This window comes from Wolbachia endosymbiont (group B) of Pammene fasciana (genome assembly GCF_947251495.1).
GTDB lineage: Bacteria > Pseudomonadota > Alphaproteobacteria > Rickettsiales > Anaplasmataceae > Wolbachia.
Window position 1 is genome coordinate 115,343 of the sequence record NZ_OX366360.1, and the last position, 115,343, is coordinate 230,685.

Consider the following 115,343-nt stretch of genomic DNA (forward strand, 5'->3'; position numbering starts at 1 on the left):
TTATCAAAGATAGGAAATTTTATAGTGTCTTTCTTAAATTCCTGCTCTATTTGTTTCTCGGTATAATTTTCATTATTAGTCATTTTTTTCAATAACTTTTCACGCAAGTAAAAGGTTCTCACAACAAAACATGTTGCAACCATCAGTGCAGCACATATAAGCGCACAATGCATGAGGTTCATCCCACCTATCATAGATGGTAATGCAAGACAAACAAATGGCACTATGATAGCCATTTCGAAAAATGGAATAGTATTCCTTTTTATTGCAAAAACAGCGCCTTCTTTTAATTTTGTATTATTGTGTAAGCTATACTCTAAATAACTCAAAAATGCCAAATTAAAAGTTAAAAATCCTTTTGTCCCACAAAAAATTGATGACTTGAATTGATTAACCCATTCTTTAGCAGTAAGTGTAGTTTCAATTGATTGTTTAACATTAGGATCGACTGGTTTGTTGTTTTTTTTATTACAACACCCCATAAAACACCTCCTTGATGGTTTATTCTTAACTATAAGTGAAAAATTGCTTTTATCAAATCAAAGTTTATAATAAAATAAATCTATAAATATACGATCTTAACATAAGGAAATAATATGGCAATTGAGAGAACACTTTCAATATTAAAACCTGATGCAGTAAAAAATAATATTACAGGCAGTATAAATTCTTACATTGAAAAATCTGGACTAAAAATTATAGCACAAAGAATGATGATGCTGACAAAAAAACAAGCAGAGCTGTTTTATGAAATTCATAAGGATAGGCCTTTTTTTGGAGAGTTGGTGGAATTTATGACTTCTGGGTCTGTGATAGTTCAAGTTTTAATCGGTGAAAATGCAGTCAGTAAATACAGACAAATCATGGGTGCTACAGATCCAAAACAGGCAGATAAAGGTACAATTAGGGGTGATTTTGCTAATGATATTAGTGAAAATAGAGTGCATGGTTCTGATAGTCTAGAGAATGCTCGTAGGGAAATAGCTTTCTTTTTTGCTGAATGTGAATTGGTATAGCTTTACTTTTCTATACAGAATTAGACCTTCTAGGCTTTATGTTGAACTACGGAATATTAACTAAACTTTTAGTTATGAAGAAAAAGCTTTATGTCAATTTCATGAATAGCATAGATAATATTTAAAATGGATCATGTTGTTAATGCTTATAATAGATCTGAAGCTTCTATAGTTAGAGGAGAAGGATTATATCTCTTTGACAAGGATGGTAAAAAATATTTAGACTTTGCTGCGGGAATTTCTACAACCTCCCTAGGCCATTGTCATCCATACATTACAGACAAACTGAAAGAGCAATTAAGCTCATTGTGGCACTGCTCTAATATTTTCACTATCCCTGAGCAGGAAAGGCTTGCTCAGCGTTTAACAGAACTTACCTTTGCCGATAAAGTTTTTTTCTGCTCAAGTGGACTTGAAGCAACAGAAGCTGCAATTAAATTTATTCGCCGCTATTTCTACTTAAATGGACAAGAAAAGCGCAGTCACATCATTACAATTGAAGGAGGTTTTCATGGCCGCAGTATTGCTGCAATTTCAGCTGGGGGAAATGAAAAATCACGCGAAGGTTTTGCTCCACTCCTTTCTGGTTTTGATAAAGTTCCAAGAAATAACATTGAAGCATTAGAAAAGAAAATCAATAGCGAAACAGCTGCCATATTTTTAGAGCCCATACAAAGTGAAGGCGGAGTACATCCATTGGACGTAGAGTATCTTAAAAAAGTAAGAGAGATAACAAAAGCTCAAGGAATAATTTTATGCTTTGATGAAGTGCAATGCGGATATGGACGAATTGGCTCTCTATTTTACTATCAAAATATAGGAGTTGAACCTGATATGCTCACTTGTGCGAAGGCTATGGGTAATGGATTTCCTCTGGCTGCATGTTTAGTAAAAGATTATATAGCAGAAGCAATCACTCCAGGAACTCATGGGTCAACTTATGGAGGTAATCCACTTGCTATGACTGTTGGTAATGCAGTACTCGATATAATGCTAAAGGAAGGCTTTTTTGACCATGTTAAGAAGGTCAGTAAATATTTAAAAGAAAAGTTGTTGCCTTTGACTGAAGAATTTCCGAAGATCATTTCAGAAGTTCGTGGGGAGGGTTTATTGATAGGGATAGAGCTTAGAGTACCTTTGGCTGATAAAATTGTTAAACAATCTCTTGACAAAGGCTTAATAATGACTAATATTTTAAATAATAAGGTAATAAGAATAACTCCTCCACTTGTTGTTGAGAGTATGCATGTGAATGCAGTGTGTGATATATTTCATGATTTATTTTTTTATATTAAAGATATATAGACTTGCAAATGCTTCTTACAACATATAAAATCAACTCTGTTTCTATATCGCAATAACATCATACTTTAATGGATTGGTTATTGATTTCAGTATTGTCAGCAATTTTCTTCTTGTTGATCTTATCGTTTTTGTTTTCAGGAGCAGAAATAGGGTTAACCTCAATTAGCCGCTCCCGAGTTAATAAACTAAAGCTAGATGGCAATAAAAGAGCTAAGATAATAGACCGCTTGTTGAATACAAAAGAATTAACAATAGGAACAATATTACTGTGCAATACAATTATTAACATTACTTGTTCCGCTTTATTTACAGCAATATTTATACATTTCTTTGAAAGTGAAGGCATCTTTCTTTCAACATTCATGATGACGTTTTGTATTTTGCTATTTTGTGAAGTTTTACCAAAAACTTACGCCATGCAAAATCCTGAAAAATTTACATTGCTTTCTTCTTATTTTATGCTGTTTTTTGTCAAGATTCTTTCTCCATTGACATTAGGCATTCAGTTTATTGTCAATCTCATTCTGAAGTTATGTGGGCTTCATAAGAATAGGGAGGTAATATCTGCAGCAGATGCAATGCGTAACATGATTACTCTTCATCGCAGTGAAGGAACTATGTTACAACAGGATTTAGATATGCTAAGTAGTATACTTGATTTGGCTGAGACAGAAATATCACAGATTATGACTCACAGGAGAAGCTTATTTTCTCTTGATATAGATCGAAACAAAGAGGATTTAATAAGAGAGATTTTAACCAGTAGCCATAGCAGAGTACCTTTATGGCAAAAAGAACCAGATAATATTGTTGGAGTGGTTCACGTGAAAAATCTAATAAATGCCTTGCGTGAAAAGGATAATAAAATAGAGATTGCCAAAGTTATGTCAAAGCCTTGGTTTATACCAGAAAGTACGCCACTCAGTGTACAACTTCACAACTTCCGTAAAAACAGGAAACACCTTGCATTTGTTATTGATGAGTATGGAGCACTACAGGGAATCGTAACTCTTGAGGATATACTGGAAGAAATAGTTGGAGAAATTTCAGATGAACATGATTTGATCACAGAGAATTTTATAAAAAAGATATCCGATAATATGTATCACATAGAAGGAAAATCTACTATTAGGGATATTAATAGACAGTTACATTGGGATCTTCCTGATGAAGAAGCTACAACTCTAGCAGGTATGATTGTAAACGAGATAGAGCGCATTCCTGAAGAAAATGAAGAGTTTTCCATGTACGGTTTTTACTTTAAGATTTTAAAAAAAGATAAAAATATTATTACTATGATTGAAGTACAAGTAAAAACTGATAATACTGTAGTAGCAATTAATTAGTTGGGTTCTATGGAAGATACATTAAAAATAACGGCTGAAGATTTGAAGAACTATATAGAGAGAATAGAAAAACTTGAACAAGAAAAGAGGGATGTGCAAGATCACATTCGTGATGTATATGCAAAAGCTGCAGATGAAGGTTGGGATATAAAAGTGATGAAACAGATTATTAGGTTAAGAAAGATGGATGATGATGACAGGGAGGAACAGGAAATATTACTTGATACCTATAAACGTGCATTGGGAATGAATTACGAAGGTGAATAGTAGGATTGTAATTGGAATAAGTGGAGCATCTGGTTCTATTTACGGTGTACGGATTCTAGAGGCACTAAAAAATACCAATCATGAAACTCATTTAGTGATCAGCAGTGCTGGAAAAATAACTATAGCTCATGAGATTAAAGAAAAACTTGAAGATATTATGTCGCTTGCAGATTTTTACTATTCTGAAGAAAAAATAGGAGAAAAAATAGCAAGCGGCTCATTTAAAACCTCAGGTATGGTTATTGCTCCATGTTCTATGAAAACAATGTCTGAAATAGCATCGGGGGTGACTTCCAATCTATTAACAAGGGCTGCAGATGTAACTCTAAAAGAAAGAAGAAAATTAGTTCTTATGGTGCGAGAATCTCCACTACATCTTGGACATCTACGAAATATCTTAAAACTAACGGAGATGGGAGCAATTATTGCTCCGCCGATGCCTGCTTTTTATATTAAACCAAAATCTTTGGATGATATTGTAAATCATTCTGTTGGTAAAGTATTGAATTTATTTGATATCGCATTACCTGACTTCGAGGAGTGGCAAGGAAATGTCAATTATTATTAACGGTAAAAAAACAGCAAATGATCTCTGTGAGGAGCTATCAAAAAAAATTGATATTTTAAAGAAAGAGTATAATGTTTTTCCTTGTCTTAAAGTAATTCTCGTGGGTAGCAATCCAGCAAGTCAGGTCTACGTTCGTAATAAACAAAGAAAAGCAGAATCAATAGGCATAAGTTCTGAAACTATTGTTTTGCCTGATAGTATCTCAGAAGATGAATTGATTGAAAAAGTTAATACATTAAATGAAGATTCATCTGTGCATGGAATTTTAGTTCAGTTACCTTTACCAAAGCACATCAGTGCAAGCAGAATAATTAATACAGTAAGTGTTGAAAAAGATGTAGATGGCTTTCATGATGAGAATGTTGGCAGGTTAGTTAAAGGTGAAAAAAATTGTCTGATACCTTGTACTCCCAAAGGTTCTTTGCATTTAATTAAGTCAGTTGAAAATAATCTGTCCGGTAAAAATGCGGTAATCATTGGCAGATCAAATATTGTGGGTAAGCCAATGTTTCACCTATTGTTGCAAGAAAATTGCACTGTTACCATCTTGCATTCACAAAGTAGGGATTTAGCTGATTATTGCTCTAAGGCGGATATAGTAGTTGCAGCAGTTGGAAAGCCAAATTTTGTTCAACCAGATTGGATAAAAAAAGGTGCAATAGTGATTGATGTTGGCATAAATAGCATTAACATAGGAAATCAAAGTAAGCTTGTGGGTGATGTTGACTTTGAGGGAGTAAAAGAAAAAGTCAAAGCTATTACTCCAGTGCCTGGTGGAGTTGGCCCGATGACAATAGCATTTCTTATGATAAACACTGTAGTTGCTGTTTGCTTACACCGGGAAGTTGATCCTTCTGATTTCATTAGTTGAGGGCATGAGAAGAATAGATATCCGTCTCTAGATAATAACATCTAATTTTGTCCAAACAGCAAATCAGTTTGCAGGATCACCTTATCCACTACAGAAAATATGCAATTTAGAGCATTAAAAATTATAACGTATGCCTACTTCTAGCATCGCGTCCGGTATTTGTAATGGTGGTTTAAAACTACTTAGTTGCCCACCCATGGTCATACCAGCTGTACCAATTATCTGCGGAGTAATTTCATAATCAACACCTAACTTTACTTTATAGGAAATAGAACTCAGTATTTTATCTACTAAAGATGAATCAGCAGCTTTATCAGCTCCATCATCTTTGTTAGGTTCATCAGCAAATTGTGGAACTTTTTTTGGTGCTTGATCTCCATCTCCAGCTTCATCTCCATCTCCATCTCCATCTCCATCTCCATCTCCATCTCCATCTCCATTGTCATCAGCTGTATCACTAATACCAAAGCCGAAAGGTACTACTTGGAGATACCCACCTAAACCTACACTGGCATATAGCCTAACGGGATCAATATTAAGGTCAGGATAGAAGCGGTAATTTACCAATAAACTAGCTCCTATGCTCTTTAATGACTTAACATTACTGAGAACCTCAAGTTCAAATTCAGAGTTTTCGTCATGATGGTAACCAAGAACAACGCCAGGTTTCATTTTAAAGCCACCACCCCAACCAGCACCAAAGTTTAAACCTGCATAATATTTATCTTTCAACTCACCTATAGGATCTCCTGCACCTGCTAGAGATGAAGTGAGCAAAACAGCTAAAACACACAATCCTTTTATTTTCATATAACTACCCATACAAAAAAATATATAATGCACAAGTATATATCCTTTATATTAAAAAAGATATAACCTCATATCAAAAAAAGTATACCTACGAAATTAGGGACATGCTACTCAAAATTTTTATATAACTATGTTTACTACCTTATTTGGTACAGCATATATAGTGCGAATTTTGCTTTGATCGATTCTATTGGATACAGAACCTGTTGCTATTTTCTTCAATTCTTCTTGAGGTAAATCAGTTTCTACTTTGATAGTCGCACGCAACTTTCCATTAATCTGTACTGCCACAGTTACCATATTATCAATTAGTAGTGATTCATCAGCTTTTGGCCAAGGTTGCATATATAGCATGCCTTCGCCTCCTATTTTTTGCCATAAATTTTCAGCCAGGTGTGGCATGAATGGCTCAATTACTCTGATTAGTATGCATATACCTTCATCAATAAGAGATTTTCCAGTTTTTACGTCTATTTCAGCTATTAAATTTGTCATTTCACGAAACTTTGCTACCACACAGTTTAATCTGCAGTTTTTCAAGTCATCTGTAAGCCCTTGCAATAGTTTATGGATTTTTTTTCTGTACTCTAGGAGTTTACCTACAATGTTTTCATTATCATAGTGTATGTTTACGGGCCTAAGTTGCACTACCATACGCCACAATTTATTTATGTAGCGAAAACAACCTTCCACGCCATCATCAGACCATTCCATATCTTTTTCTGGGGGGGTATCGGATAATACAAACAAACGAGCAGTATCAGCACCGTATTTTTCTATGATAAAGTTTGGGTCAACTGTATTCTTCTTTGACTTACTCATCTTTTCGACTTTTCCAACTTGGATCTTAGCACCCTTCGCAATCAACTCTTTTGCTTCTTCGGGAAAGAGCCATTTGCCATTCTCATCTTTATAAGTTATATGGCAGACCATTCCTTGAGTGATTAAAGTAGAGAAAGGCTCTTTAACGTCAAAATAGCCACATTTAGTTAAAGCACGGCAGAAAAACCTTGAGTAAAGCAAATGTAAAATTGCATGTTCTATTCCACCTATGTAATAATCAACAGGCATAAAACGATTACAAGTATCTTTATTAATCGATTTATTTTCACTGCAAAATGCAGCAAAATACCAAGAAGATTCAAAAAAAGTGTCAAATGTATCAGTTTCACGTTCTGCTTGCTTTCCGCACTTTGGACAATCAACAAATTTCCAGGTTGGGTGCTTGTCCAGGGGATTACCACCACTTGTAAATTCTACATCCGTTGGTAGAACAACAGGGAGGTCTTTTTCTGGAACTGGAACAATTCCACAATCTTTACAATATATAACAGGTATAGGACATCCCCAATAACGTTGCCTTGAAATTCCCCAATCGTGTAGACGATAGTTTATTGTTTTCTTACCTATTCCTTTTTCCTCAAGTTTTTTTAGGATTACTTTTTTTGCCTCGCTAACCGTTAGTCTGTTTAAGAATTCAGAATTGAATACCACTCCATCACCGACGTACGGTTCTTTTAAGACCTTTGTGGTCTGTGTGCTCTCTTCACAAACTACAGGAATAATCGGTAAACCATACTTCTGTGCAAATTCAAAATCACGCTGATCATGTGCAGGGCAACCAAAAATCGCACCTTCTCCATACTCCGTCAACACAAAATTCGCTATATAAATTGGTAATTCCTTGTCAAGAAATGGGTGCCTGACGTTCAGTCCAGTGTAAATTCCAATTTTTTCATCATTCTCCCCCTTTGCCTTCACACTGTCGATAAAGCCTTGTATGTCTTCGTCCTTAAGGTCTTGTACAATAGGGTGCTCTGCTGCTACTGCAAGAAAAGAAGCTCCAAATAAAGTATAAGGAGAAGTTGTAAAAACCTTTAATTTCTTATTCAGGCCAACTATTTCAAAATCTATAGTTACACCTTCAGATTTTCCTATCCATCGTTCTTGCATAGTTTTGACTTTTTCTGGCCAATTTTTTAAACTTTGCAGACAATGAAGCAAATCTTCAGCAAAATCAGTAATCTTTAAAAACCATTGGAATAACTTACGTTTTTCAATAACTGTACCTGATCGCCATCCTTTTCCATCAACCACTTGCTCATTTGCAAGCACTGTTTGGTCCACTGGATCCCAATTAACCCACGACTCTTTTCGATAGGCAAGACCATGCTTTAAAAAATCCAGAAAAAATTTCTGTTCGTGTTTGTAATAATCAGGCTCACATGTGGAGAGCTCACGATCCCAATTGTATGAAAGACCTATAGATTTTAGCTGCGTGCGCATATTATCTATATTATCTTGTGTCCATGCTGCAGGGTTAATGTTATTGTCCCTTGCTGCATTTTCAGCTGGTAATCCAAACGCATCCCAGCCAATTGGGTGCAAAACCTCAAATCCACGAGCTCTCTTGTAACGTGCTATAACATCTCCTATTGCATAGTTACGCAGGTGCCCCATATGAATCTTACCAGATGGATATGGAAACATTTCCAACACGTAACATTTCTTCTTTTTACTATCTTTGCTTACAGAAAAATCCCACTTATTTTGGTAGAATTTTTCAACGTTTTTAAAATCATATTTCATAAATTCAATCACAGTTTATATGTACTAAAGGATCGACTGCTTGACCATTATGTCTTATTGTGAAACACATCTGCGGATCTTTATCTTGTGTGCTTGATTTACCTGCAGATCCAATTACTTGACCTTGTTTTACTTTATCACCAATTTCAACTTGTATGTTTTTTAAATAGGAGTACATAGTCATGTAATTATCTTTATGTTCCACTATAATTAAATTTCCGTACCACCTCAGGCCTTTGCCTACGTATATTACTTTGCCAGGTGCAGAAGCAATAACCTTTGTTCCACTTTGAGCAGTAATTTTTATGCCATCTTGACATATTTTATCAGAAGAGGTAACTGCACCTTTAACCGGTATTACAAATTTACACATGCTTTGTGCATTATTGTTATATACCTTATCTACAAAGGCTTTTCTACTTTCTTTTCGCAGCGAAGAATCAACATTTTCTTTAATCAAATGATACTCCCTTGTGTACTCTAGGTCTCTTTTCCCATAAAATTCTTCGCCTTTAAGTAGTACAGGTGCAGGTTTTTGCAGGCCACAGCTTATCAGTATTGCTGATAATATAAAGAACAAGGCTATACGACACATACACTTATCTCTAGATATATCAACTTTCACAAAACTTTATAGTGTTTTTCGTCTATTTATTACTTTCTTCATTTATTTTATCAGTCAAATAGTCTCTTAAATCGGTAAGTTCTTTCAACAAATTTCTTGAATAATGATCAATTCTTACATCGTTACCAAATTCCTTTTGTACTCCTTTTATTGTATATCCTTTGTCATATAGCATATATTTTATTTTCTTTATTGCCTCTATACACTTATGATCATATAGTCTTCTTCCCTTCCGTTTTATGGGTTTAATTTGATGGAATTGACTTTCCCAGAATCTTAAAACATGCTGCTCCAAATGTAGTTCTTCAGCTACTTCTCCAATTGTGTAAAATAATTTTTCCTTATTCATCGGTTGTTTATTAATTTCTTCATCATTTTTGAAGGTCTAAAAGAAATTGATTTTCTCGCTTTAATTACTACCCTTTCCGATGTCTTTGGTATATTTCCTGGTCTTTCTTTCTTGTTTTTAACCAAAAATGTTCCAAATGAAGATATTTTTACTATTCCATCCTTTGCTAAGCTCGTTTTTATCTCATCCAATATGTCATCTATTATTGCAATAGAGTCTTCTTTCGATAATCCAATTTCCTGGTTTATACATTCAGCTATTGTTGCCTTAGTTACTGTTGTGTCTTTTGTTGTCATAATTTATTACAGTATGTTAATATAATATAACAATCGACTCAAGATTCAGCTACTTTATTTTTATAGTATGTTTCTTTTGTAGCATAATTAAAAATACTAGCAAATGTTAACATTGCAAATATTGTGAAAAGCGCCATTTGATGATCTGAAAAAAGTGCTAAAATTGACACTAAAATTCCACTCATAACAAACATAAATCCATTGATAATGGATGATGATGTGCTAATATACTTCTGCTCAACAATCTCACTACCAACAGTAAAATTAAGCATATGTCCTCCTGCAAAAAAACCAAACATTAACATACAAAAGTATATAATATGAACTGTTAAATTACCGCATAGTAAAATAATAGCTGAAATACTTTGCAATGTGGCAAAAGCAGAGATTACGTGCCTTCTATTTTTAAATAGATTTGAGATTAGATCTGCAATTGGAGCACCAACTGCAAGACCAAGCCACAATATTGCAGTTGCCACACCTAACTCCATTGTATTGAGTTCTAAGTTGCTTAGTAACCTTGGTGCCCACAGCATATTAAGCGCTAAAAATGTTCCAAAAGTAATAGCACCCACTATTGAGGTTATCCAGATATCTCTTAATTTTAGCACTGTTAGTACAGAACATATTACTGTTTTTATAGAGCTCTTTATTGTGTATTCCCCCAAATTTTTTTTTGAAAGTCCTTTCGGATAAAAAAACATAAGTACGAATATCGATACGCCAAATAATATTACGCATACAATAAGATTTTTCCAATCTGCACCTTCGGCAAGCAAGCTAGAGAAGCACATTTGAATCATCAAAGCAGAAAGACTTGAAATTGTCTGCACTAGTGAGAACATCAGTCCAAATTGAGTAAGGGGAAAATATGTGCTACTTACATGAGCAGCGCCAACAAAACCAAACGATGCTCCAATTGCGATCAAAAATTGAGATAAAATTAAATGGGCAAAATTGTCACTCTTGATAAGGACAAAAAAACCAAAGAGCATGATTGACAATGAGAAAAAATAAATTTTTTTGCTGGAAAAAACATTAAACATTGCCCCACTAAAAAATTGTGAGATAGCAAAAGTCCAAGTATATGCTGAATTAGCTAGTGCAACTTGCGCAATCGTGAGCCCAAGTTCTTTTTCAAGATTCACGCTTATAAAGGTGTAGATTATCTGCATATTGCTGAATACAACAATCAAGTTACTGATTAGCCAAATGAACCAAGCTTTATTTTCCATAAGATTTTTTATAAATAGTCCATTGATAATAAACCTCTTTTAGGCTCTGATTATTGTTAAAACAGTTGCAATTATAGTATGATATAAAAGCTATGAAACAACAAATTTGTTGTGAGATTTAATTTGTTAGAGTCTGTACATAATCTCAAGAAAGAAATAAGTTCAACAATCATTACCTATAAGATAAAAGGTGAAAATTTGAAATTATCATGAACTGGCTCATTTTTCTGCCACTTAGATGATGTTTTTTCAAATTGTTGATAAATCAAAGTCAGTTTAGCTATTAATTATTCATCTTTTTTCTAATTATGCAGTGGATCTATTATTAAACCTTTCAATAATACTTTTTATTTTTGCTGCCTCTTCAAACTCTAAATTTTCAGCATGCTTCAACATTTGCTTTTTCAAACTATTTAGATCATCCTTGCTAAAATTCTCAATCACCACTTTTTCCTGTAAAGTATTTGATATAGGCTTTATTATAGTTTTTGGTACAATATTATGCAGTGTATTATGCTCTGTCTGTTTCTTTCTTCTCCTTTCAGTTTCTTTCAGTGCACGATCCATAGAATTAGTAATTTTGTCTGCATATAAAATTACTCTGCCTTCAACATTTCGTGCAGCACGACCTATCGTTTGAATGAGCGAAGTCTCTGATCGTAAAAACCCTTCTTTGTCAGCATCTAAAATTGCAACCAATCCACACTCGGGAATATCAAGACCTTCCCGCAACAAGTTAACGCCAACAAGAACATCTATTTCTTTAGATCTTAATTTGCATATAATTTCAATTCTTTCCAGTGCACCAATATCTGAATGTAGGTAAGTTACTTTCATACTGAGCTCACTCATATGCTCAGCTAGCTTTTCAGCCATTTTTTTTGTCAATGTGGTAATTAGAATACAAAATCCTTTTTTTATTGTTACTTGCGCCTCGTGAATCACATCATCAACCTGACTCTCTGTTGGTTTTATGGTGCAGATGGGATCTGTCAGTCCTGTTGGGCGGATAACTTGCTCTATAAATGCGTGATTAGTCTTTTCTAATTCATATTTTCCTGGAGTAGCCGAAACGTAAATAGTCTGTGGCCGTATTGCCTCCCACTCTTCCAATTTTAATGGACGGTTATCAAAAGCAGAAGGTAGCCTAAAACCATAATCTATCAATTTCTTTTTACGTGCTTCATTACCGCTATACATTGCACCTATCTGGGGAACGGTTACATGGCTTTCATCAACAAATAAAATTACATCTTTAGGTAAATACTCAAACAATGTAGGCGGTGGATCTCCGGCTTTCATTCCGTAAAGATAACGCGAATAATTTTCAATACCTTTACACACTCCCGTTGCCATCATCATTTCAATATCAAAATTAGTACGCTGCTCAAGGCGTTTTGCTTCAACAATTTTGTTCTGTGAATAGTAATAATCCAGGCGTTCATGTAGTTCTTTTTTAATCAATTGAACTGCTTGCAAAAGAGTCTCACGTGATGTAGTGTAATAGCTATTTGGAAAAATGGTGACTGTATCTATGCATCTGATAATATTGCTGTTCATGGCATCAATCTCAGAAATTTCCTCTATTTCATCACCAAACAATGATAAACGCCAAGCTTTATTTTCATAATAGGCAGGAAATATATCAATAATATCGCCGCGCACTCTGAAATATCCTCGCTCAAATCTGACATCAGAACGTTTATATTGGAGATTAACTAAATTATTCAGAAAGTCATTAACATGAATCTTATCTCCAGCACTTAAAGTCAAGGTCATGCTGAGATAGCTCTCAGGCGAACCAAGACCATATATACAAGAAACACTCGCAACTACAATCGTGTCCCTACGCTCCAAAAGAGAGCATATAGCAGAATAGCGTAGCATATCAATTCTTTCATTTATTAAAGAGTCTTTTTCAATATAAGTGTCTGTTTGTGGCGAATAAGCCTCAGGCTGATAATAATCATAATAAGAAATGAAGTATCCAACAGCATTGTGAGGGAAAAATCCTCTCATCTCCTCGTAAAGCTGCGCCGCTAAAGTTTTATTATGTGCCATAATTAATGCAGGCCTGTTTGTTCTTGCAATAACATTTGCCATAGTGAAGGTTTTTCCAGAACCAGTAACTCCAAGCAAAACCTGATCTCTTTTATTACTATTTAACCCTGCAACTAAGTTGTCTATTGCCTGTGGTTGATCTCCAGCTGGCTGAAAATGTGTAACTATTTGAAATTCCATACCTTTATATTTTCATAATGTATTTATTACTATACAATACATTTGCTAGTGTAAATAAGGTATGAAAGAATGAACATAAAAAACTCTATTTTTTCTTTTTATAGAGCCTGCTCCAAATCCTGTTGTTGGTTAATACAAAAAACACCGTCAAAATTATAAAATATGTCACTATTTTTAGCCCAAGTTTATGTCGGCGCTCCAGTTCTGGCTCTGCTGCCCATTGTAAGAAATTTACCACATCATATGCCATATTTTCAACTGTGGCTTGCCTTGTACCATCATATTCTACCATTCCTTCAGAGAGTGGTGGGGCCATAGCTAACCTGCCTGTTGAAAAATATGGATTAAAATATAAACCGTTCTCATCATGTTCACCGTTTTGATAACCAATTAGTAGTGAATAGACATAATTTGCACCATCATGTCTTGCTTTGACAATTAATGATAAGTCCGGTGGAATTGCTCCATTGTTGCTTGCTGCAGCTGCTTCTTTTGTATCAAAAGGTGCAATAAAATAATCCGAAGACACTCCCGGCCTATCAAACATTTCACCCAAATCATTCGGACCATCTTTAACTTGGTAAGAGGCTGCAATTTGTTTTACATCCTCTTCAGAAAAACCAACATCTTGCAAATTACGAAACGCTATTCTATTCATTGAATGGCAAGCAGCACAGACTTCCTTGTATACTTTATAGCCACGCTGAATTGACTCTCTATCGAAAGATCCAGTAATTCCATCAAAACTCCAGTCGATTTTCTTATTTGGTAAAGGTTTAAACTCCTCTGCAGACAAAGAATTAGTGAGAAGTAATATACAAAATACAGCAACTTTAATCAACAGCATCACTTCATCTCCGGAACGGAATCGCTTATTGTTTTTGGTAATTTTTTTGGTTTCTCATACTTACTAAGTAAAGGTAAAACTATCACAAAATATGAAAAATAATAAAGAGTTGAGAGCCTACTTAAAGTAATGTAAGGCTCCTTAATTTCTTGTCCCCCAAGCCAGGCAAGAAATGCAAAATTTATTGCAAAAACCCAAAAAAATTTCTTAAATAATGGGCGATAAGCACCACTTTTAACCTTTGATTTATCAAGCCAAGGCAAAAGAAACCACACTAAAATAGATCCAAACATGGTAAGTACACCAATAAGTTTATTTGGAATTGAACGCAGCATCGCATAAAAAGGTAAGAAATACCACTCTGGCACTATATGTACTGGAGTTACCATAGGATCAGCCTCTATATAATTATCAGGATGCCCAAGATAATTAGGGGCATAAAAAACAAATGCAAATAAAATTATAAAAAATAAACCAAAAGTTATGCAGTCCTTTGCTATATAGTAAGGGTAAAAAGGAATGGTATCCTTATCTGACCTGACTTCTATTCCACTTGGATTATTAGAGCCAAACCTATGCAGAGCAACAACATGCAACATAGCTAAAGCGATAATAATGAAAGGCATAAGATAATGCAGCGCAAAAAAACGATTGAGCGTTGGATTATCAACAGAGAAACTTCCCCATAGCCATATAACTATTTTATCACCAATTAAAGGTATAGCCGAGAATAAAGTAGTTATAACTGTTGCACCCCAAAAACTCATTTGTCCCCATGGAAGAACATATCCCATAAAGGCAGTTGCCATCATTGCAAAAAATATAAATATGCCAATAAACCATACCATTTCTCGCGGTCTCTTATAAGATCCGTAATATAATCCACGCATGATATGAACATAGACCACCATAAAGAAGAGTGACGCCCCAACAGCATGAGTATAGCGTATTAGCCATCCGTAACTTACGTCACGCATTATACGCTCCACGCTATTAAACGCGTAATCAACATGCGGAGTATAGTGCATAGCAAGAAATATACCTGTTATTATTTGTAAAATCAGCGCTATACCAGCCAAAGAACCAAAATTCCAAGCATAATTTAAATTTTTTGGTACTTGATAAGAAGCAATATGTTTTAGAAAAGAAAATATAGGCAGTCTATATTCTATCCAACCTAATATACCTTTTTCTTCTATTATTTCTTTTTTGCTATCATCTTCCATAACGTAAAGTTTTTTTCATCTTAACTCATTACTTATTGTAACAACTTACTTACAACGCACAATAAAAAGTTTAATTTAAATAATAGATTTCACGAAAACAAGCACTCAAGTCTGAGTGCTTGTTTTAACTGATTTAGAGGGACTTTTGATGACATACACCTTTAGATATTGTTGAATTGCTTAATGAACTTCGAGGACATTGATAAAGTTTTTCACAATTACTAAGTGCCATCTTGACATTTCTTTCTATAGCACTAACCTTTCTTTCTTTAATTTGCTCCAATGTCAAAAGCGAATTATCCAGTGGCATTGAATATCTTTCCCCTGTGAATTTACTGATTGCTATAGCAGTTAGCAGAATTGCTCCATTACAATCAACTTGTGAAGAACCAATTGAGCTTCCAGTTGAATGTGCAATAGATTGCTGTGCAGGAGGTAAAGCAGGGGTACTCTGAAATAAGCTACTGAGTGCAGCAGTTGTTGAAGTTCCCATCCAACTAAATACACTATTAATAAAAGAAGAAGGTCTTACTGCACTACTTGGTGCAAGAGTAGTATCACCTGGGTTTACATTGGCACTCTCTGCTTCTGCAACAATCTCTTTTATCGTTTTACCGGGATAAAATAACTTAACATAATCTGATGGTGTCTCGTTCCTTATATCCTTAACATTATCAATATCAGCACCACTATCGTATAACAGCTTCATTATTTTTGGACGTTTTAAACTAATAGCCAAATATATAGGTGTGTGCCCCCGTCTGTTTTGAACATTGACGTCAGCATGATATTCAATAAGAAGCTCTACTATTTTTTGGTAATCTTTCTGAATGGCAATATGTAGACACGAATCTTGTGAAGAATCATTAAAATCAAATTTGCCATCTGGACTAGCACCATGTTTAAGTAGGACCTCTACTTTTTCCGAACTATTTTTATCTATAGCCCAGCCTATAAGAGTACGTTTTTCACCAGCATATGAAAAATAACCACTAATGCTAGCCTTTTTATCGATTAGAAGCTCTATCATTTTTTTGGTGCCCTTTGTGACAGCATAGTATATAGGAGGCACACGAAAAAAGTCCTCAATATTAACATCTGCACCATTCTCAATTAAAAACCTCATCATTTCTAAATCTTGTTTACTAACAGCAATCGATAAAGGTGAGTTACCATTTCTATCTTTAGAGTTAATAACATTAGTAGTATGTGTCTTTCCTTCTCTAATATACTCCTCAGCTTTTTGAAAATCACGTTCCTTTACTGCAGAACGTAACCCATCTCTCCATTTTTCAACTTCTGTTTTTGTAACCATAACCCTCCTAAAGGATAAAATTTTTGCCCTTATACCACATAATTTGGGCATATGCTAGTGAAATTTATATGTAAAATTAAAAAAAATTTACAACGTAAGAGATTGTTATTTGATCACGTGCTACATTTAGTTTTTGCACAAAACACCATAAGCCTCCTTAGTTTGCTTAAATTGCTTAGCAGCTTATTCTCAACATATAAGAGCTTTAACTTAAAGAGGATTATACGAAAATAAGCACTCAAGCTTGAGTGCTTATTTTAACTGATTAAAAGGGACTTTTGATGTATACCTTTAGATATCGTTAAATTGCTTAATGAACTTCAGGACATTGATAAAGTTTTTTACACTTACTAAGTGCTGTCTCGAAGTTTTTTTCTATAGTGTTAAGATTTCTTTCTCTAATTTCTTCTATTGTGAGAAGTGAATTGTCCAGTGTCCTTGAATATTTTTTTCCTGTGAACTTACTTATTGCTGCAGAAGTTAGCAGAATTATTCCATTACAATCAACTTGTGAAGAACTAATTGGGCTACGATCTAAGTGGTCAACAGATTGCTGTGCAGGAGGTAAAGCAGGAGCACTGCTGAATAAGTTGCTGAGTGTGGCAGTGGTTACCCAACTAAATATACTATTGATAGAAGAAGAAGGTTTTACTGCACCGCTTGTGATGCTGCTAGCTTCTTTAAAATCTGCTCTGGTAGGAGTGGAGGAAGAGTTCACTGTGCTACTTGCCAAGTTTTTGGTATTACTAACTTCCAATTCTATCTTAATTGCTTTGGTAGGGGATAATTGAAGACTCGCTGCACTACTTACAAAATCTGTGCTGTCGTTAGCGTCTTTAATACCTGCTTTTATAGAAGTTAATTTTGCTTCACAGTCAGCTTCAGTAGAACTGCTCAATACAGATTCTATTTTTTGAATTTCACTACTACTACATTCATCTTTTCTAGCATTTCCAACAACATCTAATGCTGTTTTGCCATACTGACTTTGAATACTAGCATCAGCACCCTTGCAGAGTAGGAGTTTTACCATATTTAAATGACAGTGGTCAGATGCTAAGTACAGAGGTGTAAAGCCTTTATAATTTGTAGCATTGATGTTAGCATCACGATCAAGTAAAAACTTTGCTATTTCTAGTTTATCATGTCTAGCAGCAATGTGCAAGGGAGTACTCAAATATCGATTACTAATAGTAGTATTAACATCAGCACCGCTGTTACATAAAAACTCTAATATCTTTAAATTACCCAAGAGAGTAGCATGATGTATAGGTTTCATATAGTATCTTTCATAATTCAAAACTTCATTTTTTATTTGTTCATACTCTATCTCTTTAATACATTCTTTAACTTTCTGAAAATCACCTCTGCTTATAGCAGAAACTAATTTTCTTCCTAAAATCTCAATTATTTTTTGTTTTTCCATCAAATACCTCCTAAAAGAGAATCTCCCGGGTTTATATCATGCAACTTAATATGTGCAAGCAAAATTTACAGAGAAAAATTTCAATAGTTAAAAATTAGGTCTTCAGCAACCTACCACGTTAACTTTTGTACAAAATATGCTGAGCTTCATTATTCAAATTTTTTTGCTCTTAATAAGAAGCAATCTGCTTTAGAAAAGGAAATAAGGGATAAGTTTTGTAAATAAGCACTCGAATTAGAGTGCTTAGTTTAACTGATTTAGAGGTGCTTTTGATGATGCACGCCTTTAGATATTGTGAAGTTGCTCAGTGAGCTTTCAGGATACTGATGAAGCTTGTCACACTTGCTAAGTGCCATCTTGACATCTCTTTCTAGAGAATTAAGTTTTCTTTCTTTAACCTGTCTTATCGTTAAAAGTGAATCATCCAGTGGCATTGAATATCTTTTCCCTGTGAACTTACTTATTGCTACAGCAGTTAGCAGAATTATTCCATTACAATCAACTTGTGAAGAACCAATTGAGCTTCCAGTTGAATGTGCAATAGATTGCTGTGCAGGAGGTAAAGCAGGGGTACTTTGAAATAGGCTACTGAGTACAGCAGTAATTGAAGTTCTTACATAACTAAACATACTATTAATAAAAGAAGAAGGTTTTACTGCGCTGCTTAACGCATTTGTACTATTATCATGATAGCTAAAGTAATTCCTAGCTTCTATTACCTTAGGATTTGCTCTAGAAGCTAATGTCTGACAATTAACTTCTTTATCAGCACATTTTAATGTAGATATTATTTTTTGCCTTGTATTACTAGTACATATAGATTTTGGATCATCTCCAACAACATCTAGTGGTATTCTACCACCCGCATCTCTTATATAAATATTAGCATCATGCTTGATAAGAAGTTCCACCATTGCCACTTGGCAATGGAAAGACGCTAAGTGCAAAGGCACCTTACCCGTTATATCTTGCAAATTGATCTTAGCATAACGACTAAGTAGAAGCTGTCCTGCATCTTCTCTGCCATATTCAGCAGCAACGTGCAATGCAACTCTCAAGCTTTCACTACTAGCAGCATTAACATTGGCGCCGTTATTAACCAAAAACCTCAATATCTTTAAGCTATTTTCTTTCACAGCAAAACTTATAGGTTTCATACCGTATTTTTCACCAATAAAAATCTGCTTTCTTAGGTTCATGTACACTGCACTTCTGATACATATGTTAGCTTTTAGAAGACTATGCTCTTTTATGGCAATAAATAACTCATTTACAAAGTTCTCAGTTTTTATCCGTTTTTGCATCCCTTGCATCAAATATCTCCTAAAAGACAACGTTCCCGATTTTGTATCACACAATTTGATATATACAAGCAAAATTTACAGAGAAAAATTTCAATAGTTAAAAATTAGGTCTTCAGCAATCTATCACGTAACTTTTTTGCAAAATATTTTAAGCCCCTAATTCATAATTTTTATTACTTGATAATAAGCAATCTGCTTTAGAAGAGGAAATAAGGGATAAGTTTTGTAAATAAGCACTCGAATTAGAGAGCTTATTTTAACTGATTTGAAGGGACTTTTGATGCATACTTTTAGATATCGTTAAATTGCTTAATGAACTTTCAGGACATTGATAAAGTTTTTCACAACTACTAATTGCCGTCTCGAGTTTTTTTTCTATAATATCAAGTTTTGTCAGAGGTGGATTGTCCAGTAGTCTTGAATACTTTTTCCCTGTGAACTTTTTGACCACTACATCAACTAGTAGAGCTGTTGCATTAAAATCAACTTGTGAAGAACCAATTGGGCTACCAGCTAAGTGATCAACAAATTGCTGTGCAGGAAGTAAAGTAGGAGCACTGCTGAATAAGCCATTAAGTGTGGCAGTGGTTACCCAACTAAATATACTATTAATAAAAGAAAAAGGTTTTACTGCACTGCTTGGTGCAGGATTTGGAGTATCACCAGCTTCCAATCCTATCTTAGTATTTGCCCTGGTGGAGGTTGAGAAAGGGTTTGCTATACTACTTGCTGCATCTGGAGTATCACCAGCTTCTAACTCTAATTTAGTATTTATTCTAGCAGAAAGTAATAGTTCTGTACAATTATTTTTATGAAATCTTAACACAGCTAAGAATATTTTTTCTATGTCACAGCCATCACTGCAAAGACTTTCATAACCAGGGATAACCTCAAATGCCGTTTTGCCATTTGCATTTTTAATATTAATAGTGTTATTATTGAGCAGAAGATTCGCGATATCTAATCGACAATAAAAAAAGGCTAAGTGTAAAGCTGTAAAACCTTGCATTACTTGGGAAGTGGTACTACTAGTACAATGATATATCATTTCTTTTATTTCTGCTTTTCTATTCATGGCAGTAACGTACGAGTAAGGAACAAGACATCCATCACTAACAGCATTAATATTAGCATTATTTTTAAGCAAAAACCGCACTATCTCTAAGCTACCTCTATAAACAGCAAGATGTATAGGTGCCATACCATCTTTTTTACCATTAATAATCTCTTTTTCTTTATTTATATATCTTGCCTTTTTAACATATCTTTTAACTTTATTAATATTAAGCTCATCTATAGCCGCAAATAAATTCTTTCTCAATCTCTCAAGTTTTTTCATCAAATACCTCCTAAAGAATAATGTTTCCGGTTTTATATCATGCAACTTAATATGTACAAGCAAAATTTACAGAGAAAACAATAGTTAAAATTAGGTCTTCATCAACCTATCACGTGCTGCGTTTAACTTTTGTGCAAAATATTCCGAGCCTCCCTTGTCTGGATGGACCAGTTTCATTAAATTTTGGTATGCCTTATTGATTTCATTTTGGCTTGCCTCGGAATTCAGCCCCAGTATTTTTAATGCTTCATCTTTGGACATATTATCACCAGTGTAATTTTTGGTGTAACTTTTACTGCTGTTAAATTCGTTCAAAAACTTACTTAATATAGAGTGCATCATAAAACTTATGTTATTTCTCTTTGCCAAAAAGAGAAAAAATACAACAACGCTAGGTAAAACAAACGTGATTATTGTGAATATCAAAAAAAGGAAGAAGATGAATGACATGTATATTTTTTTATCATTTTATGATTAAATAGTAACAATTATAATTGTCATGGTAAATAACATGTTTATCCAGATTGAAGAAACACCAAACCCAAACACGCTGAAATTTCTTCCTGGTTTTGAAATTCTGAGCGAAGGAGAAACAGCTGATTTTTCAAATGCAGATGAAATAAAGAACTCCAAACTAGCAGTAAATCTTTTTCAAATAGAACATGTTGTAAGAGTATTTTTTGGTCATGATTTTATTTCGGTAACAAAATCAGATAGAATGAATTGGGATATAGTAAAGGTGGAAATTTTAACTACAATTATGGATCACTTTACTTCTGGTGGAAAAGCATTTGATAAAGAAGGAGTAAGTGATAATAAAATGCTAGAGGAAGAATTCTTTAATGAAAATGATATAGAAATTGTAAATAGAATAAAAGAATTGATGGAAAGTTATATTAAACCTGCAGTTGCTCAAGATGGTGGTGATATCAAGTTCCGTGGCTATAAAGACGGAATAGTTTACGTTGAACTGCAAGGAGCTTGCTCTGGGTGCCCAAGTGCTGCAATTACCTTAAAACAAGGAGTGCAGAATATGCTAAGCTATCACATACCAGAAGTTTCAGGTATAGAGACTATGCTATGACTAATCAAACAGTTAGAGGAACAAAAGATCTCCTGTTTGATGAATGGTACAAGTTTAAACACATAGAGCAAACAGCAAGCAGAATCTCAAGTTTATACGGCTTTTTACCTGTTCAAACTCCGATATTTGAATACACAGAAGTCTTTACAAAGACTTTAGGTGATAGCTCAGATATTATCACTAAAGAGATGTATACTTTTATTGATAAAGGGGGAAAGAGCATAACTCTGCGTCCTGAGTTCACTGCAGCTATTGTTAGGTTACTCATTGAAAAAAAACTACAAGCGCCGATAAAATTATTTTCAATAGGGCCTGCATTTCGCTATGAAAGACCGCAAAAGGGAAGACAAAGGCAATTTCATCAGATAAATTTTGAGGTTTTTGGCATAGAAGATCCAAAAGCTGATATTGAATTGATATCACTCGCTCAGCACTTACTAACTGAATTTGGCATCAATAAAAATGTAAAGCTGGAAATCAACTCTCTGGGTGATAGTGAAACAATAACTCAGTATAGAGAAGCTTTGATATCGTATTTAAAAAAGTTTCAAAATGACCTATCAGAAGATAGTCAAAATAGATTGATTAAAAACCCACTCAGAATATTAGACTCTAAGGATAAGACAGATAAAGAAATAATCTCTGACGCACCAAAAATCAGTGATTATTATACAAAAGAATCTTCATATTTCTTTGACCAGGTGTTAAATGGACTGCAAGCTCTTGGCATACCTTACACTGTAAATAGCAAATTAGTTCGAGGTCTAGACTATTATTGTCACACAGTATTTGAATTTGTCACAGAAGATTTAGGTGCACAAGGAGCAGTTTTTGCCGGTGGAAGATACGATAATCTAGTATCTTCAGTAGGTGGAAAACACACTCCAGCAATAGGATTTGCAGGGGGGATTGAGCGTATAATGGAATTAATCAACTATGCTGAAAAAAAAGAGAGGCCTATTTATATAATTCCAATCGGTGGAGAAGCTGAAGAACATGCTCTAACACTTGCAAGTGAATTACGCAGAAATGGTTTATATGTGATTTACGAATATAGTGGAACTCTAAAAACCCGAATGAAAAAAGCAAATCAAGCAAATGCAAAAGTTGTATTAATCTTTGGTGATGAAGAGCTAAGCAGTAAAACTTTAAAAATTAAAAATATGGACACGGGTGAAGAAAAAATGATTGCTCGCGATAAAACCGTAGAAAATATCTAATCAGAAGCAATAGGAGTGTTAGCTATAGAAGAAAATTCCTCTGCACAAGAATTTTTCATAGCATTTAATATATCATAATCTGTAAAATCTAATTTTATCGGTGTAATAGTAATAAAACCTCCTTTTATTTTATCTACACTACCACTGCCTGAGTGTTCCCGAGACCAATTTAAGCTCAAAGAACCATTTAAGTTTTCAGTAAAAGTTAAATCACCATCAATGTTATATTCACCTTGTTCAGCAAATTCGACCCCTTTCACTTTTTCTGTAGCAGGAAAATTTATACTCATCACTATATCTTTAGGCCAACCAACTTTCATTAGCTTGGCAATAACCTTTGGTGCAAAAATCTTTGTATTGTTCCAGTCTATTTTATCATGATAAACTTGGCTCAGCGCAATAGAAGGTATAGATCTTGCAGCACCTTCCATTGCAGCACCGATTGTGCCTGAATAACAAATATCATCGCCGACATTTGATCCAATATTTACTCCAGATAATATTAAGTCTGGTTTTTTATTCATAATTTTATTTAACGCGATAATGACACAATCTGCGGGAGTACCAGACACACTAAACTCCCTTTCACTATGTTGACTTATTTTAATAAATTGCTTTACTGGATAGTCAAGAGACCTTGCAGCTCCACTCCTATCAGTATCTGGTGCCACTATCCATACTTCCGATGCAAAATTGTGTGCAATTTCTTTAAGTAATCTTATTCCTTCACTCTCAAAACCATCATCATTTGTTATCAATATTATCATATATAATACTCACCTATCAAAGTATACTGATGAGGTTTCTTTTCATAACCATAGCAAAGAACCTGCTACGAATCAATAAGGAAAAATTAGAGGGTGACCAGGTTGCCATCGTTTAGTTTGCTGTGAGTTAATCGTAAATACCAATTTTTAGCTTCATACCTAACTCACAATCAAAGTTTAGTAAACTCTAGAGGCGTGCTAAGCAGCAGAAAACCTTGCTATATTTCCCAAAAATGCTTTCACTCTTTCAAGGCAAGTGGATGGTTCTGCAGGTATTGCTACTTCATCTATCTTACCATATATTGCTGCATCTACGACTTCACCTGTTATTAATTCCCTTAGCTTTTGTTTTATCTGTCCTCTACGAATATGTTCTCCATAGTCATTATAAAACTTCACATATAACTCTTTAAATACAAATTCTTTTATAGCACTTCTCATATGAGAAATTCCATCCTTTACTTCATCATTTGCATTGCTCAAATCCACTTCAGAACCTAGCGAATATAAGTCATCAAAATTTTCTTTTAAAATTTTTATTTTAAAGTAGTGCTTATCTACAGATCTCTCAAGAAATCTTTTAGTAGCATTACCGGCCAATTCTCCTATTATCTGAGGCTCTAGTTGAGCTGCAAAATTATTTTCTGCTTCAAGGCCACTTAATGCATAAATGATACGATTAAGCATTCCAGGACCACATTGGCGATTACTTTCCTCAAAACGAACCAGCAATATGGATTTCAACAGCTCTACATCTGCATTTTGCTTTGTTGCTGCAATTAAAACTAGATTTATGGCCTGTGTTAATGTCAGTCCGGTTTTGGAATCTACCCACCTTACCCATTCTCCTTCTCTATAATTATCTACCTTCAAATAAGGCGCTATCAGTTCTTTCTGCTGATTTGTCAAACCGCCTATATAGTTTTTAAACTCTTCATCCAGCTCATTTGACGGAGTCCCATATTCTTCCTTTAATTTTTTGGCACACTCAATAACACTTTGCTCAAAACTTCTAGTATGAACATTCTGATTACCAGTACCTACATCACTTACATTAAACAAAAAGCTCATTTGCTTTACACTTAAACCCAGAGGCGAGAAGAGCTTTATTAATGGATACTTTATTAACTCAAGAAGTGCTACTGGGATCAATAATATAGTATTAATAAGCACTAAACATATTCTAAGACCCAACGCTCTACTATTTGATAATGTTCTGCTAAGCTCTGATATCTTCGATGAACAATACAAAAATGGTAATTGGATACAATATATTGAGTATATAGAAAAAAATAAAATCTTATCTTTCAACCCTATTGTCGGGTCATTATATACTTCAGAAAAAATGTTATCATCACTATTTTCATTTTTGAAAGATTGATAGCTACTTGTAATCTTTTCTGTAAAAATAGAACAGAGCTTATGCAGTCCGTAGCACAAAACACAAGTGGCAAGTAAAACTGCAAGTGTTCCAAAAACAGCTAACACCTCACTTGAAGTTTTGGCAAGAAGGAATGCATAAAGCGCATCAATAAAGATCTCAAGTAAGTAGTCAAATAAAAAAATTGCTCCAATAGCAGCACCAACTAATAGAACATACCCACAAACAACCAAAAATGTTTTTAACCTCGGATTCATAAACCACTTCTTAATAACCTATTAATATACTTCTCATTATATGCTTAAATTAAAAAAATGCAAATTTTTATACAAAAAAGATCAATTGAAATTTTCGAGCTTCAGCTATATTGTTAATATATTCAGATAAAAATTAAACATTGTCGTGTCAAATAAAATAGGCTTTTTGGCTATTTTCGCCTTGGTGATCAGTAGCCAAATCGGCTCTGGAATTTTTATGCTCCCAATTAGCCTTGCGCCATACGGCGCTTATAGCCTCATAAGCTGGATTATATCAGGATTTGGTGCTATATCTCTTGCTTTAGTTTTTGCTTCACTCTGCGCAAAATTTCCAGAAACGGGCGGTCCTCATATTTATGTGAAACATGCTTTTGGTTCTACAGCAGCTTTTTTTGTTGGTTGGACATATTGGGTAAGTTCGTGGGTTAGCTCAACTGCTGTAACGATTGCAAGTATCGGTTATTTAGCCCCGCTTTTTCATAATGATATACAAGATATACGTTTGCTTTTAGAAATAACATTAATTTTAGCTATTATGCTAATAAACTTAAGGGGAGTAACTACTGCTGGGCATGTTGAGCTTCTGCTGACCATTGTTAAAATTATTGCACTTCTCGCAATACCTATCGCAGGGTTGTTTTTCTTTGATAAAAATAATTTTATTGTAAGTGAGGAAGTATCAAACTTTACAATATCACAAACTCTTGCTCGTTCTACACTCCTTACTCTATGGTGTTTTATTGGACTTGAATCAGCAACGGCACCTGCAGGATATGTCAATAATCCCTCTAAAACAATACCAAGGGCTATAGTGCTTGGAACAGTCTGTGTTGCTGTGATATATTTCATCAATAGTCTTTCAATTATGGGATTGATAAGTTGTAATGACCTAGCTAGTTCAAAAGCACCATATGTTGATGCGATAAAAATTATGTTTCCAGGTAATTGGCATTTAATTATTTCTGTTGTTGCCTTTATCGTTTCTGTAAGTAATTTAAATGCTTGGTTTTTAGCTGATGGACAGGTCACCTTAGGCCTTGCAAAAGACAAGTTAATGCCGCAATTTTTTGGCAAAAAAAATAAGCATGATGCTCCATTATGGGGAATAATACTCAGTACTTTGGGGGTGTTAGTTTTACTTATCCTAACGTCAAACAAAAGTTTTGCTGAGCAAGTAACTTCAATAATTGATATCTCTGTGGTGTCATTTTTGTTTATCTACTTAGCATGTAGCCTTGCTTTTCTCAAAGTTAATATACAAGACAAAAGCTACTGCAAATTTTTAATTGGAGGTGTGGCTGTATCTTTTTGCTGTTGGGTAATATACGAGACTTCTATAAAAACATTGTTAATATCAAGTCTATTCCCTTTAAGCGGAACACTTATTTATCTACTTTGGTATCATAAACTAAAAACTTAACTTAAATTTTTTATTTGCTAAAATTCTTAAGCTATACTACTGGCTTACATTAATAGAATTAAGAGGTATTGTGTCAAATAAAATAGGTTTTTGGGCTGTTTTTGCTTTAGTCATTAGTAGTCAGATCGGCTCTGGGGTTTTTATGCTTCCAATTAGCCTTGCTCCATATGGCGCTTATAGCCTTATAAGTTGGATGATATCAGGAGCTGGTGCTGTGTCTCTTGCGCTAGTTTTTGCTACGCTATGTGCAAAGTTTCCAGAAACAGGAGGTCCTCACGTTTATGTGAAACATACTTTTGGTCCTGCTGCAGCGTTCTTTGTTGGTTGGACATATTGGGTAATCTCATGGGTTAGTACAACAGCTTTAATAGTTGTGGGTGTTGGCTATCTTACACCATTTTTCCATGAAGATATCAAAAGTATGCGTTTATTTTTAGAGCTGTTGTTATTTACAATCATTACATTAATAAATTTAAGGGGAATAGCTACTGCAGGGCACGTTGAGTTTCTGCTCACGGTTGTGAAGGTTGCTGTATTGCTTGCAATACCTGTAGCAGCGTTGTTTTTTTTCGATAGAAATAATTTTATCATAAGTGAAGAAATATTAAGTCTTACAACATCGCAAATTCTTGCCCGCTCTACACTCCTTACTTTATGGTGTTTTATTGGACTTGAATTGGCAACAGCACCTGCAGGGTCAGTTGATAATCCAGCTAAAACTATACCAAAAGCTGTGGTGCTTGGCACAGTTTGTGTTGCTGTTATATATTTTATCAACAATTTTGCAATTATGGGATTGATCAATGGCAACAATTTAGCAAGTTCAAGAGCACCATATGTTGATGCGATAAAAATTATGTTTTCTGGTAATTGGCATTTAATTGTTTCTATAGTTGCATTCATTTTTTGTGTTGGCAGTCTAAACGCTTGGGTTTTATCTAGTGGACAAGTTGCTTTTGGTCTTGCAGAAGATAGACTAATGCCAAAATTCTTTGCTAAAAGGAACAAGCATGGCTCTCCTTTTTGGGGAATAACAGTTAGTTCAATTGGAACTGCAATTTTACTAATTCTCACTTCAAACAACAATTTTGCCCAGCAGATTACGTCGATTATTGACTTTTCTGTAATTTCATTTTTGTTCGTTTATCTTGCGTGCTGTTTTGCCTTTCTAAAGGTTATTATACAGGAGAGGAGTTGTTATAAGCTTTTAATTGGTAGCATAGCAACAACCTTTTGTTGTTGGGTGATATTAGAAACCCCTGTAGGTACTCTGCTGATTTCGAGCCTGTTCACTGCAAGTGGCATACCCATTTATTTATTTTGGTACTGCAAAACTTCTGTGCAACAAATTCAGTAGTGAGAGATACACTTTAAATGGTTAATATTTATGGGCCAAGATTTTTTTTCTCTTTATCTACTTGTTCAATATTACCATTCTCAAGTTTGCTACCTACTTCTTCTGTGCGTTTATTATCTATGTAGATCTCATTTTTTGCTTTATTAGAAAGACCTATTTGCGATTGCAGTTTTTTATACTCTTCTTTTTCAGGCGTGAAAATTTTCACTAAAAATCTTCCTATTATTGGTATTGAACTTAAAAAATCCTTTAGTCTGAAAGGTTCTTGCTTTTTATTTGATAGATACTGATCTGTCTTAGGAATTTTTACACCATACTTTTTATCATCAAAATTTATCGCTGGCTTGCTTTTTTTCGAAAGAACATCTTGAATCTCTAATCTATTGACTTTTTCAGGCTTTTGAAATGCAGATACTACAGATTTGACCTTAGTGTCATCATGTTTTTTACTCATTTCATTCTACCATGCAATATTACTAGTATCTTATAATTATAACTAAATTATGGTTAATTGCAAGGTAAAAATATTAAAGTAATTGTAAATTTTATCAGTAAAAATATAATATAGCTTTAGAATCAAAGGTTTATTTATATGGGATGTAAGATTGCAGTTATTGGAGCAACAGGAAGAGTAGGGTATGAGGTGTTGAGCATACTTGCTGAGTTTCAAAAAGAGGGAAAGATTTTGATAGATTCTGTTGTTGCTTTTGCATCAAAAAAATCAGAGGGAAAAAAGGTAAGTTTCGGCGATGAAGAATTAACTGTCTTAGACCTTGAGAACTACGATTTTGTTGGAATTAATATAGCAATTTTCTGTGCTGGGTCTCATGTTTCCGAGAGATACGTACCGATTGCAACTGAAGCTGGATGTATTGTCGTAGATAATACCTCTCATTTTAGGATGAAAGAAGGCGTGCCACTAGTTATTCCAGAGATCAACAAAGATAAAATTACGGAGTATAAAAACCATAACATAATATCTAATCCAAATTGTACTACAATACAAATGTTGCTGGCATTACATTTATTACACCAAAAAGCAAAAATAAAGAGAATCGTTGCTTCAACTTATCAATCAACTTCTGGTGTAGGTAAAGCAGCAATGGATGAGCTTTACAATCAGACAAAAAAAATCTTTATGAATGAAGCTAAAAAACCTGAAATATTTCCTAAGCAAATAGCATTTAATTGCATTCCTCATATAGGAGAGTTCATGGAAGATGGTTCTACAAAAGAGGAGTGGAAAATGCAAGAGGAGGCAAAAAAAATTTTAGAAGAGGATATAAAAGTAACTGCAACTTGTGTCCGAGTACCTGTTCTTGTTGGTCATGCTATAGCAGTAAATGTAGAATTTGATCAGCATATAACTGAAGAAGAAGCTCGTGAAATGCTCAGTGAAGACGATGGAGTTTTAGTGCAAGATAAGCGCAAAGATGGTGAATATATGACTCAGGTTGATGTTGTGCAAGAGGATGCCGTATACATATCGCGTATTAGAAAAGACGATACCGTTAAACACGGATTAAATATGTGGATAGTAGCTGATAATCTACGCAAAGGTGCAGCACTAAATATAGTGCAGATCTTGGAGATCTTGATCAAAGAGCATTTATAGCTCAATAACTTAAATCTATATTGACATGTCCCATTTTACGCTTGTCCCTAACCTCTTTTTTCCCATATATAGTTAAACTAGCTTTTTCGTTGCTCAAATATTTGTGAGAATTATATATATCATTACCTATTATATTTTTTGTCATGCAAGGAAAGCGTAATACTACTTCCTGCATAGATAGACCGCATATTATCCTAACTAGCTGCTCGAATTGACTAACGTTGCATGCATCCAAGCTCCAGTGGCAAGAATTGTGGGGTCTTGGGGCCAGTTCATTAACTAGTAATTCATGATTTTGAGTGATGAAAAATTCAATAGCTAGAATTCCTACTACATCAAGTGCAGTTGCTATTTTCTCTGCAGTTTTTTGTACCTCTTGGGCTAATTTATTATCTATTTTAGCTGGTGCTATTGAAGTATTAAGTATTCCGTCAACGTGGTGATTCTCTGCTATAGGAAAAAAAGCTACTTTACCGTTTTTATCTCTTGCAACGACTATTGAAACCTCTTTCAGTAAATCAACACTTGCTTCAAGAATGTACTCTTTATTCCAATCGAAGGAAGCAAATTGCTTCAGTTCAGAATCATTTTCAATCACATATTGTCCTTTTCCATCATAACCCATTTCTGTTGTTTTTAGCCTCACTGGATAGCTAAAAGTTTCACTACTTTCTAGTAGCTGATTATAATTTTGTATACTTTTGTAATCAGCAGTTTTTATGCTTAAATCTCTAATAAAATCTTTCTCTCTCAGCCTATTTTGCGAAATGTGTAACGCCTTTTTACCTGGATAAAAATCTGTATGCTGCGACACAATATCAATTGCACTACATGGAATATTTTCAGACTCAATAGTGACTAAATCCACACTCTGTGCAAAAGATTCAAGTGCCCTCTTATCACAGAAGTCTGCTATTGTTAAATCATCAGCAACAGAACAAGCTGGATCGTTTTTAGTACTGGCAAAAATATGCGTTTTGTGCCTAAGTTTTATTGCAGCGATAGCAGTCATTTTACCTAATTGCCCACTTCCTATTATTCCTATCACTTTTTTATCCAGTGGATCTGTTTTGTTCATCATGTAGATTAATATTTCCTAGTTAGAGTACGATAATATGCTTGGAAAATCTATGAAAAAAGTGTATAATTGAAGTGTGTTAAACTTTTATCATGAACACTTTACGATGACCATGAAATACACACTTATTACTAATTCTGTTGAAGTTACAGTTTTGCCAATTTACATTGAAGAGCAATCCATTCCTTATGAAAATTGTTACGTATGGATGTATAATGTTAAGATAAAAAACAAAAGTTCATCAACCATTCAATTATTAAGTCGCTATTGGCAAATAATAGATCATAAGGGCAAAATAAATGAAATTGCCGGAGTTGGTGTTATTGGAGAACAACCTGTAATAAAATCTGGAGAGGTATTCAAATATACAAGTGGAACATACTTAAATACACCATCAGGAATAATGCAGGGTAAATATGAATTTCTGAACGAAGAGAGCATAAAAACCTTTGATGTTATGATACCACCCTTTTCCTTAGACAGTCCATACGTTAACACTAGACCTCATTGATTATCAAGATAGTGTATTTGTTCAAGTGCATCTGAAACCAATGCTTCTTGTCTTGTCATTTGAGCTTCCATAATGTCATCCGAGTAGCTGATACTGAGATCCAACTAAGTTGATAAACATGAAAGCACTGACCATTTGCTTCTATAGTTGTCTTTTTTCGTCTATCTTATTTTGTTACTCTGCTGAACAGATGCAAAATAGTTTATTTTTGATTCTTATCATCAAGTGTGAATAAGATTATTGTAGAGGTTAAACCTATAATAACTATCATTAACGAAAATGGGGCAGCTTCTCTGTAACGCTCATCGCTGACAAGTTCATATACTCTAGTTGATATAGTTTCAAAATTAAATGGTCTGATAATTAGTGTTGCCGTGAGTTCTTTTACCGTATCCATAAACACGAGCAGAAATCCCGATAGTATGCTTTTCTTGATAAGGGGAATATGAATATTCAGGCACGTGGAAATAGGCCCATGACCCATAGTATATGCAGTCCATTCAATTTCATTTGGTGTTTTTTTGAGTCCCGACTCTATCGCCTTGAAAGATATAGCAAAAAAACGAAATAAATATGAGTAAACTAATGCGCCAATAGTTCCTACCAAGCTAATTTCTACAATATATTGAGTAATGAAAGAAGATATTCTGCTTAAAAACATTATTATGCTAATTGCAATAATTGCATTTGGAATTGCATATCCAAGAGAAATGAGACGTGCTATATTGCTTATTACCTTATTTTTACGTGCTGTATATCCAATAATTATTGCAATGCTGATCGAGATTAGCGCGGTAATAAATGATAAACTAATACTGTTTGTTATTATATTATAAAATCTTGCTTCGTATATGAAAAAGCCTTTCTCTATGCTCCAATATATAAGTGGAATCATTGGTAAAATAAAGCCTATTAATATCGGCAATAAACACATAAGATAAGAAAAGATCAACGATATAGAACCGTTTATACTACGTTTATTGTGATAATCTGCATTAGTATTGATTGAAGAGTAAGATATTTCTCTTTTTTGTAGTTTTTTCTCGATAACTATTAGTGTTGCAACGAAAATCAGTTCTGCAACTGCCAAAACAGTAGTTGAATATTTGTCATGCAATAAAAACCAAGTACGGTATATTCCTGTCGTGAAAGTATCGATAGCAAGAAACTGTGGTGTGCCGAAATCCGTAATTACTTCCATTAGTACCAAGGATAACCCAGCTATAATTGATGGACGTATGGAGGGTATGATGACAGAAAACAGACTCTGTAATGAGGAGAACCCAAGTGTTGATGCAATAGTGACTGAGTTACTAACGCTCTTTAGACTTGAGCGGACCAACATATAAACGTATGGATATAGACTAAATCCCATTACTAATATTCCACCAGCTAGAGATTTTATTTCAGGAAACCAATAGTCACCTTTGCTCAATTGAAAAGTATCTCTTAACAAGCTCTGAATTGGACCTGAAAACTCTAACGTGTTTACATAAACAAACGATACTATATATCCAGGAATTGATATCGGAAAGAATAAGGCAATCTCAAAAATTCTACTTCCGGGAAACGAAAAAAATGTAGTAAGCCAAGCTGGAATTACTCCAAATATAAAGGATATTAACCCTACTCCTACCATCAAAATCAACGTATTGAGTATATATTCAGGAAAAAGTCTACTAATTACCCATCCAGAGTTTGCTGATTCTGTAAATAGAATCGATATTAACGATATTATAGGGCAGACAAATAATACACTTACTAAAAACAAGAATATATTTTTAAATACTCTCAGAAACATTAACTTGAATCTATATTTGATATTAAAATGTTATATGCAAAAACTAAAGATATCCAGTAATTAACAGCCGCCCTATTGAATATCTTCATAATTTTATATATTATGTTTCAAATCGATAAACTAATTAATTATGAGTTTTGTCATTGCAACTTTCTATCATTTTGTAAAACTCTCTAATTATTATGACATGAAAGACGAAATAAAAGTTGCATGCGACAACGTTGAATTAAAAGGCACTATACTCCTTGCAGAAGAGGGTATTAATGCAACTGTATCTGGAGAAAGAAACGCAATTGATAAAATACTTGATTTTCTACGTTCTGATGACAGGCTAAAAGGTCTTACTTGGAAAAAGAGCTCGGCAGAATATCAACCATTTAGTAAGATGAAAGTGAGATTAAAAAGAGAAATTGTGAATCTTGGTGTAAGTAATCTCGGTACTTCCGTTAGAGGCCAGTACGTTGATCCAGAACATTGGGATGATTTTATCTCTCAACCCGATGTTTTAGTAATAGACACACGAAACGAGTACGAAGTAAAACTAGGCAAGTTTAAAAATGCAATTAACCCACATACTCAACGTTTTCGCGATTTTCCTCAGTGGGCAGAGTCATTTTCTGAGAGTAAAGACCTGAAAGTAGCTATGTACTGTACTGGTGGAATCAGATGTGAGAAATCTACAGCATATATGAAAAGCCTTGGATTTAAAGATGTTTACCATCTTAAAGGCGGTATTCTTTCCTATCTTGAAAAAACTGGTAATAAAAGTGGTAATTGGGAAGGCGAGTGTTTTGTTTTTGATGATAGAATTGCTGTTGATCACTCACTCGCCCCAAGTGATAAAATAAAATGCATATTCTGCTCAAGTAAAGTTTCAACTGATGAGCTGAAATCAGTTCCACGTGGCCAGGTAGTTTGCTCTGATTGTAAATCTTTAAGTATTGAAAGAAATTCAGAATACAACACGAACCTTTAACAATTTATTTCTCTTTGCATATTTGTAACCTTAATTTTATCAAGGCATTTACCTACAACATAACCCGCTCCAGCTCCAAGTAATGTACCAACTATAGCAAATGCAATTAACACTACACCAGAAACACCGATAAGAGCTAAAGTTTCTTGCCCTAAACAACATGCTGCAACTAGACCAGCAACTAAACCAATTCCTACACTTATACACCTAAGTTTCATATTATTACTAATATTTCTACCTTTTCTATATTGTATAGATTGTATACTATGATCAGTATCATCATCTTCAAAAGCAAATTCTTTGATATCGTCTCTTGTTTTTAAACAATCGATAAGCTCACCTATTGTGTTGTTAGGAAAATTATGTAAATTTATAACGCCATTTTTTATAGATTGTTCAGGTATCATTTTATTTTTCCATACTATTAGAATATGTTTTTACTACACTGATTATCTTAATAATTGGTAAATTCCCATACAATAATAAGTAGATAATCTTACTACTATAGGTGGGACTAAAGCGCGATAAGATTAAATTCCTGAAAAATGTTGGTAAGAAGAGCTTTTCCAAAAACAATAAAGTTAAGAGTTGAAGAGATAGTAAAAGAGCGACTTACAGTTAATCCAATTGATTTTGGTGAATCGTTTTGTTACAAACTCAAAGGATACAGAAGACTGAGAACTGGCGATTATCGTATCATGTAAATGCTGCAAAGTATGAAGTGTTTCAATAAAACACAGAAAAGACATTTACGAATCTGAGGCTCCATACTAATATCCTTCCAGTATTAACTTACTGTAACCTTTCCGGTTCCTATTCTTTGTAACGGTGATCTCTAATTCGTTATTAGAGCCTATTTTATAGTAGCTGTCTCTGTAGAGTAGTAAAATTATAGGGGTATAGTCAAAAAATGAGTTATTTTTGAGCTGAGCAAAGCCACCTAAGGTGAAGAGGAAAGAGGGCTGTATAATGAAATATACAATGCTTATAGGAAGGTTCTAACTTTTATAGATGTATTCTCTATGCTCTATTGCAGTAATTATTACTGTACGTTCTAATTTACTTATCCTATAAACCAAACGATAATCACCAGATCGTATTCTACGATGTCCTTTGAACTCACCGAGCAAGGGATCTCCTGCCTTTTCAGGAGAAAGTGTAAGACGCTCTTTTACAATTTCTTTTATCCTTGACCATATTGTCTTTGGAAGATTTGGAATGTCTTTGTGAACTACATTTTCCTCATAGCAGATTAAATACTTATCACCAGTTGATGTCTTCATGCCTGATGAATTTTGCATTTCGAGTGTCACGTTGAATAGCGAGTTTGGCTATTGCCATATCTTCTTCATTTTCAATTGCTTCTTGTATAAATTGCTCTGCTAGCTCTTGAGCTGATTGATTCTTTACTTTAGCTAAACGAGCAAGGCTTTTTAAAACTTTTTCACTAATATTAATGCTTGAATCAGCCATAAATTTTACCGAAATCTACTAATAATTATACAATATTTTCCTAAAATTTTCAATAAAGAATTGTATTGACGGATTATGATAGATTGAGTATATACTAGTATTAGCTTTTAGGGAGAAATGACACAGACGTATTGCAAGACATCATTAGGAATAAGGAAGGTATGCTGGCTACTGGATGTATTTCTATGATAACAACTACTCTTCATCATCAAAAATCAAGAAGGCTCTGCAACTTGATAACTCTATTCTTTTATTGACGTAGATGACTCTGAAAAATTGCGGAGCTGAAGTGCTATGGTTATTGCGGTTTAAGAACAAAACGGAAAATCCTATGTTACACTAGAAATAATGTGCGGAAAAGGGGGGATTCGAACCCCCGACATATTTTCATATGTGCACGCTTTCCAAGCGTGTGCTTTAGACCGCTCAGCCACCTTTCCATAGTTATTCATAATATTAAAAATTATGCTGCTAAACAACTGGTATATATGGTTCGCCACGGAAATTCACAGTATTGTTAAACTTGTTTTTGCACGTTAAAAACGCTTTATCACAACCTGCAAGTATCGAATATTTATCTCCGGTAGAAATTTGATATGGAGGAGAAGCAAATAATGTAACTACTTTATTTTTGTATTCTTTAACTACAACTTCAAATGTTGCTGAACTAAAGAATTTTACCACTCCGTGCTTATAATATCCATCACTTTCGATTAAATTAGTGTCTTCAAATCTTCTTTCATCTATCACTTTAGTAATTGTGCTCATTCTACTAAACTTTTTAGCATCAGCTTTACATCTATCATCGCAAAATTGTGCCCTGCATACAGGAGAATATAGCTCTGTTATGCTTCTCTCAAGCTTTGTCGCAAGACCTCTAATTTCAGCGATAAACCTCCCACTATTTAATGTTACTTTACCAAAAGTTCCTGCATGCAAATTCATAATTCCCTGACTCAAATCTTTATAATTCACAAGAAATATTTCAATATTTGCAAAGTCATACCTTCCTGATAAAACATCTTTTTCTTTAATATCAGCACTATTTAATATTCCTTCAATTTCTAAATTATCAGTTCTCAAATCGCTATTTAATATTATACTGCTGGCTATAAAACCGCTTGAAGATTTATAGAATACATTATTGAGATTTAAATCTTCATCATAGTCAGTAAATCCCATTACTTCTCCACTTACAAGTGTTAATTTCCAGCAAGTAGCGATGGTAAGTAATTCTCCAGTTAAATGGTTTTTTAGTTTGGTTTGCATACTGCTTAATTGATTGAATTTGAAAACGTTCGATAGGTAAGGGATTATATCCATTATCTGAGTAGCCATAGGGTGTCATGCCAGCGCCCAGACTATTGGCATCCAGTTAAATTTACGAGTATAAAAGTAATGTTAAAATACAACGTTTCTGATGATGATGGAAAAATGGATCCCAGTGTCAAGCACTGGGATGACACCATTTACTATGCAAATTGCCACAATTTTCGTACAGCTGTGACTGGGATGACATTACTTATTGTGTGAATAAAATAAATACTCGTAGAGTTTATTACGCACTGGCTTATGTTTATTTGATCGATGAGTAAATGCTAACAGATAAGATACACACCACATTCAAGTTGTGGTGTGTATTACTAGAACAAATTAGAAAGAAAACTTCACACCAGTGAGGAGAAGAATTCCTTTGTTGGAAGGTACATCAGCATTATTTTTATCTTTCAGCGCACCTTTTTCATCAGTCATAAAATAATGTAAGGCTGCATAAGGAACAAATTTGCTCTTATTGCAAGAAGATAGATCATACTGAACACCAAGTGCAACATCATGAAGCATATCTTTATCACTCATTCTGCTACCAAAGTATGTCACGCTTGTGTAGATGTTATCATATTGATAACCAGCACCTGCAGTCCAATACATGGTATTGTTATCATTAAATTGCTTTAAGCCATTTTTTCTAGCAATATCAGTAGTCTCTTTATATTCTTTTGAAGCAAGGTCGAGTTCCTTGATACTCTTAGGTTGACCAGATTTGCCTAAATATGCAAAAGAAGCAGCGAATTTTACACTTTGATCTTCATCAATCTTATAATCAGCGCTTGCACCCAAATTAATGCCTGCCAGATTATTGTATTCTATGAACTCATTATAAAGGTGCTTATCTTTACTCGGTTGCTTTGAAAACCCATATTCACCAACTACGGAAGTTTTAACTTTTATATTATGTTTACTAAAGTCATATTCATATGATGCACCAGCGCTTACTATATGCTCGTAATCTGGTCCAACATGTCTTAACGTTTCCTTATGCTTTACCTCATCTTGCTTTTGAGCATTTTTAGAAAGAACTGAATCTATTTCTTTTACAACGGATAAACCACTATCATAGCGAGGTGAGTAGCTAAGACCAAATCTTGCACCCATATAATTTGGTGAGTAGTAAGCAGCTCTAAACGGCAATGTGGTCATAACGTCTTTGTTGTATTTTCCTGCCATACGGAAGGAGAGTTTTTCGCTCTCGCTCGAGAAGCTTTCAGTGTAAAGACGTGGTGTTACGTAAAATGGGAAGTTTGCAGCACTTCCTTCTAAGTTTACTTTTCTGAACCAGTCACTATCTGCAGCTCCATCAACAGTTGCAATTCTTGTTGCATCAAGTCTCATCAGAGACTCAGGACCAAACTGATAACCAAGTTTCAGATCACCATATTTTGAATTCAAAAACACATGTGCACTTCTACCTCTTGCAGCATTCACGCCTTGTGAAGCTCCTTTACCTTCAGTAACTGGAACATGGAATTGTACATCGGCACCATAACGAAGACCAATATCCTCATTTTTATTTTCAGCTCTTAAGTGCAATATTGCATCTGAAATCATGCCCATGTTTTCACTGTAATCACCAATATTCCCTATCCCTTTAGGAAATATTGGATTTGCTCCTTTTATACTATCTGGAGTATTGTTAAAATAATCTGTAGATTTACCTGGCATAACATTATAATGGTTATAGCCACTTAGCCCATGGTTACCATAACCTTGAGAATCAACAACGCCACCGAAAGTTATTCTTAAACCATCCCCTTGATTGGTATTGATAATATCAACCCCACCAACTGAAACAACAGGACTTGCCTTACCTTTTTCCTCTGTATTGCTGTTAACAACTTTTACATCCTTTTTTATATCTTTAGCTTCAATTTTAGCATTCTTAGTTTTAGAACCCTTAATTTTTGACTTTTCTACATTAGAATTTTTAGTGCTTAGAGCTTTCGCCTTTGAATCCTCTATAAGCTTTGCTTTTTTCTCTTTTGCTAGCCTAATTTCATCTTTTTTCTTTTGTTTTGCTACTAATTTTAACTCTTCTTTTTTCTTCTTTTGTTCAGCTGCTAATTTTAACTCCTCTTTTTTCTTCTGCTCAGCTGCTAATCTTAGTTCTTCTTTTTTCTTAAGCTCCTCGGCTTTTTTTCTTGGATCAGCATTACATATCCTGTCCATTTTTTCTTTTAGTTTCTTATTTGACGTCTTCATCACTTCCATCTTTCCAGAAGTTTTGATTGACTCGTTACTCTCTTGCTTTTTTACTTCCTTCATACTCTCGTCAGAAAAGTCAGCAGCAAAGCCACTGAAAGAACATAAAGTCAATAGAGAAGCTAGAGCAGTTCTAGTATAAATAGATTTTTTCATGAAGTGCCCCCAAAAAATTTTAAAATCATAACATAAATAGTATAAAGGTGTTGAAAATCCAACTTAAAGCAACCTTATAGCGAAAATAAAGGTAAAATGCAATACTTTAAAAGCAACTTTCTTAATACGCTCAACGTGTATATTAACCAAAATTTAGTACAGAGGTTTGCTTGTTAGTGTATTATAACTCTATACTTATTCTATGGAAGTAAAATTTACTCAAAGTAAAAGCATAAAAAGATTAAATTATTAATATAAATTGTTGACAATAATATTAATTTGTATTATAGTTGGTAGATTATTGTTTTATTTTTGATAGATTGGGGTACTTATGGATTTTAGTTTTTTACGCAATTGGTTTAGCACTACAGGTGCTGCTACAGGCTCAGAGCCAGGTAATACTGAACAGCCAGACTCTATTTCAGTAGATGATGGCAAATACGAGATGAAAGAATATGACGATGAATTTGAGATCATTGAAGATTATGAATTTATAAATCGTGCTGATCCAAATGAGCCATGTTCTTTACCTTCTGACTATAAAATAGATGAAAGTATTGTAAAAATTGCAGGATTTGATAGAGAGAAATTATTAGAAATGGGTAATTTCTGCAAGATAAGCTATGGCGATGATGATGGTAAATTAAGTAAAAAAAGATGTAACAACCTAGCTCAAAGAGTATACAAAACTGAATTTGAAATTGTAGAAGATTTTGAAATTGTTCCATCTACTGAAAAAATGTATAAAACTAGAGCTGAACTCATCAGCGAAGGTTATGAAATTATTCCATTTGGTAATAGCTTTGAAAAAGATGCTGGTCACGTTTTTATAAAAGGTAAAGAAATAACAATAGCCTACCATGGTACTCGTCTGAGCCAGAGTTTTAATGATGGAATTACTGATATAAATGTACTTTTTGCTACTTCGGAATTTTTACCTGAAGGTGGAAGAATTCATTGTGGTTTCTATAATTCATTTATGGATTCATGGCCTAATCTGTATGGCATTTTGAAATCTCATGCTGAAAAACAGGGATCAGAAATCAAGGATTTTAAAATTAATCTCACAGGTCACAGTATGGGAGGAGCTATTGCTAAGATAGCTGCTTTATGCCTCAATAAAACAGAAGGAGCTGAAGATGTTCATGTTGCAACTTTTGGTGATCCACGAGTTTTTGATCTTACTGCTAGTGAATTTTATAATGATGTTCTTCAAGAAAAAACCATTAGAGTAACTCAACATAGACAAGACCCAGTACCAGCGGTATCACCTGGTATTTGTGGTTATGCTCATGTAGGTGCACAATTGAGAATATCAGTACCTGAAGGATATTTTGTTCATCAAATAGATGGTTATCATGAAGCCATTAAAATAATGGATGAAAAAGATTTCCGATCGAACAATAACGTTTCTCTCTTTTATTACCCTTCGAGAATATTAAGTCGAATTAACTGTGCAGTTTTAGGTAATGCTCAATATTATGCTGCTAAAATAAAACAGAAGGAGCTGAAGATGTTCATGTTGCAACTTTTGGTGATCCACGAGTTTTTGATCTTACTGCTAGTGAATTTTATAATGATGTTCTTCAAGAAAAAACCATTAGAGTAACTCAACATAGACAAGACCCAGTACCAGCGGTATCACCTGGTATTTGTGGTTATGCTCATGTAGGTGCACAATTGAGAATATCAGTACCTGAAGGATATTTTGTTCATCAAATAGATGGTTATCATGAAGCCATTAAAATAATGGATGAAAAAGATTTCCGATCGAACAATAACGTTTCTCTCTTTTATTACCCTTCGAGAATATTAAGTCGAATTAACTGTGCAGTTTTAGGTAATGCTCAATATTATGCTGCTAATTTAGGTAATTATATTCTTGGTGGACAAAATTTTTTCGAGAAAGTAAAAAAGGAATACCAAGATAAAAACTTAGAAAATTTTTCTAAGCTTGAACAAGCAGAAGTTAAGCAAAGGGCACATCAAAATGTCTTTTCTACTACAAGGAGTTTATAACTACTATACAGAGCAATCATTAGATTGCTCTGTAGCATCTATTCATTTAAATTCAATATAAAAATTTTCACCAGAAGTTATTTTCCATTCTTCTTTAAATTTCTTTAGGTGTTCTTTTTTTTCGCATTCTAAAAGCAGTTCTTCTATGCTCTTATTATAGCTTTCTGTAGTAATTCTTCCTTGATGATGCATAAACCTCAAATAAATCAAATAAGTGTTAATCACATCTGTTTCACAATAATCGCGAATCTCTTGTATTTTGCCACTATCATATAAGTCCATAACTTGTGAACCATCAACTCCAATCTTACCGGGAAGATTAAATGCTGCGCAAACTTCGTTCATCTTCATTCTTGCAGAAGCTCCAAAATCAGAGAGAGATTCAAGCAAATCACAATGCCAATCACTACTGTACCTCTGATTGTAACTATTCCACTTATCGCCAGCTTTGTGAAAATATTCTGCTTGAATGCCATGAACCATAGCACGGTACTTCAGTACCGGTATATCAAAAGTGCGTCCATTGAACGAAACTAGTCTTGGCTTTTTCTCTGATATGTAGTTAAAAAATCCCTTTACTAGCTCTTTTTCATTCGAGTTTACTGTGCCTCCAGATCTTATTTCTTGTAGTGTGAACATTTCATAACCGCTCTGGCGTGTTATATTACAAAGTAAAAAACTAATGACTACAACAAGGTGGAAGGGCTGACGCAGAAAAGAGTTTTGCCCGTTTGTTATTTCAAGATGATATTTTGTTAATGCGTTCCTCTTTTCTTCTACACTGCTATCATCACTAATATTTAGTAAATTCTTGCAGGAATTTACATCTGGTATAGTTTCAATATCAAATACCAACAAAGAATTAAGCATTACTTATATATTCCTCAGGGCGATCAGTCCAAGGTCGCACTTTTACGAACAAAAAGAGATGAACTTTACACTCAAATAACTTTTCCAATTCTGTACGTGCCTCGATATTAATTTTTTTTATGCTACTGCCGTCTTTTCCTAGCACTATTTTCTTATGATTATCTTTCAATACAAATATGATCTGTTTTATGACTAAACTCTTATCTTTTTTTTCCTCAAATTGTTCAGTTATAACAGCTGTAGAGTATGGCAATTCTTCACGTAGGTTCAAGAATAACTTTTCTCTCGTAATTTCCGCTGATAAAAAATCAGCTGAGGAATCAGTTATTTGATCTTTTTCATAAAACCAAGGGCCTATCGGTGCAATTTCAGACAAGTAACTAGTCAGATCAGAAAGTCCATCATTCTTCAGTGCCGAGATCGTAAAAATTTTTTCAAACTTATAAAGCAAATTTAGGTGCTCATGTGCCATCTTGAGCTCTGATTTCTTTACTAAATCAGTTTTATTGATAACCAAAATGCATCTGCCTTTTGTGCGCTCCAGTCGTGCAAATATCGTTTTTATTCTTTCTATATTTTTTAGGTAATTGTTTACATCAACAAGCAACAAAGTAATGTCACTATCCTTAACTGCTCCCCATGCAGATTTGACTAAAGCTTTTTCAAGATTTGTTTCTGCTGAAAACACTCCTGGAGAGTCAGTAAAAACAATTTGCGCATTGTTGCATATAGCAACACCCCTTACCTGCGTCCTTGTTGTCTGCACTTTAGGGGTGACAATTGCAATTTTCTTGCCTACGATGCTGTTAATTAGCGTTGACTTTCCAGCATTTGGCAAACCAGCTATCGTTACAAATAAGCATTTTTGTTCTTTCACAAAGGAAATTATAAAGAAAACTAAATGCTAACGTCAATTGATTATTATATAGCTTTCTCTTCCCCTTTTGAAGAAAAACGCTCAACTATAGGTGATATAATATAATCATTCACTTTTTCAGCTATTGGTTCAATAACACAAACTGTTACAAATACCCCTGCGATTACTGCTATGGGTGCTATCACCGCACCTGCTAAAGCTGCCGATCCCATTCCAAGCATTGCACCAGGGAAAACAGCAGTTGCAGCTGCAGCAAGACCAACTCCAATTGCAGTACCTACAGAACAAGAACAAGCAGTCCGAAAAAAGACTTCTTTGGAGAGTCTTCCATTAGAGATTATCCGACATGCAAGTAAGGCTGCCGGAACCGCAGCAATAATTCCACCCATCACCAAAGGTGACAGAGCTGTAAAACTGAGCGCTAAGCCTGTAAGTGCTCCTATTGGTATATCTGTACCTAAGATAAATAACATTGGTTTAGTCTTGTTGTCCATATAATCCTCCTAAATAATAATTTTCTAAAAAGCTTTTAGCTACTTTTAGTATAGCTGAACTAGTTTAATAGGGGAAGGAAATTTTTTATGTTAAAATTAAAGAGCGGGAGAAGGGGTTCGAACCCTCGACCTCAACCTTGGCAAGGTTGCGCTCTACCAACTGAGCTACTCCCGCAGTTAAATTCTGCTTAGATTCTACTTCTAATTATAGGTACATATTACAATTTGTAAACCCTACATGCATGAAAATCATGAGAGCCAATTTTCTATGATCTTTTCGTATACTTAAAACTCATTTTTGATTATTGTATGTGTCATAAAACATATTAAATTTATGAGAATATTTATATATAAGGACGACCTGCCAGCCAGTGCAATACCGAATGATATAAAATCTATAGCTGTTGATACAGAGGCAATGGGGCTACTGCATAGCAGAGATAGATTATGCCTTGTTCAGCTCTCTTTCAATGATGGCAACGCTCACTTAGTTCAATTCAAAAACGATTATACAGCTCCAAATTTGAGAAAAATATTAGAGGATAAAAATATAACCAAAATATTTCACTTTGCGCGGTTTGATGTGAGTATAATACATTACTACCTGCAAATTTGGGCACTGCCTTGCTATTGCACGAAAATAGCCTCACGTTTAGTTCGCACCTACACAGATAATCATAGCTTAAAAGAGTTGTGCTTAGAACTACTTGATATAAAATTAAATAAGCAACAACAATCTTCTGATTGGGGAAATGAAAATTTAACAGACAAGCAAAAAAGTTATGCTGCATCTGATGTTTTATATCTCCATAAAATAAAGGAAAAGCTAGATTTAATGCTAGAACGTGAAAATAGAAAAGAATTAGCCGAAAAGTGCTTTGAATTTCTTTCTACTCGTATTGAGCTAGATTCAATGGGTTGGGGGAGTGTAGATATCTTTAATCATCATATGTAATCACTTCACTTGAATCCAGAAAAATTTAGTTGATCAGCTGTTAATTGATACGCTATATTTATAAAAATTTAGGTATTTTATGAGTGATGATATTAAAGCGGTAAATGATCAAAATTTCGAATCTGAAGTTGCTAACCACAAAGGATTTGTGCTGGTAGATTTTTGGGCAGAATGGTGTGGACCATGCAAAAGTCTGATGCCACGTATCGAGCAGTTAGCCAAGGATAGAAAAGACAAGATCAAAATCTGTAAGTTTGACATAGATGGAGAAACTGAGGTGCCAAGTAAGTATGGAGTTCAATCTATACCTACTTTAATCATATTTCAAGATGGTAAGGAAATTGCACGCAAAATTGGCGCAATAAATGATTTACACAGTTGGGTTGATAGTGAAATAAGCGAGTAGACAAATTTCCTTTTGTGTGTATTATAAGTGTTAGTAAAAGGGATTGTAGCTCAGTCGGTTAGAGCAGTTCGCTCATAACGAATTGGTCGTAGGTTCGAGTCCTACCAATCCCACCACTATTGATACAATTGCAAGGCCTACTCTCTTAGATAAGCTTTTTGCCTTATTAAAGTACTTGGTTGTTAGTGTTTGAAAACTCCATGATATTAGATTCCTTGCATAACTGGAATTCAAAAATTCCAGCGCGGTTTTCTTATTGGATCCCAGCTGGGATGACGACTGGTTATGAAAGAAATCTATTGTCAAAAAAAATTACTTCCGCGTATTTTCAATCTAATTATAATTAAAGTTAGAGATATTTTAAGAGCTCAAATTTGTCTGCAGACTTTCAATTAACTTTTCAATAAAAAACGTAGCGTATCTTTTTCAGCGTATACACACATCTGTCATATGTGCGCTGTGTTTTTTTCTAATCTTTTTATACAGGAGGATTTTATGTCCAGAATTCCAGATACTTGACCTTTACTTTAGCTAATAACAGGCGCCTGTGATTTTTATAAAGAAAGTGTAGGAAAAACTATTTCCAGGCATAAATTTGCTATGCATACCTAAAAAGTAATGATATTAGCATAATGTTCATATTTGTATGCTAATATTAACATTATTTAAATTGAAGAATATTATGGAACAACAAGCATCAAACAAAGAGAAAGGGATTGAATTTAGATATAATCAATGTAAGGAGAAATGCCATTCCTACAAAACAAAACGTACAGACCAAGAATGCCTAGATAAATGCTATGAGAAGTACGTTTCTAAACTTTATCCACAAATTAGTGAGAAATTATTGGCTAGTGAAAACAATCTCTATGATGAAAGCACAAAATTATCACTTATGGCAGATACTCTAGATGCAATGTTTTTTTAATCACAAAAGAAACACTTATTTCAATATTTGCGGGGATGTTAGCTTTTGAGGTATACTCTGACTTATTGAATAATTCTTTAAATTGGTAAAATACTGTTTCTTTTCCTCTATTTCTTTTTCACTATTCTTTTCACATATCACTTCTGTTTTTATTTCTGGTTGTTTCTCTTGAGCCCTTCTTTTCGATCTGTGAAACATAGCCAACTTCTATTGCTTAATAATATGATTAAACATCTATGTCCTCTTTGAGGAACCTTTCCTTGATTAGCTATAGCTGATTACGTTTTCCCTCTAACGTATATCTTAACAAATACAAATTTTCTCATAGAAAATCTGTTTTAGGCACCATTCTTAATCTCTTTATTTACTTGTTTTAACAAATTAGTTGAAATCTTTAATATTTTATGCTATTATTAATATATTGATCACTAACTTTAATTATTAGGAGAAAACACAATGAGAAATTTATTTAACAAAACAGACATATTATTTTGCACAGCCGGCATTACTGCTATTGTAATTCTAGCAACATCTAGTGTACCTTCCCTCACAGCTGGTGCCCTTATTACTTTGGTTCTACTGGCATTACGCTACGTTTCAGTCTATACTTTTACTGCTTTAGCCCTATTATTATTGCCTTATTTGATAGTTTGTTTCCCCTTTGCAGTACCTGCAGCTATTGGTTTATTTATTGCAGTTGCAGCTCTAAAAGCATGCTATCTGCTATTCAAACGCTATGACATATTTTCTGCTCCGGCCATAGCTCTTAAAGAAGTATATATGTATATAGAGGAGGTATATACAGCATTGAAAGTGGCATTTACATCTGTAAAAAGTGCATTCAGTGATGGTCGTGCGCTCGATCTTTTTAAACGTGACATTCTATTACCACTAGAGAATGTACTGAGTGATAATCGTGTGCTTAATCTTGTTAAACATAACGTTTTATCACCATTAGAAGATATATACACAGCATTGAAAGTGGCATTTACATCTGTAAAAAGTGCATTCAGTGATGGTCGTGCGCTTGATCTTTTTAAGCGTGACATTTTATCACCATTAGAAAATGTGCCTACAGCACTTACAAATACTGAGTGGAGTCTAGTAGAAAGTCTGAGGCAGCAAGTAAAAGTATTTGCAAAAATCCTTATGTAATCTAGGGTCAAACATGGCAAAGCATCAGATTGTACTTTGGTATATTACTTTATCGAGTAAGAAATATATTATATGTCTTTTGTTTTGCTACATTTCTTAAAATATAAATAGTAGTTGACTAATGTAAATTTTAGCATTATACTTAATATTTTAAGTAATATCTTTGTAATGTTAACTAATGCTAACTATAAACAAAAAAACCTCAATGTTATTATATTAATGAACATCACACTGTCAATTATCTGTATGGACCTCATATCAGGAAAAAGTTTAACTATGAAAAATATTGAAATAATGTTCCATGGAAGTGTTTCTATATTGTTATCAATATTAAAATTGCTTACCATTCTCGATAAACAAATTAGCAATAATCTGGAACAAACTTCTAATATTTTTAGAATATGCAGTTTTGTTGAAGATTATATTCCAAAAGATATTAAAAAAAATTTTTCATTAGAATATTACTTATCAGAAAATGTATCAATAGATGATAAACTTACTAAGTCGCTTGATAACATATTATCTCAGTACTACAAACTTCTTGCAAATGAAAGCACAAAACAAATCTTTGCATGCCATTCAGAAAGTGGAACTAGCATTTATAGTAGTGATTTTGTAGAAGATTCAAAACCTTCCTACTATACTTATGATGCTAAATTTACAAATCATTTTTCAGTTACAGATACATCACATTGTCAGAACTTCTATACTAGATAGAACTTGATTTTATAGATAAGACTGAACTGATAAATGGCTATGCACTAGATCTTGTTAAACTTAACATTTTATCACCATTAGAGAATATATATAGAATAAAAAATTAACTTACAATGTATCTATCTTTATATTTATTGGAATTAAGGTAGTAATGAGAAATGTCTCTTGACATTTGATAAACCTAAACGTAGCCTAAAATAATTTAGTGTTTATTTATGACATTTGTTCAATCACTTAATAATCAATTAGATAGTTTACACTTATTAAAACACCCATTTTACGAGTTATGGAATGAAGGTAGCTTAAGCCTGCAGGCTCTGCAAACCTACGCTAAGGAATATTATCACCATGTTGCTGCTTTTCCTCGTTATATCAGCGGTATACATTCCTTGTGTCCGAATTTGAAAATGCGGCAAGTTTTACTTGGTAATTTAATAGAGGAAGAACAAGGCGACGAGAATCACCCAGAATTATGGCAGCGTTTTGCTGAAGGACTGGGAGTAGCACGATCTCAACTTCTTGAGGATGCACAGGTTAAGGAGACACGAGAATTAGTTGACGGTTACTTTGATATTGTAAGATCAGGTTTTGTAGAAGGTCTTGGAGCTCTGTACGCTTATGAACGTCAAACTCCAGAGGTTTCTAAATCTAAAATTGAAGGTCTAAAAAAACACTATTCAATAAATGATGAGCGTCCTCTCAAATTTTTTACTGTTCATATGGAAGCTGATGAGTGGCATTCTGAAGAATGTGCAAACCTTATTGCAGATTTAAGCGAAGAAGAGCAAGAGAAAGTCATACAAGGCGCTAAGAAAGGAGCAAAACTCTTATGGGGTTTTCTTGACGGCATGATACGTTTGTCATTAAACTCAGTGAATGCCTGCATGTAATCTTCTTATATCTGATCTGCGGCTTTGGGTTCATTTAGGATGTAGCGCAGAAGAGAAGTTCTCTCCCCAATTGGTGAGTATTGATATTGATCTCACTTTTAAATCTCCTCCTTCAGGGCTTACAACTGATCAACTTAAAGATACTATCTGCTATTTGGAAGTAGTGCAAAATATTCAATCTCTTGTTCAGGGCAAGCAATTTAATTTAATCGAGCATTTAACTCATGAGATATACAGAGCCATTAATAACCTTTTGCTGCGAAAGAAGCATATTATTTCTTCTGTCAGGGTGACTACTCACAAAATCGCACCACCAGTTCCTGGTGTACATGGGGGCGTTTTTTTTACTTACTGTAATGAATTGCAAGAATGATCTATATTTCTATTGGATCAAATATAGGGAATCGCCTTTCCCATTTACAAAGAGCTACTGAGTTACTAAAGAAGCTCTATTTAAAAGACTTAAAGTCTTCGATCATTCTAGAAACTAAGGCTATTTTACCAAATGGTGCTCCACCTGATTGGAACAAGCCATTTCTCAACATGGTGTCTATGGAAGTTGTTTTTCTTCTCCTGAGGAGCTATTAAAAGGCTTAAAACAAATCGAATGTGACATTGGTCGTCCACAAGTCTATGAAAAATGGGCACCTCGTGTTATTGATTTAGATATTTTGTTATGGGATGATCTAACGTTTGATACACCTGACCTTAAAATTCCTCACCCAGAATTGGTAAACAGACCATTTTTGCTCCACTTGATGGCAATGGTTAACAAAACATTTGCTTTCAATGTTCAAGAATGTTTTTCAAAGAGTTTTACGATTTCACCAAAGCTTATGGGTATTGTTAACATTACCCCTGATTCATTTTCAGATGGTGGTCTTTATTATGATGCGAATCGAGCAACCAAGCAGGCATTGCAGTTGGTATCAGATGGTGCAAGCATAGTTGATCTTGGAGCTCAATCAACAAGGCCTGGAGCTTCAATAAAGACGCCAGAGGAAGAGTATGAACGTCTAAAGCCAGTACTTGATAATCTTAGCGACTATATGAAAACTGGTGATATTAAGGTCAGCATTGATAGTTTTTGGCCGAATGTTATTTTAAACGTTTTGAAGCACTACAATATTGCCTGGGTAAATGATCAGAAGGGAGATCTGAGTAGTAATACCTTAAAAGAAGTTGCTAGCAGTGGGTGTAGTGTCGTTATTATGCATTCACTTTCGATACCACCACATAAGGACAATATTATTCCACATGATATTGACCCAATTGATATCATAAATAATTGGGCAGAGGAGAGCATTAATAGGTTACTTGACCTTGGTTTTGATGAAAATTCAATAATTATTGATCCTGGTATTGGTTTTGGCAAATCTATGTATCAGAATATTCAGATTTTACGCAGTATAGAAACTTTACAAAATTTTGGCTGCAAGGTTTTAGTTGGCCATTCCAGAAAATCATTTATTTCTTCTTTTTCCATAGAACCTGCCTCTAATAGAGATTTAGAAACGGTTGCTATCTCAGCTATACTACAAAATAAGGTTGATTTCCTTAGAGTGCATAATGTGCGTGATCATATGCGATTTTTTGTAGCCCAAGCTGTCTTAAAGGGATGAAGATTATTGGAATTATGGCTGTTGACCCTAATGGGGTAATTGGAATAAATAATGATTTGCCCTGGCGTTATCCAAGTGAATTCAAACATTTTTGTCAAGTAACCGACAAGCAAGTTATTGTGATGGGAAGAAAGACATTTGAAACCGTGCCTCAGAGCATACTAAAGAATCGTACACCTATTGTTTTCTCCCGTAACAAGTGTTTTAATAGAGGCCCAAAATGTACTGTTGTCTCTTCCATGCAAGAATTTCTGTCAATTCAAAGTAGTTCTCAAGTCTTTGTGATTGGTGGGGCACAAATAGCACACCTTTTTTTAGAGCATAACCTAATCTCAGAATTTATTATAACTGAAATTCACAAGCCCTATAAGGGTGATACATACCTCAATTTAGCATTTTTTGATGGATGGAATAAAACTATTCTCGTCAGAACAGAAGACTATACTATATTCAATTGTATCCGTTCGGCAGAGTAGTAAAATAAGGTAGGCGAGAAAAGACAACTATCAGTGCATGACACTGGCTCCTTTATGATGGTCAGTGCCCAGAAACTGGCATCCAGTTAAATTTATGGATCTCAGTGTTAGCTACTTAAATAACAGGGGAGAGCTACTAAATGACATCTTCAATTTCTGTACAGCTACATCGCAAGAAAGGAAGCACTGGCTTTCACATTAGCAAATTCCCTGAATAGATGAATACAATTTAATGCATAATGAAGTGTGACCTTAGCCAAAAAAAAGCAGCAAAAAAGTTAACGCGTTCTAGACGTAACTTTACTAAGTACCATTTCTCTTAATTCTTCAGTCAGTGTGCCACTATCCAAAACACTGTTATGAGGATCATCTCCATATATAAACAGATCATCACGAATCTTAATCGGATTACCATTTAATAATTGATCACCTCTTATCGCATTTACCAATTGTGCAGGCAGTGGTATTAATGTGTCTCTTGCGTGATTAATAATTACTATTGGCGTTTTTTCATTTTGTGACTTTTGCAAATTATCTGCTATATCAAAGTCTAAAGCGAAGGCTTTTAGTATTCTTTTTAGTAGGAATAAAGGCAGTATACTCAAAATTTTCGTTTGAGGCATTGGAAAATGCTCTATTGCTGTATGAAAAGAACTAAAAGTGCTAGTGAAGACGATTCCTCCAAGTTTAACATCTCTATTCGCAAAATGCCTTGATACTTCCGATGCAACTGCTCCTCCAAAAGAATGACCGAAAAGTATAATATTTTCGGGTTTTACACCTTGATATATTAGTTGATCAATTTGCTCTATTGAAGACTTGAATAACTTTTGATCCTTATTTAGAAACGGAATCATGAGTAGGAATATAGATAAAAAAACACAAGCTGAAGCTGATAAGACTGCCAATCCAGCTGTTCTAGCTGTTATTGGATTAGTGAGCAGTATGACAGTAGGTGGCAATATTGATGCTAGTAAGCATACGAAGCTGGTTAAGGCATAAGTTACTATAATTTTGAAATGCAGCCGGGTATTTGTGTGCATGAGTGTGAAAATTAGGTATATCATGGTGGTGCATGAGCTCAGATTGCATATCTTTACAGAATGTAGTTGCATTTTTATAATTATCCCCTAACCCATGAAAGAATATAAGATGTATTTCTTTTTCTTTAGTGTTAGGCATTATTTTCACTATTAAATATTTTCAATTATATACTATTCTTATAATTTTGTTGAGCTTTTTCTATGTTAACTAGTGAACCGGCAATCTTAAAATGCTTGCAAGATCTACTTACATCAAGGTGCATGAGTTTTTTTTGTATCCGTTCATCAGAGTAGTAAAATAAGAAAAAGAGAAAAGAAGACTAAATGAATTTCATCCGAGTAGCTGATACTGACATCTATATAAAGACAATCTAATGCACTCATTTAAAGTGAAGTTTTCTGGATCCCAGTGTCTAGGCACTGGGATGACAAGAAAAGAGTTGACTTGAATGACACCGAATAGGTACTGGGACAGAGGCTACTTGAATAATATTTCACCATGTCATTCCAGCACTTGATGCTGGAATGGCTTTGTTGCATAGCTCAGATAAAAAGAACTGGAAGTTACTGACGAAATTCACTATAAAACAGGCATTTAACCTACGAAAGAAAAATATGTCACAAAAAATGAGAGTCAGTAACTGCCATGGATATAACAGATTTCTGCAAGAAAGAGGAAATATTTTTCATTTTATTAATGAGGCAATAGAAAATTGGTACGAAAATAGCCCCAAAATGCGAGGTGGAAATTATATTTATAGTAATAAAGTTGTGATTTTAGTGCATATAGTCGCTAGTCTCTTTAGAATTGGCTTAAGACAAACGGTAGGGTTTATAAAAGGATATTTGCAGCAAGTAGTTAGCAGTCATTAGCTATTCGCAGGCTTCAAGAAGGTTTCAATATTAAGATCAATGATTGCAGAGTTGATAAAAACAATATGGAAGATATTGAAATTGCCATAGACAGTACAAGTATCAGATAATACACCTGGTCACAGTAAGGAAAATAGCGAAGTATCGCAGTTATAAACAGGTAAGAAAGCTACACGTAATATTGAGTATAAATAGTAAAAAAGCTATAGCTGCACAATATAGCAATGGTGCCTACTCCGACCATTATGGTGCTTGCGACTTGCTCAGCTTTCAGCATGCTATAAAAGCATTATATGCAGACAGAGCCTATCAAGCTTTATAAATTGTGCAAAAAATATGATATAAAGACAAAATTTTACCGAAAAATCGTGCAGCGGAGCATACAAAATTGGATTATATGGCTGAAAGGAATGCTGCCATTAGATTATGTGGTAAAGACGGTGTGAAAGAGTGGAAGAAGGAAGCAGTTTATGGAAAAAGGTCATATATTGAAGGATTTTTTTCAAGATTAAAGCAAATATTTGGGTTTAGTTTTAGAAATAGATCTGAAGTAAATCGAGAAAAAGAGTTGCTAATAAAATGTTACTTACTCAATAAATTTACTGATATTGGCATGGCTAAGTTTTAGGTAGTTTCATGAATTTTTTATGCTTTACCCACTATCCGATAAGCGATGCAACAAAGCCTGCTGGAATCCAGAAGTTTTTTGAGCACAAAAGTCATGCTAAGTTTTTGTTGTTAAGAAAGGCTGGATAGCTACTTGAATGACACCATTTGTTACTGTGTTTTTGTCTATCTTATTTTGCTACCCTACTGAACGAATACACAAAATCTAACTTTTTTCTATACAACCAGCTAGGTCAAGAAAGGTGAATCTATCTCTTGTTGCAAATGTAAGATTGACTACCTTGCAATATTGCTCTTTGTTCCAATTAAGATGCTCCGGTAAGTACGGAATTGATAGATCTTCAAATACTTTCTGCAGGTGTTTTGCAGATAGTAAATTTTGCTTAATTAAACTAGAAATATTACTCCATTCTTTGTAAATAATCTCTTGAATTTTTTGCTGCATAATTTGCTTCTGCTTTAGAATTTTTATAAATTCGGTATTACCAAAGCACTGAGTTATATGTTTTACATCTAAAGTGATCGGTTTGGTAATCGGGTTTTGTATTGACAATATCTCCTCTTGCAAGTTAGCCATAGTAATCGTCGTAACAGCAATTTTTTCGCCATGTAACGAGGAGGAATAATCTTTTGTTACCGTCTCCATTGCATGAGCTATCATATGTTCTCCTTGGCTTGCAGAGTAGCTGCCTTTTGACATCACCATTCCAAGTCCTGAAATCAATAAGGCTTCCATAAGTAATAAAACTACTCTTTTATCTTTTTTAGCAAGTGCCAAGTGTTCTCTGAGCAAAATTTCCTCCAGATTGCGAACAAGTTTAAAGGGGAGTTCATTATATTCTGTGCCAAGTAATAGATGAGATAATAGCCAATCGGCTTGTACTGTTGAACGGCAGATGAAATCTGCAAATCCACTTAATGTGAGGCGTGGTGGTGCGTTGGCAATTATATCGTTATCAATGTATATTGCCTTTGGAAGATGTGCTCCGAACGATTTTTTATATCCATCAACTAATATTGAAGCGTTTGCAGAGCTATACCCATTCATGGAAGCGGCTGTTGGGAACGATATATAATCTTTTTTCTCGAGGTAGCTTGCATATTTGCAGATATCATTAACAGTGCCACTACCAAATGCAACCATTAAGTCACTATCTTTTGCTTTATTTCTAACTAGGTTTACAGTTTGGAGGGAAGCAGCGCTGTTCAGTCTATTTGGTGTCATCCAAGTAGCGTGACACTGCGATCCATCATAGTCACGCGCTGGAATGACAGTTGTGGCTGGAATAATTAAATGAGAAACTTTATTAAGTATGTTTTTGTTTAAAAGTTTTGCTGTATTTTCATCTGCAATCAGAAAAATGTCATTTCCGTATTGTCTACATATTTCATAGATATTATCAGCAAGTACTGTTACTTCCCTAATAAGAACTTGTTCTGTGTGCTGTAATATTTGTTTTAAATATCGCATAGAATGTTTACAATACGGTAATGTTAGTATTTCAAGATTGATATGAAGATTGACCCTGTAGAACTAACTAAGAAATTAATTTCTTTTAAAAGTATAACACCAAAAGACGATGGGGCAATAGAGCATATAGCAGCCATTCTTAAGAAAAGTGGTTTTGAATGTGAGATTTTAGAGTTTGGTGATAAAGTTAAAAATCTTTATGCGAAATATATAAATGGAGTACCAAACTTGTGTTTTGCTGGACATGTTGATGTTGTACCACCAGGTGAGTTAAAAGATTGGATATCTGATCCATTTAAGCCAGAAGTTAGAAATGGAATGCTATACGGAAGAGGAGCAGCTGATATGAAAGGCGGAGTAGCTGCATTTATTGCTGCTATCGTAGATTCAGTTGCAGGTAAGTTTCGATTCAGTGGTTCAATCAGTGCATTGATTACCGGTGCTGAAGAAAGCACGGAAGAACATGGAACAAAGGCCGTTTTGGAATGGATGAAAAGTAAGCAAAAAAAGATAGATTTTTGTATAGTTGGAGAACCAACGAGTAGTGAGAAATTAGGTGATACCATAAAAATAGGTAGAAGAGGTTCTGCAACATTTAAATTGATTTGCCATGGTAAACAAGGGCACGTTGCCTACCCAGATCTAGCAGATAATCCAATATATAAAATGGTATCGATACTAAGTAAGATAAAAGATACCACTTTTGATACTGGTAATAAATACTTTCAGCCTTCACATTGCGAAATTACTACTATCGACGTTGGAAATAATACTAATAATCTAATACCTAGTTCAATAGCAGCAGGTTTTAATGTTCGATATAACAATACACAAACACCGGACGTTTTATATAAGATGATTGATGCAATATGCACCAATGTGACTAACGATTATAAACTGTCTATGCAGAGCAGCAGGGACGTTTTTCTCTCTACTCCTGATAGAAATACTGATATTATGCTTGATGCGATAAATAAAATTACCGGTATTGATGCTGTGCTGAGTACAAATGGTGGCACATCTGATGCTGCGTTTATTAAGGATATTTGTCCAGTAATTGAATTTGGTATGATCAACAAAACCGCACATCAGGTAAATGAATGCGTATCAATAGACGATATACATAAATTAACAGCTATATATAAGGAGTTTATAAAAAATTATTTTTACCCCACTAATAAAATATTAAACCAAATCAATGTAATTGGTAATACGCCTGATGGTCCATTATTAGCTTGAGGTGCAGTTGCATAGAGAAGAAACTTACTAGACACATTTTACCAACCCCTTATTATAATATTAAGGGTATTTTTGACTCAAAACTTGTCTTTGATCTGTGCGAGCTTAATAACAAAAATTCAGTAGAAAGCTTATTGGCGAAAATTATCTGTTCAGCAGAGTGACAAAATAAGATAGACAAAAAGGGTGTAAGAACAAATAGTGTCATGCAACACTGGCTTTTGTACACAAAACGTTGTAAAGCGCTTTTGTCAACCTGGATCCCAGCTGGCTTTGTTGCACCACTCAAGGAAAGAACAGGCAGTTACTGATGGAATTTGTTATAAAATAGATATTTAGCCGACAAAGGAAAAATATGCCAATAAGAATGAAAGTCAGTAACTGCAATGAATATAACAAATTTCTTCAAGAAAGGGGAAATGTTTTTCATTATATCAACGATGCCATTGAAAATTGGTACGAAAATAGTCCAAAAGTAGCAGGTGGCAACAATGTCTACAGCGACAAAGTAGTGATTCTAATTCACATAATAACCTATCTATTCAGGATTGGTCTTAGGCAAACAGTGGGATTTATAGAGAAATATCTTGAGCAAATAGGGAAAATTTTGCAAATTATCAGCTATTCGCAGGCTTCAAGAAGGTTTAAAAAGCTTAATATCAAAATCAACGACTGCAGAGTTGATAAGAACGATATGGAAGATATTGAAATTGCTATAGATAGTACAGGTATCAGCATCTACAATAATATTCCAGGCCATAGTAAGGCAAATGGTACAGATAGAAAGTATCGCCGCTATGAGCAAACAAGAAAGCTACATGTAATGCTAGAGATAGGTAGTAAAAAAGTTATAGCTGCAAAATACAGTAGTGGAGTTTATTCCGACCACTATGGAGCCTGTGATCTTATTGAAAGAGTGGATACCAAGTATAACATAAGCACGATATATGCAGATAGGGCATATAATCGAAAGAAGTTATACAAACTGTGCGATGAGCTTGACATAAAGACAAGGATTCCTCCGCAAAATAATGCAGTAGAGCATCCAAAGTTGGATTATATGAATGAGAGAAATTCTACAATCAAGCTCATAAAGTCATATGATGAAGATGGTATGAAGAGGTGGAAAAAAGAGATAAATTATTGGAAGAGATCTTATATAGAAAGTTTTTTCTCGCGACTGAAGCAAATATTTGGATTTAGTTTTAGGAATAAATCTGAGATTAATCGTGAGAAGGAACTGCTACTCAAGTGTTATTTGCTTAACAAATTTACTGAAATAGGCATGGCTAAGTTTGATATAGCTTCATGAATTTATTATACATTACCCACTATCCGAAGAGCTGTGCAACAAAGCCATCCCAGCTCGGATAACAAGAAAAGAAGCACTGGTTTCACATAGATCTGAACAGATATAATTTCTTAAACATTTATAGCTCACATAAAACCCGGTCTGACTGTCATAAAGGCTACTCATTGCAGCAGACAACTTTCGCACTACTTCAAATTCTAATTTTCAACTTAAAGAGGTACGTAATGTCAAATAACTTCAATTTCAAAGAATTTTTTCACCATCACGAAGCAAATAGCACTTTAGATGATATACAAAGGTACTGCATACTGTGGCAATCAGTGATATCACAGGCAATGATTGATGCAGCAAGTAACTGTAAAAAAACAGAAAGCTTGGTAGAGAAACGTAAAGCAATTTCCTGGCTATCAGACTTCAGTCAAGATTTTGTTGAAACATGTATACTGGCTGATTGCGATCCATTATACGTAAAAAACAAAATACAGCCAATTCTAAAAAAGATAAAGCCCTTTTAATGAGGTTTACCCCTCTCACCAAGAAAAATATCATTTAATCTTTTTTCTATAGCTTCATCTATATCTTGGATTAATAGCTGCTTTATCATATTCACTTTCCGTTCTGCCTCTTGAAGATTATTGTTACCGTAACTGTTCTTATTACTATAACCATAACTACTGCCATTTGGTTTATTACTCATTTTTCTTCTTGTGCTGAGTATCTGAACTATCTTCTCCTTGAAAAAAGACTTCCAGCCTGTGCCAGAAAATAATTTGTAGAGAAAATGCGGAGTAAGAAACGCTACTAATATTCTAATAGAAACTCCATAACCCAAATCATCTCTATTTTCATAATACCATTTTAAATATTGATACAAATGGTAAAATGCATTTTTGAAAGAGCTAAACTCTACAGCATACCAAAAGCCACTGGTGAGAAACATGAGCATAATGCTCGATGTATAAAGATACAGAGTGAAAAGAAATAGCTTGACAACTATATCTTTCAAGCTGCCCAGTATATAATTAAATAACCTTAATTTATAAAAAAGTGATATCATTTCACGCACACTTTAATAAAGCTGGGGTGGAAGGATTCGAACCTTCGCGTGGCGGTATCAAAAACCGCTGCCTTACCACTTGGCTACACCCCAATATTGTTTATATCAATAACATTATTAACCCAATTAGTAAAAGATTTATTCGCTTTTCCTATGGGTATTATCACAACGGCTGGTTGATCATAAGAATGCATTGCCTCGATTTTTTCTACAATCTTATCAGTCTGATCATTCCTGCTCTTCATAATTGCCACTATTTCACAATTACTATTAATTTTACCTTCCCATAAATACAGAGAATTTACTTCGGGAAATATATTTACACATGCAATTAACTTCTCGTTTAACAATTCTTCAGAAATAGTCTTAGCCTCTTTCAGGTTTGAAAAAGTTATATAGACTAAAACTAAGTTGCTCATTAATCGCTACATAAATGCATTTTTACTATACTCTACTTAGATTTATTCATCAAGAGAAAATAGGAGAGACCTCTTCAGTGCTTGACACATAGAAATTGAAGATGTCATTTAGTAGCTCTCCCCTTGTCATCCCAGTAGTTCTCCTCTTGTCATGCAAGTAGCTATCCAGCCTTTCTTAACAACAAAAACTTAGCATGACTTTTGTGCTCAAAAAACTTCTGGATTCCAGCAGGCTTTGTTGCACAGCTCTTCGGATAGTGGGTAATGTATAATAAATTCATGAAGCTATATCAAACTTAGCCATGCCTATTTCAGTAAATTTGTTAAGCAAATAACACTTGAGTAGCAGTTCCTTCTCACGATTAATCTCAGATTTATTCCTAAAACTAAATCCAAATATTTGCTTCAGTCGCGAGAAAAAACTTTCTATATAAGATCTCTTCCAATAATTTATCTCTTTTTTCCACCTCTTCATACCATCTTCATCATATGACTTTATGAGCTTGATTGTAGAATTTCTCTCATTCATATAATCCAACTTTGGATGCTCTACTGCATTATTTTGCGGAGGAATCCTTGTCTTTATGTCAAGCTCATCGCACAGTTTGTATAACTTCTTTCGATTATATGCCCTATCTGCATATATCGTGCTTATGTTATACTTGGTATCCACTCTTTCAATAAGATCACAGGCTCCATAGTGGTCGGAATAAACTCCACTACTGTATTTTGCAGCTATAACTTTTTTACTACCTATCTCTAGCATTACATGTAGCTTTCTTGTTTGCTCATAGCGGCGATACTTTCTATCTGTACCATTTGCCTTACTATGGCCTGGAATATTATTGTAGATGCTGATACCTGTACTATCTATAGCAATTTCAATATCTTCCATATCGTTCTTATCAACTCTGCAGTCGTTGATTTTGATATTAAGCTTTTTAAACCTTCTTGAAGCCTGCGAATAGCTGATAATTTGCAAAATTTTCCCTATTTGCTCAAGATATTTCTCTATAAATCCCACTGTTTGCCTAAGACCAATCCTGAATAGATAGGTTATTATGTGAATTAGAATCACTACTTTGTCGCTGTAGACATTGTTGCCACCTGCTACTTTTGGACTATTTTCGTACCAATTTTCAATGGCATCGTTGATATAATGAAAAACATTTCCCCTTTCTTGAAGAAATTTGTTATATTCATTGCAGTTACTGACTTTCATTCTTATTGGCATATTTTTCCTTTGTCGGCTAAATATCTATTTTATAACAAATTCCATCAGTAACTGCCTGTTCTTTCCTTGAGTGGTGCAACAAAGCCATTCCAGTGTCAAGCTACTCGGATGACACCAAAGAGGCTACTCGAATGACAAGAAAGATACTGTCTTGCTAGTCAACAAAAAAATTACTCAAGCTGTATCATAAAATCAAAAAATACTTCTGATTGTGTAACAGTACACAGATTACAGTTAGTGAATATGTTGAATGGATTGGAAGCATTTTTTGATTTTAAACTACAGTCAACATCCTAGTTCTGTAATTCTTGATATGATTTGGATCAAAAGCACTTTTGGATGTCAGGATACCGAAAATGATATGGAGTAGCTTACGCATTGCAGCTCCCACAATTGCCATATTATGCTTACCCTTCTTCTTTAGTCTTTGGCAAAAACTCACAATGATAGGATTGTGATTCTTGGCTACTATGGCAGGAAAGAAAAGGGCCTTACGTAATGTTTGTGAACCTGATTTACTTAATCTTGGTTTAGAATGTACAGATGAACCTGATGTTATATTTTTCGGTATAACTCCTGTATATGCTGCCAATTGTCTGGCATCTCTAAAAGCTTTTATGTCAGGGATTTCAGCTAAAATAGCTACTGCTGATTCCTCTCCTATGCCTGGAATAGTCAGTAGAAGTTGAAAATTTTCCAACAACTCTTTGTGTTGCTTTAATAGTTCACGTACGGAGTTTTTTATTGTTTCTATTTTTTGAGCTATATTCATTGCAAGGTCTTCCCAAGCATTTGCAACTTCTTTAGGCAGTCTCTCTTTTTTTTCTAGGTGGTTATTTACTAATGCTAATTCATCTTTTAACGCAACTGAGCAACGATAAAGATGTTTTAATTTTTTCATTTCAGAAGAAGGTGGTGTCCAACGAGTTGGTTCCTGTCTTTGGCAATAATCAGCAATAATTTCTGCATCAGTCTGATCATTCTTTTGTCTTACGAGTTTACTCCTTGTATAAGATTTAATACAATAAGGATTTACAACACTAACAAAATGTCCAGCATTGTGCAGAAATTCAGCCAAAGCTTCGCTATAACAACCAGTAGCCTCCATGCATGACTTTACTTCTTCCACATTATGCTTTTGTAGAAAACTCAGCAGACCTTGAAACCCAAGATCATCGTTCTTAAAGCTTCTTTTCCTAGTTTCACGCTTTTCTTTTTTACTTATGAATGAAAGAAAAACATCAAAGCGATCTTTTGATACATCAATTCCAAGAAAGTTGTTGATCATATATAACCCCATACGTTACCATTTAAAACGAAAAGTAAGGCTAACCTTGTGGATACAGAATTAGAGCCATTTAGGTCTTTCTACGATACCGTCCAGCCTATACTTTTGAGGAGGGAACTCTTATCTTTCTTACAGATTTTATATCTAAGAGGGGAAACAGAGTTCTTCCCTCCTCCACCTAATGCTTAAGCTTAAAACATTAGATGCTTTTTACAAGATACAAGAGGGCTACTCGGATGACAACGAAGGTGCTGGAATGAAAGGAGTGTAAGATAAAGCTACTTGTATAACTGTTGCACATCCATAAACTCCTTCTCGTTTTGAATGCTAATGGTAGCGTGAGTGTTGAAAGGTAAAGGGTCATTTATATGTCCATGGCCTACTCCTTTCATTGTAAATACTGGAAAGTTGACACTTTTTGCAAACCTTTCTTTTACAATTTCGACAAGATTATCATTATAACAGTTAACAAAGTCACCGAATATTACTGCATCTACTCCATCAAAAATATGAGCTTGTTTTAGGTGATCTAGACTTCGCTCAATTGAATATGGATAAACTTTTATGTCTTCTAAAAATAGAATTTTGTTTTTTGCGTTTATTTGCCAAGCAGTTCCTATGCTATTTTCAACCAAAGTCATATTACCACCGATGATTTTAGACTCTAATTTGCCATTTTTTAGTCTAATGCCATTGTCGATCATTTTTAGGTTATCAAATCTGATAGAGTTGCGTTGCTTAAGAATTAACTCTTTTAATTTTTCAACAGAGGTTTCAGCAACAGAGTTATTTACTATCATTTCCAACATGGTACCGTGAAGAGTTTGCCAGTCATATTTAACTTGCAGATAAATATGTAAAGCAGTGATATCACTATAGCCTATAAGAATTTTTTTGTTTTGAGCAATTCTTTCTTTTTTATCATTGGGTAACTTTTCTAGATAGGGAATTAGCCGAGAAGCCCCTTCTCCTCCTCTGATACACCAAATTATTTTGCTATCATCAGTGAGCGCATTAACCAAATCATTCGCTCTAAACTCATCAGAGTTAGAATAAAATGGGTTGTCATTACTGTATATTTTCTCCGAAATGTGAGGATTAAAACCCAAAGTTTTTACGGATTCTTTTATAGTGGGCAGATCCGATTCTTTTCCCTTCGAAGAAGGAGCAATAATATCAACTTGATTTGCAGGATTAGTGAGTAAAAGGCATAGAAAATAAAGAATAAAGGAATACATTAAAATATCTTATGAAACTCTTGCTTTAATATATCATCTAATTCGCAAAGAGAAACTTTTACTCCTAGTTTTTCCATTGATGTAACGCCGTAATCTTTTAGTCCACAAGGAATAATACCCTCATAGTGGGAAAGGTTTGGAGAGACATTAAGCGCTATGCCGTGATAAGTTACCCATTTTCTCAAGCGAATGCCAAAAGCTGCTATTTTTTCTTCTACTCCGTTGTTGTTCACCCAAATGCCTATTCTATCTTCCTTAAATTCCCCAAGTATATTAAAGTGTTTTAAAACATTTATGATCCAATTACTTAGGTCTCTGATATATAGTTTTATGTCACATTTGTTTCTTTTTTTAAGATTTAGCATTAAATATATAATGCGCTGCCCTGGTCCGTGATATGTATATTTACCACCCCTACCTGTTTTATATATAGGAAATAATTTTTCAATAATGTCATCATCTGTTGCACCGATTCCTGCTGTGTAAAGTGGAGGGTGCTGGAGCAGCCATACTAGCTCATCAGACAAATTATTGTAAATTTGTTGAATTTTTGCTTCCATGAATTTCACAGAATGGTTATAATCAGTAAATTGGTTAGAGATTAGCCATTCTGTCATGTTCTATTTCTTTAGGTCTATCAAAGCCATTCCAGTGTCAAGAACTGGGATGACATCATTCTTGTAACACTAATTGATATAATTCAACTACAATTTCAAATTTTTAACAAAATTTTCAGGAGGCACATATGAATTTTAACATTTTTCAAAGAAAGAAAAGCAGTGAATACTCTGCTTTGCAACTAATGATGGAACCAAGTTGGAGTAGGCGTGATTATGTAAGTTTTGCTGAGGAAGGTTACATAAAAAATGTTATTGCCTTTCGAGCAATTAATATGATCGCAAGTGCTGCATCTTCGGTACCTTTTACTCTCTGCCAGCTTACTGACCAGGGAAAATCACAACTAAAAGCGCATCCATTACTGAAGTTACTTTATTCTCCTAATCCAATGACATCAAAATCGGAATTTATTGAAGGGATTGTGACTTATCGATTAGTTAATGGCAATTCTTATGTATTGATGATTGAGGCGCAGAACAAACCAACAGAGCTTTATCTTCTGCGCCCTGATAGGGTTGAAATTATTCCAGGGAGAAGTAACGTTCCTTATGCCTATCGTTATACCGTAAATAACAACAGTTATGACTTTAAAGTTGATAAATTGACTGGGCGTTCAACAGTACTGCATCTTAAAACCTTTAACCCTTTGAATGATTGGTATGGACTTTCACCAATTGAGGCAGCTGCATATAGTATAGATCAGCATAATCAGGCTGGTGCTTGGAATCAGGCAATGCTGCAAAATGGAGCAAGACCAAGTGGTGCAATAGTTGTGAAATCAGAAAAGGATGGAAGCGTTGGAAACTTAAGTCAAGAGCAGTACCAACGCTTAAAAGCGCAGATAAATGATCATTACTCAGGTCCTGTCAACGCTGGAAGACCGATATTACTTGAAGGAGGTTTAGAGTGGAAGGAAATGAGCTTATCACCGAGGGATATGGATTTTATTGAGTCAAAACATAGCTCAGCTCGTGATATTGCGCTAGCTTTTGGCGTTCCGCCGCAGTTGCTTGGCATACCGGGTGATAACACTTACAGTAATTTAGTTGAAGCACGTCTTTCCCTTTGGGAACAGACGATTTTACCAACGCTAGAAAATATTATCTGTCACCTGAATTCTTGGCTAGTGCCCAAGTTTGGCAAAGATTTATGTTTGTCATATGATAAAGACGCGATAGAAATTCTAATGGAGAAAAGACAAAAGATGTGGAAATACGTGCAAAACGCAAGCTTCATGACGCTCAATGAAAAAAGAGAAGCTTTTGGCTTGCAACCGTTACCCGGTGGTGATAAGTTGAATTGATGTTTATATAGTATAGATATTTATACTAAGCTGTAAGAAATTAGAGGTATTTTATGTATCAAGAACAAGAAAATTCAGTAAGTAATTCTCGATTGACTCTTCCTCATATGGAATTATCGTTGAGAGCCAAACAAGATACTAATCCAACAGATAATGAAGGTCTTGTCCCTTTACATTATGCTGCTTGCGGAAATCGCTTAGAGCAAGTGAAATTATTGCTTAAAAACGGAGCAAATGTTAATGCATTGGATAATTATGGTTTTACTCCTTTACATTATGCTGCTTCCATAAATTGTAAAGAGGAGGTGGAATTATTGCTTAAAAACGGAGCAGATATTGATGTAAGAAATCATTTCGGTGCTACTCCTTTATATTTAGCTGTTCAGGGAGGCCATGAGAATGTGGTAAAATTATTGCTTAAAAACGGAGCAAATATTAATATAGCAGATAATTCTAGCAAGACTGTTTTACATTTATCTGTTCTCAAAGGCCACACAGAGATAACAAAGTTATTGCTTGGAGATATGGAGACTCCAAGTACAAGCTGCATCGATATAAGCATTGAAGAGTTACAAGTAACTAGTAAGTCTTATTATTAGAGGGTAGATGAAGTTTACTATCTCCTAAATCGTATCTGTTCAGATTCATGTGAAATCAGTCCTTTTTTTCTTGTCATGAAAGTAGCTGACACTGGGATGGCTGTGCGCCGTAGAAACACGGAAAGTGTTGAAGCTGTGCAGTAGATGAGGGAGGGCCCCTCGGAGCCGGTTTGCAAGAGCAGGCTTCAAACAGCCATAAGCTGCTTTGGTAAAGAGCTAAGGTAGTGAGCGTTATGGAAAAGGCACAATTATGTGTCATGTATGAAATAGAGAGACGAACGCAAGTGAACCACTGATGAAGTGTCGAAAGCGTAGAGACGACGTCAAAACCAGGGGGTAGTCGTTAACCTGGGATGAATCTACTGGGAGCTTGTTTACTGGGTAGGTGGCGTCCGGCATAAAAGTGGCGTGAATCTATTTTAGGCTATTGCATGGAACTACGGGAACCTGTCGTTTCGATGAAAAGGGAGAAGTCCAAAGAGCTGATCTCTGAGGATGAGAGTACCGATGCGAAAAACAGGGGCGGATTAGCTCGTAGTAGCGAAGAAGTTTCTGTAATGGAAATGGAGTGAAGGGGCTAAGTTATTTAGTTTTAATTATTTATCAACCGAAAGGGAGGAGTTAATGAATAAAACAAAGTCTTTTGATATACCGAAGCAACTTATTTGGAGAGCTTATAAACAAGTATCGAAAAATAAAGGTGCAGCAGGTGTAGATGAGGTCTCGATAACAAAGTTTGAAGAAAATCTAAAGGATAATCTATACAAATTATGGAATCGGATGTCATCCGGAAGTTATTTTCCAGAGCCGGTAAAAGCTGTTGCGATACCAAAAGATACAGGAGGGCAAAGAATTTTATGTGTGCCTTCAGTATTCGACAGAATAGCGCAAACAGCAGCTACAATGTATCTTGAGCCGTTAGTAGAACCGAAATTTCACGAAGATTCATATGGTTATAGACCAAATAAGTCTGCGCTGGATGCGGTATACACAGCACAGAAGAGATGTTGGAAAAATGATTGGACGGTAGATCTTGATATATCTGGATTTTTCGACAATCTGGACCACGATTTAGCACTGCAGGCTATCAAGAAACACACAGACTGCAAATGGGTCATACTGTATGTTGAGAGGTGGATGAAAGCCCCCATTCAGCAAGCAGATGGCAGTAGGGTAACAAGGGATAAAGGAGTTCCGCAAGGAGGTTCAATAAGCCCAATCATTTCAAGCATATTTATGCACCATGCGTTTGATATGTGGATGAAACAAAATTATCCAACAGTACCATTTGAAAGATATGTAGATGATGCGATAGTGCACTGCAGAACTAAAAGACAGGCAGGATTTATGAAAGTAATGATTGAAGAAAGATTGGCTAAGTGTAAATTGAAGTTACATCCTGAAAAGACACAGATTGTGTACAGTAAGGATGATGATAGAAAAGAACAATTTCCTAAACAAAGCTTTGATTTTCTAGGTTATACTTTTAGACCTAGAGTAGCAAAGAATAAGATGAGGAATTATTTCATCTCATTTCTACCTGCAATTAGTAACAAAGCCAAGAAGAAGATCAAGAAAACCATAAAGTCATGGAGAATACATCGGATTACATGGACCACACTAGAGGAAATATCGAAGAAGATAGATCCAATAGTCAGAGGCTGGTTTCAGTACTATGGCAGGTTTTATAAATCAGAGATGTATCCATCTCTTAGAAATATAGAGAGATACCTCATAAGATGGGTCAGGACAAAATATAAGAAACTTCGTGATCACGGAAGACTAGCAAAGCAATTTCTAGGAAAAGTGAGAAAGAGGTCTCCAAGTATTTTCTATCATTGGACACTTGGGTTAGGATCAAAAGGCTAAATAATGGGAGCTGTATAAGCCGAGAGGTTTCCGTGCAGTTCTGCGAGAGACTGGTGGGGAAGCTCCGCCGGTCTACTCTCCTTGTTGCACAGCTCTTCGGATAGTGGGTAATGTATAATAAATTCATGAAGCTATATCAAACTTAGCCATGCCTATTTCAGTAAATTTGTTAAGCAAATAACACTTGAGTAGCAGTTCCTTCTCACGATTAATCTCAGATTTATTCCTAAAACTAAATCCAAATATTTGCTTCAGTCGCGAGAAAAAACTTTCTATATAAGATCTCTTCCAATAATTTATCTCTTTTTTCCACCTCTTCATACCATCTTCATCATATGACTTTATGAGCTTGATTGTAGAATTTCTCTCATTCATATAATCCAACTTTGGATGCTCTACTGCATTATTTTGCGGAGGAATCCTTGTCTTTATGTCAAGCTCATCGCACAGTTTGTATAACTTCTTTCGATTATATGCCCTATCTGCATATATCGTGCTTATGTTATACTTGGTATCCACTCTTTCAATAAGATCACAGGCTCCATAGTGGTCGGAATAAACTCCACTACTGTATTTTGCAGCTATAACTTTTTTACTACCTATCTCTAGCATTACATGTAGCTTTCTTGTTTGCTCATAGCGGCGATACTTTCTATCTGTACCATTTGCCTTACTATGGCCTGGAATATTATTGTAGATGCTGATACCTGTACTATCTATAGCAATTTCAATATCTTCCATATCGTTCTTATCAACTCTGCAGTCGTTGATTTTGATATTAAGCTTTTTAAACCTTCTTGAAGCCTGCGAATAGCTGATAATTTGCAAAATTTTCCCTATTTGCTCAAGATATTTCTCTATAAATCCCACTGTTTGCCTAAGACCAATCCTGAATAGATAGGTTATTATGTGAATTAGAATCACTACTTTGTCGCTGTAGACATTGTTGCCACCTGCTACTTTTGGACTATTTTCGTACCAATTTTCAATGGCATCGTTGATATAATGAAAAACATTTCCCCTTTCTTGAAGAAATTTGTTATATTCATTGCAGTTACTGACTTTCATTCTTATTGGCATATTTTTCCTTTGTCGGCTAAATATCTATTTTATAACAAATTCCATCAGTAACTGCCTGTTCTTTCCTTGAGTGGTGCAACAAAGCCCACTGGGATCCAGTTTGACGAAAGCGCTCTACAAACCCCAACTATGGATTAGCCAGCAAAGAAAGGCATAGAAATAGAGGGCTTTTTCGACTGCATGGAATAGGAAATCAGAACAGAAAAAACATGAATTAGGAAATTTGTTGGCGATCTGTGTCTTGTGTGCTCAATCTCAAATTTGTTTTTCAAGGAGTCGAAAACAGTCTCAACAATCGATCTTTTCCTTAGTAAAATCTTCTCTTTAAGTGAAATGAGTACGTTTTTCATACCTTTTTTTACTTTAGTGACGAGTTTTAGGCCTCTATCAAAGAGTTTCTCAAAGAGCTCTTTCTTTATATAGCCCTTATCTCCAAACAAAAGTCCGGTCAGTCTTTTAGTGAGAGTTGGCACAGGTTTTCTGTCATCAACGTTACCTTTGGTTAGAGTAAGTGATTCCAATTTCATTAATTACCAAGTGCAATTTAAAGCCAAAAAACCAACCATATGTGCTCTTACTAATTTCTGCCAAACCATCAAAAACTTTGTTCTTGGAGATTCTTTTTTTGTGGCAAACAGCGATTGTAGAAGTGTCTATGTAGGCAATACCTGTCATTTTTGCTTGTTTGCAGAACCATTGCAAAAGTAATGCTAAATACCATAAAACCCGTGATTTAAGAGCGATAAATCGGTCATATGTTGGCAATTTAGAAAACTCAGATTTATAAAGTGGCAGATAAAGTAGGTAAAAAGCTTTGAAACTTTTGCAAGGGGATTGATGATATAATAGAATTATGGTGAGAATTTCCGAAGTCCGGTATTCTAGTTGGTTTTCTTCCTTTTGATAGGAGCATATTAGCAAAATTATCATCGACTGTGCGACAAAAATCCTCGACGCAACAGTAAAGTTCTGTAATATCTTTCTTCATGGGTAACCTCTTAATTATTGATAAAATACTTGAGCTTACCCTGTTTTCCTCTTCTTAGCTGCACTTTTATCTCTTTATTTAATCCATAGTTGGGGTTACAACGTTTTTTGTGAAAAAGCCAGTGTCAGGCACTGACCATTTGTTGCTACGTTTTTGTCTATCTTATTTTGCCACCCTGCTGAACGGATACCCTAAATCATGTAGCTAAATGAGTTAACTATTTTTCTTGCTAACTAAGGTGTTGTAAATTTGGTCTACATCAAAACTCATCTTAGGGCACCAAATAGGGCCATCTAAGTGTGCCTCGATATAAAGAGGACTATTATGATTTGGTAGTATGAAAAAGAGTCTGAATATAGAAGTTAAGGAGAACTTAGATAAGATTAAATTAGAAGAGATAGAACCTGATGCTTGATCGATACTAAACTGTGAACTAGTTGAACATACACCACTGTTAATACTTACTTTTCCATTAATATTTTCAAAAAGCGTACTGCCATTATATATATCAACGTAAGCAAGCTTGGAAATTTCAGGTTTATTCTTACTGCTTAACAACTTAGTGATGAATGAATTAAAATCCACATTTGTAAACTCTATTTTCTGTGCTTGAAAGTTTACATTTCCTGATAAGTTACTAGCCCAATCATCAAAGCTTGTCCCTTGAGTTTTGATTTCACCACTTAAGCTTATCTTGCCATTTATGTTATTAACTCCTATAACTTCCTTGGTGTCCAAATTTGCAATAGAAAATTTTATGTGAATTGAGCCTGCTTTTAGATAACCCTGAAAAAACATTTGTCCATGTTCTAGTATGTAACTTATCTTTTTGATAGTGATAGTGCTGTTTCTTATCACTGTATCCAAGTTAAAATCTTTTAAGACGTTTTGCCCAATTTTAAATTCTGTAGTTTTGATTTGCACGTTTGCATCAAAATCTCCTTTCTCATCTAAAAAATTAAGCTGCTTTGTTGACCATTGAATTTGATTTATTTCATTTCTTGAGTTTCTTTTTACCTCTAATAGTTTTGGTAATTTAAAGATATTTCCATTAAATTTATTACCTGTAAGGTTTACGTCTAATAAAGGCTTAGTGTATTTTTGATCCACTAATATTTTTACACTACCGGTAATGTCGAAATTTTCTCCGAATAACTTTATTTTATCTGCAACTAGCTTGTTCTCTTGTATTTTTAATGAAAAATCCAAATCTTCAATTTTTGTACCATTGAATATAGAATCTTTAACACTAGTTCTTATATTTACATCATATTTAATATTTTTCAGCCATTGCACTTTGCTGAATAATGAATAATCATATTTATCTATATTAATGTTATGTATGCTAAATTTACTATCGATCATATTGTGTTTTTTTGTGTGATTTACCTTAATTGATCCTTGCCAAGATTCTTTGTTATTTAGCAATCTGATATCTGAAAGAGATAATATTCTAGGTGCTAAATATAGTTTAGAACTTGCTGTAAATTGACTTTTCTCTCTTTCTTGCATCTTGATAGAAGGTAAAATATGTGAAATGAACGACTCACCCTTTATCAATATATCACCATTAAATTCAGACAAGTTGCCATTGTTTGAAACTTTTCCTGATAAGCGAGATATATTATTGGTTCCAGGAAACTGAAGAAGAGTATCAACGTTTATTTCGCCATTAGCAAATTTTAGCGTAGCATGAAATTTGTCCAATATCCTGTTTTGATATTGAATATTTGAAGCTTCCATATTAAAATCCAAGCTCAGGTTCTTTGGCACAACCTCTCTAAAAGATTCTAAAAGACCCTTCATATCTGTTGTTTTGTGTGAGCCGTTTTTTAGGTCGACTTTACTAAAACTAATATTGATATTAGTATGATCACTTTTTCTATCATTTTGTATTATACCAGTGCCTTGCATGCTTTTGGACTCAATTTTTAAATCAGTTGCCGTAAACTCGCTTTCATTGAGATTGATATTGGATGATATCTCAATATTTTCGCTGGGAATCACATAAGAAAGGAAGCTAAGATTAATGATTTTTGCCAAGCCGCTCATAGAATCAGAATTATTATTAATCGTCAATACTAAATTGCCCTTGAGCTCTTCTTGATTTCTATTACCTTTAAATAGCAAATTTGCAAAATTTGAATCAACACTAATGTGTACATTATTTTTTGTGACATTAACCTTTCCAGAAAAATCGTAATTGTTGTCACCAATCTGTACTTCACCAAAAAACTGCTTATTTTTTTTTATAGCAACTTCCTTGATATTAATAGTATCGGCGTTAAAACTTATTTGGCTGTCCTTTATTAATATATCAACTGTATTATCATTGGCTTTCGTATTCATAATATTAAGTAAATTTTCTTTGTTGCTTTTCATGCCCAAAAATGAGATTGACTCTGGTTGCAATGAAAATGAAAACAACGATAATAGCGATGGCCTTATTTCAATTTTTTTTGCACTAATTAAATCTGATAATTTTTGCTCCTTGTTTTTGTTGTATTGTACATATACATTGTGAATAGTAAGTTTTGGAGTAATGAGCGAAACTTCAATTTTTCCTCCAACATGTACTTTAGCATCATACGTCTTCTCTAACTCTTTTACGATATATTCTCTGTAGCCACTCCAATCCTTAAAAGTTGCAGCAACGTGCATGAGAATTAATAGCAACGAGATTGATAATATGGCGTATAAAGAAAGTTTCATAATAGACCTCTCATTCCAGCATCCCTTCTCTTCTTGTCATCCCAGTCTGGGATCCAGGAAATTTGATTAGACATTAAGTTAATTAGCAAAAAAGTAGCTATTCTTATGTTAAAGCACAGCATTTTTACATGAGAAGCTGGTCTGATGAGCACTGGGTTCCCAGTGGAAATTGCTCTCAAACCACAACACTTATACAGTTGTGTGTGTGACACTGTGATCCAGTGTGACTTAAATAAGGTTTTCCAGATTATATAATCAACAAAATTTCTGGATCCCAGTGCTTGACACTGGGATGACAGGAATAGGTTATGGGATGAAAGAAGTGGATATTGGAATAGTAGCTGAAATGACATATAGCAATACAAAGGGTGTAATTTACACATATTTCAAATTATTCAAATTTCCTCTAAAAATCAGGTAAAGAGTGCTAGAATAAATAATAACACTCAAAGCTATTAAAGTTACTAAATAAACAATACGAGCTAGCCCTCTATCGAAAAACAACCCTGCTGATAAGTAATTAGAGAGATAAAGAACTATTGACATAACCAATGTTGCAGTGAGAATTTTTACAATATTTAGTAATAATGCTTGGCTAATCTTATACATCTTATTTATTGTTAAATAATTAATCAATAAAATAGAATTTATCCAAGTGGAAATGGAAGTAGCAATAGCAATTCCTATATGTTGGTATTTGTTCATTAATATGAGATTTAGTATTACATTAATTCCAAGGCACGTTAATGAGAACATAGTTGGTATTTTTAGCTTTCCCCTAGCAAAGAATGTGGGTAGCAATACTTTATTTATAATAAATGCGGGTAAAGAAAGAGAAAATGCTACTAATGTAGGAACAGTTTGCTGCACTGCATAATAATCAAATCTGCCGTAAGAAAAAAGCGTAAGTAAAATTATGTCAGGAATAATGATAAAAGCAGCAGTTATTGGCATAATTAATATTAACCCTATATTAAGGGCCTTGTTCTGTATTTTGACTATATTCTCAGTATCATTTATTCGTTTTGAAATCAGAGGAAGAAGTACTGTACCAATTGCAGTGCCAATTACTCCTTGCGGTAGTTGATTTAGTCTATCGGCATAATATATATAAGAAACTGCATTTGGTATAAAACTCGCCATGATTGTGTCAATCCATACACTTATTTGTATTACACAATTGTTGATAATTGCAGGTATCACACGTTTAAAAAATAATTTTACTTCGTTACTTAATTCTAAACTAAAAGAAAAGAAAGCCTTTAATTTGTATGCACTAAATATTATTAAAAGTAGCTGCAAAATCCCTCCAATCAGGACGGCTATAGAAAGGTTATGAGCCGGTGTTTCAATGTAAGGTAAAAACAAACTGATGATTAAACAGAGGTTCAAAATGATTGGTGAAATAGCTGTTGAAGCAAAATGCTGTTTTACTTGCAACATTCCACCAATAAGTGATGCGATTGACACGAAGATTATGTAGGGCATCATAATTTTCGACAAAGTTACAGTAAAGGTAAATTTATTTTGGTCAAATCCAGGAGTGAAGATTTTGATCATGTAAGGGAAGAAGGTTTGTGTGATAAGGCAAAAAATTACTAGAATAATAAACGTAATGGATATTACACTACTTGCGAAATTAAATGCCTTTTTATTATCATATGACTCTGCAGAGTATAATGGTATGAATGAGGTAGTAAATGCTCCCTCTGCAAAAAACGATCGAAATAAATTAGCAAAGCGAAACGAGGAAAAGAATATATCTGCAAGAGAAGTTGCACCAATAACCGTAGCAATCAATACATCTCTTATTAGCCCTAAAATTCTTGAAATAGCTGTAAAAAAACTAAATGTGAAAATACTTTTAAACATATCACGATTTCAATACGATTAACTATAATGCTAAAAGCATAAATGAAAATGTTTATTCGCTAAACTTAAAACTCTATGCAAAAGTAGGTAGCTTAAATAATTAATTGACTATTTATGCTTGTGTGTTAGAAATTTTATACCTTGGCGGGCGTAGCTCAGTTGGTAGAGCGTCAGTTTGTGGTACTGAATGTCGCCAGTTCAATCCTGGTCGCTCGCCCCACTAAAATTTTCCACTTTACATAAATATAAACATTAGATATTTTTTCACGGCCGTTAGCATTCCTTGTTGCTCTAGTATTTAGATGGCGGAGGGGAAGTTTGCGATTTAGAGTAAAAATGATGCCTATTAATTAGTGAGAGGGATTGTATGTATATTTGTTTGTTAGCTTATAGTATAGTGTCAGCACTAGGAATATTAGCTTGGTGGTTGAGTTTTGACACTTCATCACCTTTAGCCATAGGTGCAATTGCTGGTTCTATGGCTCTAGCATTGATTGCGGTTTTGCACGTAGGATGTTTGCTATATAAGTTTTGCAAAAGAGATCCTATTGAGGAAGATCATGGAAAAATAGCAATTTTTTTGGGTATGTCTATACCTATAAGTACTATGATTGGGGCAGTGCTTAATGCAAGTGTGATTGCTGTTCTTCCTAACCCAGTAGTAACAGTGATTATCTTAGTAAGTGCAATAACAGGGCTAATAGCAACAATTATGGGGGTTTATGTAGCCACATCTTTAGTGCATTGTGCAGATGAAGCAGCAATTACATTTGCAGCAAGTGCAACTTCGATTACAGATTCTACATTTGTTAGAATATCTCAGGAAGAAGAAGTGGATGAGCGTATTACCTCTCCTACAGTTGAAAAAGTTTCTTCTGTAAAAGAGACGATAATTTGAGCTAAGTTAGTTTGTAACACTGGAATCTGTAAAATTTGACATCAATCACTGATAGTTGGAATATTATAGATTAGGAATTACTCAAGAAGATGCATAAGTACGACGTAGTGGTAGTAGGTGGCGGTCATGCCGGGTGTGAAGCAGCTACAGCTGCAGCACGTCTTGGTGCAAGCACGCTACTTATAACTCACAAAATTTCAACTATAGGAGAGATGTCTTGTAATCCAGCAATTGGAGGAGTTGCAAAGGGTGTTGTAGTTAGAGAAGTAGACGCCCTTGATGGAATAATGGGGAGAGCTATCGACCGAGCAAGCATACACTCGGTCGTTTTAAATGGCAGCAGAGGCGCAGCAGTATGGGGCCCACGTGCACAAGCAGACCGAAAATTATACAAAAAAGCAATACAGGAAATTATTCTAAATTATAACAACTTGACAGTAAAAGAAGAGTCAGTTGACGATTTTCTTATCGAAAGTGATAGCAATGGAGAATCTTATATAAAAGCTGTAATAACAGACTCAGGTGAACGTATACTGACAAGCAGAGTTGTTTTGACTACAGGGACTTTTTTACGTGGTGTGATTCATATAGGAGAGCAAACAACTCCTTCTGGAAGAATAGGAGATAAACCTGCAATAGAGCTTGCAAACACGCTAAAGAAGTATGATTTTAAACTGGGCAGGTTACGTACCGGAACTCCACCGAGGCTTGATCGTGGCACTATAAACTGGTCGGTATTACAAGAACAAGTGGGTGACAATCCACCTACACCATTTTCTTATCTTACAGAGAAAATTAACCAGCCTCAGGTTTCATGTTTTATTACTCATACTAATGAACATACACACAGAGTAATTCGAGAGAATCTTCACAGATCAGCTTCTTCATATTTAGATAACGTTATTGCACCAAGATACTGCCCATCAATTGAAACTAAAGTTAAAAAATTTGCAGAAAAAAATAATCACCAAATATTTCTAGAACCAGAAGGGATTGATGATAACACTATATATCCAAATGGAATTTCAAATTCATTGCCCATCGAAGTGCAGTATGAAATGATAAAGAGTATAAAAGGGCTTGAAAATGCAGAAATATTAAGACCTGGATATGCAGTTGAATACGATTATATCGATCCACGAGAGCTATTTCATACTCTCGAAACTAAGAAAGTTAAAGGACTATATTTTGCTGGTCAAATTAATGGTACCACTGGATATGAAGAAGCAGCTGGGCAGGGAATTATTGCCGGAATCAATGCAGCACTCTCTTTATCTCAAAAAAGTTTTGTTCTTCATCGTACAGACTCATATATCGGTGTAATGATAGACGACTTGGTCACTAAGGGAATTACCGAGCCTTACAGATTATTTACCTCGCGTGCAGAATATAGACTGGCAATCAGGTCAGATAATGCAGATAGAAGATTGACACAAAAAGGTTATGACATCTCTCTTGTGTCGCATGAGAGATACTCTGTTTTGCAGGGTAAACTTAAATCCATTAAGCAACTTGAGGAGAAATTAGAGAGCCTAACAATTACTCCTGAGCAGCTCAGGTCCTATGGCATTAAAATATCTTATGATGGAATAAGAAAAACAGCATTAGATTTGCTCGGTTATCCAAATATTGACTGGAATAAATTACGAGAAATATGGCCAGAGTTAAACATGGGTTCCAGTGTCAGCTACTTGCATAACGCCAAAGCACCTCTTCCTGTCATCCAAGTAGCTGACACTGGGATCCAGTACTTGAATGATGATGGAATGGATGCAGTTGACACTGAAAAAAATGTAGATTCCAGCGTCATGTGCTGGAATAACACTATAACTGATAGCATAGCCAAGAATGAAATATATGAAGCAGTTGCAATTGAAGCAAAATACAAGCCTTATTTAGTAAGACAAGAAGCAGATATGAAGTTTCTACAAGAGGAAGTTAATACTCAAATTCCAACTAATTTCAACTACTCACAGATTAAAGGCTTGTCAACTGAAGTGATAGAAAAGTTGCAGTCAATAAAGCCAGCAACAATTGGTATTGCGAAGCAAATACAAGGTATCACTCCAGCAGCGATAGTTAGCATATTAGTGTACCTTAGGAATAAGAAAACGAAAATAGCTGCTAATTCTGCGTAACATGTCAAAAATCGAAGAATTTCGCTCTTTTATGCACGAAATAAATGTTGATACATTTATGTTGAATACTAAAGACGAGTATTTAAATGAATATTCAAAAGAGTTAGCAGAGTTATGTGGCTTCACGGGAACAAATGGGCTACTTATCGTTACAAAGAGTAATAAGTGCCCATTTTTTACAGATGGACGCTATATCACACAAGCTCGCAGTCAGCTCGATCAGGGCAGTTTTCGAGTATATAATATACAAGAAGAGGATCCACACAAATGGGTAAAAGCAAACTTAACATTGACTACCTCACTGGGTTACTATCCGCAATATTTTACTATGAAGGACATAAGAAAATATGAAGGCATTTGTAAACTAGTACCATACTTAATTAAAAAAGATAGTAGTCATAAAGCACAAACAATAGTCTCACATGTATCTGGTGAGAGTGGTAAGGATAAATGTGAAAGAGTAGCTAAAAACATAGAGGCTGAAGCAGTGCTTCTGACTGATCCAAATTCAATTTCGTGGTTATTAAATTTAAGAAATGAAAGTTCTGAATATACTCCTTGTATATTGGGTCGTGCTATATTGTATAAAAATGCCAATGTTGATTTATTTATTCAAGATAAAGAACATTCAACTATAGAAGCAAATTTTGATAACCATATAAATGTTTTTGATATTAGTGAGCTAGAAAATTCACTACATAAGTTAAATTTGGTGGTGATAGATCCAAGCACGACTCCAATGAGCATTATGAATGCAATAGATCCCTTGTATAACCATTATTTAAATGAAAAATCAGCTTCGGTGTCATTCCAGTGCTTGACCAGAAATAAAAAAGCATGGATCCCAGTGTCAAGAACTGGGATGACAATAAGTAATGAAAGAGGTCTAATAGAAAATAAGCAGATAATTGAGAAGGAGGATCCTTGTTTGATTCACAAAGCAGTAAAAAATCAAACTGAAATAACTGGAGCTATAAGTGCGCACATCAAAGATGGAGTAGCAGTTATAAATTTTCTATATTGGCTTGAAAACAATATTGACAGTGAAATTACTGAGCTTGAAGCTGAAGAAAAAGTTTTAGAATACAGAAAAGAGCAGAATTTGTTTAAGCAACCGAGTTTTCCAACAATTTCAGCATTCAACGAGAATGGAGCAATCATTCATTACCGTGCAAGCAATAAGACAAATAAAGTCATTCAAGAAGATGGGCTGTATTTAATTGACTCTGGTGGTCAGTACCTTGATGGCACAACCGATGTTACAAGAACTATAGCAATTGGTAGTCCAACCAATGAGCAACGAGCTCACTACACAATAGTATTAAAAGCTCACATTGCGATAGCAAGTGCGGTCTTTCCTTCTGGCACTACTGGTGGAGAATTGGACATATTAGCGCGTATACATTTATGGAAATTTGGAATGGATTACATGCACGGTACAGGACATGGAGTAGGAAGTTACCTTTCGGTACACGAAGGACCGCAAGCAATATCAAGAGGAAATAAAGTGGAACTCATTCCAGGCATGATACTTTCTAACGAGCCTGGTTATTATATTCCAGGAAAGTATGGAATAAGAATTGAGAATCTGATGTATATTGAAAGGCGAGAAAACGTCTTTTTAAGCTTTAAACAATTGACCTCTGTTCCTTATGATAAAAAGCTAATAGATATACAAATGCTTACTGAAGATGAAGTTAAATGGATAAATAGCTATCACCAATTTGTTTATAAAAATATAGAAAATGGCATAAAAGATAAGGAATGGTTAAAGAGAGTATGTGAACCTTTAAAATAGTTAATTTGTCATTTAATCAAGTATTAATATAGTTGTTCTTGTATTGTTTTTAATTAAAAACAATATATAATATTAGTTTCAAATAGGTGTAATTATGACAGATAAAGTGCAAGATGATGAATTTATGAAGCAGTACATGGATACTTGCAAAGAGCAAATAGAAAAATTGGCAAGCGACCCTAATTTGCTTCAACAGACCTTAAAGCCATTCATGCAAATGTCTCAGCAACTTATGGCTGGCGGTATGCTAGAAGGAAATATGCCTAGCATGATACCTGATATGGGTGGTATGGATATCAACAAGATGATTGCTCAGATGAAGGAAATGTATGATTACATAAAGAGTAATCACAAAGAGCTCATGAGAAAAGATGCTTCACAAATTCAAGAGCTTGATGATTCCAGCAGAAGATTGAGAGGCTTGGTCAAGAAATTGATAGAGAAAGTTGAAGCTAAGTAGTATTTATTCATATCAAAGAGCTATAGCAGTAGTGAGGTCTTGTTCCTCAAATTTAGTATTACCATAGAGTTAAATATAAACATAAAGGGATGAAGAGATGATTGAACTTAAAAGCCAAGAAATTTGTCCAAATGGAAATAAGAAAAATTTGATTATTTTTTTTCATGGTTGGGGTTCAAGTGGCGATAATTTCGCTCACCTTGCTAAAGTTATGAGCAAATTTTTACCCGATTCATGTTTTGTGGTACCGAATGCTCCGTTTGAGAGGGAAATAGGTGATGGTTATCAGTGGTTTAGTTTAGAGGATCGTAGTGAAGAAGCACTATATAATGGGGTGAAAAATGCTGCATCAATTGTAAATCATTTTATTGATACAAAATTAAAGGAGCTTAATTTAAAAGATACTCAGCTTTCTTTAGTTGGATTTTCTCAAGGGGCAATGCTTGCAATGCATGTAGCTCTTACCCGGCTTCAGTCTTGTGCATCGGTTATTGCATATTCTGGTAGGTTTCTTTCACCTTCAAAAATTGCACCGGAGATCAAATCAAAACCCAGCATATGTGTTATTCATGGTGACGCTGATGATGTGGTACCTTTTTCTTCCCTTGATTTAGCGGTTAAAGCTCTGAAAGAAAATGGAGTAAACGCTCAAGGATACCCAATTCATGGATTAGGCCATATTATTAATGAAGAAGGAATAAGGTTAGGGGTTGAGTTTATCAAGAAGAATTTTGGAAATTAATTTCCATGCACTTGTTTTGCTTTGGTTACGGATATGTAGCTAAATTTCTATCGAAAAAATTGCTAAATTTAGGCTGGAAAGTTAACGGTACATCAAGAAATAAAGATATACAACTTTTTGATTATGAAAAGGTTGATCAAGATCTGCTTAAAAGCGTAACACATGTTTTAGTTTCTATTCCTCCAGACGGCGATGATGTTATGGAGAGATACGGTCATTGTCTGGAGAATATTAAATGGCTTGGTTATCTGTCTGCAACTAATGTTTATGGTGACCACTGTGGTAATTGGGTGAATGAGGAATCTGAAACAAAGCCTATAGAAATTAGAGGAGAAAAGCGCCTTGAGTCTGAAAAGAAGTGGCTAAGTAGCAAATTGCCTGTACATATTTTTCGTTTGGCTGGGATATATGGTCCTGGTAGAAATGCGCTAATTGACCTGCAGCTTGGCAAAGCAAGAAATGTGAAAAAAATTTTTTCTCGTGTTCATGTTGAAGATATATCGAATATTTTATTTTCTTCCATGCAAAATATAAAGCCTTATGAGATATACAATTGTGCAGATGATTTACCTGCTACGCAATCTGAAGTGGTCACGTATGCAGCCGAGCTTCTCAATATTAGCCCTCCAGAGCCAGTTGAGATTTCTTCCGTACCAAATTACGCACGGGGTTTTTATTTAGGGTCAAAAAAAGTAAGCAATACTAAAATTAAAAAAGACCTTGGTGTCTCTCTAGTTTATCCTGATTACAAGGTGGGTTTAAAGAGTTTGTATATATTAGAATAGAGAAAATAGATTGCCAGATGCAAAAAATTTTTCTTGAATGTTCCTTGTTTTGATGTAGTACCACTAGGCATACTATTATATAGAGGTAAATATGTTCAGCACTCAATCGCTCCCGGTTGAAAATATTCTATTACATCAAGCCGCTTATAATGGTAACATAAATGAAGTTAGGTTATTACTTAATGTAAAAACTGATATCAATATCAAGGATAAAAAAGGATTTACAGCCTTGCATTTTGCTGTTTATTCAGGACATTTAGACGTAGTAAAGTTACTAATCAGTAAAGAAGCTAATATTCATGCAAGAACTACTAAAGGCAGTACAGTTTTACACTTTGCTGTTGTAGCTAAAAGCAAAGCTATAGTAGAGGAGTTAATTAAAGCGGGAGCTGATCCCAATATAAAAGACTGTACTGATGGTAAGACACCTTTACATATTGCTGCTCAAAATGGACTTGTAGAAGTTGTAAAGGTGTTACTTAATACTCAAGAAATTGAGATTGATGCTAAAGACAATGAATTTGGTATAACAGCTCTGTACTTAGCCTCTCAGAACGGACATACTGAAATAGTTGAACTATTAATTAGCACAAAAAATGCTGATGTTAACATAGTAGATAAAAAAAATAATGTCACACCCTTGTATCTAGCTGCTCAGAATGGGCATGAAGCAGTAGTCAAGTTGCTTCTTGATAATGGTGCTAAGGTCAATGGCTGTAATGTCGATAGAGATCCTTTAAGTGTAGCTATCAAGAATGGCCATAAGAAAATAGTTGAGTTATTACTTAGTATAGAAGGAATAAATGTCAATATTGGCGATAAGATTGGCAATACACCTCTACATATAGCAGCTATAACAGGCCGCAAAGAAATAGCAAGATTACTATTAGCAAAAGGAGCTGATGCTAATATTAAAAACCATTCAGGAGATACTCCTTTACAAATAGCTGAGATAATTGAAAACTCTACAGTTTTTATGCTTGAAAAGGATACAAATTCAGTACTTCTTGTGAAAAAAGGAGTTAAGGAGCTTTTGTCACAACATGTGAAGAACAACAAACCTAGCTCATCAGTAGATAAAATTGACGTATCTGTTCAGCAGAGTAGCAAAATAAGATAGATGAGAAAACTAGTTTGTGACATTGGCGTCCAGTTAAATTTACATGGATTCCAGTGGGCTTTGTTGCACCACTCAAGGAAAGAACAGGCAGTTACTGATGGAATTTGTTATAAAATAGATATTTAGCCGACAAAGGAAAAATATGCCAATAAGAATGAAAGTCAGTAACTGCAATGAATATAACAAATTTCTTCAAGAAAGGGGAAATGTTTTTCATTATATCAACGATGCCATTGAAAATTGGTACGAAAATAGTCCAAAAGTAGCAGGTGGCAACAATGTCTACAGCGACAAAGTAGTGATTCTAATTCACATAATAACCTATCTATTCAGGATTGGTCTTAGGCAAACAGTGGGATTTATAGAGAAATATCTTGAGCAAATAGGGAAAATTTTGCAAATTATCAGCTATTCGCAGGCTTCAAGAAGGTTTAAAAAGCTTAATATCAAAATCAACGACTGCAGAGTTGATAAGAACGATATGGAAGATATTGAAATTGCTATAGATAGTACAGGTATCAGCATCTACAATAATATTCCAGGCCATAGTAAGGCAAATGGTACAGATAGAAAGTATCGCCGCTATGAGCAAACAAGAAAGCTACATGTAATGCTAGAGATAGGTAGTAAAAAAGTTATAGCTGCAAAATACAGTAGTGGAGTTTATTCCGACCACTATGGAGCCTGTGATCTTATTGAAAGAGTGGATACCAAGTATAACATAAGCACGATATATGCAGATAGGGCATATAATCGAAAGAAGTTATACAAACTGTGCGATGAGCTTGACATAAAGACAAGGATTCCTCCGCAAAATAATGCAGTAGAGCATCCAAAGTTGGATTATATGAATGAGAGAAATTCTACAATCAAGCTCATAAAGTCATATGATGAAGATGGTATGAAGAGGTGGAAAAAAGAGATAAATTATTGGAAGAGATCTTATATAGAAAGTTTTTTCTCGCGACTGAAGCAAATATTTGGATTTAGTTTTAGGAATAAATCTGAGATTAATCGTGAGAAGGAACTGCTACTCAAGTGTTATTTGCTTAACAAATTTACTGAAATAGGCATGGCTAAGTTTGATATAGCTTCATGAATTTATTATACATTACCCACTATCCGAAGAGCTGTGCAACAAAGCCATTCCAGTGTCAGCTACTCGAATGACATTATGGAAGCTGTGATGACAAGGAAGGAAGCACTAGAAAGAAATGGGTGTCACGCACTGGGATGACATTATGGGAACTGAGATACAAGAAAAGAAACACTGGTTTGACATGCATCTGAACAGATACTCTCAGTGATGTAAATTCAACTTTACCCCATTTGCAACCATCAGGGTCCTTTGACTATAATCCTAACAATTCTTTTCTAATTTCTTCTTTAATTGTATCAATAATCTTTTGATCAAGTTTATTTATTAAGGAATCATCAATACCTGTGATATCATCTGGATTTTGTATCATTTTTTCAATAGCATCATCTATTTTTTTTACTCTTTTTTCATTAATTTCCTCAAATATAGGTTTAATTTTCACATAACCAGGAGCGCCCTTGCTATAACTTTTGCTGCTTTCGTTGATACAACCACCAGCACCATATGTTTTATTCACGTAGTTTTTACTACATTTTGTTACATCTTTATACCCAATCTCACCATTTTCTATATATGCTATTTTATTATCTTTACTAGAGTTTAGCTTGTCCCCTTTCTTAATTTCTTCTTTTAATTTTAAACTTTGTTCATGAATTATTGTATCTTTGTAATCCCTTCCCCCATAGGTTCTGTATGTACCTCCGCCTGCAACAGTAATTAAATCTTTACAAATTGTTTCTGAAGAGTCTCTGCACATTTTTATTAAAGTTGGTCCCCCATCCTTGTTAGATTCATCATCTTCTTGTCCACCACCTCCTTCTGTCACTTTTACTTTAATATATGGATAACTAGGGTTGACTCTCAGTTTAGCTTTAATGTAATCACCTGGCATTCCTAGTCTACTTATAGTAGACCGAGCTTTATCAGCTATATGACCAGCTTCACCACCTCCCCATGCTTCTATTTCAACGTAATCATACATTGACAGATCATCTGTATAGCCATCTCCAAGCTCATAAAGTTTTTGATCCCTGTCTTCAATAATCTTCTTCTTATGTTTCAATTGTGCTATTATTATTTCACGCAATCTCTTTTTTAAACCATCTAAATCGAATCTGCATAATTTATCAGCAAAAAAGACTTCTGTTCTATTTGCTTTAATCGGTTGATTTTTTAATTGTGTGCACTTTTGTATTTCACCTTTCTCGTTTTTTACTGTTTTACCATCCTTATCCTTGCAATCCACTTCCTCATATCTTAAGTAAAATAGTTTATCATTCTTATCTACATACTGTGTTGAGCGACTACATACTCCATCAAAGCAGAGGCAACCATCATCACCGTGATTACAGTTTTTTTCTTCATACTTTCCATCTGTTAACTCATATACTATTTTGCATTTGTCTTTGCATTTGTCACAATTTTGTTTTGTATCTACCTCTTTATCCTCTTTTGCCATGCAGTTATCTCTAGACTTATTTTCAGCAGGAATGGAAATATATCCTTTTTTATTAAATATTATTTCATTCAGTGCATCTTGTGGCTTTGCTAAAACCTCAATTGTTTCGTTACAGGGAAAATAATAAAGCTGATCAGACTCCTTTGAATAAACAGTATTGTATTTATTGTATCTTGCCCCCATTGATTTTAGCGATATTAGCTTACTTTCTTTTTTAAGAACAAACTCCTCTGGTTCTGGTTGCCACCCAGAAAGGCAGAGCATTTTACTTTTAGAATTTTCTTTATATTTTATTTCTACTTTTGGATATCCTGAGCCATCTAGTTTGCACTTACCATTCTGAAGCTCTTTACATTCTGCTTCGATATCGGGAACATACCCATATTTTTCTAGAACTTCAAATTGCGAATTATTTTTTAATATACCTTCTATTACGCTATCGATGTCGCTTTTACTGTTACTGCTATCAGTTGTTTTTGCCACTATTGCTGGCTTTACTACTTTTAAAGGTAGATGGCCAACATATGTAGGAGAATTTTTATTAACATAAAAAGTACAGATGCCATTACTGTGAGTTCCACGTGCGTCATAAGTACAAACGTTCTCACTCATCTTCATTTTTACTTTTAGCGTATTTTCGCCTTTACCCTCATTAGGCTTTGGTATGCTCACTTCTTCAATCTTTGGAGCAGGTGGCGCTGGGAAGCAGCGAGCAGGAAATTGTAATTTTCTTTTGGACTCTTCTCTCTCAGTACCATAATATTCAGTGCAGAGCTGACCTTTTTTTCTATAAGTTTTAAAGTGATGGTGGGTATCTTTATCTGGAATAGAGTATGTAGCACTTTGAATGTTTTTATTACTTGAAATAACGCGTGGAAAAGGTAGCTCTCTTCTTTCCTTCAGCTCACCAATAATGACTCCAACTCTTGGATGGAAATAATCATTTTCTTCATTTGTTATAGGGACAATTCTAACTTGTGGTGGTGACATCGCAAGTTGTTCACAAAATGCAGGTGGGCCAGGTGCAAGTTGCACAGGGGCACACTTTACTTTTGTTTGATAGCATGTATCACAAACTTTTTCCATCTCTCCAGGACGAAAAATATTTTCCCCAGAAAATACTCTAGAGCCCCATGAAGAAATTCCTGACATACAAGCCCCTTTTTGACTACAAGCACATATCTTAGGAGAATTAGCAAATTTTACTTTTTCTTCATCAGTAACACCATCTGCCCATTCCCATCCAAGACCTTGGGCAATTTCTCCTCCAGCTTTTGTTTTATCTCCTTCCCAATCTATAAAAGCTGCTGCAGAAACTCCAGCTCCTGTACTCTGCGTTCCATATATCTGGCGGCAGAATGTTCCACTGGATAATATATAACAGTTGTCGTTCCCTTCGTAATCGCAGACCTTAATCTTTGGATCGAAGTAACCTTCTGGTCCCTGATTATTTACTGCTGTAACTTTAATAAATTGCAATAATTTTTCGTCAAAATCTAAATCGCTCCACTTGCCTTTAAAAAAATTCGCAATACCTTTTCCTGCTTTACTTCCTGTAGCTTCAATTTCAGTATTACTTTTTACAAATGTTGGACAATCAGCATATCCTTGATAAGAAAGACAAAATATCAAGGAGAATATCAATAAAAAATTAAGCTTTACATTTTTCATAGAACGCCGGTAACCACTTACTCACTTTTTCGCCTTTTTCCTTTATTGCTTCATACATATACTTTATAGTCTCTTTATTAGCTGAAAGTACATGTATTTCTTTCATATTCTTCAAATCTAGATTTAAAGTTACTAAACCTTTGTATTGCTTTATCAAAAATAAACCTTCCTGTGTTGGTGTTTGCAAAATGACATTCAGTTCCTCTTTCGACAGAGAAAATGCTTTCATGTATAACCTGTTTGCATTTATGTTCGGCATCAGGATTCTCGTATCGACATGCTTATCTAAATATTGAGTAAACTTGCTAGCAAATGCTAGGTTTAAGTTTTCAGTACTTAGAATTACTACAACATTTAACTTTGTCATTCTTTGCATCCAGTCGTCAAACTCTCCCTCTGTAGGAAAAATATTACTTATCTCCCATGCTTCATCCAAAACAAGTATTGCAGGTGAGCCATCACATTTTGCTTCGAAAGAGTATAAGAAATAGTAAAGTATCACGGACATACATTCTTTTTGCTTAGTGAGATTTGCAGTATTGAGGGATATAGTTTTTGTTCCCCAGTCAATGTCTGACTCATCACCATCTTGGAATAAGTAAGCAAATTCACCTTCACCACACCATTTACTTATTTTGCCTCCAAGAAGTAAAAGCACTTCAGAAATTTGAGAAATAGATCGCGATTCTCTTGGTATAGCAAATATAGAATCTACAATTTTTTTTGTCTTTTCTTCTACGTCTACCAAACTTGCATCTGCAACCATCCTTTTGATCAATTCAACAAGCATATTGCGATTAGAAGCACTATCTTCAATGTTCAGTGGGTTAAATTTTAGACTTTTATCTTTATATTTTGGATCAATTATGTAATATTGGCCGCTTACTGCTTTAGTAAATATTATTGATTTTCCAGTATTATCCAATATAACAATCCTAGGGTTAAATTTTCTTGATTCCGAAAGTAAGAAATTGATCAGTGAGGTTCTACCTGAATTTGGAGCTCCAAGTATTGTGGTATGACCATTATTTTTCTTTCCATGAAAGTTAAAAAAGTAAGGACTGCCTTTTTTTGAAAAAAAAACTGTTACTGCTTCTTTCCATCTTCCTCCTTTTAACGTACCTGATGTAAAATCATGCAACATAGCAAAGCTGCAAGCATATTTTTCTAATATATTTTTTGGTTGTGTAACAAAAGCAAAGTTTCCAGGAAGCTGTGCCCAAAAATGATTTTCCATGTGCAGATCAGTCCTAAACATCATCAACCCGATTAACGACATTACAGAGGATAAATCACTGATATTTTTAGCTAACCTATTCTTATCATCTGCAAAGATTGTAACAATAATTTTCTGTTGACAAAAATCCATAGCAGAAATTTTTTCAAGCTCTATTATTTCATTTATTCCTGAGTTTTGAAGTAAGGTATTGTCCTCACTGATTTGTAGTATATTAATTTGTTTTTTGAATTCTTTTACTGCTTTATTATTACTAGTAAATATTATTATTTCTGTGATGATAAGCTCAGAGTCAAGTTGCAAACACCTATCTATATTTTCTAAGGGGATTTCTCGATATTCCTTTATGCAAAAAATAGAACCAAACTTCTGTTGACCTTCAAACGATGTTTGAAATTTATTGAAACCAAAAGCTACTTTTAAATTTTTAACATGCTGCGATAGATCCCTTTCACATATTGGATAATCTTTGTGCGTTAATGTAATAATGTAATGGAGAAATTCCATCATTTGAGAATATATTTTGCCTTCACTAGACCTAAGGCCCAGTTTTTTAGCTCCAAAAGGTTCTAAATCTTTTTGAATCAGGTCAGTTATTTTTTGTAATTCTTGATGATTTTTTTGTAAAAATAACTTGTGCCTATTCTTTATCCTGCCAAAAAAAAATGCATTATTAATATGTTTGCCAAAATCACTAAGTAACACCACAATGTATAACTCATTTATATACTGTAGTTTACTATCAACTAGTTTATTAAACCACGTTGAGTGTAGCTGATCGGAAAAGTCTGAAGTTTTATTCCACTGTAAGCTCAGTTTATTGCGCTTACGGACAGTGTGAATCCAAACGGTAAAATATAAACTCTTGATATTTTTTGATATACTTTTTCTAATTTCAGTTCTAAGATCACCATAGTTATCAACTGAAGAATAGTCTTCTAATTTGATTATTTTTAATAATTCCCCCTGTTTTGTTAGTATAGTTTCTTCATCGTAGTGGCAAGCATAAGGGATAAAATCTAAATTAATACTTTCTAGTAACGCTAAATTGTTCTTTTTTTCAGAATTAGATCTAGTGGCTGGTACTTTTGGTTGCATACAATATCATGCGTATTCAATAAAAAGATAATAAAGAATCATCTATCTTACTTAATCCTTATCTTCTTTTTTGTTATTGGATTGTAACTGTATGTCCTTTGCAAAGTTGAATTTTTCTTTCAGGTAATCTGTTGCCTTTTCTGTGCTTCCAAACATCATGATCAGTACGCCAAATATTATCATGAAAAAAATTAGGCCTCTGAACACTACTGCAAGTATCACTGTAGCTATACATAACCCTATAATTGTCGAAGGATTCATATTTTCTACAGTATCTTTAACTGAAAATGAAGAAATAAGTTCTTTCAACGTTCCTGGTATATTTTTCAATTCATCACTTGCTTTGCTAGAACATGACATGAAGATAAAACTTAACAGGGCTACAATAGCAAAAACTCTACCCAATTGAATACGCATCAGCTAAATACCTTTAAGATACTCCTCAAATGTAACAATTTTTACATCAATAGGCAAGAACCGAATTCACTTGCTCACCATAAGTAACTCATATTTAACTTTTATCACCGTGTTAGCTCTTTATTATCAACAAGAGGACTCACACTAATGGATGTCAATTTACTTGACAGAAAGTTTGAACACAATTCAGCAGCAGCTGCTGTAGCAAACACCGCAGCCACCACAAACAGTCCTGCTCCTACTAATCCTGATGTCATTGCTCCTGCAACAATGCACCCTATTGCTAAGAGAGCAGAACTTGTTACAAGTGCGACGTGAAGATTTTTGTTTTTACTATTATTTTCATAATTATTGGATTGCATTGTATCTTTTACCTTACTGCCTGTCACTGAGATCACACAATGAGGCCCTTCTTCAGTCTTCTTATAATGTTTAGAAGGGGATATTCTTCCGCTTGGGCCTTTGGGCCTTGTTTTGTTCGGATGTGCTAATTTTGTTTTTCCTTCATCTTCTAGTTGCAAACTATTATCTTTCTCAGCAGGGTTTAATTTTAAGTGTACACTTTCCTCAGATGAAATGCTTGTTACTGAAGTTAAGCTGTTCCTTCTGCTACTTGATGCCAAGCTAGATGAATTTATTCCACTATCTAAGTCACTGCTACTACTGAGTTTAGAAGTATTTGCACCGCTTGGCACTTCTACAGCATTCACAGTTATATTAGGCTTTTCATTTTTTAAATCTTTACTATCAATCGAAAGATCAGATTGACTATTCAATTGTGATTGTGCGATCTCCTTTCTTGCTTGCGATTGTTTTGATGTAGGATGTGCTGAAGCACCATAATAACCTGAATTTCTCAAGGTATTGTATTTTCCAGGGGTTCCTTTTCCACTTACACCCTTAGCTAAAGAATCCTTTTCCAGAGGATTAATACCTGAATTTTTGGGAATTTCAACTTCACCAGAAAGACTTTTTTTGTTAAATAGTTCCATAGTATTATTTTGTCTATTTGCTTGATTACTTCTAAGACTTTTCTGATTTTGAATAGTGCTACTAGAATGATCTTTGTCACTACTTTTATTAGTAATCCCTGTAATCTCTAAAATTATTCCTAATATTTTTCCTCTTCTTGTTGGTGATCTTTGTGATGATTTTTCTTCATTGTTAAGTACTGAAGGTTTCATTAATTCCTCTGACTCTATCACTTCTTTTTCCAATGCTGGAAGAAATTTCTCGGTGTAATAATTATAATATTTTTCTTGCTCTCTCAGTAATTTTTCTAATTTAATTAATATGTTCGGATCAGCTCCTTTGTTGAACAACTCTATGCATTTTGCGATAGTTCCATCTCCCTTTTTTAGATTTTCATGATTATGTCTTTTTTTTGTGACCTTTTTGTATATATTGGTGAACAGTTTACGATCTTCTTCATTACTCAAAGATTGAATAAGCTCTTCTATTTGATAAGGTAAATCATTACTTCTAGATTTTTTTAAAGTACCTAGCATAACATTCCTCTCATACAAATAAAATGTATGAATACCTCTTTAGCGTTAATTTTACATTAAAACTGGGCAGTTATGCCTTATTACGGATAATTATAGCAATTTGCTAACTATTTTCTTTGCTGATTACTGATTTTGCATTTCAACATAATTGCTTGCCTGTTGAACTAGCATATCTATTACTTCTTTTACAGGCTTTTCTCTATCAACCATGCCAACACTTTGACCGGCCATTAAAGATCCTGTTTCAACATCTCCATCAATTACTGCCCTTCTTAAAGCTCCAGCCCAGAACTTTTCTATTTCAAGCTGCCCATTTTCTTTTGAGATCTTTCCATTTTGATATTTATCGATAATGTCTCTTTGATGCTTCATAAAATCATCACTTGCTTTGTTAACTATAGCTCTTACTGGAATTACAGGGAAATCAGCACTAATCTGCACAGAAGATACAGCATTACGCGCAGCTGATTTGATGAATACTTCTTTAAAATTTTTGTGAGCGATTGACTCATTCGTGCAGACAAATAATGTACCTATTTGACAGCCACTTGCTCCCATTTCTAGGTAGTTCACTATCATTTCACCTCTTCCTATTCCACCTGCAACAAACACCGGTGTTTTCTCATTTTTAAAATGAGGTAATATCTCCTGTGCGAGAACAGAAGTGCTAACAGGACCGATATGTCCTCCTGCTTCCATACCTTCTATTATTAACGCATCTACTCCCATTTTTACTAACCTTTTCGCGAGGCTTAATGCTGGTGCAAAACACATAACTTCAATGCCCGCACTCTTGATTTTTTCTATATTAGGCTTCGTTGGTAGTCCACCGGCAAGCACTATATGGCTTACTTTCGTTTCAATGCACACATCTATCAACTCACTCAACTTTGGGTGCATAGTAATTAGATTTACACCAAATGGTTTGTTAGTTAATTTCTGTGTCTCTATGATTTCTTTTTTCAGTAAGTCTGGAAACATTGCACCGCAAGCAATCACGCCAAATCCACCAGCATTTGAGATTGCTGAAACCAAATTTCTCTCTGAAACCCAGCTCATAGCACCACCCATTATTGAAAATTCACTACCGAGAAAATTCGTTCCTTTCTTCCAAAGCTTGCTCAACATATAGCCTATATCATACGTTTAAAAATGTTTTGTTTATCTATGAATGTATGTTTCAAAGCGCCAAGTATATGTAAGACTATAAAGAGTACCATAAAATACGCAAGTATCGAATGTAGCTGATTAGCTGCACTAGCTAGCTCTTTGTTTTCATTGATTAACAAAGGGATATGAACAAAATATTTGATCTCTTTACTAGAAGCAGAAGACATGACATAACCAGATAGTGGCATTAGCATCATCAAAGCATACAAACCAAAGTGTACCGTTTTGCTCGCGTTGATTACAAATCGAGAAAAATTTGCTGGTAATGGCGGAACATAAGTAAAGACGCGAAAAAATATACGTACTATAATTAATCCAAGAACGGTGATGCCACAAGCCTTATGAATAGCGTATATGCTGAATTTAATTTCACTGCTAATCGGCAAACTTTTCATGTACAGTCCAGAACAAAGCATACCAATAATAAGAGCAGACATTAACCAATGAATGATCCTTAAACCTAAACTATATTTATTGTCTTTCATTAATTTTGATTACTCTAAAGTAGAATTTATATAGTAGAAAAACTATTTCTCAATCAAAATTATCTATACATAATTTCGCTGCCTTGATCAACATAAGTGCAATAATTGTATGTGACACATAAACATTGTCTATCAGATCATGAGGAGATGGTGAACTTTTAAGGAGTTTTTCTATTGTATTGACTTTAAACACATTTTATCCTATACAACTTTAATACCTTAAACTGCCAAATATGCCTGATCTAAAGACAATGATGCTAAATTTTGGTCCCCAGCACCCAGCTGCACATGGGGTGCTACGACTTGTTTTAGAGATGGATGGTGAAGTGATCGAGAGAGCAGACCCCCATATTGGGCTTTTGCACCGTGGCACTGAAAAATTGATAGAACATAAAACATATCTTCAAGCTCTGCCTTATTTTGACCGCCTTGATTATGTGTCACCAATGTCACAAGAGCATGCATATTCGTTATGTGTAGAGAAATTATTGCAGTGCGAAGTTCCGATTAGGGCAAAATATTTGCGTGTTCTATTTTGTGAGCTGACAAGAATACTAAATCATTTACTAAATATCTCTTCCCAAGCGCTTGATGTTGGGGCGATGACTCCTCTTTTATGGCTCTTTGAAGAGAGAGAAAAAATACTCGAGTTCTATGAAAGGGCCTCAGGTGCAAGATTTCACGCAGCTTATATAAGGCCAGGTGGACTTGCAGCAGATATCCCAGAAGGTTTGATTGAAGATATTGCAAAATTTATAGAGCAATTTCCAAAGTATATAGATGATGTTGATGAACTTTTAACGGAAAATAGGATATGGAAGCAACGCACTGTAGGAATTAGTGAAATATCAATAAAACAGGCGCTTGATTGGGGCTTTAGTGGACCAATGCTCCGTGCTGCTGGTCTTGCTTGGGATTTGCGGAAAAGCCAACCATATGAGATATATGATCAGCTAGATTTTGATATACCTATCGGTCAAAATGGTGACTGTTATGACCGTTATTTAGTTAGAATGGCGGAGATCAGACAATCTATCAGCTTGGTGAAGCAATGCATAGAGAAGATGCCTGAAGGGTCAATAAAAACTGAAGATAGAAAAATTTCTCCACCGCCAAGAGCAGAAATGAAAGAATCTATGGAGGCTATGATTCATCATTTTAAGCTTTATTCAGAAGGATATCATGTGCCAGAAGGTGAGGCATATGTGGCTGTTGAAGCGCCAAAAGGTGAGTTTGGAGTATATATAGTTTCAGATGGTACCAATAGACCTTATAGATGTCGAATAAGAGCACCTGGCTTTGCGCATTTACAGGCCTTAGATTTCATGGCAAAAGGACACATGCTTGCTGACATTGCAGCAATTATCGGTTCACTCGATATAGTCTTTGGTGAGATTGACAGGTAATTATTGTAAAATAGTAAATCAACTAATGGTCAATACATCCTCTATTAAAAACTGCACAAATTCATTTCCATTCCAATAATTCATAGAGATTTTACCTAAAATTGATTTAACATTTCCCTGCATGATAGCAGAGCCAAGCTCAGTATTTGCAGAGCGAAACGCAATAGCTTTTACCATAACATTATCATCAGCAATAAAACATTTTATATGATCAACTCCTATAACTTCCGGCTTTCTTATCTTTGCTCCTTGGATGATAAATCTTGGTTCAGGATTGCCAACACCAAATGGCTCTAAGCGTTGCAATTGATTCCACAGGGATAAGTTTATTGCTTTAGCTGTTACTATACCATCAGCTTTTATGATTTTGTCATTTGTAGAGTTTGCAAATCTTTCAGTAAAGAAATCATGTAGATCACTTATTTTATCTTCCTTAATCGAAAATCCTGCTGCCATACTGTGACCACCACCTTCAATGATTAGGTTGGTAAATTTTGCAGAAAGAACCGCAGCGCCAATATCTATTCCAGAAATTGACCTGCAGCTTGCTTTTCCTATTCCATTGTTTAAAGATATCACTATCGTTGGTAAGTGAAACTGCTCTTTTAGTCTTGATGCAATGATACCAATTATTCCCTGGTGCCAATTACCACTTACCATTATAAAATTTACACCTAAGTGGGCAAAATTTTCCGCTTGTGTTATAGCTTCCAAAATAGCCTCATTTTCTAGCATTTTTCTTGCATTATTCAAACCTATTAGTTTTAGCGAGATTGAATGCGCATTTTCTTCATCATCAGTGGAAAGCAACCTTGCACCGAGCGATGCTTCTCCAATTCTTCCTCCGGCATTTATACATGGCCCAATACTAAACCCTAATCGTGAAACACTTGGTTTTTCAAGGATTCCCAAAGCGTCAAACAAAACACGTAAGCCAACATTTTTTCTTGCTGACATAACTTTTAATCCTTGTAAAACAAAAGCCCTATTTAGGCCTGTAATCTGCATAACATCGCAAACAGTTCCAAGAGCAACCAAATCCAGTAGATCAAATAAATCTGGTTCTTTTTTGTTGGTAAAAAATCCTTGCTCACGTAGGATTCTGTTAAGAGCAACAATTAGCAGAAATGACACTCCAACTGCTGCTAAGTTATTATAAGGAGAGCTCTCATCAAGGCGGTTGGGATTAACAACTGCTACAGCACTTGGTAATTTTTCTGTTCCAAGGTGATGGTCGACAACTATAATATCAAGTCCAAAGACTTTTGCATCTTCTATTGGTTGATATGCAAGCGTACCGCAATCAACAGAAATACATAAATCAATACCATTCTTTTTAAGTTGTAATAAAGCATCTGTGTTCAATCCATAGCCCTCATCAACACGATCTGGAATATAGATTATAGAGCGTGTTCCAATCGCTCTTAGGTACCTATTAATCAATGCTGATGACGTTGCACCATCAACATCGTAATCACCAAATATTGCAATATTCTCATTATTGTTTATTGCTTTTATTATGTGAGAAACAGCTTTATCCATATCAAGGAGGTGAAAGGGATCTGGTAATAGCGATCTGATTAGTGGGTGTAAGAAGTCATGTGCATTTTCTATGTTAACACCACGAGCAACTAATATTCTTGCTAATATTTCTGGCAACTCAAATCTCTGTATAAGAGTAAAAATCTCCCTTTGATCTGCTTCTTGTAACTTCCACAGTGCATTTGTTATGCTGCGTTTTTCAATATCAAGTAGCATATTTTTTGTAAATAAAACTACTTTACCAGAACTTTTACGCTTGTTCTATAATTGTGTTAGACTTCTGTATAACCCAAAGAAAGATATAGGAGAGTGTCACTCGAAAGGAATCACATTTATTTTGACAAAGAGCATCTGTAAAATCTGATACTTCTTCTTGCATAACATGCTCTTTAATTAGTATTATATCTATATTAGCATATAAGTGTGAATATTATATTAGTGTAATTACTTTTTGGTATACATAACAAATTTATGCCTGGAAACAGTTTTTGGTTACTCAAACCTTTTCTACCTTTATTTCATATTCTTTAAAGTATTTTTTGCACTTTCTTTATAAAAACCATAGGTACCAATCGGTTTTTAGCTTAAGAATAAAGGTTAAGTATCTGGAATTCTGGACATAAAATCCTCCTGAAAAATTAGAAAGAAAATGCAGCGCATATACAACAGAATTTGAACACGTGCTGAAGAAGATACACTACGTTTTTTTTTGAAAAATTGACTGAAAAGTCTGCAGACTGAGATAGATTTTTGAGCTCTTAAAATACCCCTACTGTCAGAGTAAGGAAAGCGAGAAGGTTTGTCAAGCAATCTTTATTGGCTGTTGTACTAGAATTCAGTTTTTCGTATAATTTGCTAGAATTTGTGTGAAGAATTTTAAATATGAAAGGCCTATATATTAAAACTTACGGCTGTCAGATGAACGTTTATGACTCCATTTTAATGGAGAATATAGTTAAGCCTTTAGGGTTCAACGTTGTTAGTGATGCAGAACAAGCTGATTTGGTGATATTAAATACTTGTCATATTAGAGAAAAGGCAGCAGAAAAGCTTTACTCAGAGCTTGGAAGAATCCATTCATCACAAAAAAATAAGGAAATGACCATAGTGGTGGCTGGATGTGTAGCGCAAGCAGAGGGAGAAGAAGTGTTCAGAAGGGCTCCTTTTGTTGATATTGTTGTTGGTCCGCAGAGTATCGCTGTTTTACCGGAGCTGATAGTCAAAGCAAGCAGAAGTAAAGGTCATGTAATAAATACTGATTTTCCAGAAGTTGCGAAGTTTGATAAATTGCCAGATGAATGCTATGGCAATAGCCAGGGGTCTTCTGCGTTTCTTGCCATACAAGAAGGTTGTGATAAATTTTGTACGTTTTGTGTGGTACCATATACACGCGGGGCTGAGTATTCACGACCAGTAAATGAAATATTCCGTGAAACATTGAAGTTAGTTGCAAATGGGGCAAGGGAAATCAATTTGCTCGGTCAAAATGTTAATGCTTATCATGGAGAGTGCGAAGGAGAGGTGTGGGATTTAGGAAAATTAATTAGTCACATTGCTAAAATTGAAAAGCTAGAAAGAATCCGCTACACAACTTCTCATCCAAGAGATATGCACGAATCTCTCTACTTGGTACATGCGGAGGAATCAAAACTCATGCCGTTTGTTCACCTACCTGTGCAGTCAGGTTCGAATAAAATATTGCATGCAATGAATAGAAAACACACGGCAGAGGAATATTTGGGAATAATAGACAGATTGCGCAAATTGAAACCTGAAATCGAATTTTCTTCTGATTTTATTGTTGGTTTTCCTGGAGAAACTGAAAAAGATTTTGAGGAAACTATGAAGTTAGTAGAAAAAGTAAAGTACGCTCAGGCTTATAGTTTTAAATATAGCCCAAGGCCAGGAACGCCAGGGGCGGAAAGAAAAGATCAAGTACCAGAAGAGGTTAAAACAGAGCGTCTTCTTCGTTTACAGGAATTAATTAGCAAGCAACAACTTGAATTTAATCAGAGTATGATAGGAAAAACTATTCCTGTTCTATTCAGTGATAAAAAAGGTAAACACCAAAATCAAATTATTGGTAAAAGCCCATACATCCAATCAGTATGCGTTGATGATCCTGACGACAAATACAAAAATAAAATAGTAAATGTAAGGATATTGGAAGCTAGGCAAAATAGTTTGTTGGGATGCGCTGCCTAATTAGAGAAAAGTGTTCCCATGGTCTCATGTAGAAGCACTTTGTGTGTTTTTATAAGTTTATAAGCTATCTAGATTTAATCCTTAAGGGACTACAACTCTCTGTTACGCAATCATATGAGACTTGATATAATAGATTTGCGGGATTTTTTTCTTTTCCCACTGATAGTGTACCTTTTTAATCTTTCCAGAATTATTATATTCATAGGAAACTGATTCCCAAACAAAGCTGCTTTTACTATTATTTTTGTTAGCATCATGAAATTTCTGATAAGGCCAACTTCTATTGTCTTTATTCATCTTTAACTTAAGTAAATAAGTCTGATTTATTAATATGCTGTATAATAATGTCAATACCTATCTATGTTTATAGAAACAGAGTTTTTGAATTTGTAATTTTCCAGAAAGCTCTATATTCTTTGATTTTATCCAGTTAAAATGAATATGAAGTATTATCCTGATACAAGCAGCAGTCCTGATTTTTCATTGCTAGAAAAGGAAATCATAAAATTTTGGCAGGAAAATAAAATTTTTGAGCAGTCAGTCGAGAAACGTTCCAAGGGTCATTGTTTTGTATTTTATGATGGGCCTCCGTTTGCAAATGGACTTCCGCATTACGGACACTTGCTTACTGGTTTTATAAAAGATGCATTTGCAAGATATCAAACTATGCTGCAAAAAAGGGTTGAACGTAGATTTGGTTGGGATTGCCATGGCTTACCAGCTGAGATGGGTGCAGAAAAGGAACTTGGAATATCTGGTAGAACTGAGATAGAGAAGTTTGGCATTGAAAAATTCAATAATCATTGCCGTACTTCTGTAATGAAATTTTCATCAGAATGGGAGAAGTATGTAAATAGACAAGCAAGATGGGTAGATTTTCATAATGACTATAAGACTATGGATAAGTCATTCATGGAGTCGGTCATGTGGGCATTTAAGCAGCTTTATGATAAAGGTCTGGTGTATGAATCAATACGCGTTGTTCCCTATAGCTGGGCGTGCGAAACTCCACTCTCTAATTTTGAAACAAGGCTTGATAATGCATATAGAGAAAAAATTAGCAAAGCTGTAACTGTTGCTTTTGAACTTTTAGAAAATCCAAAGCAATTTAAACAAAAATGTAGATTACTTGCTTGGACTACAACGCCTTGGACATTGCCGAGTAACCTTGCACTGGCAATAGGAAAAGATATTGAGTATTGTGCAATGTTAGTAAATGGTGAAGTCTGCATCTTTGCTGAAAGTTATTTAGAGAAATTTGTCGGCCACTGTGAACAAAGCAATATTCAATATGAAAACTGTAATACAAAACTTAAAGCGAGTGATCTTGCAGGTCTTTCCTATAAACCACTGTTTGATTACTTTAAAGATACAAAAAATGCGTTCCGTGTTTTCAGTGCTGATTATGTTACAGCAGAAGACGGCACTGGTGTCGTGCACACTGCTCCTGGATTTGGTGAAGAAGATTTTTACCTTTGCCAAAGCCATGATATTCGAGCTGTTTGTCCAATTGATAACGGTGGGAAATTTACTGCAGAAGTTTCAGATTTAACAGGAGTTCATGTTTTTGATGCCAATGATACAGTAATAAAAAAATTAAAAGAGCAGGGGAGTTGGTTTAAGACTGAGCAACATATTCATAATTATCCTCACTGCTGGAGAACTGATACTCCCTTGATCTATCGCACTATGCCTTCTTGGTACGTTGCTGTGACAAAGTTTAAGGGAAGAATGACAGAGCTAAATAAGAGAGTTAATTGGATGCCAAATCATATAAGAGATGGTCAATTTGGAAAATGGCTTGAAGGAGCGCATGACTGGTCTATTTCACGCAATCGATTTTGGGGTACGCCAATTCCTGTGTGGAAATCAGATGATGCAAAATATCCAAGAGTGGATGTATATGGTTCGATAGCAGAACTAGAGCGAGATTTTAATGTTAAAATAGATGACTTGCACAGACCATTTATCGATACTTTGATAAGACCAAATCCTGATGATCCAACAGGAAAATCAGTTATGCGTCGTGTGCCTGATGTGTTTGATTGTTGGTTTGAGTCTGGCTCGATGCCGTTCGCGCAAGTTCACTATCCGTTTGAAAATAAAGAATGGTTCGAGAAAAATTTCCCTGCGGATTTTATCACTGAATATATAGCACAAACAAGAGGATGGTTCTATACGCTTTTTGTGCTTTCCACTGCTTTATTTGATAGTGAGCCATTTAAGAATTGCATATGCCACGGTGTGGTTCTTGATGTGAAAGGTCAGAAATTATCCAAGCGTTTAAATAATTATGCAGATCCAATGGAGGTTTTTGACAAATGTGGTTCTGATGCGCTGCGTTTTCTTATGCTATCTGGTTCCATTGTTTGCGGTGGTAATTTACTACTCGACAAAGAAGGAAAATCGATACGAGATATTCTGAAGGACGTAATAAAACCTATTTGGAATAGTTATCACTTTTTTACCATGTATGCAAATGCAGATGGAATTAGAGCTGAGGTTTGTAAAGATTATCAGAGTACCATTGATCGCTACATGATTTCCAAATGTTTTGAAGCTGTGGAAAGTATACAAGCTTCTATGAACAACTATAATTCCCAAGAGGCTTGTAAAACCCTGATGAATTTCTTTGAAGTGTTAAATAATTGGTATATTCGTCGTAGTCGTGAGCGTTTTTGGAAAAATGATTTAGATCAAGACAAAACTGATGCTTATAATGTTCTATACACAGTTTTTTATTACATACTACGGGCTGCAGCTCCTTTGTTGCCACTCATAACAGAGACTATATGGCAAGGGCTTGAGTACAAAGAAACATCTGTTCATTTGGCTGATTTTCCACAATCAGATAGATATGACAGTGAACTCATTGCCAAGATGGATTTGGTAAGAGAGATATGTAACTCTGCATTATCCATCAGAAATACGTTTAACATGCGCATCAGGCAGCCACTTGGCAGTATGACCATTTATCATAGGTCTTCCTGCGATTTCCTTAAAAATGAATATCAAGAGATAATAAGAGATGAGGTGAATGTAAAAGAACTAGAAATAGTAAGTGAGTTGAAAGAAGTTGCGTCACTAGAGCTAAAACTAAATTTTCCGCTACTTGGTAAGAAGGTTGCAGATAAAATCAAGAAACTAGTTCAATATGTCAAAGAAGAAAAGTGGAGACAAATTGAGAATGAGCAAATATTTCTGGGAGATGAAACAGAGAGCTATACTATAGAAAAAGGTGAGTATGAACTATTATTAAAAGCAAATAGTGAATATTCTTCTGTATTTGATAACAATAAAGGGATTGTTGTTCTGAGTACTGAGCTCAATGATGAACTAATTCTAGAAGGACTCGCGAGAGATGTTGTGAGGCTTATTCAAGAAACTAGAAAACAAGCTGATTTCCATATATCAGATAGAATCAGAGTAATAATTAAAGCAGAAGATGAGAAAATTAAGGAAGCAATAACTACATGGAATAAATATATAAAAGAACAGACCCTTGCCTTATCTTTGGATACTAATAAAGAGATCGAGGCCGATTTCTATTCTAAAGAATATCAAGATTTGATAGTTGGTATTAAGTTAATAAAGTTGCAAAGTTAGTAATATTTATGATATACTGAGACTGCTTTAGGTAGGTTTGTAGTATGAATCAGATTGTTGCAGATGATTGTAAAGAAATTGTTGATTTAAATAACAATAATGATGATTTAGATAAAGTACAATCTATTTCCAATGTTGCTTTGGAAGAGGAAGAAGAGTTTTTTGATGCTATGGAAGATGTTTCTAATGTAGAAGAAGGGAATGATTTAGGTGTTGTTACTTCAGAAGAGAGAGAATTTATTTCTGATTTAGAGGAAGTGGAAGAATTCTTTGATAGCAAGGCTGCTACTTTTGATATTCCACTCAGTATATTTCATTATAAAGATTACAACTCTGACTTTTTTACTTCCTGGTATAATATATCAAGAGAAATATTTAGGGAAATAAATAGAGCTTGCCCAGAAAAGAAAGTGTTAAATTTAGCTCTATCAGTTTTAGTACTTCCTTATATTGTTTTTACTGCAATGGGGTTAGTCATATATAGTAGATTTAAAGCAGACAGCAAGACACAAGCTGATGTAGGTGAAGATAAGACAAAAAAGAGTGAAACAGGTGTGCCAAAAAGATTGGCATATGGCGCTCTTGCTGCAATGGCAATTTTTGTTAATGTGACTGTGCTAACAGCCTTAGTTATTCCTGCAACAGTTGCTTTGGCTACTTTTTATCTTTTAAATAGAGATTTATCTCACTCTTTAGTTACTGCTCTTAAAATAACTATGGGGCAGTATTCTAATAAGCACCAAAATATAGAGGTATCTTTTCATGAAATGGAGGTTTCTGAGTCAAGCATTGCATATGATATGGAAATAAAGTTTCCACCGCAATTTAAACAATTACTTAGAGATTTATGCGATAATGAAAATAATCAGTGGTTTAGTGTAACGCGGGATTCAGAGCGCAATATCGTACTGAAATTGTCAACTAACATCAATTTAAAAAATGGTCTTAAGCCCTTGCGTAATAAAATCAAGAGTGTGCTTGCAACTTCGATTCAAGAATGCGCAAGAACTATGGAAGAGCTGATGAAGCTAGAAAAGAAAGATATTACACATGATAAACTGAAGGAATTGTTGAACGAATTCAGGCTGAAAGTTGTAGATAGTATAGGCCATCAATTGACAACTCATTTGATAGAAAATGCTTATCAAGTTGCCTTCATACAAGCAATTAAGTTTCAGCAAAATAGACGGGGAGAAGATTTTTCACTGGAGGATGAGCTAAAAAATACTTTAGTGAAACAGAAATTAGAAAGTCAAGGTAAGGAATTACCAAATGAGAAAGAGATGATAATAGGAGATATAAAAAAACTGAAAAATAAAGAGGCACTTGATTTAGCTGATGAAGATGATCGATTAGAAGCATTGGGAAAAGTAGGTGGGATAACAAGAGATATAAGTGATGATGCACTTCCTGTATTTAAAGCAGAGTGGGAACGACTTAAAGAAGAAGGGAAAATAGCTAAGAGTACAATCATTGATGTTTATAAGGATATATATCCTCAAGAAACGAAGAAAGCTCTAGATAACACTAAAAGAGAGATTGAGTGTTTAAAAAAAGAAGGACAGGAAAGATATATTAGGATACATGCAAAATTGAAAGGAATATACGAGATTATAAAAAAGAATAGCTTAGCGGAGGATAATTTAAAAAGAAGATTAGAAGGTCTTTTTAAGTTCGAGTATGATAATCAAGAGGTTAAGCAAAGGCTAGTAAAATCAGTAATGAGAAAAGCCAAAGATAAGTTAAGCCGATTAGGTATATTAAGCCTGATAGAGGAGCAGTTTGTAAATTTAGAAAACAAGATAAAAGCTTCTTTAAGTGAAGAAGCTTTAGATGAAGTGAATGATTTTGTAGAAAAGGTGTATTTAGAAATAACGAAATGTAAAATGCTAAATTTATTTAGAGGTCAAGCAAAGGGTATAGAGAATTCATGTAAGTTATTAGAAAGGGAGGCACCAGATCTAGTAGAAAAGATTAATTCACATCGAGTGAGAATTGAAAAATACTTAAAAAGACCTGAAAAACCTATGCTATTGAGAAAAATAATAGAAGGGAGTAAGGATTTAAATAAGTACTTAAAAGATGAGCAAGAGAGAAGAGGAGAAAAGCATCCAAATACAAAGCTAGTACAGAAGCACTTAGAAAATAACAAAGAAATTCTAAAAACATTAGAACAGTTGAAATTGGAAGAAAAAGGATTATTGATAAATGAAAAAACAATAAATGATTATAGAGAAGAACTAGAATCTCGTGAAAAAATAAAATTTGCAATAATAGAAGATGATTTACTGAAGGCGTTCGAGCATGAAACTTTTAACGAAGAAGCAATTAAGAAGTTACTAGAGAGAGCAGAACTTGAGTACTATTTGGCAGAAAAGTGCATAAAAAGTCCTGTGATTAAGACAAAAGACAATATCAAACATTTTTGTCAAGATTTATTGTCTCCTTTAATAAATAGGTTGGTGGAAAATATAGTAAATAATGTACCAAAAAGTGATAAGAGTTCATGGCTGCAGCCTATAAAAGCTATTAGGACAGGCTTGGGATATATTCAAACAGGTCTTGCCGTTGCAATGCGTGGGGATAAGAGCACAGAAGGAAAAGCGTTGAGTGTGGCACATGATACTCATAAGGAAGTAGAAACATTTCTTCAACATTTTCAATCAAGTTATGAGGAAGTAGGAGTTTTTTTGGGTAATTTATTTTCTGATGATGGAACGACATTTAAAAATGATGTATGGCCTAAAGTAGAAGAGCATTTGCATGGAATGTGGGATAGGTTTTTCAAGGATATTGAATTCAAGATAGGAAATAAATTGGATGAAGTAAACGTGACACAGCAAAATCAGGAAACGGCGATTACGGCTTAATGATGAGCTCTCAAAGTTCCTTCAGTATTTTCACACACTAAGTTGACTATCATATTTGATTCTTTTTGGATTTCCTCTTCAGTTAAAGTGTGAGTTGGAGAGCAGAAAGTAACTGAAAATGCTATAGACATCTTATTCGATTCTATATTGTTTCCATGATATACATCAAATATCAAAACTTCTGTGATGAGCTCTGAGCTTTTTTTCACCATATTGATTATACTGCCTGCTGCTACATCTTTATTTACAATAAATGCAAAGTCGCGTTTTACACTTTGATATTTATAATCGATAAATTTTTTTCTACTTATAGGTAAATTTTCGATATTTTCTAATATCAACTCAAAGCCTACAATTTTTTGTTTGATGTTAAAAAAATCCAATATACTCGGATGCAATTCTCCAAAATAACCAACTATTTTACTTCTAAAAGATAAGGAGCCTGATTTTCCTGGGTGATAATATTCTTTTTCTGCTCTCTCTATTGCTAAATTATCACAATTGACATTAAAAAGTTCCAAAGCTGTTATGAGGTCAGCCTTTGCGTCAAAAATATCTATTTTTCTATCAGTGTTATAGTGGTTTTTCGGCGAATTATTTCCTGATCTAATTCCACTTAAAACGTACTTAGACTGAGCCTCACCATTATAAATTGGTCCAATTTCAAAAATTGCGAGATCAGATATCCCGTGAGCAATATTATCTGCAGTGACTTGCAACAAATTTGGTATGACACTTGGCCTCATTATATTGAAGTTATTATTAAATGGATTGTCGATAATGAATAACTTATTCAAGTAACCAAACTTTTCAGCTATTGATTCACTCATAAAAGACCAAGTTATCACTTCATGAAATCCTCTGCTTGTCATTAAAATGCGCAAATCATCTTGTGTCTCTTCTTCTACTGTAACGTCTTCTGCTAGTTGCTCTTCCTTTATTTTATCATAGCCGTATATTCTTACTGCCTCTTCAACTAGGTCAGCAGGTATTTTTATGTCTGGTCTCCAGCTTGGTACTTGTATATTCCAATTACCTTCGGTTTTTTTATCGATACTAAACCCTAGCTTTGTTAAAATATCGAATAGCTCATTAGGTGATGCAGATACACTTCCAAGTTTGTTTGCATCTTGATAATCAAAATTTATCTTGGTATCAGCCTTATTCAAATTGCCAGCAGACACTATGCTTGACACTTCTCCGCCACATAAATCCAAAATCATTTTGGCTGCAAGATTGAGTCCATCAAGGGTAAATTCAGGGTCAATTGAACGTGCAAATCTGTAACTTGAGTCTGTGGAGATGCCTAGCTGCCTTGAAGATTTAGTGATGGAGATGGGGTCAAACCAAGCAGACTCTAAAAAGATATCAGTAGTTTTAAGTGTACATTCGCTATACTTGCTGCCCATAATTCCAGCAATTCCATGAACATTTTTATCATCAGAAATAACGCTTATGTCTTTGTTTAATAAGTACTCTTTATCATTTAAACCAATAAATTTTTCTTCGTCATTTGCTTTGCGTACTATGAGCTCTCCTTCTATTTTTTTTGCATCATACGCGTGCATCGGGCGCCCGAAAGATATCATAATGTAATTAGTAATATCAACTATTGCAGAAATGGAGCGCATTCCTATCGATTCCAATTTATCTTTTAGCCATTTTGGACTCTCTTTATTTTTTACATTAGTGATATATACTCCACTAATAAAACTCTCCCCATCGATGACTTTGACGTTTATTAGTGAGTTCATAGAAGCGGTAAGTTGTGGAATGATTAAAGTCTTTAACGTTCCAATTCCAGTTGCTGCTAGATCACGTGCTATTCCATAAACACCTAAGCAATCTCCACGGTTTGGAGTGATGTTTATGTCAATTACAGGATCGCAATTGAAAAATTTATCTCCTGTTTTATAATCATCAGAAAGCTCGATTATTCCTTCACTTTCATCTTGAGTCAGCGAAAGCTCAGAGGCAGAGCAGAGCATCCCTTCACTTAGCACTCCTCTTATTTTTGTAGGCTTAATTGTAAAGTTGCTTTCTGGCAATGTGCTACCAAGAGATGCAAGTACAGTCTTCATGCCTTCTTTAACATTTTTTGCTCCGCAGACTATCTGCAGAACTTTACTTCCATCATTTACTCTACATAATTTTAATTTATCAGCATTTGGATGAGGTGCGACTTCTAATACTTCTGCAACAACAAACCCGGCCAATCTGGAATTGTCGATCACATTCTCTACTTCCAACCCTATGTGAGTTAATTTATCAGTAATTTCCTCTAAACTAGCATTGGTTTCTAAGTACTCTAATAACCAAGATAATGTGAACTTCATTTATTTAACAGAAAATAAAAAAGTTATTGTAATGTAAAATATAATGATTTTAAAGCTTGTTGTAGTGAGTAGCTTCTCTAATTGTAAAAAACGAAGGAGAAGCCTACTTTTTCTACAAAGAAAGAATTTTCTTTATATCACCTTTGCAGTCCATTTCCATGCAGAGTTGAATGTTCATATTGTGATCATCTATATGGAAATTATAAATGTAAGCATCACCAGTGAAATTTCCTATAACATCATGGCTTTCATTTAGCATTTCACCTGCCATGTGGAAAAGACCAGTGTCTGAGTTAGAAGAATAATCTGTAAACTTGATGTACCCGTTACCACATTCCTGTTCTAAATTTAAAGGTGGATTAGTAAAATCTATTTCGTTCATAATTGCCTCATATTAAAATTAAATTATAGTTAAAATAAGATGTTAAGTCAAGAATTTAGAATAAGATTGGTAGCTGACTATAATTTGCATTTTAATTGTATATTTTGTTAATATATTAATGCTATAATAATACAGAGCTCCTTATCTTAATTCTTGACTTTATTTTATAAAATTTATACTTTATTTACTGCTGCAGTTTAAGTATACAGGGTCAAAATGGCGTTAAATCCGCTAGAACAATTTAAAGTATATACAATAATAGAACTACCAAAATTATTTGGGTATGACATAAACTTTACCAACTCATCTCTTTTTATGATGATCTCGGTGATATTAATGGTACTGTTTTTGCTCCTTGGAATAAGAAAAGGTGCAGTAATACCAGGATATTTGCAAGCTGCAGTTGAATATGTATATGATTTTGTTGTTTCAATAATAGAAAGTAACACTGGAAGCAAAGGTTTGGAGCACATTCCTTTGATATTTACAGTATTTATTTTCATTTTATCGTGTAATTTAGTTGGTGTTCTTCCTTATAGTTTCACAGTTACAAGTCATGTGATAGTTACCTTCGCTTTATCAATGGTGGTTTTTACTTATATAACGATTGTTGGGTTTAAAGAAAGAGGAGTAGAATTTTTACGCATATTGCTACCAAAAGGAACTCCTTCGTGGCTTGCACCTATAATCATCATTATTAAATTATTTGCTTATTTAGTAAGACCGATTAGTTTATCAATAAGGCTTGCAGCAAATATGATTGCGGGTCATACAATCATCAAAGTGATAGCAGGATTCGTCATAAATATGAACATATTTTTTACACCTGCACCTTTTTTGTTTATAATTGCACTAATAGGATTTGAAGTATTTGTTGCAGTTTTGCAAGCTTATATATTTACTATATTAACATGTGTATATTTGTCAGATGCAGTAAAGTAATTGACTTCCTTGCAGAATATTTTACAATTATATTATAAAGAAATAGTTAAAGGTAATATATGGATTTAGTGGCTTTAAAATTTATAGCAATTGGTTTGGCTGTATTTGGAATGCTCGGTGCTGGTTTAGGTATAGCTAATATCTTCTCTGCTATGTTAAATGGGATTGCGAGAAATCCTGAGTCAGAAGGTAAAATGAAAAGTTACGTTTATATTGGTGCTGCCATGGTTGAAATCATGGGGTTGCTGGCGTTTGTACTTGCAATGTTATTAATATTTGCTGCTTAACAGATGCCACAGCTTGATGTTTCAACTTTCTCTTCTCAAATTTTTTGGTTTTTAATTTTTTTCTCTTCACTTTTTTTTGTAGTCAGTTGTTTGTTTTTACCGAAGTTAGATGAAATAATAAGCACTAGAAGTAAAGAAGTGTTAGATTCATTTAATAGTTCTATTCACCTTTTAAGACTTACAGAAGAGCAAATTGCCAAGTATAATGCAGCTTTAAATCAAGCTAGAGTACGGGCAAAAAAAATCATAGATGATGCATTTGCTCAAGTAGAAGAAATGAGAGCGAATGTTAAGGATATATTGGAAGAGGAAGACAAGAAGATGATTAAACTTGTTGAAGAAAAGGTAGTACAATTTAAATCTAAGTATATTAGTGAATTAAAACAAATGGCTACTAGTATTGCTTTGATTTACTATACTAAGTTAACTAATTCTGAGATTGAAGAGGAATTTGTTGCTGACTTGGTGTCAAAAGAATTTTAGGGTTTTTATGTCTACATTACTAGTTATAAGCCTTGCTTTTTTAGTAGGTTTTATCCTCTCATATAAATTGTTAAGGAAGGTAATAAAAAACGCGCTTAACAATAAACGTAACAAAAGCAAGTTTTCAAGTGAAGAAACTGAAAAATTCAGAAAAGATATGTTGGAGTATTACAAAAAATCTTCTGAAAAATACAAAAGATTAGATGCAGAAGTTAACAAAATGATGAATGAAGCACTTGATAAGGCTAATAGTATTATTAAGCATAATAGACAGCAACTCGATCAAACGTTAGATGAAAATTCCCATTCTAATTTGAAGAAAGTTACTGACCAAGTTGAAAAAGCTCTTGGGGATTTACAAGCTAACACAGCGAGTATAGCTGCTGATGCTGTAAAAAAAATAATGCATGAACGTAAAGATGATAAGCGTAGTAGTGAGGTTATATCTTCGTTTTCACGTGACTTGAGCAAAAAGTTGCATTAAGTTTAATGCCTGTACTTCAAACTGATAATGTAGAAAAAATTAAATTTGATTCTAGTTTATGCAAAGAACAAGAGAAACTTTTCTACTATAGGTTTAATATAATTCCTTGGCAAAAATTAAATGATACTACTTTTTTTATGGTTGAAGACATAAGCCAAGATATCAACCTTTGGGTCGAATCTCATTACGGTATTGAATATGTATTGATAAAAGTAGATAGCAAACAGATTTTAAATCTTCTTAACTCACACTTTGGTATTTCAGAATTCGCAAGTAACTACTTATATTATAAGAATCCTAATTTTTCAGCTAAAAACATTAGGCTCAGTTCAATCTTTTTTTCCTCTTTCTTTGTTATGATTTCGACTTTAACACTGACAAAAAAATATGCATATTTTGCTTTGGTGTTGATATTTATAATCGGATGTTCTAGTTCTTTATTCAAATTTGTAACTAAAATTTTTGGCTTGCGTAAAATTTCTAACCAAAAAGCAGATTATGATAAGATGAATGAACCTATATATACTATTTTATTGCCTGCTTTTAAAGAGAATGCGGTTATAAAGCAATTGATTAAGAGCATTGAAAGTTTGGATTATCCAAAATCAAAATTAGATGTAAAGCTTGTGATAGAGAGCGATGATCAAGAAATGTTGGCAGCTATAGAAAAATGCACTTTACCACAGTATTTTGAAGTAATAAAAGTGCCTCATTCTCTGCCTAGAACAAAAGCTAAGTCATGCAATTATGCTATGAGCTTTGCTAGAGGAAAGTATGTGGTAATATATGATGCAGATGACAAGCCAGATCCGTTGCAGTTAAAAAAAGCACTAATTGAATTTAATAAGGGCGACGAAAAGTTGGCTTGTGTACAGGCGAAATTAAATTACTATAACTTTGGTTGCAATTTTCTTACAAAATTCTTTTCTCTTGAGTATATGAACTGGTTTCAATATTTTTTGCCTGGATTTCAAAAAATGAACATGCCAATACCTTTGGGTGGTAGCAGTAACCATTTTTCAGTGGAAATTTTAAAGAAAGTGCTTTTTTGGGATGCTTACAATGTCACTGAAGACGCTGACCTTGGTTTGAGACTTGCGCAAATGGGATATAAAACCAGGATTATTGATTCAGAAACATTGGAAGAATCACCAACTACTGTGTTTGCTTGGATCAAACAAAGAGCACGCTGGATTAAAGGTTATATGCAAACTTATATCGTTCATTTAAAAAATATAAAATTACTTTTTAAGCACACTGGGCTTAAGGGAGTTTTGCTATTAAACCTTTTTGTTGGTTCCTCAGCTTTTATATTTTTCACGACTCCTTTTTTGTTACTTTCATTGGTGCTGACTCAAATTTTGAATGAATTATTCTTATATTATTTTATAATAGTATACGGTATTAACTTGATTTTTTTGATAATAGCTATCAGACAACAAAAAATGCCTTTTTATTTTTATATAGTATCAATATTTTTTCCCGTCTATAGTCTACTACATAGCGTTGCAGCTTTTCTCGCTTTGTGGGAATTTGTTATTCACCCTCAGCAATGGAATAAAACTCAGCATGGATTATGGAAGCAAAACCTGTAGCTATTTGGCTTTTTCTCTGCTCTCTCATGGTGATTTGCATGGTGGGAATTGGTGGATTTACCAGACTTTCAAAAGCAGGATTGTCAATCACGGAATGGAAACCAATTACCGGAACATTGCCACCGCTGAGTGAACAAGACTGGCTAAAAGAAAAATCAAAATATGAAGCTACACCTGAATATAAAGCATTTAATTATGGTATGAGTATGGAAGAGTTTCGCACCATATACTTAATAGAATATGTGCACAGGTTAATTGCAAGGCTGACAGGTTTAGTTTTTATCTTACCATTTATATACTTTACACTAAAAAAAAGAATACCTAAAAATGCAGTAATAAGGTTATCTACAGCACTATTATTTGGAATTTTACAAGCTTTTGCCGGTTGGTATATGGTTAAAAGCGGTTTGGTATCTAATCCTCATGTTAGTCACTATAAGCTCGCACTTCACTTACTGCTTGCGTTGGTTATCTTTGCATTATTGTCATATCAATTTTTTGATTACCAAATCAAACCAAAACAGATAATTAAAATTAATAGCAACATTACATGTTACATATGGATAATTTTAATCCTAGTGACAGTACAAATAATCTTCGGTGCATTTGTTGCAGGGCTAAATGCTGGTTTAATTTATAATACCTTTCCACTAATGGATGGACAAATTGTTCCGGAAGATTTATTTTACTTACAGCCTGCTTGGCTAAATATCTTTGAAAATAGAGTAACAGTGCAATTCATACACCGGGCATTGGCATTGCTGATATTAGTTCTGACAGCAATACTCACAATAAAAAATGCCAGTATAAAACCATTATATGTTATGCTATTCTCCGTCATCATTCAGGTAATTCTAGGAATAGTCACTTTGTTGCTGCATATACCAATGGCTATTGCTATAGCCCATCAAATGTTTTCATTTATCTTATTTGGATCAGGTTTATACTGCTTGCGTTATTTAAGAAATCAGATCTAATACCAAATCACCAGCATGTATATTTTTTCCTTCTTTAACAGGGATATTTTTTATCACCATTTCTGATTCAGCACATATTATATTTTCCATTTTCATTGCCTCCACAACAAAGAGAGGTTGTCCTACCTCTACCTGATCTCCAGCATTGACGTGTAATTTAACCAATAAACCGGATATTGGAGATTTTACAGCGTCTACTGAAATCCCTTCTGTTTTGTTGTTTAGCATTAATTTGCTTAGTTCAGCTACATGAGGTTTCAATACACAACATTTAGCTTTCATACCTGCGTGTCTTATAAAGTATTTGCTACCTTGCCTTTCTATTTTAAGTGCTATATTGGTATCATCATTAATTGTGATATATAGTAATCTGTAACTTGATTTCCACTTACCCACCACGGAGTATTTATTGTGGTTATATACTGTTGTTAATGTGTTATCTTGATACTTTGCATTTACGGAGTACTCATTGTCATCTATTTTCACTATGAATGCTTCGTCTGTTGACTTACTGTAATACTTTCCCTCATTTTCTAAGTGAACATACAGTGCAGCAAAAATAAATATTTTAATATATTCCTCTGTGATAAAATCGCCTTGAAACCCACTAGGATAATGGTCTGGAATGAATCTTGTGTGGAGTTTTGCTGCAATAAAGTTTGGATGATGGAAAATGGATTCTAGAAATTCTATATTATTTGTTACTCCTTCTATATAACATTCAGACAATGCTTTTTGCATTCTGCTGATTGCTTCTATTCTATCTTTTCCATAGGTTATAATTTTTGCAATCATTGAGTCGTAGAACATGCTGATTTCTGAACCGCTAGCTACTCCATCATCTATTCTTACATCATCTGGTTTGTCGTAATATTTGATTCTTCCGCTGGAAGGAAAAAATCTCTTTGATGGATCTTCAGCGCAAATTCTGCTTTCTATTGCAGAGCCAATAAGTTTAATATCATTCTGACCAAATCTTAATTTTTCTCCGCAAGAAATTCTGATCATCTCTTCCACTATATCTATTCCAGTGACAAATTCTGTTACTGGATGCTCAACTTGTAATCTCGTATTTACCTCAAGAAAATAGAAGTTTTGGTTCTTATCTACAACAAACTCGACAGTACCTGCTGAAAAATAATCAACTTGCTTTGCCAAAGAAACACATTGAGCATACATTTTTTGTCTTACTTCTTCACTAATAAATGGGCTTGGTGTTTCTTCTATTATTTTCTGGTTATTCCTCTGTACCGAGCACTCTCTCTCCCCAAGACACACTATATTGCCGTATTTATCTGCTATGATTTGTATTTCAATGTGTCTTGGCAGCTCTATATATTTCTCTATAAAAATACTGCCATCTTTAAAACTTTTCTCTGCTTCATTTGTTGCTGATGTAAATGCTAGTTCAATTTCTTTTTTGGAATATACAATTCGCATTCCTTTGCCACCACCACCTGATGCAGCTTTGAGCATAACGGGAAAACCAATCTCTTCAGCAACGATGGCTGCGTGGGCAGCATCTTCGATCTTACCCATATATCCTGGCACTACATTTACTCCAGCTTTTCTTGCCTCTTCTTTTGCCGTTATTTTATTGGCTGTAACTTCTATTGTTTCTGCACTTGGACCAATGAAATCTATGTTATGTTTTTCCAGAGCACGGGGAAAATCTGGATTTTCTGCTAAAAACCCATAGCCAGGATGAACCGCCTCGGCACCTGTTTCAACTGCTACTTCGCATATTTTTTCGATATTTAAGTAACTAAGATAAGCAGGCGAAGGGCCAATGTGCCTTGACTCATCTGCTTGCTTTACATGCACAGAATTTGCATCTGCATCTGAGTACACAGACACACAAGATATGCCCATCTTGTGCGCAGTTTTGATTATTCTGCAGGCAATCTCCCCTCTGTTCGCTACTAAAATCTTACTATACTTCTTTCTTATCATCTTATAAGTATACTTTCTTAAGTTAAGAAAGTAAATTTCTATATTACTACCTGCAAATACTTCACACTGGGGCTAAACCACTATCTAAAAGTTGCATAACATCAGGATCTGTCACTATAGTACTTTCGTTATAGAGGCCATATACTTCATTACATGCCTTAAATAACAGATATGAAGATCCTCCAGAAGCTATTGTTGCTATTGAAGCCAATGCAAGAGATTGAGAAGCCGAAAATAGAAGATACAAAGATACACACATAGCGGTAGCACACACTATAGCTCCTACTATATATAAGCATATATGAAACTTCTTATTACATATAAAGCCACATTTTATATCTGCAATTTGCTTAACTTCCTTCTGCTCTGAAGGATCCAAGAAGTAAAGAGGTGATACTGCCTTATTATCCTTAATATAGCTTTTATCGAGGAGTGCTTCCTTAATATATTTCTTATTATTCTTAAGTTCCTTTTCTAATCTTTTTACTTCTTCCCAGTCTTTGGCTTCTTTTGCTTTTTCAACCTCAACCCTGGTACTTTCTTCTAAATCCTTTATGATCTTCTGTAACGCAGATAATAGAAACCCTTTACTTGCTGCTATATGAAATGGGTTTCCATTTTCATCAATTCTATGCTTAGCTACACAAGCAACTCTTTCCTTGCAAGAATCGACAAATTTATCCACATTCCCTTTTCTTGCAATTTCAAATAAATTATCCATATATACACCTCACTGCATTCACTAATATTAAATTATACAATGCAGTTTGTTAAAAATAAATGTAAATTGATCTTTCAAATTTACTATAGTTCCACGTTGTTGCAAGTACAAATTTTAGTTATCATCGGTTACGTTATCACAATAGACAAATATGCCAGGTATAGTCACTAGATTCGCTCCATCACCAACAGGATTTTTACATATTGGAGGAGCTCGCACAGCTTTGTTTAATTGGCTCTATGCGCAGCGTCATGGTGGCCAGTTTTTACTAAGGATTGAGGATACCGACAGAAAACGTTCAACACAGGAAGCAATTGATGCAATAATAGATGGGTTAAAATGGCTTGGAATAAGCTATGATGGAGAAATAGTATATCAATCAAAAAGAATAGATAGACATATTGAAGTTGCAAATCTTTTAGTTGAAAAGGGTAGGGCGTATCATTGTTACTGCCCCGAGAATGAAGTTGCGGAGAAGAAAATAAGAGCAAGGGAAGAAGGAAAAATATATAAGCATAAGTGTACTCATTCAACATCAAATGCAGAGCCTGTTGTTCGCTTCAAAGTGCCAGACTCAGAAGATATTGTTGTTGACGATAAAATATACGGCCAAGTTACAATAAGTAGCGACCAGCTTGATGACATAGTAATCTTGCGCTCTGACAATACTCCAACATATATTTTTGCTGTAGTGGTTGATGACCATGATGCTGGAATAACCGATATTATACGTGGCTCTGATCATCTCACTAATACCTTCAAGCAATTACTAATATACCAAGCTCTTGATTTTGATGTCCCACGCTTTGCACACGTACCGCTTATTCATGGAGAAGACGGGAATAAGTTATCTAAAAGGCATGGTGCAACAAGTGTTTGCGATTATGAAAAGATGGGAATATTGCCACAGGCAATGCGTAATTACTTGCTAAGACTTGGCTGGAGTCATGGCAACGATGAGATTATTAGCGATGAGCAAGCAATAGAGTGGTTTAATTTAGAAAGCATCGGTCGCTCACCTGCACGGCTCGATTTCAAAAAACTGGAGCATTTGAATAACCACTATATTAGTAATATGAGCAATGAAGATATTCTGACTCTAATGCTTAGAGAAAATACTCTAACTGACAAAAAAAAGGGCTATTTACTGCAGGGACTGACAGAGCTGAAAAAAAGAGCAAACTATTTGACCGAATTATTGGACTTAGCAAAATTTTATATTCAAGTTGATTTTAGTGAAGAAGCTCAGCAAATTGTCAAATCTAACCTCAATGTAATTAAGTTACTTGCATCATTTCTTTCGAGTGTAGGTAGTGAAGATTGGAATAAGAATTTTTTATCTTCTCAGATTAAGGAATTTTCAAAATTACATAATATAAAAATGAGCGATATATACCACTCATTACGCGCCCCAATAACTGGAATAATGGATGCGCCTGGAATCATCGATATCATGGTAATTCTTGGTAAAGATGAGTGTATAAAAAGATTGCAAGCAATTTAAATAAAAAATTACTTGACAGACTCTGGTGGCTTCATTATAGTGGAGAATGAAGATTTTTTAGGATCCAAAATCTATCTTCACCTGCAGGTTTTTTCACCAAATAATC

Annotated in this window: 100 protein-coding genes, 5 tRNA genes and 5 pseudogenes (1 of these 110 cut by a window edge); 54 read left to right on the forward strand and 56 right to left on the reverse strand. The window is 34.4% G+C overall.

Going from position 1 to position 115,343, the window contains the following annotated elements; translation table 11 throughout:
* Positions 1 to 482: the 5' portion of a hypothetical protein gene (locus OPR29_RS00500; RefSeq protein ID WP_265025268.1), read on the reverse strand. Its footprint begins 343 nt before the window's first position; 482 of the gene's 825 nt are visible here — the first part of the coding sequence; its start codon is at positions 480 to 482; its stop codon lies beyond the left edge, outside the window.
* A 114-nt stretch (positions 483 to 596) separates the two neighbouring features.
* On the opposite strand from OPR29_RS00500, the gene ndk reads away from it, so the two are divergent.
* From ndk to folD, 6 genes are all read left to right on the forward strand, one after another.
* Positions 597 to 1,016 (forward strand): nucleoside-diphosphate kinase, encoded by a 420-nt coding sequence (gene ndk / locus OPR29_RS00505; RefSeq protein ID WP_254229270.1) that lies wholly within the window; start codon positions 597 to 599, stop codon positions 1,014 to 1,016.
* A 126-nt stretch (positions 1,017 to 1,142) separates the two neighbouring features.
* Positions 1,143 to 2,321, forward strand: a complete 1,179-nt coding sequence (locus OPR29_RS00510; protein ID WP_254229269.1) for an aspartate aminotransferase family protein — start codon at positions 1,143 to 1,145, stop codon at positions 2,319 to 2,321.
* Positions 2,322 to 2,389: 68 nt separating this feature from the next.
* The gene (locus tag OPR29_RS00515) at positions 2,390 to 3,667 is read left to right on the forward strand and encodes an HlyC/CorC family transporter (RefSeq protein ID WP_026097245.1); all 1,278 of its coding nucleotides are present in this window, start codon (positions 2,390 to 2,392) and stop codon (positions 3,665 to 3,667) included.
* 9 nt (positions 3,668 to 3,676) lie between these two features.
* Positions 3,677 to 3,934, forward strand: a complete 258-nt coding sequence (locus tag OPR29_RS00520; protein ID WP_007302162.1) for a DUF2312 domain-containing protein — start codon at positions 3,677 to 3,679, stop codon at positions 3,932 to 3,934.
* Positions 3,927 to 4,502 (forward strand): UbiX family flavin prenyltransferase, encoded by a 576-nt coding sequence (locus OPR29_RS00525; protein WP_007302161.1) that lies wholly within the window; start codon positions 3,927 to 3,929, stop codon positions 4,500 to 4,502. Before OPR29_RS00520 ends, OPR29_RS00525 begins: the two co-directional genes overlap by 8 nt.
* Complete coding sequence (gene folD, locus OPR29_RS00530) at positions 4,486 to 5,373, forward strand: bifunctional methylenetetrahydrofolate dehydrogenase/methenyltetrahydrofolate cyclohydrolase FolD (RefSeq protein WP_213863808.1); 888 nt, start codon at positions 4,486 to 4,488, stop codon at positions 5,371 to 5,373. The genes OPR29_RS00525 and folD overlap by 17 nt, the downstream gene beginning before the upstream one ends.
* Before the next feature lie 114 nt (positions 5,374 to 5,487).
* On the opposite strand, the gene OPR29_RS00535 is transcribed toward folD, so the two are convergent.
* The 14 genes from OPR29_RS00535 to OPR29_RS00600 all read right to left on the reverse strand — a co-directional run bounded on the left by OPR29_RS00535 (position 5,488) and on the right by OPR29_RS00600 (position 21,317).
* Positions 5,488 to 6,183: a hypothetical protein gene (locus tag OPR29_RS00535; RefSeq protein WP_265025443.1), complete on the reverse strand. Its 696-nt coding sequence runs from the start codon at positions 6,181 to 6,183 to the stop codon at positions 5,488 to 5,490.
* Between the two features lie 120 nt (positions 6,184 to 6,303).
* Positions 6,304 to 8,772 carry a leucine--tRNA ligase gene (gene leuS, locus OPR29_RS00540; protein WP_213863806.1) on the reverse strand — a complete coding sequence of 823 codons (2,469 nt, stop codon included), beginning with the start codon at positions 8,770 to 8,772 and terminating at the stop codon, positions 6,304 to 6,306.
* A gap of 4 nt (positions 8,773 to 8,776) precedes the next feature.
* Positions 8,777 to 9,367, reverse strand: coding sequence for a murein hydrolase activator EnvC family protein (locus OPR29_RS00545; protein ID WP_007302156.1), 591 nt, complete (start codon positions 9,365 to 9,367; stop codon positions 8,777 to 8,779).
* Positions 9,368 to 9,419: 52 nt separating this feature from the next.
* Positions 9,420 to 9,746 (reverse strand): MerR family transcriptional regulator, encoded by a 327-nt coding sequence (locus OPR29_RS00550; protein WP_012481900.1) that lies wholly within the window; start codon positions 9,744 to 9,746, stop codon positions 9,420 to 9,422.
* Complete coding sequence (locus OPR29_RS00555) at positions 9,743 to 10,042, reverse strand: integration host factor subunit alpha (RefSeq protein WP_007302154.1); 300 nt, start codon at positions 10,040 to 10,042, stop codon at positions 9,743 to 9,745. The genes OPR29_RS00550 and OPR29_RS00555 overlap by 4 nt, the downstream gene beginning before the upstream one ends.
* A gap of 38 nt (positions 10,043 to 10,080) precedes the next feature.
* On the reverse strand, positions 10,081 to 11,277 hold the full coding sequence (locus OPR29_RS00560) for an MFS transporter (RefSeq protein ID WP_254229426.1): 1,197 nt from the start codon (positions 11,275 to 11,277) through the stop codon (positions 10,081 to 10,083).
* 306 nt (positions 11,278 to 11,583) lie between these two features.
* Positions 11,584 to 13,518, reverse strand: a complete 1,935-nt coding sequence (gene uvrB, locus OPR29_RS00565) for an excinuclease ABC subunit UvrB (RefSeq protein ID WP_007302152.1) — start codon at positions 13,516 to 13,518, stop codon at positions 11,584 to 11,586.
* 85 nt (positions 13,519 to 13,603) lie between these two features.
* Positions 13,604 to 14,365, reverse strand: a complete 762-nt coding sequence (locus OPR29_RS00570; protein WP_007302151.1) for a cytochrome c1 — start codon at positions 14,363 to 14,365, stop codon at positions 13,604 to 13,606.
* A complete protein-coding gene (locus tag OPR29_RS00575) occupies positions 14,365 to 15,591 on the reverse strand; it encodes a cytochrome b (RefSeq protein ID WP_007302150.1) in 1,227 nt (408 codons plus the stop codon). Before OPR29_RS00575 ends, OPR29_RS00570 begins: the two co-directional genes overlap by 1 nt.
* Positions 15,592 to 15,724: 133 nt before the next feature.
* A complete protein-coding gene (locus OPR29_RS00580) occupies positions 15,725 to 16,906 on the reverse strand; it encodes an ankyrin repeat domain-containing protein (RefSeq protein WP_265025269.1) in 1,182 nt (393 codons plus the stop codon).
* Positions 16,907 to 17,216: 310 nt separating this feature from the next.
* A complete protein-coding gene (locus OPR29_RS00585) occupies positions 17,217 to 18,332 on the reverse strand; it encodes an ankyrin repeat domain-containing protein (protein WP_213863804.1) in 1,116 nt (371 codons plus the stop codon).
* Between the two features lie 257 nt (positions 18,333 to 18,589).
* Positions 18,590 to 19,645, reverse strand: a complete 1,056-nt coding sequence (locus tag OPR29_RS00590; protein WP_052264827.1) for an ankyrin repeat domain-containing protein — start codon at positions 19,643 to 19,645, stop codon at positions 18,590 to 18,592.
* A 247-nt stretch (positions 19,646 to 19,892) separates the two neighbouring features.
* On the reverse strand, positions 19,893 to 20,975 hold the full coding sequence (locus OPR29_RS00595; RefSeq protein WP_007302146.1) for an ankyrin repeat domain-containing protein: 1,083 nt from the start codon (positions 20,973 to 20,975) through the stop codon (positions 19,893 to 19,895).
* Positions 20,976 to 21,065: 90 nt separating this feature from the next.
* Entirely contained in the window at positions 21,066 to 21,317 is a 252-nt protein-coding gene (locus OPR29_RS00600; RefSeq protein WP_230440382.1) for a J domain-containing protein, read from the reverse strand.
* A gap of 169 nt (positions 21,318 to 21,486) precedes the next feature.
* On the opposite strand from OPR29_RS00600, the gene OPR29_RS00605 reads away from it, so the two are divergent.
* Positions 21,487 to 22,059, forward strand: a complete 573-nt coding sequence (locus OPR29_RS00605) for a NifU family protein (protein ID WP_006015115.1) — start codon at positions 21,487 to 21,489, stop codon at positions 22,057 to 22,059.
* Complete coding sequence (hisS, locus tag OPR29_RS00610) at positions 22,056 to 23,279, forward strand: histidine--tRNA ligase (protein ID WP_007302144.1); 1,224 nt, start codon at positions 22,056 to 22,058, stop codon at positions 23,277 to 23,279. The genes OPR29_RS00605 and hisS overlap by 4 nt, the downstream gene beginning before the upstream one ends.
* Here the strand turns inward: hisS and surE are convergent.
* Entirely contained in the window at positions 23,276 to 24,046 is a 771-nt protein-coding gene (gene surE, locus OPR29_RS00615) for a 5'/3'-nucleotidase SurE (RefSeq protein WP_213863802.1), read from the reverse strand. The genes hisS and surE overlap by 4 nt on opposite strands.
* A 198-nt stretch (positions 24,047 to 24,244) precedes the next feature.
* Positions 24,245 to 25,684 carry a hypothetical protein gene (locus OPR29_RS00620; RefSeq protein WP_265025270.1) on the reverse strand — a complete coding sequence of 480 codons (1,440 nt, stop codon included), beginning with the start codon at positions 25,682 to 25,684 and terminating at the stop codon, positions 24,245 to 24,247.
* A gap of 145 nt (positions 25,685 to 25,829) precedes the next feature.
* Between OPR29_RS00620 and OPR29_RS00625 the strand changes: the two genes are divergently transcribed.
* Both OPR29_RS00625 and OPR29_RS00630 read left to right on the forward strand, forming a co-directional pair.
* Entirely contained in the window at positions 25,830 to 27,104 is a 1,275-nt protein-coding gene (locus OPR29_RS00625; protein ID WP_265025271.1) for an APC family permease, read from the forward strand.
* Between the two features lie 70 nt (positions 27,105 to 27,174).
* The gene (locus OPR29_RS00630; protein WP_149168684.1) at positions 27,175 to 28,461 is read left to right on the forward strand and encodes an APC family permease; all 1,287 of its coding nucleotides are present in this window, start codon (positions 27,175 to 27,177) and stop codon (positions 28,459 to 28,461) included.
* A gap of 28 nt (positions 28,462 to 28,489) precedes the next feature.
* Here the strand turns inward: OPR29_RS00630 and OPR29_RS00635 are convergent, their stop codons facing one another.
* Complete coding sequence (locus OPR29_RS00635; protein ID WP_017532207.1) at positions 28,490 to 28,915, reverse strand: hypothetical protein; 426 nt, start codon at positions 28,913 to 28,915, stop codon at positions 28,490 to 28,492.
* Between the two features lie 138 nt (positions 28,916 to 29,053).
* Between OPR29_RS00635 and OPR29_RS00640 the strand changes: the two genes are divergently transcribed.
* Positions 29,054 to 30,076: an aspartate-semialdehyde dehydrogenase gene (locus OPR29_RS00640; protein WP_265025272.1), complete on the forward strand. Its 1,023-nt coding sequence runs from the start codon at positions 29,054 to 29,056 to the stop codon at positions 30,074 to 30,076.
* A 1-nt stretch (position 30,077) separates the two neighbouring features.
* Here the strand turns inward: OPR29_RS00640 and OPR29_RS00645 are convergent, their stop codons facing one another.
* Positions 30,078 to 31,154, reverse strand: a complete 1,077-nt coding sequence (locus tag OPR29_RS00645) for a 5-(carboxyamino)imidazole ribonucleotide synthase (RefSeq protein ID WP_265025444.1) — start codon at positions 31,152 to 31,154, stop codon at positions 30,078 to 30,080.
* A gap of 106 nt (positions 31,155 to 31,260) precedes the next feature.
* Between OPR29_RS00645 and apaG the strand changes: the two genes are divergently transcribed.
* The gene (gene apaG, locus OPR29_RS00650; RefSeq protein WP_039950787.1) at positions 31,261 to 31,665 is read left to right on the forward strand and encodes a Co2+/Mg2+ efflux protein ApaG; all 405 of its coding nucleotides are present in this window, start codon (positions 31,261 to 31,263) and stop codon (positions 31,663 to 31,665) included.
* A 202-nt stretch (positions 31,666 to 31,867) separates the two neighbouring features.
* Here the strand turns inward: apaG and OPR29_RS00655 are convergent, their stop codons facing one another.
* Positions 31,868 to 33,466, reverse strand: coding sequence for an ABC transporter permease (locus OPR29_RS00655; RefSeq protein ID WP_265025273.1), 1,599 nt, complete (start codon positions 33,464 to 33,466; stop codon positions 31,868 to 31,870).
* 130 nt (positions 33,467 to 33,596) lie between these two features.
* Between OPR29_RS00655 and trhO the strand changes: the two genes are divergently transcribed.
* Positions 33,597 to 34,442, forward strand: coding sequence for an oxygen-dependent tRNA uridine(34) hydroxylase TrhO (trhO, locus tag OPR29_RS00660; RefSeq protein ID WP_265025274.1), 846 nt, complete (start codon positions 33,597 to 33,599; stop codon positions 34,440 to 34,442).
* Here trhO and OPR29_RS00665 read toward each other — a convergent pair.
* Entirely contained in the window at positions 34,439 to 34,849 is a 411-nt protein-coding gene (locus OPR29_RS00665) for a hypothetical protein (RefSeq protein WP_265025275.1), read from the reverse strand. The two genes, trhO and OPR29_RS00665, sit on opposite strands and share 4 nt — an antisense overlap.
* Positions 34,850 to 34,987: 138 nt before the next feature.
* Between OPR29_RS00665 and OPR29_RS00670 the strand changes: the two genes are divergently transcribed.
* Positions 34,988 to 35,146 carry a type II toxin-antitoxin system RelE family toxin gene (locus OPR29_RS00670; protein ID WP_019236727.1) on the forward strand — a complete coding sequence of 53 codons (159 nt, stop codon included), beginning with the start codon at positions 34,988 to 34,990 and terminating at the stop codon, positions 35,144 to 35,146.
* Between the two features lie 294 nt (positions 35,147 to 35,440).
* Here OPR29_RS00670 and OPR29_RS00675 read toward each other — a convergent pair whose 3' ends face one another.
* From OPR29_RS00675 to OPR29_RS00695, 5 genes are all read right to left on the reverse strand, one after another.
* On the reverse strand, positions 35,441 to 35,743 hold the full coding sequence (locus OPR29_RS00675) for a type II toxin-antitoxin system RelE family toxin (RefSeq protein WP_264376037.1): 303 nt from the start codon (positions 35,741 to 35,743) through the stop codon (positions 35,441 to 35,443).
* Positions 35,706 to 35,915: a DUF6290 family protein gene (locus OPR29_RS00680; RefSeq protein ID WP_265025276.1), complete on the reverse strand. Its 210-nt coding sequence runs from the start codon at positions 35,913 to 35,915 to the stop codon at positions 35,706 to 35,708. Before OPR29_RS00680 ends, OPR29_RS00675 begins: the two co-directional genes overlap by 38 nt.
* 353 nt (positions 35,916 to 36,268) lie before the next feature.
* Positions 36,269 to 36,355 (reverse strand) — tRNA-Ser (locus OPR29_RS00685).
* 31 nt (positions 36,356 to 36,386) lie between these two features.
* Complete coding sequence (locus OPR29_RS00690) at positions 36,387 to 37,184, reverse strand: DUF2163 domain-containing protein (RefSeq protein WP_213863801.1); 798 nt, start codon at positions 37,182 to 37,184, stop codon at positions 36,387 to 36,389.
* 384 nt (positions 37,185 to 37,568) lie between these two features.
* Positions 37,569 to 39,608, reverse strand: coding sequence for a WD0745 family porin (locus OPR29_RS00695; protein WP_265025277.1), 2,040 nt, complete (start codon positions 39,606 to 39,608; stop codon positions 37,569 to 37,571).
* A 331-nt stretch (positions 39,609 to 39,939) separates the two neighbouring features.
* Here OPR29_RS00695 and OPR29_RS00700 point away from each other — a divergent pair, with 331 nt between their 5' ends.
* On the forward strand, positions 39,940 to 41,217 hold the full coding sequence (locus tag OPR29_RS00700) for a lipase family protein (protein ID WP_265025278.1): 1,278 nt from the start codon (positions 39,940 to 39,942) through the stop codon (positions 41,215 to 41,217).
* Positions 41,175 to 41,627, forward strand: a pseudogene (locus OPR29_RS00705) (lipase family protein); the annotation flags it as partial. The gene OPR29_RS00700 and the pseudogene OPR29_RS00705, both read left to right, overlap by 43 nt.
* 42 nt (positions 41,628 to 41,669) lie before the next feature.
* On the opposite strand, the gene OPR29_RS00710 reads toward OPR29_RS00705, so the two are convergent.
* From OPR29_RS00710 to OPR29_RS00725, 4 genes are all read right to left on the reverse strand, one after another.
* Positions 41,670 to 42,497 carry a 3'-5' exonuclease gene (locus OPR29_RS00710; protein ID WP_019236725.1) on the reverse strand — a complete coding sequence of 276 codons (828 nt, stop codon included), beginning with the start codon at positions 42,495 to 42,497 and terminating at the stop codon, positions 41,670 to 41,672.
* On the reverse strand, positions 42,490 to 43,374 hold the full coding sequence (gene era / locus OPR29_RS00715; RefSeq protein WP_052264868.1) for a GTPase Era: 885 nt from the start codon (positions 43,372 to 43,374) through the stop codon (positions 42,490 to 42,492). Before era ends, OPR29_RS00710 begins: the two co-directional genes overlap by 8 nt.
* Positions 43,375 to 43,418: 44 nt before the next feature.
* Positions 43,419 to 43,868, reverse strand: coding sequence for a hypothetical protein (locus OPR29_RS00720; RefSeq protein ID WP_019236723.1), 450 nt, complete (start codon positions 43,866 to 43,868; stop codon positions 43,419 to 43,421).
* A gap of 102 nt (positions 43,869 to 43,970) precedes the next feature.
* A tRNA-Gly gene (locus OPR29_RS00725) sits at positions 43,971 to 44,043 on the reverse strand.
* Between the two features lie 159 nt (positions 44,044 to 44,202).
* On the opposite strand from OPR29_RS00725, the gene OPR29_RS00730 reads away from it, so the two are divergent.
* The 4 genes from OPR29_RS00730 (at position 44,203) to OPR29_RS00745 (ending at position 46,157) form a co-directional block, all read left to right on the forward strand.
* Entirely contained in the window at positions 44,203 to 44,823 is a 621-nt protein-coding gene (locus OPR29_RS00730) for a ribonuclease D (protein WP_265025280.1), read from the forward strand.
* Positions 44,824 to 44,902: 79 nt separating this feature from the next.
* Positions 44,903 to 45,229: a thioredoxin gene (gene trxA / locus OPR29_RS00735; RefSeq protein ID WP_064085368.1), complete on the forward strand. Its 327-nt coding sequence runs from the start codon at positions 44,903 to 44,905 to the stop codon at positions 45,227 to 45,229.
* A gap of 39 nt (positions 45,230 to 45,268) precedes the next feature.
* A tRNA-Ile gene (locus OPR29_RS00740) sits at positions 45,269 to 45,345 on the forward strand.
* A gap of 566 nt (positions 45,346 to 45,911) precedes the next feature.
* Positions 45,912 to 46,157, forward strand: a complete 246-nt coding sequence (locus tag OPR29_RS00745; RefSeq protein WP_265025281.1) for a hypothetical protein — start codon at positions 45,912 to 45,914, stop codon at positions 46,155 to 46,157.
* Between the two features lie 15 nt (positions 46,158 to 46,172).
* Here OPR29_RS00745 and OPR29_RS00750 read toward each other — a convergent pair whose 3' ends face one another.
* Positions 46,173 to 46,355, reverse strand: coding sequence for a hypothetical protein (locus OPR29_RS00750; RefSeq protein ID WP_265025282.1), 183 nt, complete (start codon positions 46,353 to 46,355; stop codon positions 46,173 to 46,175).
* 258 nt (positions 46,356 to 46,613) lie between these two features.
* Between OPR29_RS00750 and OPR29_RS00755 the strand changes: the two genes are divergently transcribed.
* The 6 genes and pseudogenes from OPR29_RS00755 (at position 46,614) to OPR29_RS00785 (ending at position 51,017) form a co-directional block, all read left to right on the forward strand.
* Positions 46,614 to 47,312 carry a hypothetical protein gene (locus OPR29_RS00755; protein WP_265025283.1) on the forward strand — a complete coding sequence of 233 codons (699 nt, stop codon included), beginning with the start codon at positions 46,614 to 46,616 and terminating at the stop codon, positions 47,310 to 47,312.
* A gap of 246 nt (positions 47,313 to 47,558) precedes the next feature.
* Positions 47,559 to 48,029, forward strand: a complete 471-nt coding sequence (locus tag OPR29_RS00760) for a hypothetical protein (protein WP_265025284.1) — start codon at positions 47,559 to 47,561, stop codon at positions 48,027 to 48,029.
* Between the two features lie 215 nt (positions 48,030 to 48,244).
* On the forward strand, positions 48,245 to 48,919 hold the full coding sequence (locus OPR29_RS00765; RefSeq protein ID WP_265025285.1) for a CADD family putative folate metabolism protein: 675 nt from the start codon (positions 48,245 to 48,247) through the stop codon (positions 48,917 to 48,919).
* On the forward strand, positions 48,906 to 49,292 hold the full coding sequence (locus OPR29_RS00770; protein WP_265025286.1) for a dihydroneopterin aldolase: 387 nt from the start codon (positions 48,906 to 48,908) through the stop codon (positions 49,290 to 49,292). Before OPR29_RS00765 ends, OPR29_RS00770 begins: the two co-directional genes overlap by 14 nt.
* A pseudogene (gene folP / locus OPR29_RS00780) lies at positions 49,289 to 50,541 on the forward strand (dihydropteroate synthase). Before OPR29_RS00770 ends, folP begins: the two are co-directional and overlap by 4 nt.
* Entirely contained in the window at positions 50,538 to 51,017 is a 480-nt protein-coding gene (locus OPR29_RS00785) for a dihydrofolate reductase (protein WP_052264777.1), read from the forward strand. The pseudogene folP and the gene OPR29_RS00785 overlap by 4 nt, the downstream one beginning before the upstream one ends.
* A gap of 278 nt (positions 51,018 to 51,295) precedes the next feature.
* Here the strand turns inward: OPR29_RS00785 and OPR29_RS06035 are convergent.
* Positions 51,296 to 52,199: pseudogene (locus OPR29_RS06035) on the reverse strand (alpha/beta hydrolase family protein).
* 476 nt (positions 52,200 to 52,675) lie between these two features.
* On the opposite strand from OPR29_RS06035, the pseudogene OPR29_RS06040 reads away from it, so the two are divergent.
* A pseudogene (locus tag OPR29_RS06040) lies at positions 52,676 to 53,561 on the forward strand (IS5 family transposase).
* A gap of 204 nt (positions 53,562 to 53,765) precedes the next feature.
* Here OPR29_RS06040 and OPR29_RS00815 read toward each other — a convergent pair.
* Positions 53,766 to 55,031, reverse strand: coding sequence for an iron-containing alcohol dehydrogenase (locus OPR29_RS00815; protein ID WP_019236716.1), 1,266 nt, complete (start codon positions 55,029 to 55,031; stop codon positions 53,766 to 53,768).
* 42 nt (positions 55,032 to 55,073) lie between these two features.
* On the opposite strand from OPR29_RS00815, the gene dapE reads away from it, so the two are divergent.
* The 3 genes from dapE (at position 55,074) to OPR29_RS00830 (ending at position 58,097) form a co-directional block, all read left to right on the forward strand.
* Entirely contained in the window at positions 55,074 to 56,270 is a 1,197-nt protein-coding gene (gene dapE, locus OPR29_RS00820) for a succinyl-diaminopimelate desuccinylase (protein WP_019236715.1), read from the forward strand.
* A 355-nt stretch (positions 56,271 to 56,625) separates the two neighbouring features.
* Entirely contained in the window at positions 56,626 to 57,582 is a 957-nt protein-coding gene (locus OPR29_RS00825) for an IS5 family transposase (protein ID WP_213863789.1), read from the forward strand.
* A gap of 224 nt (positions 57,583 to 57,806) precedes the next feature.
* A complete protein-coding gene (locus OPR29_RS00830) occupies positions 57,807 to 58,097 on the forward strand; it encodes a hypothetical protein (protein ID WP_007301973.1) in 291 nt (96 codons plus the stop codon).
* On the opposite strand, the gene OPR29_RS00835 is transcribed toward OPR29_RS00830, so the two are convergent.
* From OPR29_RS00835 to lipB, 7 genes are all read right to left on the reverse strand, one after another.
* A complete protein-coding gene (locus OPR29_RS00835) occupies positions 58,094 to 58,639 on the reverse strand; it encodes a hypothetical protein (protein WP_015587954.1) in 546 nt (181 codons plus the stop codon). The two genes, OPR29_RS00830 and OPR29_RS00835, sit on opposite strands and share 4 nt — an antisense overlap.
* Positions 58,640 to 58,660: 21 nt before the next feature.
* Positions 58,661 to 58,732: transfer RNA gene (locus OPR29_RS00840), tRNA-Gln, on the reverse strand.
* Complete coding sequence (gene cutA / locus OPR29_RS00845) at positions 58,723 to 59,058, reverse strand: divalent-cation tolerance protein CutA (protein ID WP_082241857.1); 336 nt, start codon at positions 59,056 to 59,058, stop codon at positions 58,723 to 58,725. The genes OPR29_RS00840 and cutA overlap by 10 nt, the downstream gene beginning before the upstream one ends.
* A gap of 277 nt (positions 59,059 to 59,335) precedes the next feature.
* Positions 59,336 to 60,292 (reverse strand): IS5 family transposase, encoded by a 957-nt coding sequence (locus tag OPR29_RS00850; RefSeq protein WP_213863789.1) that lies wholly within the window; start codon positions 60,290 to 60,292, stop codon positions 59,336 to 59,338.
* A gap of 274 nt (positions 60,293 to 60,566) precedes the next feature.
* A complete protein-coding gene (locus OPR29_RS00855) occupies positions 60,567 to 61,580 on the reverse strand; it encodes an IS110 family RNA-guided transposase (protein ID WP_264376686.1) in 1,014 nt (337 codons plus the stop codon).
* A 278-nt stretch (positions 61,581 to 61,858) separates the two neighbouring features.
* Complete coding sequence (locus tag OPR29_RS00860) at positions 61,859 to 62,818, reverse strand: LD-carboxypeptidase (protein WP_265025289.1); 960 nt, start codon at positions 62,816 to 62,818, stop codon at positions 61,859 to 61,861.
* Entirely contained in the window at positions 62,818 to 63,435 is a 618-nt protein-coding gene (gene lipB / locus OPR29_RS00865; RefSeq protein WP_015587943.1) for a lipoyl(octanoyl) transferase LipB, read from the reverse strand. Before lipB ends, OPR29_RS00860 begins: the two co-directional genes overlap by 1 nt.
* 128 nt (positions 63,436 to 63,563) lie before the next feature.
* On the opposite strand from lipB, the gene OPR29_RS00870 reads away from it, so the two are divergent.
* The 4 genes from OPR29_RS00870 to ltrA all read left to right on the forward strand — a co-directional run bounded on the left by OPR29_RS00870 (position 63,564) and on the right by ltrA (position 67,207).
* A complete protein-coding gene (locus tag OPR29_RS00870; RefSeq protein WP_214303221.1) occupies positions 63,564 to 64,739 on the forward strand; it encodes a phage portal protein in 1,176 nt (391 codons plus the stop codon).
* A gap of 53 nt (positions 64,740 to 64,792) precedes the next feature.
* Positions 64,793 to 65,338 carry an ankyrin repeat domain-containing protein gene (locus OPR29_RS00875; RefSeq protein ID WP_007302070.1) on the forward strand — a complete coding sequence of 182 codons (546 nt, stop codon included), beginning with the start codon at positions 64,793 to 64,795 and terminating at the stop codon, positions 65,336 to 65,338.
* A gap of 431 nt (positions 65,339 to 65,769) precedes the next feature.
* Entirely contained in the window at positions 65,770 to 65,910 is a 141-nt protein-coding gene (locus OPR29_RS00880) for a hypothetical protein (RefSeq protein WP_019078704.1), read from the forward strand.
* Between the two features lie 52 nt (positions 65,911 to 65,962).
* Positions 65,963 to 67,207 carry a group II intron reverse transcriptase/maturase gene (gene ltrA / locus OPR29_RS00885; protein ID WP_265025153.1) on the forward strand — a complete coding sequence of 415 codons (1,245 nt, stop codon included), beginning with the start codon at positions 65,963 to 65,965 and terminating at the stop codon, positions 67,205 to 67,207.
* A gap of 123 nt (positions 67,208 to 67,330) precedes the next feature.
* Here ltrA and OPR29_RS00890 read toward each other — a convergent pair whose 3' ends face one another.
* The 4 genes and pseudogenes from OPR29_RS00890 to murJ form a co-directional block, all read right to left on the reverse strand.
* A complete protein-coding gene (locus tag OPR29_RS00890; RefSeq protein ID WP_213863789.1) occupies positions 67,331 to 68,287 on the reverse strand; it encodes an IS5 family transposase in 957 nt (318 codons plus the stop codon).
* Between the two features lie 134 nt (positions 68,288 to 68,421).
* A pseudogene (locus tag OPR29_RS00895) lies at positions 68,422 to 69,275 on the reverse strand (IS982 family transposase).
* 213 nt (positions 69,276 to 69,488) lie between these two features.
* Complete coding sequence (locus OPR29_RS00900; RefSeq protein WP_265025290.1) at positions 69,489 to 71,987, reverse strand: AsmA-like C-terminal region-containing protein; 2,499 nt, start codon at positions 71,985 to 71,987, stop codon at positions 69,489 to 69,491.
* 375 nt (positions 71,988 to 72,362) lie between these two features.
* On the reverse strand, positions 72,363 to 73,859 hold the full coding sequence (murJ, locus tag OPR29_RS00905; RefSeq protein WP_026092648.1) for a murein biosynthesis integral membrane protein MurJ: 1,497 nt from the start codon (positions 73,857 to 73,859) through the stop codon (positions 72,363 to 72,365).
* Between the two features lie 144 nt (positions 73,860 to 74,003).
* Between murJ and OPR29_RS00910 the strand changes: the two genes are divergently transcribed.
* The 9 genes from OPR29_RS00910 to OPR29_RS00950 all read left to right on the forward strand — a co-directional run bounded on the left by OPR29_RS00910 (position 74,004) and on the right by OPR29_RS00950 (position 82,899).
* Positions 74,004 to 74,079, forward strand: a tRNA-His gene (locus tag OPR29_RS00910).
* 147 nt (positions 74,080 to 74,226) lie between these two features.
* Complete coding sequence (locus OPR29_RS00915; protein ID WP_265025291.1) at positions 74,227 to 74,757, forward strand: hypothetical protein; 531 nt, start codon at positions 74,227 to 74,229, stop codon at positions 74,755 to 74,757.
* An 89-nt stretch (positions 74,758 to 74,846) separates the two neighbouring features.
* Positions 74,847 to 76,895, forward strand: a complete 2,049-nt coding sequence (gene mnmG, locus OPR29_RS00920; protein ID WP_007302065.1) for a tRNA uridine-5-carboxymethylaminomethyl(34) synthesis enzyme MnmG — start codon at positions 74,847 to 74,849, stop codon at positions 76,893 to 76,895.
* A gap of 1 nt (position 76,896) precedes the next feature.
* The gene (locus OPR29_RS00925; protein ID WP_012481871.1) at positions 76,897 to 78,693 is read left to right on the forward strand and encodes an aminopeptidase P family protein; all 1,797 of its coding nucleotides are present in this window, start codon (positions 76,897 to 76,899) and stop codon (positions 78,691 to 78,693) included.
* Positions 78,694 to 78,787: 94 nt separating this feature from the next.
* Positions 78,788 to 79,153: a hypothetical protein gene (locus OPR29_RS00930; RefSeq protein WP_006014880.1), complete on the forward strand. Its 366-nt coding sequence runs from the start codon at positions 78,788 to 78,790 to the stop codon at positions 79,151 to 79,153.
* Between the two features lie 97 nt (positions 79,154 to 79,250).
* Positions 79,251 to 79,895 carry an alpha/beta hydrolase gene (locus tag OPR29_RS00935; protein ID WP_007302063.1) on the forward strand — a complete coding sequence of 215 codons (645 nt, stop codon included), beginning with the start codon at positions 79,251 to 79,253 and terminating at the stop codon, positions 79,893 to 79,895.
* Positions 79,896 to 79,900: 5 nt separating this feature from the next.
* Complete coding sequence (locus OPR29_RS00940; RefSeq protein ID WP_007302062.1) at positions 79,901 to 80,680, forward strand: SDR family oxidoreductase; 780 nt, start codon at positions 79,901 to 79,903, stop codon at positions 80,678 to 80,680.
* A gap of 91 nt (positions 80,681 to 80,771) precedes the next feature.
* On the forward strand, positions 80,772 to 81,800 hold the full coding sequence (locus tag OPR29_RS00945; protein WP_264375802.1) for an ankyrin repeat domain-containing protein: 1,029 nt from the start codon (positions 80,772 to 80,774) through the stop codon (positions 81,798 to 81,800).
* A gap of 142 nt (positions 81,801 to 81,942) precedes the next feature.
* On the forward strand, positions 81,943 to 82,899 hold the full coding sequence (locus tag OPR29_RS00950; RefSeq protein ID WP_213863789.1) for an IS5 family transposase: 957 nt from the start codon (positions 81,943 to 81,945) through the stop codon (positions 82,897 to 82,899).
* Positions 82,900 to 83,152: 253 nt separating this feature from the next.
* On the opposite strand, the gene OPR29_RS00955 is transcribed toward OPR29_RS00950, so the two are convergent.
* The 7 genes from OPR29_RS00955 to OPR29_RS00985 form a co-directional block, all read right to left on the reverse strand.
* Positions 83,153 to 86,029: a hypothetical protein gene (locus OPR29_RS00955; protein ID WP_265025292.1), complete on the reverse strand. Its 2,877-nt coding sequence runs from the start codon at positions 86,027 to 86,029 to the stop codon at positions 83,153 to 83,155.
* Entirely contained in the window at positions 86,010 to 88,364 is a 2,355-nt protein-coding gene (locus OPR29_RS00960; protein WP_007302059.1) for a VirB4 family type IV secretion/conjugal transfer ATPase, read from the reverse strand. Before OPR29_RS00960 ends, OPR29_RS00955 begins: the two co-directional genes overlap by 20 nt.
* 51 nt (positions 88,365 to 88,415) lie before the next feature.
* Positions 88,416 to 88,781, reverse strand: coding sequence for a hypothetical protein (locus OPR29_RS00965; protein WP_007302058.1), 366 nt, complete (start codon positions 88,779 to 88,781; stop codon positions 88,416 to 88,418).
* A gap of 104 nt (positions 88,782 to 88,885) precedes the next feature.
* Entirely contained in the window at positions 88,886 to 90,289 is a 1,404-nt protein-coding gene (locus OPR29_RS00970) for a DUF350 domain-containing protein (protein WP_265025293.1), read from the reverse strand.
* A 123-nt stretch (positions 90,290 to 90,412) separates the two neighbouring features.
* The gene (locus OPR29_RS00975) at positions 90,413 to 91,417 is read right to left on the reverse strand and encodes an NAD(P)H-dependent flavin oxidoreductase (RefSeq protein WP_265025294.1); all 1,005 of its coding nucleotides are present in this window, start codon (positions 91,415 to 91,417) and stop codon (positions 90,413 to 90,415) included.
* Positions 91,418 to 91,422: 5 nt separating this feature from the next.
* Complete coding sequence (locus OPR29_RS00980; RefSeq protein WP_265025295.1) at positions 91,423 to 91,944, reverse strand: cytochrome b; 522 nt, start codon at positions 91,942 to 91,944, stop codon at positions 91,423 to 91,425.
* 49 nt (positions 91,945 to 91,993) lie between these two features.
* Entirely contained in the window at positions 91,994 to 92,137 is a 144-nt protein-coding gene (locus tag OPR29_RS00985) for a hypothetical protein (protein WP_265025296.1), read from the reverse strand.
* 40 nt (positions 92,138 to 92,177) lie between these two features.
* Between OPR29_RS00985 and OPR29_RS00990 the strand changes: the two genes are divergently transcribed.
* Positions 92,178 to 93,350 (forward strand): NADH-quinone oxidoreductase subunit D, encoded by a 1,173-nt coding sequence (locus OPR29_RS00990; RefSeq protein WP_264336240.1) that lies wholly within the window; start codon positions 92,178 to 92,180, stop codon positions 93,348 to 93,350.
* Between the two features lie 18 nt (positions 93,351 to 93,368).
* On the opposite strand, the gene recJ is transcribed toward OPR29_RS00990, so the two are convergent.
* Positions 93,369 to 95,108 (reverse strand): single-stranded-DNA-specific exonuclease RecJ, encoded by a 1,740-nt coding sequence (recJ, locus tag OPR29_RS00995; RefSeq protein ID WP_265025297.1) that lies wholly within the window; start codon positions 95,106 to 95,108, stop codon positions 93,369 to 93,371.
* A 666-nt stretch (positions 95,109 to 95,774) separates the two neighbouring features.
* Here recJ and miaB point away from each other — a divergent pair.
* From miaB to OPR29_RS01010, 3 genes are all read left to right on the forward strand, one after another.
* Positions 95,775 to 97,097 carry a tRNA (N6-isopentenyl adenosine(37)-C2)-methylthiotransferase MiaB gene (miaB, locus tag OPR29_RS01000; RefSeq protein WP_264376610.1) on the forward strand — a complete coding sequence of 441 codons (1,323 nt, stop codon included), beginning with the start codon at positions 95,775 to 95,777 and terminating at the stop codon, positions 97,095 to 97,097.
* 435 nt (positions 97,098 to 97,532) lie between these two features.
* Positions 97,533 to 100,703, forward strand: a complete 3,171-nt coding sequence (gene ileS, locus OPR29_RS01005) for an isoleucine--tRNA ligase (protein ID WP_265025298.1) — start codon at positions 97,533 to 97,535, stop codon at positions 100,701 to 100,703.
* A 44-nt stretch (positions 100,704 to 100,747) separates the two neighbouring features.
* Positions 100,748 to 103,573: a V-type ATP synthase subunit I domain-containing protein gene (locus OPR29_RS01010; RefSeq protein WP_265025299.1), complete on the forward strand. Its 2,826-nt coding sequence runs from the start codon at positions 100,748 to 100,750 to the stop codon at positions 103,571 to 103,573.
* Here OPR29_RS01010 and pheT read toward each other — a convergent pair.
* Complete coding sequence (gene pheT, locus OPR29_RS01015) at positions 103,570 to 105,909, reverse strand: phenylalanine--tRNA ligase subunit beta (RefSeq protein WP_007302049.1); 2,340 nt, start codon at positions 105,907 to 105,909, stop codon at positions 103,570 to 103,572. The two genes, OPR29_RS01010 and pheT, sit on opposite strands and share 4 nt — an antisense overlap.
* A gap of 112 nt (positions 105,910 to 106,021) precedes the next feature.
* Positions 106,022 to 106,291, reverse strand: coding sequence for a hypothetical protein (locus tag OPR29_RS01020; protein ID WP_010402566.1), 270 nt, complete (start codon positions 106,289 to 106,291; stop codon positions 106,022 to 106,024).
* 216 nt (positions 106,292 to 106,507) lie between these two features.
* Between OPR29_RS01020 and OPR29_RS01025 the strand changes: the two genes are divergently transcribed.
* From OPR29_RS01025 to OPR29_RS01050, 6 genes are read left to right on the forward strand one after another with little or no spacing between them, the layout of a single operon-like run.
* Complete coding sequence (locus OPR29_RS01025; protein ID WP_007302047.1) at positions 106,508 to 107,233, forward strand: F0F1 ATP synthase subunit A; 726 nt, start codon at positions 106,508 to 106,510, stop codon at positions 107,231 to 107,233.
* Between the two features lie 59 nt (positions 107,234 to 107,292).
* Positions 107,293 to 107,520, forward strand: a complete 228-nt coding sequence (locus OPR29_RS01030) for a F0F1 ATP synthase subunit C (RefSeq protein ID WP_006014985.1) — start codon at positions 107,293 to 107,295, stop codon at positions 107,518 to 107,520.
* 3 nt (positions 107,521 to 107,523) lie between these two features.
* The gene (locus OPR29_RS01035; RefSeq protein ID WP_007302046.1) at positions 107,524 to 108,003 is read left to right on the forward strand and encodes a F0F1 ATP synthase subunit B family protein; all 480 of its coding nucleotides are present in this window, start codon (positions 107,524 to 107,526) and stop codon (positions 108,001 to 108,003) included.
* 7 nt (positions 108,004 to 108,010) lie between these two features.
* Positions 108,011 to 108,487, forward strand: a complete 477-nt coding sequence (locus OPR29_RS01040; RefSeq protein WP_265025300.1) for a F0F1 ATP synthase subunit B family protein — start codon at positions 108,011 to 108,013, stop codon at positions 108,485 to 108,487.
* 5 nt (positions 108,488 to 108,492) lie between these two features.
* Positions 108,493 to 110,082 (forward strand): glycosyltransferase family 2 protein, encoded by a 1,590-nt coding sequence (locus OPR29_RS01045; protein WP_265025301.1) that lies wholly within the window; start codon positions 108,493 to 108,495, stop codon positions 110,080 to 110,082.
* Complete coding sequence (locus OPR29_RS01050) at positions 110,064 to 111,059, forward strand: COX15/CtaA family protein (protein WP_012481867.1); 996 nt, start codon at positions 110,064 to 110,066, stop codon at positions 111,057 to 111,059. Before OPR29_RS01045 ends, OPR29_RS01050 begins: the two co-directional genes overlap by 19 nt.
* Here the strand turns inward: OPR29_RS01050 and OPR29_RS01055 are convergent.
* Complete coding sequence (locus tag OPR29_RS01055; protein WP_012481866.1) at positions 111,042 to 113,012, reverse strand: acetyl-CoA carboxylase biotin carboxylase subunit; 1,971 nt, start codon at positions 113,010 to 113,012, stop codon at positions 111,042 to 111,044. The two genes, OPR29_RS01050 and OPR29_RS01055, sit on opposite strands and share 18 nt — an antisense overlap.
* A gap of 61 nt (positions 113,013 to 113,073) precedes the next feature.
* Positions 113,074 to 113,733, reverse strand: a complete 660-nt coding sequence (locus OPR29_RS01060) for an ankyrin repeat domain-containing protein (protein WP_265025302.1) — start codon at positions 113,731 to 113,733, stop codon at positions 113,074 to 113,076.
* Between the two features lie 151 nt (positions 113,734 to 113,884).
* Between OPR29_RS01060 and gltX the strand changes: the two genes are divergently transcribed.
* Positions 113,885 to 115,237, forward strand: coding sequence for a glutamate--tRNA ligase (gene gltX, locus OPR29_RS01065; RefSeq protein ID WP_149168645.1), 1,353 nt, complete (start codon positions 113,885 to 113,887; stop codon positions 115,235 to 115,237).
* Positions 115,238 to 115,343: the final 106 nt, after the last annotated feature.

Excerpts from the sequence above, each read along its gene's own strand:
- OPR29_RS00875 (WP_007302070.1), top strand. The coding sequence starts at position 64,793 with ATGTATCAAGAACAAGAAAATTCAGTAAGTAATTCTCGATTGACTCTT.
- surE (WP_213863802.1), bottom strand. The coding sequence starts at position 24,046 with ATGATAATATTGATAACAAATGATGATGGTTTTGAGAGTGAAGGAATA.
- OPR29_RS00550 (WP_012481900.1), bottom strand. The coding sequence starts at position 9,746 with ATGAATAAGGAAAAATTATTTTACACAATTGGAGAAGTAGCTGAAGAA.
- OPR29_RS00855 (WP_264376686.1), bottom strand. The coding sequence starts at position 61,580 with ATGATCAACAACTTTCTTGGAATTGATGTATCAAAAGATCGCTTTGAT.
- ltrA (WP_265025153.1), top strand. The coding sequence starts at position 65,963 with ATGAATAAAACAAAGTCTTTTGATATACCGAAGCAACTTATTTGGAGA.
- OPR29_RS00655 (WP_265025273.1), bottom strand. The coding sequence starts at position 33,466 with ATGTTTCTGAGAGTATTTAAAAATATATTCTTGTTTTTAGTAAGTGTA.
- OPR29_RS00860 (WP_265025289.1), bottom strand. The coding sequence starts at position 62,818 with ATGTATTCCTTTATTCTTTATTTTCTATGCCTTTTACTCACTAATCCT.
- OPR29_RS00720 (WP_019236723.1), bottom strand. The coding sequence starts at position 43,868 with ATGGACAACAAGACTAAACCAATGTTATTTATCTTAGGTACAGATATA.
- OPR29_RS00600 (WP_230440382.1), bottom strand. The coding sequence starts at position 21,317 with ATGATGCACTCTATATTAAGTAAGTTTTTGAACGAATTTAACAGCAGT.
- OPR29_RS00955 (WP_265025292.1), bottom strand. The coding sequence starts at position 86,029 with ATGAAAAATGTAAAGCTTAATTTTTTATTGATATTCTCCTTGATATTT.
- OPR29_RS00960 (WP_007302059.1), bottom strand. The coding sequence starts at position 88,364 with ATGCAACCAAAAGTACCAGCCACTAGATCTAATTCTGAAAAAAAGAAC.
- OPR29_RS00645 (WP_265025444.1), bottom strand. The coding sequence starts at position 31,154 with ATGAACAAAACAGATCCACTGGATAAAAAAGTGATAGGAATAATAGGA.
- lipB (WP_015587943.1), bottom strand. The coding sequence starts at position 63,435 with ATGACAGAATGGCTAATCTCTAACCAATTTACTGATTATAACCATTCT.
- OPR29_RS00595 (WP_007302146.1), bottom strand. The coding sequence starts at position 20,975 with ATGAAAAAACTTGAGAGATTGAGAAAGAATTTATTTGCGGCTATAGAT.
- OPR29_RS01020 (WP_010402566.1), bottom strand. The coding sequence starts at position 106,291 with ATGAACGAAATAGATTTTACTAATCCACCTTTAAATTTAGAACAGGAA.
- OPR29_RS01050 (WP_012481867.1), top strand. The coding sequence starts at position 110,064 with ATGGAAGCAAAACCTGTAGCTATTTGGCTTTTTCTCTGCTCTCTCATG.
- OPR29_RS00930 (WP_006014880.1), top strand. The coding sequence starts at position 78,788 with ATGACAGATAAAGTGCAAGATGATGAATTTATGAAGCAGTACATGGAT.
- OPR29_RS00880 (WP_019078704.1), top strand. The coding sequence starts at position 65,770 with ATGGAACTACGGGAACCTGTCGTTTCGATGAAAAGGGAGAAGTCCAAA.
- OPR29_RS00555 (WP_007302154.1), bottom strand. The coding sequence starts at position 10,042 with ATGACAACAAAAGACACAACAGTAACTAAGGCAACAATAGCTGAATGT.
- OPR29_RS00575 (WP_007302150.1), bottom strand. The coding sequence starts at position 15,591 with ATGGAAGATGATAGCAAAAAAGAAATAATAGAAGAAAAAGGTATATTA.
- leuS (WP_213863806.1), bottom strand. The coding sequence starts at position 8,772 with ATGAAATATGATTTTAAAAACGTTGAAAAATTCTACCAAAATAAGTGG.
- OPR29_RS00940 (WP_007302062.1), top strand. The coding sequence starts at position 79,901 with ATGCACTTGTTTTGCTTTGGTTACGGATATGTAGCTAAATTTCTATCG.
- OPR29_RS00675 (WP_264376037.1), bottom strand. The coding sequence starts at position 35,743 with ATGCAAAATTCATCAGGCATGAAGACATCAACTGGTGATAAGTATTTA.
- OPR29_RS00870 (WP_214303221.1), top strand. The coding sequence starts at position 63,564 with ATGAATTTTAACATTTTTCAAAGAAAGAAAAGCAGTGAATACTCTGCT.
- OPR29_RS01025 (WP_007302047.1), top strand. The coding sequence starts at position 106,508 with ATGGCGTTAAATCCGCTAGAACAATTTAAAGTATATACAATAATAGAA.
- OPR29_RS00665 (WP_265025275.1), bottom strand. The coding sequence starts at position 34,849 with ATGATACCTGAACAATCTATAAAAAATGGCGTTATAAATTTACATAAT.
- OPR29_RS00755 (WP_265025283.1), top strand. The coding sequence starts at position 46,614 with ATGAGAAATTTATTTAACAAAACAGACATATTATTTTGCACAGCCGGC.
- OPR29_RS01010 (WP_265025299.1), top strand. The coding sequence starts at position 100,748 with ATGAATCAGATTGTTGCAGATGATTGTAAAGAAATTGTTGATTTAAAT.
- OPR29_RS00770 (WP_265025286.1), top strand. The coding sequence starts at position 48,906 with ATGCCTGCATGTAATCTTCTTATATCTGATCTGCGGCTTTGGGTTCAT.
- OPR29_RS00830 (WP_007301973.1), top strand. The coding sequence starts at position 57,807 with ATGTCAAATAACTTCAATTTCAAAGAATTTTTTCACCATCACGAAGCA.
- cutA (WP_082241857.1), bottom strand. The coding sequence starts at position 59,058 with ATGAGCAACTTAGTTTTAGTCTATATAACTTTTTCAAACCTGAAAGAG.
- OPR29_RS00815 (WP_019236716.1), bottom strand. The coding sequence starts at position 55,031 with ATGCGATATTTAAAACAAATATTACAGCACACAGAACAAGTTCTTATT.
- OPR29_RS00605 (WP_006015115.1), top strand. The coding sequence starts at position 21,487 with ATGTTTATCCAGATTGAAGAAACACCAAACCCAAACACGCTGAAATTT.
- OPR29_RS00535 (WP_265025443.1), bottom strand. The coding sequence starts at position 6,183 with ATGAAAATAAAAGGATTGTGTGTTTTAGCTGTTTTGCTCACTTCATCT.
- pheT (WP_007302049.1), bottom strand. The coding sequence starts at position 105,909 with ATGAAGTTCACATTATCTTGGTTATTAGAGTACTTAGAAACCAATGCT.
- mnmG (WP_007302065.1), top strand. The coding sequence starts at position 74,847 with ATGCATAAGTACGACGTAGTGGTAGTAGGTGGCGGTCATGCCGGGTGT.
- OPR29_RS00975 (WP_265025294.1), bottom strand. The coding sequence starts at position 91,417 with ATGTTGAGCAAGCTTTGGAAGAAAGGAACGAATTTTCTCGGTAGTGAA.
- ileS (WP_265025298.1), top strand. The coding sequence starts at position 97,533 with ATGAATATGAAGTATTATCCTGATACAAGCAGCAGTCCTGATTTTTCA.
- OPR29_RS00580 (WP_265025269.1), bottom strand. The coding sequence starts at position 16,906 with ATGGTTACAAAAACAGAAGTTGAAAAATGGAGAGATGGGTTACGTTCT.
- OPR29_RS00785 (WP_052264777.1), top strand. The coding sequence starts at position 50,538 with ATGAAGATTATTGGAATTATGGCTGTTGACCCTAATGGGGTAATTGGA.
- folD (WP_213863808.1), top strand. The coding sequence starts at position 4,486 with ATGTCAATTATTATTAACGGTAAAAAAACAGCAAATGATCTCTGTGAG.
- uvrB (WP_007302152.1), bottom strand. The coding sequence starts at position 13,518 with ATGGAATTTCAAATAGTTACACATTTTCAGCCAGCTGGAGATCAACCA.
- OPR29_RS00915 (WP_265025291.1), top strand. The coding sequence starts at position 74,227 with ATGTATATTTGTTTGTTAGCTTATAGTATAGTGTCAGCACTAGGAATA.
- OPR29_RS00695 (WP_265025277.1), bottom strand. The coding sequence starts at position 39,608 with ATGAAAAAATCTATTTATACTAGAACTGCTCTAGCTTCTCTATTGACT.
- murJ (WP_026092648.1), bottom strand. The coding sequence starts at position 73,859 with ATGTTTAAAAGTATTTTCACATTTAGTTTTTTTACAGCTATTTCAAGA.
- OPR29_RS00750 (WP_265025282.1), bottom strand. The coding sequence starts at position 46,355 with ATGTTTCACAGATCGAAAAGAAGGGCTCAAGAGAAACAACCAGAAATA.
- OPR29_RS00670 (WP_019236727.1), top strand. The coding sequence starts at position 34,988 with ATGTTGGTAAGAAGAGCTTTTCCAAAAACAATAAAGTTAAGAGTTGAA.
- OPR29_RS00585 (WP_213863804.1), bottom strand. The coding sequence starts at position 18,332 with ATGGAAAAACAAAAAATAATTGAGATTTTAGGAAGAAAATTAGTTTCT.
- OPR29_RS00760 (WP_265025284.1), top strand. The coding sequence starts at position 47,559 with ATGGACCTCATATCAGGAAAAAGTTTAACTATGAAAAATATTGAAATA.
- OPR29_RS00710 (WP_019236725.1), bottom strand. The coding sequence starts at position 42,497 with ATGCTTAATTCTTTGTTGGTATTTGATATTGAAACTATACCAGATGTA.
- OPR29_RS00745 (WP_265025281.1), top strand. The coding sequence starts at position 45,912 with ATGGAACAACAAGCATCAAACAAAGAGAAAGGGATTGAATTTAGATAT.
- miaB (WP_264376610.1), top strand. The coding sequence starts at position 95,775 with ATGAAAGGCCTATATATTAAAACTTACGGCTGTCAGATGAACGTTTAT.
- hisS (WP_007302144.1), top strand. The coding sequence starts at position 22,056 with ATGACTAATCAAACAGTTAGAGGAACAAAAGATCTCCTGTTTGATGAA.
- OPR29_RS00545 (WP_007302156.1), bottom strand. The coding sequence starts at position 9,367 with ATGTGTCGTATAGCCTTGTTCTTTATATTATCAGCAATACTGATAAGC.
- OPR29_RS00515 (WP_026097245.1), top strand. The coding sequence starts at position 2,390 with ATGGATTGGTTATTGATTTCAGTATTGTCAGCAATTTTCTTCTTGTTG.
- OPR29_RS00560 (WP_254229426.1), bottom strand. The coding sequence starts at position 11,277 with ATGGAAAATAAAGCTTGGTTCATTTGGCTAATCAGTAACTTGATTGTT.
- OPR29_RS00690 (WP_213863801.1), bottom strand. The coding sequence starts at position 37,184 with ATGCAAACCAAACTAAAAAACCATTTAACTGGAGAATTACTTACCATC.
- OPR29_RS01045 (WP_265025301.1), top strand. The coding sequence starts at position 108,493 with ATGCCTGTACTTCAAACTGATAATGTAGAAAAAATTAAATTTGATTCT.
- OPR29_RS00570 (WP_007302151.1), bottom strand. The coding sequence starts at position 14,365 with ATGCTGTTGATTAAAGTTGCTGTATTTTGTATATTACTTCTCACTAAT.
- recJ (WP_265025297.1), bottom strand. The coding sequence starts at position 95,108 with ATGCTACTTGATATTGAAAAACGCAGCATAACAAATGCACTGTGGAAG.
- OPR29_RS00765 (WP_265025285.1), top strand. The coding sequence starts at position 48,245 with ATGACATTTGTTCAATCACTTAATAATCAATTAGATAGTTTACACTTA.
- OPR29_RS01055 (WP_012481866.1), bottom strand. The coding sequence starts at position 113,012 with ATGATAAGAAAGAAGTATAGTAAGATTTTAGTAGCGAACAGAGGGGAG.
- OPR29_RS00900 (WP_265025290.1), bottom strand. The coding sequence starts at position 71,987 with ATGAAACTTTCTTTATACGCCATATTATCAATCTCGTTGCTATTAATT.
- OPR29_RS00925 (WP_012481871.1), top strand. The coding sequence starts at position 76,897 with ATGTCAAAAATCGAAGAATTTCGCTCTTTTATGCACGAAATAAATGTT.
- apaG (WP_039950787.1), top strand. The coding sequence starts at position 31,261 with ATGACCATGAAATACACACTTATTACTAATTCTGTTGAAGTTACAGTT.
- OPR29_RS00945 (WP_264375802.1), top strand. The coding sequence starts at position 80,772 with ATGTTCAGCACTCAATCGCTCCCGGTTGAAAATATTCTATTACATCAA.
- ndk (WP_254229270.1), top strand. The coding sequence starts at position 597 with ATGGCAATTGAGAGAACACTTTCAATATTAAAACCTGATGCAGTAAAA.
- trxA (WP_064085368.1), top strand. The coding sequence starts at position 44,903 with ATGAGTGATGATATTAAAGCGGTAAATGATCAAAATTTCGAATCTGAA.
- OPR29_RS00635 (WP_017532207.1), bottom strand. The coding sequence starts at position 28,915 with ATGAGTAAAAAACATGATGACACTAAGGTCAAATCTGTAGTATCTGCA.
- OPR29_RS00825 (WP_213863789.1), top strand. The coding sequence starts at position 56,626 with ATGCCAATAAGAATGAAAGTCAGTAACTGCAATGAATATAACAAATTT.
- OPR29_RS00520 (WP_007302162.1), top strand. The coding sequence starts at position 3,677 with ATGGAAGATACATTAAAAATAACGGCTGAAGATTTGAAGAACTATATA.
- OPR29_RS00730 (WP_265025280.1), top strand. The coding sequence starts at position 44,203 with ATGAGAATATTTATATATAAGGACGACCTGCCAGCCAGTGCAATACCG.
- OPR29_RS00620 (WP_265025270.1), bottom strand. The coding sequence starts at position 25,684 with ATGAATCCGAGGTTAAAAACATTTTTGGTTGTTTGTGGGTATGTTCTA.
- OPR29_RS00510 (WP_254229269.1), top strand. The coding sequence starts at position 1,143 with ATGGATCATGTTGTTAATGCTTATAATAGATCTGAAGCTTCTATAGTT.
- OPR29_RS01030 (WP_006014985.1), top strand. The coding sequence starts at position 107,293 with ATGGATTTAGTGGCTTTAAAATTTATAGCAATTGGTTTGGCTGTATTT.
- OPR29_RS00590 (WP_052264827.1), bottom strand. The coding sequence starts at position 19,645 with ATGCAAGGGATGCAAAAACGGATAAAAACTGAGAACTTTGTAAATGAG.
- OPR29_RS00850 (WP_213863789.1), bottom strand. The coding sequence starts at position 60,292 with ATGCCAATAAGAATGAAAGTCAGTAACTGCAATGAATATAACAAATTT.
- OPR29_RS01060 (WP_265025302.1), bottom strand. The coding sequence starts at position 113,733 with ATGGATAATTTATTTGAAATTGCAAGAAAAGGGAATGTGGATAAATTT.
- gltX (WP_149168645.1), top strand. The coding sequence starts at position 113,885 with ATGCCAGGTATAGTCACTAGATTCGCTCCATCACCAACAGGATTTTTA.
- OPR29_RS00935 (WP_007302063.1), top strand. The coding sequence starts at position 79,251 with ATGATTGAACTTAAAAGCCAAGAAATTTGTCCAAATGGAAATAAGAAA.
- OPR29_RS00970 (WP_265025293.1), bottom strand. The coding sequence starts at position 90,289 with ATGCTAGGTACTTTAAAAAAATCTAGAAGTAATGATTTACCTTATCAA.
- dapE (WP_019236715.1), top strand. The coding sequence starts at position 55,074 with ATGAAGATTGACCCTGTAGAACTAACTAAGAAATTAATTTCTTTTAAA.
- OPR29_RS00980 (WP_265025295.1), bottom strand. The coding sequence starts at position 91,944 with ATGAAAGACAATAAATATAGTTTAGGTTTAAGGATCATTCATTGGTTA.
- OPR29_RS01040 (WP_265025300.1), top strand. The coding sequence starts at position 108,011 with ATGTCTACATTACTAGTTATAAGCCTTGCTTTTTTAGTAGGTTTTATC.
- OPR29_RS00680 (WP_265025276.1), bottom strand. The coding sequence starts at position 35,915 with ATGGCTGATTCAAGCATTAATATTAGTGAAAAAGTTTTAAAAAGCCTT.
- OPR29_RS00640 (WP_265025272.1), top strand. The coding sequence starts at position 29,054 with ATGGGATGTAAGATTGCAGTTATTGGAGCAACAGGAAGAGTAGGGTAT.
- OPR29_RS01035 (WP_007302046.1), top strand. The coding sequence starts at position 107,524 with ATGCCACAGCTTGATGTTTCAACTTTCTCTTCTCAAATTTTTTGGTTT.
- trhO (WP_265025274.1), top strand. The coding sequence starts at position 33,597 with ATGAGTTTTGTCATTGCAACTTTCTATCATTTTGTAAAACTCTCTAAT.
- OPR29_RS00990 (WP_264336240.1), top strand. The coding sequence starts at position 92,178 with ATGCCTGATCTAAAGACAATGATGCTAAATTTTGGTCCCCAGCACCCA.
- OPR29_RS00965 (WP_007302058.1), bottom strand. The coding sequence starts at position 88,781 with ATGCGTATTCAATTGGGTAGAGTTTTTGCTATTGTAGCCCTGTTAAGT.
- OPR29_RS00835 (WP_015587954.1), bottom strand. The coding sequence starts at position 58,639 with ATGATATCACTTTTTTATAAATTAAGGTTATTTAATTATATACTGGGC.
- OPR29_RS00950 (WP_213863789.1), top strand. The coding sequence starts at position 81,943 with ATGCCAATAAGAATGAAAGTCAGTAACTGCAATGAATATAACAAATTT.
- OPR29_RS00890 (WP_213863789.1), bottom strand. The coding sequence starts at position 68,287 with ATGCCAATAAGAATGAAAGTCAGTAACTGCAATGAATATAACAAATTT.
- OPR29_RS00700 (WP_265025278.1), top strand. The coding sequence starts at position 39,940 with ATGGATTTTAGTTTTTTACGCAATTGGTTTAGCACTACAGGTGCTGCT.